Raw genomic sequence first — 113,935 nt, 5'->3', positions numbered from 1 at the left:
TCAGGTGTTCATCAATCGCGGCCAGGGAAGTCTCGCCCAGCATGTTGTCCACACTCAGCGGCGTGACCGCCACTACGGCGCGGGCCGCTACCGGCAAACCCCATTGCTGTAAGGCGGCCAACAGCACAACCAGCGCGAGCGCGCTTGCTGCGACCCAGCGCCAGCTCTGCTGCATGGTCACCACGAGCGAGTCGCGACGGCCACTGCTGCGGCTCCAGTCGTCCCATGCCTCAGCGTCAGCGCACTGCACGGAGCCACCATCGGTGAAATGGGCCACACGCATGCCGTGGCGGGTGCGCTCGGGCCACCGCACCTTGCGCAGTGGCACGTCGCGGTGAAAACCTTCGCCGTTGACCAGCAGATGATCCCCCTCCACCTGCAGCGTAACCGGACGTGCCCGGGCGCTGGTGCCGTCAAAGTAGCTGGCGGAAAGTAGGGAATTCCGGCTTGCCTTCATGCGCGTCAAAACCCAATGTCGAGGCCGAACAGGTCACCGCCGGCTTCGCCCGCCGCGTCGCCCTCAACGGCGCGTGCCTGGCTCAACAGCGTATCGGGGCTCACACGCGTCTTCACCATGACGGCCTGCAATCGCATGCGGGCCATGGCAACCGCTGCGAACGGCCAGTAAAGGCCCAGGGTCAACACCACCAGCAGCCAGTTTTTCAAGGTCAGCCACAGCAGCGAACCAAAACGCAGCTGGCTGACAAAACGCAAAGAGGCGTTGCCGGTGCGCGTCCACACCAGGTTCTGGAACCGCGAGGTGGCATAGGGTTTGACCAGCACCATCATGACGACCATGGCCGCCAGAAAACTCAACACGGCAATCATGATCAATGTCCCCGTAGAAGAACGGGTCAGCGTGCCGCTGGTCTTCATGGCATACACAGTGCCTCCGGCCAGCCCTATCGGCAGCAACAGCGGCAGCATGGTGACGCCTAGAACTTTGAAAAACAGTTTGTAAAACGAGCCCAGCGTCGCCTTGAAGGTGGTCTGCAGCGATGCCAGGGCGTAGTGGTTGTGCTGGTATTGCTTGAGGTTCCAGAGCAGCCACGGCAACACGGCCAGCGAGGCCAGGCCCACAACACCCACGGTCTGCACGTACCAGAGGGGTGGTTTTTCAGGATCACTGACCTGCGTCAACGCACCGACAATCACAAAGCTGGGTATAAACAGCGGCAGCACCGCGCGATAAGCATCGCCCAGCGACCCCCTGAAGGCGAACCGTAACCCGCGCCAGCTGGTGTTGGCCATGCGAAACTGCATGGACGACTTTAAAAGTGCCGGCCAGATGGCTGCCACGATAAGAAATGCCACAAACCCGGCCATCGGAGAAAACTGCCCCGCCGCGGAATACAGCATGAACAGCAGACCAACCAGCAGGTAGCCCTTGAGCAGCTTGGTGGGGTCGGCATGAAAACCCATGGGTTCACCCCCCACCACCGTGTTGCCATAAAAGTAGCGCAGACGCCGCACCTTGGCCCAAGGGTAATAAATACCAAAGGTGACCATTAGCAGCAGCAGGTTCACGATCCAGATCCGGAAATATTCGCTCCCGGATCCGGTGAACTCAATGCTCAATTGTGTGTGGGACTCTTCAACCGGCGACGCCGGTGGTATCTCAAGGTTCAGTACTGGCTCGATCACAAGGTTCCTCCCGAATCACTGGTTGTTGTAGGGGGCTGCTATACGCGCCACCCGTCAAATAATGTAACGCGCCTTTGGATGGAGAAATACTGACCTGGAACAGGGCGCGCGGCGCCGCCCTTTCACCACTCACCGATCACCCTGTTGTCCGCAGCGGCGCTACCGGTTCGAGCCACAGCGCCGCGGCCTCGGCAGGCTCCATGCATCGCAAGTTGGCATCCCGCCAGATGACCACGGCTACCTCTTCAAGCTGTGCGGGCCCAACGGTATGCCACCTCTGGTGCAGCCTTTCGGCGCACCGGGTAATCCATTCGGGCTGGGTGATTGTTTCCATGGGTAAATCATAGTTGATGACTGTATATATGTACAGTACCATTGCTCTTCGAAACGATTCCAAGAACAACCCAACCCAGAGACTTGACATGCAGCTTCTACATGATCCGCCCATCAGGCCACCCGCCACGCCGGTGAAGCAGGCGACCGCGCTCACCCCGTTTTCCCGTCCACCACAGGGCCGCACCTCTACCCACTGGCCGTTTTACGTGCAAGCCCCGAAGCAGTTTTCAGATGATGTCAGGGCAAACGCCTTGCGTGTCCTGGAAACCTCCGCGCGCTATTTTTTCAGCGCGTCCAGCGCGCGATAGTGCATCCCCCTTACCGCCCTGCGCCAAATCACCAGACAGCAAAAACTTTTACACGGCAACCCGCAAGGGAATGTCTCAAAGTTGCTATGTTTTTGATAGCTGCTTGCGCCCGTCCTTATTAGCCAACCATCCGTTTACTTCGAGAATTTGAGAAGCGCTGGCAGGCCTCAGTTACCCGGCCCGTCAGAACGCCATCGTTGCCTGTAGCCACAACGTGGGCCGTTTGGCCGATGAAGCCGGTACCGAAGTTGGCAAGCCGCCGTCGGTGCGCCAGGCCAGCGAAGAACGCAGTTGCACGCCCGCCAGCCGGGCGTTCAGGCCAAAGCCCGCGCCGGCCAGCTGCCGGCTGTTGGAGGCCGCCGCGCCGAAAGGGTTGCGGTTGATGGTGACCCTGCCCCAGTCATAGAACACGGTGGCCTGCACATTGGCCATCACGTTGTGACGCAACTCCACCGTGCCGCGGTAACCTTCATCGCCGCCAGCCTCACCTTGCGGATAGGCGCGCACGCCGTTGACACCGCCCAAGGAGAACTTCTCGGACGAATCCAGGTTTTTGCTGGCCAGCTGGCCCGTCACCGACACGGCCAGGAAGGTGCTGTCGGTAAAGCGCTGCAAGCGGTTGGCGCCGTAAGAAACACGGGTATAGCTGCCGCTGGACTGGGCCGATGCCGCGTCAATGGCCAACGCGGTGGGCGAGTTGATGCGCAGATTGCCCATCGCCACCGACAGGTCCAGGCCGGTGATGCCACCGCCGCCCAAGGCGTCTTGCAGGTTGCCTGAAAGACCGAAGGTAGTGACCAGGACCTTCTTGGGTGTGAAGGTAGAGGTGGCGTCTACATAGTCTTTGAGCTGCTTGTCTTCCACCGACACAGTGCCGTTCAGGTTTTTAAGCTGGCTGCGGATGAAGGGGTAAGCCGCAAATACGCTGGCGGAGGTGGCCGTGCCGTGAGCCTGCAAGGTTTCAAACTCCTGGCCCAGCTTGTAGCGGGTGTCGAAGTAGGCGGCGCCTACCTTGAGGCCGTCGCTGCCGACGGGCAGCTGGTAAGCCAGCCGCGTGAAGCTGAGGTTGCGGCCGCTGGTCAGTGCATTGACGGTGAGCTGGTCCCCGATCTTCAACGGGCTGACGAGGTTGAAGGTACCAGCCACGCGGTATTCGCCGGTGTAGCGGCTGCCGTAGTTGTCGACCACGACATTGCCGCTGTAGGGCTTGGCCGGGTTGACCTCAATCAGCAGCTCGGACGTCCCCACGCTGGCGCCGGGCTGCAGCGTGGCGCGCGAGGTGCTGACGCCGGGCGTGTCCTGCAAGAGCAGCAAGCCGCGGTCAATCTGGTCGGACTTGATGACGTCGCCGTCCTTGACCTGGCCCAGGTAAGCCTGTGCGCGCTCGTCACTCAGCAGCGACTGGTTGTTGATCTTGTGGCTGGAGATGCGCCCTTCAATCACGCTGATGGTGACGGCGCCGTCGGTGATGTCCTGCGCGGGCAAATAAGCGCGGGCCACGGCAAAACCCTGGCTTCGGTAATACGCGGTGATGCGGCGGGCGGCGGCGTTCAGTTGACTCAGGGACTGCTCGGCACCAACGAGGCCGGCCACCAGGGGTTGCAGCTGCGCACTGGGAATCTCCTGATTCCCGGTGATGGTCACAGATTTGACGAGCACCCTCGCCTCGCCTTTCTGGCTGAGGTCGGCTGACTCTTCGATGCGCTGCAGCGGAACGCTCCGGGACGGCGGCAAGGCGGGCACCTGCTGCAGGTCGCGCAGCACCTGGCCGGCGTCAGGGGCCGGGGCAGTCTGTGCCCAGGCGCCGGTATGCAAGGCCAGCATCAGGGCTGAAGCCAAGGTGGAAAGGGGCAACGAATTCTGTTTCATTTTTTCGCTCTACTTTTCTTAATGCTCATCCGACACAAGCCACTGCTCCCTCATGGCAGCTGACCATCCTGCAATTGTATGTACCCGACTCTCATGCAGCCATACGCGAATGCAGTACGTCCAGCGTGACCGCTCCGGCAATGTCGCAGAGACCGGTCATCCTGTATGTCCCCATTTTTAGGGACAGCCCAGGCGGCAACGCTTCGATGGCTACCGGCAGTTGTTTATTCACAGATTGCTCTGTTCACACTTTTGGGCATCAGTAAACCGCAGCCGACAACACTGACCAGCGAGTTCGACGACCTGGCGTTGCCGCTGTCACCGCCGTTGCTGCTGCCGTTGCCATTTCCGTTCCCGCCTGCGGCATCGTTCAATGCCTCGATGAGCGGTGCATCATCCTGCACAGTCGATTCGCTGTCGGTGTTGCTGCTCAGGAGTTTGTCCGTGCCGGCAATGGCGTTGAGCGCGGTCACATAAGGCCCATCCAGCGCTGAAGTCACGCCGAAAAGGGATGCAGGCAAAGGCGGCACACCGGTCATCGTCAGCGTGCCGCTGGTATAGACGACGTTGTAACCCAGGGCCGCTGCCAGCGTCCCTTGCGTAATGGCATGTGCAGGGCCGGTTGTGTCAGCGCCTGTGGGCGCCGACAGCGCACCGTTCAGCGCGGTTGCCGCGGTGTCGCCCGCCACCAGCCCGCTGTTGATTGTGTAGGTGAGAGCCGGGTCGGCACCACCGTACGCCTTGGCTTTGTTATCGCCGCTCACATTGAGCGTCGGCACAACGCTGTAGACAAAGCGGTTGCCCGTCAGGGACGTCATGGAAGCATCCGACGGTGCGTTGGCGGCGTAGGTGCGGCCAAAGGCATTGCCGGTGGATACCAGGCCGCCCAGGGTGCTTGCCGTCGGGTCTGCCGAATACACCAGGAAGCGGCCCGCGCCCGGATTGAGCGCACCGGCCCCCGCATTGTTCACAAAGTTGCGCCCGGCGGCCAGCACCAGCGAATCGTTGGCCGCGCTGCCGGAGCTCACGCCGTTGTTCAAGGTGAGGTCGCTGGCCGCGCCGGTGGTGCGCACCAGCACCTTGCCGCTGGCGCTAAGGCCTGCGGTGTTGACCGTACCGACAGCCAGCGCGCCAGCCTGCGAGTACTCGGCATTGCCGGTGTTGCCCGCCAGCGTCGTCACCGCATTGCCTGCGTTGTTAAGCGTGTGCGTGCCGGTGCCCAGCAGCTCCAGGCCAGTCGCGGTGATGGCCGCGGTTTGTGTGCTGGCACCGGCGGTGTTCAGCGTGAGCTCGCTGGCCGTCAGCGCGCCGTTGATGGCGATGTTGCCGGCGGTCGTGGTCAGCTTGAGCTTATCCTGCGCATTGCCGAAGGCAGTGTCTACCGTGATGCCCCCGGCTGATGAGAGGCTGACTGTCTGCGCGGCCCCGGCATTGGTGGTGATGCCGAAGCTGCTGGTGTTGACGGCATTGGCGGCGGCAATGCTGATGTCGCCCGTCGCGCCCGTCGTGGTCAGTGTCTGCAGGCCGGTCACATTGGTGCCCAGCGTGATGCCGTCGCGCGCGGACGCGTTGAGTGTGGTGGCGGTGATGTTGTTGGCCGCGCCATTGGCGTCAAGGATGGCGCCGGCTGCGGCGTCAAGGGTGACTGAACTGCCGGCCACCGTCTTGACCGCGAGGTTGCCGGCCGCGGCGGTGACGCTGACAGCGCCCGGTGCGCTGATGTTTTCGAGGGTGGCGCCATTGTTCAGTGAGAGATTGACTTGCGAAGTGCCGCCGTTCGCCACCGCTGTGACCGAGCTCGCGTCCCAGATGGTCACCGGGGCAGCGCTGCTGGCGCCTATGCTGCCGTTGCCCGCCTCCAGGTAAACCGAGGCACCCGAGGGGGCAAAGATATTGGGCGTGATCGCTTGCGCACTGATGCCGCCCGTGGCCACCACGCTAAAGCCTGCGGTGCCCGCAGTCGTACCCGTGGCGTTGCTCGAAGTGGCAAGGGCGCTGCCACCGAAAAAGATATCGCCCGTGTTGGCGATGTCGACGCGGCCGGCGCTGAAGATGGCGTTCAGGAAGCTGGCGGTGGCGGCGGTGTTGCGAAGGATGAGGTTGCCTGATGTACTGTTGGTGAGGTTGCCGAAATTCTGAACCCGGTTGCCTGCGTGGGTCAGCGTCATGCCCCCGAAGCTGGTGACCTGCAAGGTGTTCCCGACGATGGCCTGGGTTTGCGTCACGGCGCCGCTGCTGTGCAGCATCACCATACCGGTGCCGGAGTGGGTGATACCGGCCGTTCCGTCCACCGTTCCCACAGACAGCGCAGAGGCGGAGCGGACCTGGAAATTGCCCGTGCCGTAGGCCCGCCCGCTGAGCTGGCTGATCTGGTTGCCAGTATTGGCCAGGACGACGCTTCGTGCATTGGCGTTGAGGTTGGCGACGGTGATGGCTGCCGTCTGGGTGATCGAGCCCGTGAGGTTGTCGTTGATCAGGCTCAGGGTCGGGACGCTGGCCAGGTTGATCGCGCCGCCGGTGTTGCCGATGGCGATGCCGCCGGTGTTGGCGATACGGCCGATCGCGATCGCCGAAGCGGTGATCCGGTTGAGCTCATCGTTGCTCAGGTTCATGGCGGCGGTTTCAGACGCCCCGCCAAGCGTGATCGCCCGGAAGCTGCTGCTCGTATTGATCGTCACCCTGCCCGCGCCCGCGTTGACGGCGCTGCCGATGTTGACACGCTCACCCCGCAGCGCGATGTCCCCGCCCCCGCTGTTGATGCCGGTGCCGTTGATGTTCAGGTCAAAGTTGGTGGCCGGCGAGGCCGGCGCCGTCCCCGATCCGAGCAGCGACATGGCCGCGCCGTTGGAGTTGATGCTGCCGCCGGTCAGGCTCAGGCCCTGGGAACCGGCGGCGTGTACCACCGCCGAATTCATGCGGCCGTCCACGGTGATCGCGCCGGTCGAGCTGAGGCTGCCGCCCGCCATGGAGATGCCCGTGAACGTTGCCGTAGTCGAGAGGCCCTGCCCAGCACCTGAAACGGAGAGCCCGCCCGTGCCCGCAATCAGGTCGGCGCCGGCATCAACCAGGATGCCGATGCCGGTCGTGCCACCGTCCATATCAGCGACGCCGTCGAGCAAGATGCGACTGGCCGCGCCGGACTGCAGCTTGCCTTTTGCAATGATGCCCCTGGTATCCGCGGCGGCGGCGAGGGCACTGAGCATCTGGCCCCTGACCTCCACGTTGCCGCCGGTGCTGGACACCTCGGAGCCGGTGCCCAGCTCAACGGCGACGCTGAGGGCCGTCGAAGTGGTGTGTGCATTGCCGGTGACGGCGATGTTGCCCGTACCCGTGACCTTGGCCAGTGAGTCCAGCCGCACCCCGCGGGCCGCCTGGGCAGTGATGGTGCCCCAGCCCGACTCGCCGATGAGGGTGACAGTGCCGGCGCCGCCTGCGACGTTGGAGTTGGCGATGGCCACGCCTGCCGCCGAGCCGCTGGCGGCGACAGCAGCGGCGCCGCCGCTCTTGAGCTTGCCGGTGATGTTGATGGTGCCGTTGCCAGTGGTACTGACATTGGTCTGTGTGGCCCCGCTGTTGACCAGCTCGATCGCGTGATTGTCTGAATTGGTATTGGATGCGTCAATGCTGATGTTTCCGCTGCTGGTCAGGCTGCTGCCCATCAGCTTGATGGCAGAACTGGCGCTGTTGATGTTGGCATTGCCGCTGGTGAGGGTGGCGCGGTCCAGCAACACGCCGTACTGCGCCGTGTCCGCCGTGATGCCGTTGATGGTGAGGGTGCCATTGCCGGCGTTCAGGGTGCTCTGGGACACCAGCACGCCCGAGTTCCCGGCCTGGCCCGCCCCGGTCAGCGAGATGGCGCCTCCGCTGGTCTGCAGAGCCGCGTTGCTGATATTCAGCGCGCCGGCGGAGTTGATATTGATCGTGCCGGCGCCGCCGGTCACGGCGAGCCCGGAGCTCTTGATGGACTGGGAGGCCGCGGCTGTGGTCACGCCAATCGTGCCGCCGCCGGAGACCTTGAATGTCAGGCCGGCCCCATGCGCGCTGCCCGTGAGGTCGATGCCGGTACCGGTGGCTCCCGTGGTTCTGATGGTGAGGTTCAAGCCGCTGGGAGTTTCCACGTCGGCATTGCTGAAGGTGCCGGTGACGTTGATCGAATCCGTGGCCTGGATATCCACGTCGGAACCCGCTGCTTCAATCGTGTCCTCGTAAATGGTGTTGGCCGCACCGCCTGTGCCGCCCGCAATGGTCATCGTGGTTGGGTCCAGCAGCCAGGTGCCGGTCTTGCCTCGCGGCGCCCGCGTATTGACCCTGAAGCCCGGCAGGATTTTGAAGTTCGCGGCACTGGTTTCGATGAAACCGCCGTCGCCGCCGTCGGGAGCGCTGGCATCCAGCGTGCCGCCGATGTTGACCATGCCGCGCTCCATGTCGCCGATCAGCATGATGCGGCCGGCCTTGTTGGCAAGGGTCTTCGCTTCAATGATGCCGGTGTTGTTGACGGTGCCCATGGTCAGGCTGTCGAGGGCTTTGGCGCCCAGCAGCACCTGGCCGCCGTCGGCCTTGATGAGCTGTTTGTTCTCTGCCAGTGCGTTGATCGCGCCCTGATCGATGCTGTAACCGAGCAGGCTCCCGTTGTCCAGATTCAGGGTGATCTTGTTGCCGGCGGCCAGAAGCGCCGTGCCAAGGCTCGCCGTCATCACGCCTTCATTGCGCACTTCGGGCGCCAGCAGTGCCAGGTAGCCACCGGGCGCGGCGTTCAGCGTGCCCTGATTCACCACCGAGCCACCGGAACCCGTGAACACGTTGTTGCCGGCCATGAAGTCGGCAGTGCTCATGGAAAGGGTAGAAGCCACCAGGCCGCCGACGTTGACCTGAGAACCCGCACCAAACAACACACCGTTGGGATTAAGAATGAAGACCTGGCCGTTGGCTGTGAGACTACCCAGCAACTCGCTCGGGCTGCTGCCGGTGATGCGGTTCAGTGCAATCGCTGAGGCATTGGGCTGGTTGAATCGCAGCGCCTCGTTGGCCGCGGTAGACAAACTGGTCCAGTCAATCGCCAGGCGCTGGCTGGCCTGGTTGATGGTGGTGGTGTTGCCTAGCGTGGAGACGCTGCCACTACCCGCCGACACACTGGCATTGGCCGCATCGGCCGCATGCGCTTCATGTGTCACCACCGCCAGGGAGGTAAGCAACACCAGCGCCGCGCGGCAGGCCGTATTGAGCCTGAAGCCCGCGCCACCGCCATCGACGCCTTGGCCTCCCTCCGCCTGCACGTCATCCCACTGCACGCTGCCGCGCGCCGAGCCACCCTTGCTTCTGCCCTTGGCGTTTTCCGCCACGGCCACCCACAGGTTCAGGGCGGCGTTCCAGACGAGGCGGTAAATACGGTTCATGCTGGCGTGACTTTTCATGGAAGCTTTCGTTGACGGGTGGAATTTGCAGCGAACCAGGTTGCCCGCCAATCAGTCGGGCCAGCGCCCCGGATGTTATGCAACGCCTTGCCCGACTGGCCGTCATCGTACGAATCACGAAAGCCGCTGTCTGTAGCGCATATGCGCTACGCCAGATACCTTCAGGGGCCCCGTTCTAGAGACGAGATCGGGCTGCAGACCAACAAAAATGGGCGCAAACAGCTATCAAAAATATAGCGAGCCGGTCGGCCGGATGGCATGATGATCGGCACCGACGGGGCAGTGAACAGGCCCTGCCGGTGACAAGACACCCGTTACCGGCTTGCACGTAGAACAAACGATCTACACAAATAGCGAGTCGTGTACCCGAAAACCGTCGCAAAATGTCTGCCTGATGAATGCACCTCCCGCTGAACAAGACCTGCCCATGATCCATGTCGCCATCGTCGAGGACGATCCGGGCTTTCGCGGAGCGCTGAGCCGCGTGGTGCAAGGCGCTTCTGACATGCGCCTGGTGGGCGCGGCAGGTACCCGTGCCGAAGGCTTGCAGATGCTGATGCAGCCGCCGGCCGATGTGCTGCTGGTTGATTTAGGCCTGCCCGATGGCTCTGGCATCGACGTGATCCGCGCGGCTTCCCGACAGTGGCCGGCATGCAGCATCATGGTGAGCACCAATTTTGGCGACGAGACGCATGTGATGCAGTCGATTGAGTCCGGCGCTGCCGGCTACCTGCTGAAAGACAGCTCACCGCTGAAGATGGCGGCAGAGATTCGCAGCCTGGCCAGCGGCGGCAGCCCGATCAGCCCCATCATCGCCCGGCAGGTGCTGGCGCGCTTTCGCCGCAGCACCGCAGCCGGCGCCGGCACGACGCCCGCCGATATCGACGCACCATCGCTGCTGTCGGCGCGTGAAAAGGAAGTGCTGGACTACATCACCAGAGGCTTCACCGCCGTGGAAATCGCCAGGCTGATGGAGTTGTCGCACTTCACGGTGCGCACTTTTGTGCGGCGCATCTACAGCAAACTCAAGGTTACCTCCAAGGCTGAAGCGATCTACGAAGCCAGGAACCAGGGCATTTTGGCGCAGTAGTTGCCCGCGCGAATGCCCTTTCATCACCACCGCCTCCTGCGTTTTTCGCCCCGCATGTTAGCGCTGCTGGCAGCAGCTGCGGTGCTGACGGGTCTTGTCGCCTGTGACTCTGCGGGCACCCGCGCGGGTGGTTCCCCCAGCGCAGCGGCCCTGCATCTCACCCAGGCTGACTGGCAGGTGCGAACCGATGCGGGCTTCACCTCGCCACCGCTCACCCTCGACGGCCAAACCCTGCTGGACCGCTGGCAACCCGTTACGCTGCCGCACGCCTTGCCCATAGCGTTGCTGGGACAGGCCCGGGCTGCAGCATCCGCCGGCGCGGCACCCGTCACACGCACCAGCTGGTTTCGACTGACCGTGCCGCAGGCCCCGGCATCGTCCACGCCGCTGGCGCTGTATGCGGCCCGCGTGCGCACCGACGGCACCCTCGCGGTGTATGCCGACGGTCACCTGGTACACACCGCACAGCAGCAAGGCCCGTTATGGAACAGCCCGCACACGCCGCTGTGGGTGCTGCTGGAGAAATCACCCGATGGCCGGCCGCCGCACGAGATCACGCTGCGCATCGAGCACACGGCTGCGACGCAGGTGGCGCTGTCATCACTGTGGCTGGGCCCGGTGGATGCCATCAGCTGGCGCTACCGCGGCCGCCAATGGCTGCAGCAGGAATTGCCGGGCATGTTCAGCTCGGCTTTCCTCGCGGTCGGCATCTTCGCCTTGCTGGTGTGGTTGCGGCGCCGGCATGAGCCGGGCTATCTGCTATTTTTTGTGCTGGCGGTCATGTCCTTCGTGCGGGGCCTGCATTTTTATGTGAGCTTCCCGATTGCCAACGACTGGTTTGCCTGGTTCACCGTCAACTCGCTGTTCTGGCTGGTCACGGTGGTGCACTTTTCAATCGGCCTGCTGCACCGGCGCCAGCAACTGTGGCTGACGCGGGCACTGATCACCGCGTCCGTGCTGATGGCCCTGCTGACCCTGCCCCTGTGGTCGGCCCTGCCCAACACGCCGAGGACCACACCAGTGCTGTATGTGGTGGCCGCACTGATGGGCGTGAGCGTCAGCGTGGCGGGCGTCATCAACGCCTGGGGGCGCTCTCGCAGCGCCATGGTGGTGGCCATCGGGACGGTGCTGGCCACGCTCTTTAGCGCGACCGACTGGCTGGTACAGAACAATTTCATCAGCCCCGAAAGCTGGTATATGGGCCCGCATACCAACGCGATCACCTTCAGCGTCTTCGGTTATGTGATGTACCGCCGTTACACCGGCGCCATTGCGGAAGTCGAGCAGGTCAACGCCAGCCTGGCCGAGCGCCTGCGGGCACGCGAAGCCGAACTTGAAGCCAGCCACCGCAGCCTGCGCGAGATTGCCCAGCAGCAGATGCTGAGCGATGAACGCCAGCGCATGATGCAGGACATGCACGACGGCTTGGGCTCGACGCTGATCAGCGCCATCCGCTCCATCGAAGGCGGCGGCATGAGCGACGAACGCGTGACACAGACCCTCAAGGACTGCATGGACGACCTGAAGCTCGCCATCGACTCGATGGAGCCGGTGGAGGCCGACCTGTTGCTGCTGCTGGCCACACTGCGTTTCCGGCTCGAACCCCGGCTGGAAGGCACCGGCGTCACGCTGCTGTGGGAAGTGCAGGTACTCCCCACGCTGGACTGGCTGAACCCTTCCAGCGCGCTGCACATCCTGCGCATCATCCAGGAAAGCGTGGCCAACATCCTGCGCCATACGCATGCGACTGAGATCCGCTTTAGCACTGCCATCGAAGGCGCGGGGGTGCAGGTCATCATCGAAGACAACGGCCAGGGCTTTGATATCGACAAAGCCTCTGGCGACGCCGCGGGGAAAGGCCTGCAAAACCAGCGGCGCCGCGCGCAAACCATTGACGGCACGGTCAACTGGCAATCGGGGCCGGCGGGCACGCGCTTTACCTTGTGGCTACCATTGGCCCCCACAGTCACTCACTCCGTGTAGTTCCTTGCCCCCGAGGGGGCCGCCCGCCTGTGGCCCGGCAAAGCCGGTTCCACGGCTCATGCTGGTTGAAGAGTTCTGGGCGCATAAACGGGGGTCGCGGGACTGGCTTTGCCAGACCGCACGCGCCGCCCCCTGAGAACAAGCTACACGAAGTGAGGCTGGACGGGGGTGGGCTTATTCCTCGTTCGTATTCCCGGCTTCGGCAGCGGCGGCTTTCAGGGCGTCACTGGGGTCTGCGCCACCGCCCTGCGCGCCGCCACCTGAAGCGCCAAGGCTCGCGATGTTGCGCAGCGCACTCAGGTAAGCGTCGCTTGCCGGGTTGCCGCCTGGCACTACGGGCACAGGCACCGGCGTTGCTACGGGGTTGATGCTCAGCACCCCGTCGACATAGGCCAGCGCGTAGTTGGCCGCGGTATAGCCACTTGCGGTAATGGCGTAGTTGCCCACGGCGGTCGCGCCTTGCGAGCTACCGCCATAGCTCAGCGCGCCGCCCAGCACTGCGGCCGTTTCGCCGGCCACAAAACCGCTATAGCTCACGCCATTGCCGCCGGCATAGGCTGCGGCGCCCACAGTCCGGTTGTCATTGTTGGCCGTGACGGTCAGGTTGGCCTTGTTGATATCAGCCGTCCCCGTGACGGGAGCCGCCGCCAACTGGTAGTTGCTGGCCAGTCCGCCCACGCCATTGGCGAGGTTGTAGGTCGCCGTAACGGCTTTGCCGGTGCCGACGTTCGCGTCGATGAAACTGGCGCCAGTGGAGTTCAAGGTCAGGGCCTCACCGTAGACCAGCCCCACCAAGGCGCCAGTGTTGCTCAGGGTCGCTGCGACGCCGCCATCGTAGGTTTTGTTGTTGGCAGCCATGCCCGTCACGCTCACCGTGGCTTTGTCCACGGTCAGGGTGCCGTTGGTGTACGCAATGCCGTAGCCCAGGGCTGACGCCAGCGTGCCCTGGGTGATGGCGTGTGTGCCCGCAGAGGCCGCGGAACCTGTCGGCGCTGCCAGCACGCCGGCCAGCGCGGTTGCGGCTGTGTCTCCGGCCACCAGCCCGGAGTTCAGCGTGTAGGTCAGGCCCGGGTCGGCCGCGCCATAGACCTTGGCCTGGTTGTTACCCGTGATGGTAAGCAACGGCGTTACGCTGTACACCATGCGGTTGCCGCTGAGCGACGTCATGGACGCATCGGTGGGCGCATTGGCGGCGTAGGTACGGCTGAAGGCGTTGCCGGTCGAGGTAATGCCGCCCATGGTGTTGGCCGTCGGGTCGGTCGAATACACCAGGAAGCGGCCCGCGCCCGGGTTCAACGGTGTGGCGCCGGCATTGTTGATGAAGTTGCGCCCGGCGGCCAGCACCAGCGAATCGCTCGCCGCGCTGCCTGAGGTGACCGCATTGTTCAGCGTGATGTCACCCGCCGCGCCGGTCGCGCGCACCAGCACCTTGCCGCTGGCGGTCAGTCCTGCCGTGTTGACGGTGCCGATGGTCAGTGCGCCGGCCTGTGAATAGTCGACGTTGCCGGTATTGCCGGCCAGCGTGGTCACCGCATTGCCTGCATTGTTCAGCGTGTGGCTGCCGCTGCCCAGCAGTTCCAGGCCTGTGGCAGTGATGGCCGCGCTTTGTGTGCTGGTACCCGCGGTGCTTAGCGTGAGTTCGCTGGCCGTCAGCGCGCCGTTGACGGCAATGTTGCCGCCGGTCGCTATCAGCTTGAGCTTGTCCTGGGTGTTGCCGAAGGCACTGCCCACCGTGATGCCGGCATTCGAAGTCAGGCTGACCGTCTGTGCGGAACCGGCATTGGTGCTTACGCTGAAGTTGCTGGTGTCGATGGCATTGGCGGCAGTGATGGTGATGTCGCCGGCCGCGCCCGTGGTGCTCAATGTCTGTGCGCCGCTCACGTTGGTGCCCAGTGCGATACCGTTTTGGGAAGAAGCGGTCAGCGACGTTGCGGTGACGTTGTTGGCCGCGCCGTTGGCGTCGGTGATGGCGCCTGCATTGGCCGCCAGCGTCACCGCACTGCCCGACACGGTTTTCACGGCCAGGCTTCCCGCGGTGGCCGACACGCTGGCAGTGCTGTTTGCCGCGATGTTTTCAAGTGTGCCGCCATTAGTGAGCACCAGGTTGACCTGTGCGCCGGCGCCTGTCGCCTGGGCGCTCACCCGCGTCGCCGATGTGCGCAGCGGTGTGCCTGAACTGGCTCCCACACTGCCCGCGCCTTCAAGGTAGAGCGAGCCGGCGCCCGTGGCGATGTGCGTACCGCCGCCGCTTGCCGAAATGCCCTGGCTTGACTTCACGCTGATCGCTGCCGTTCCGGATGTTGTCCCGGTGGCCGCACCGTCACTGCTGACGGACGCCACAGTGACACCGCCCGTGTTGTCGACATCAATGCGCCCACCTCCCGTATTGGTGACTGAGGTAAGCGTTGTGGCGATGCCGTTCGCCACAACGATATTGCCCGAGCCACTGTTGGTCAGGTTAAAGGCGCCGATCTGGTTGCCCGCCAGGCCCAGCGTGGTGCCGCCGTTGCTGCTGCCGGTGAAGCTGCTGGCCACAATGGCCTGGGTCTGCGCGATGGCGCCGTTCATGTTGGTGAGCGTGGTGGCATTGCCGCCCGAATTGGTGCCTGCGTACCCGTCAACGGTACCGACCGTGAGCGGCGCAGCCTTGCTGCTGGTAACGGCGAATGCGCCGGTGGTAGAGCGTCCGCTGATTTCGTCAATCTGATTGCCGGCGTTGGTCAGGATCACGGAAGACCCTACCGCGTTGAGCTTGCCAACACTGATTGCCCCCGTCTGGCTGATGGTACTGGCGTTTAACAGGCTGATGACCGGCAAAGGTCCTGGCGCAGCCGTGATGGGGCCAGCGATCTCAATACCGCCTGTGCTCGTCAGGGTGCCGATCTGCAACACACCGGCCGTGATTCTGTTCAACTCAAAGTCACTCAAATTCAGTGCCATCGCTTCAATACCCCCCGCCGATGACGCGAGTGTGATCTGTCGGTTGGTGTTAAAAGGCGCAATCACCACCCGGCCGGCACCGGCATTGACCGCACTGGCAATTTCGACACGGTTGCCAATGATCTGGATCTCACCGCCGCCGCTGGTAACCGCCGTACCTTCGAGTCGGACATCGCGGGCAGCCGCAGGCGCAGGCGCAGGCACGCCGGAGCCACGCAAGACGATGTTCGCGCCATTGGAGTTGATCGTGCCGGCCTCCATGCGTAAAGCGCTGTTGCCTGAAGCGGAGCTGGCACTCATGGTGCCAGTAATATCTATTGCGCCTGTAGAGCTGATAGTGGGGCCGGTCGGTCCGCTGGTGGTGATGTGCGTACCGATCACGTTGGTAGCGGTCGTCGAAGAGCTGACGCTGCCCACAATGGTCAAACCACCCGTGCCTGCGAGCAGCTGCGCCGCCCCATCGATCAGCACACCAGTGCCCGAGGCGCCGCCCACGGTGGCCGAGCCTGTGAGCGTGATTTTTTTGCTGGCGCCAGACTGCACCTTGCCGCTGACATGCAGGCCGGTACCATCAAGGATGGAAGGATTGTTCAGCGTACCGGTGAGCGAAATGTCTCCGCCGGTGCTGGAAACTTCCGCCCCACCGGCCAGGTGCAGTCCCTTGCTGGTGGCCGACGAGCTGCGGCCTACCCGCCCCGTGATGTTGATGTTGCCGGCGCCGGTGATTTTCGCGCCCGAATCCAGTCGTACGCCACGTGAAACCTGCGCCAAACCGGACGGCCAGCCCGCGTCGCCCGTGACAGTGATGGTTCCATTGCCCGCGGTGATGTTGGAATTGGTGACGACCACGCCGCCTGCCGAGCCGCCGGTGGCACTGGTACCGCCGCTCGTCAGGTTGCCGCTGATGGTGATGTTGCCCGCGCCGGTGGTGGTGACATTGGATTGTGTGGCGCCGCTGTTGGCGATCTCCACCGAATGGGTGTCATTGACGCCGGACGCGGTCATGGCGATGCTGCCGCCATTCGCTGTCACATCGGCGCCAGACAGCGCTATCGAATTGCCCTTGAAGGTGATGTCACCGCCGTTGCTGGCAACCGATGAACCGCTGGCCAGGCTGATGGCGCCGCCGGCAGCACTTCCCACCGTGGGGCCACCCAGCACCACCGCCAGAGAACCTGTGCCGGTTGAGGCAACTGCCACACCCGTACCCACGGCAATGTTGCGCGTAGCCTGCGCAGTCAGGCCCGCCGCACCAGTGCCGGAATACGTCACGTTGGCGTTGAAGTTGATGTCGCGGTGCGCCGTCAACGTTAGGGTACTTGGATTGGCTGACCAGCTGACCGCGCTGTTGACGTTGATGTCGCCATTGCCCCCCGTTGACGCATCCGTCGCGATGCTGACGTTGCCGAGGTCCAGTGCGGCGGACAAGGTGTCCGCGCCCATGCCCGAGGTAGTTTGCGCCGCGCCGCCCGCGTCAATGGTGAAGTCCACGGGGTCGATCAGCCAGGTGCCGCTTTGGCCATTTGTTGCCTTGGTCGTAACCCGCGTGCCAGCTGCAACGTTCACATTGGCGGCACTGGTCTCAATGAACCCGCCATTGCCGCCATCGGGAGCGCTGGCATCGAGCGTGCCGCCGACGTTGACAGTACCCGTTTCCATGTCGCCCATCAGCAGGATGCGGCCGGCCTTGTTGGCAATCGTCTTCGCTTCAATGATTCCGGTGTTGTTCACCGTCGCCGTGGTCAGCTGGTCCATGGCCTTGGCAGACAGCAAGACCTGGCCGCCATTTGCCTGGATCAGCAACTTGTTCTCGGCCAGCGCGTTGATGGCGCCCTGGTCAATGCTGTAGCCCAGCAAATTGCCGTTGTCCAGGTTCAGGGTGATCTTGTTGCCGGCGGCCAGCAGGGCCGTTCCCAGGCTGGCGGTGATCACGCCTTCATTGCGCACTTCGGGCGCCAGCAGCGCCACGTAGCCGCCTGGCGCAGCCGTCAGCGTGCCCTTGTTGACCACCTTGCCCGCACTGCTGCCCGTGCCCGCATGGCCGGGGTCGGTGCCAAACGTGGTGCTGCCAGCCATGAAGTCGGCATTGCTCATGGAAAGCGTCGAAGCCACCAGGCCGCCGACGTTGACCTGGCTGCCGGCGCCAAACAGCACGCCGTTCGGATTGAGGATAAACACCTGCCCGTTGGCCGTCAGGCTGCCCAGAAATTCGCTCGGGCTGCTGCCGGTGATGCGATTCAGCGCTATCGCCTGGGCGTTGGGCTGGTTGAACACCAGCGCCTCATTGGCTGCTGTGGAAAGCTGGGTCCAGTCGATGGCCAGACGCTGACTGGTCTGGTTGATGGTGGTGGTGGCACCGCTGGTGCTCACGTTGCCGCTGCCCACAACCACGGTGGAGTTCAGCGCGTCGGCAGCGTGCACTTGCAGGTTAAAGACCGACATCGCCAGTAGCATGACCACGGCGGCTCGGCAACGTTTGTGCAGGACAAACCCGAGGCCTGCACCCTCCCGGAGGCCGGCTGAGATGACCGCAACGCCACCGCGACCAGAGCCGCCCCTGCTTCGGCCTTTGGCGGTTTCGGCCACGGCAACCCACAGGCCCAGCGCCGCATTCCAGACAAGACGGTAGATGCGATTAATGCTGGCGTGACTTTTCATGAGAGTCTTTTCGGAAGGTCAGGAAATCCGGCTACGGCCTGGACGAGCGGGGGGGGGGGTAACAAGGACCCCATGAAGGTAACCATAAGTATCCATGAATTGCCCGCTGGGAGGCAGGGGAAAACGACTGTCTGTGGCGTTTCAACACCGGCGTGCCCGTGCGGAAACATTGCTATCTTTTAAATAGCTGCTCGCGCCCATTCTCATTGCGCTGAAGGCACTTTTTGGCACTAAAAACAGGCCGAATTATCTGGAAAAGCTGTTTAACCTGTTTTCCAGCCCTGCGGGGGTACATAGATCCTCCAAATCCCCTTTTTTGGGAGTTTTTGACCACAAAGTCACGCCTCCAGGCAATACAGACATACGCAAGAAGCTATCAAAACAATAGCATCCGCCTTTGCTGGAAGAAATGCCAAGCTTGGCGGCTATTCATCTTGGCCAGCGCTTCCGGCTTCGGCGGCAGCCTCTTCATAATCACCCCATGAAGTTTTCACCTACCGACCCTCATCCCACAGCCAACAGCCATCACTTGTGCAAATTTGCCGGTCTTGCCCTTGCCACCTTGTTCTGCAGCTTCGCCGTAGCGCAGACAGCCAGGCCCGCACCAGTTGCCCCCGCAACAGCACCCGTGCCCCACCCTCTTGTAGGCACCTGGAGCTGGACGCTGGCGGGAAAAGCCTGCACCGAAACCTGGCAATACAGTGCCAAAGGCACGAGGCTTGTCACCAGCGGTGAAGAAGTCACACGTGGCGATTACGAAATCTCCGCTGCGCCCAGTGCGCAAGGGTTTTACCGGCTCACCGACACCGTGACCGGCGGCAATGGCAAGCGCGACTGTTCAGGTGACCTGCATGAAGCGTCGGACCCGCCGGTTGTGCGTTTCATCCAGTTCAGTCCCAAGCAGGACCAGTTGATTGTGTGCAAGGCCGAATCGCTGCAGGCCTGCTTTGGGCCTTTGAAGCGGATGCCGGGCTAGCCTTCACGCAAAGCCGGAATGTGCGGCTTTGCTGTTTGCGCGTGAGCAGGCGTCAATTAAAACTTGTACTTGGAGCCACAACCAGCGACATGGTTGCGGTCACTGGACATGCATTGGTAGAACAGCTTCTTGTTGCCTGAGGCGGACTGGCAATCGGCCGTCGTGGTGTTTGAAAGACCGTGGCGGAGCTTGGCGGCCACCCCTTCAAAATCAGCAGCCTTGGTGTAGCCCTGCTGGACATTGCGCTGGCCCGTCTCCAGCATGGTCGTGACCTGCGAACGCACGTTGTTCACAGCAGCGCTGCAAGACAAGGGCACGCTTTTCGGATCCACCTTCTTGAGCGCGGTTTCCATGCCCTGCATCATTTCCTGGGTGTCCTTGGGAATCGGCTTGGTGCCTCCGAGGTGATTTTTTGCGGTGCTGCCGTTGCCCTGCAGCTTCAGTGGCTCAACATCCTTGTCGCTCGGGGGCGGCTGGGAGCCGTAGTGGGTCTTGCCGCTGGCATCCACCCACTTGTAAACAGGCTGGGCCTGACCGCTGTGCCAGGCCGCAAGCAATGCGCCCGCAACCAGAATTCTCCGCCATTGTTTTTTCAGCATGTGATCCTTGCAAGGGTATGCGCCTCGAGCGGCGCGCAACAGGCAATTGTAGGCAGCCACCCTGCGGCGTTTTGCCGGTGTTCCGGCGCCTGAACTCCAGGCGTTCAAGACCGGTCAGCGAATCAACCCGTCCAGCACACCGGGCGCGAAATGCTCGGTGATGTAATCCGCCAGGCCATCAAATACCGAATCCAGTGTCGGCACCGTGGCGCCAAACAGCGCCTTTAGTACCGCCGGGTCTTCAAACATGCCGTGCAAATACAGGCCCAGCACATTGCCACGAACGTTCTGCCAGGCCAGGCCGTCGGCCATCACTGCGCTGGCCTTGTCGCCCGCAGCCGCCAGCGCCGGGTGCTGCGCGGTCTGGCCGTGATGGATTTCATAGCCTTGCAGGGTCACGCCCGACAAAGCCGCCCAGGCGCCGTCCACCCCGGCGAAGCACGCTTTCCGCTGCCGCACCGTTTTGCCTTCCTCAAACACGGTGACCACCGGCAGCAGGCCCAGCCCCGGTGCATTGCCGTCGATGCCGTGCGGGTCAATCAGCGCTTCGCCCAGCATCTGAAGGCCTCCGCAAATGCCCAGTACCGCACCGCCTTGCCCTGCGTGGGTGGCAATGGCGTGGTCCAGCCCTCGGGCGCGCAGCCAGGCCAGGTCGCCGCTGGTGTGCTTGGAGCCCGGCAGGACAATCCAGTCGGCACCTGCCAGGTCTGCCGGGCTGCGTACCCACTTGAGGCGCACACCGGGCACGTTCTTCAGGGGCTGGAATTCATCGAGGTTGCTGATGCGCGGGTAGGCGACCACGGCGACAGTAGTGGTGACCGCGCCGGATGCCACGCTGCGGTCATCAAAGACCCCGTCTTCCTCGGGCAGGCCGTGCTGCCACCACATGGGCAAGGTGGCTACGGTGGGGATGCCAGTCATATCCTGCAACATCTGGGGGCCAGGCGCCAGCAGTTTGGCATCGCCCCTGAATTTGTTGAGCACAAAGCCTTTGATGAGCTTGCGCTCTGAATCGTCCAGCATGGCCCAGGTGCCGTAAAGATGCGCAAAGGCGCCGCCGCGGTCGATGTCGGTCACCAGCAGGCAGGCCGCGTTGGCATGCTGCGCCGAGCGCATGTTGACAATGTCACTGGACTTGAGGTTGATCTCGGCCGGCGAGCCCGCGCCCTCCATCACGACCACGTCGTTTTCTTGAAGCAACTCGTCCAGCGCGTGCGCCACCACCGGCCAGACCGACGCGCTGCGGCCGCGCCATTCCATGCGGGAGAGTTCGGCATTGATCTGGCCCATCAATATGACCTGACTTTGTGTGTCCTTTTCGGGCTTGAGCAGCAAAGGGTTCATGCGCACGTCGGGCACAGCTCTCGCTGCCAGCGCCTGGAAATACTGGGCGCTGCCGATCTCGCCTTGCGCGACCCAATTTTCCGCCGGGCCGCCCCAAGGAAAATTAGCCCCCTCGGGGGGCAGCGACGACACGCCAGTGCGGAGCGTGGGGGCTACAACCCTTGCGTTATTACTCATGTTCTGCGCTTTGAACGGGACAACCTTGAGCCCCTGCCGCGCGTAGTAACGGCACAGCGCGGTCGTCAGCCAGCTTTTGCCGGCGCCGCTGGTGGTACCCAGCACCATCACGCTTTTTGCGGTCATTGGTTTGCCTTGATCAATTGTTGCCATGCGTCGTGCAGCGCGTCCTGCGCGGCTGGCGGAAGTACGCCCAGGCGCACATGGCCGGGCAGACCAAATGAAGTGGTGTCACGCAACTTGATGCCCTGGGCACGCAACACCGACAGCGCCTTCTGCAAACTCACGCTTTCGGGCAAGGCCGGCTGGGCGCAGAAGAAGTTGGCCTCGCTTGGAAGGCAGCGCCAACCCAGTGACTCGCACAAGGCTATTTGCCGCGTTTTCCATTCGCGCAAGGTATGCAAGCTTGCGGCCAACCAGTCCTGCGCTTCACTGTCGGCCCAGGCTTTCAGCATGGCCTCTCCATGCGCGCCCACAGGCCACGAAGGACAGAGCTGCTCCAGCGCTGCAACGTTGTCCGCCTGCTCCACAGGTGCAATCGCATAGGCCGCGCGCACGCCGGTCAGGCCCAGCGCCTTGTTTGGCGTCCAGAGTTGCCAGGTGGTGTCAAGTTGCTGCGGCGTGAGTGTGGGCATGGCGCCAAGCCGCAAAGGCTCGTAGGCCCGGTCCAGCACGATCAACGTGTGCGCTTCGCAGCGATCCACCAGTTCGGCGAGGCCCCGATGTGCGTCACCCAGTGGGCTGGAAGGCTCACAGGCCCACAGCAGTTGCGCATCGCCTGGCCGATTTGCCAGGGCAAGTCCGTGTGCAGCTGCCGCCTGCGCGTAGTCGCCATAGCTATGCGGCGGAAGCCACACCCCGCGTGCCCCGCGTTGCACGGCCAGTGCGGTGATGCGAAAAATAAATTCGCTGGCGCTCGCGGCGAGCACTAAACGCGCCTCATCCACGCGATGGAAAGCCGCCAGTTGCCTGCGCAATTGCGTGTAGCCTGCGTCGGGATAACGGGTGGCATCAGCCTGGCGGACAGCTGCCAGCGCTGAATGACATGGCCCGCAGGCATTGCTGTTGGTCGAGAAATCATGCAACGGCACACCCTTCGCGTCGGGCCCGCCATGAATGCGCGGAGTGACGAAGCTGGTGCTCATGCCGCTGCCACCAGAGCCATCAACAGCATGGACAGGACGGCAACCCATGCCTGGGAGGACACCGCCTTCGAAGCCAGTCTTTGGGCCAACGCGGTGTCTGCTGCCTCGGGTGCCCGCCCTTCCGGGTTCAGGGTGTAAACACCCGGCTTGCCGAGCGAGATACCCAGCGTCAGCGCCATGGCAGCCATGGGCCAGCCGCTGTTGGGCGACGGGGTCTTGCGGGCTTCAATGCGCAAGGCATGAAACGGCAGGCCTCGTGCGGCGAGTGCCAGCAGCAGCGCCGTGAGGCGCGCCGGCATCCATGACAGCACGTCGTCCGCGCGTGCCGCCCACTTGCCAGCCCATTCCCAGTTTTTGCCGCGGTAGACACCGCGGTAACCCCACATGGCGTCGGCGGTGTTGCTGAAGCGGTAGACGGCCGCACCCGGCAGGCCGAACAGAACAAACCAGAAGACCGGTGCCACCACGGAGTCATTGAAGTTTTCGGCCAGGGATTCAATTGCGCTTTCCCGCACCTGGCTTTCGGTCAGTTGGGTGGTGTCGCGGCTGACCAGCCAGGAGAGGCGCTCCCGCCCTGCTTCCAGCGACTGGCCCAGCGCCAGCTCGACTGCGCCGACCTCCTCGCGCAGCATGCGCCATGACAGCATGCATTTGAGAAGCCAGGCCATTGGCAGCGCCAGCAGCACAGTGTCGATGGCAGCCATCCAGGTTGGGGCCTTCACGTAGCCCGCCAGCTGCCAGAACACCAGTGCCTGTATCCCCCAGGCGATTGCGCCCACCATCACCGCGCCCACCCACCACGCCAGAGCCCCAAGGAAAAAAGCCGGCGCGGGCGGACAGCGCACGGTCACACTGCCGCAGGCCCGGAGGTAACCGCCTATCCAGACCACCGGATGCATACGCACGGGCGGTTCACCAACATGTTTGTCTATCCACAAAGCCAGCAACAGAACCACCCCCAGCATGCACGCCGCGTGAACTGCCATGGAGGCAGGACTGGACAAGGCATGAAGGCTGACCCAATACGTGAACATCTCAACCCGCTTCCGGCTCACGCGGGGTGGTCTGGCCCCAGCAGTCATCAAACACCATGTCGGCCAGCGGCGCGCGGCGCGCCCACTTTTCAGTCTGCAGCATGGGCTGGTCGTAGAAAGCCTGAACCGGCCCCAGGCACAGCACGGCAATCGGCTGGCTGCCTTCGGGCATGTGCAGCAGCGCGGCCAGTTGCGGCGGGTCGAAGATCGAGACCCAGCCCATGCCCAGCCCTTCGGCGCGCGCCGCGAGCCAGAGGTTCTGGATGGCGCAGGCCGCCGACGCCAGGTCCATCTCGGGCAGGGTGCGGCGGCCAAATACGTGCTGCTCGCGCCCCGGCGGCAGCGCGACCACCAGCACCTCCGCGGCATCGAGCACGCCCTGCACCTTGAGTTTCATGAACTCGTCTTCGCGCTCGCCCAGCGCCTGGGCCGTGAGCACGCGCTCCTGTTCGACCAGCGCATGGATGCCTTCGCGCAAAGACCGGCTGCGCACGCGGATAAATCGCCAGGGCTGCATGAAGCCCACGCTGGGCGCATGGTGCGCGGCCGAGAGCAGGCGCTGCAGCATGTCGTCACTTACCGTGCCGCCGTTGAAGTGGCGCATGTCGCGCCGCTCGAAAATGGCCCGGTACACCGCCTGTTGCTCAGCGGTGCTGAAAGCGTGGCCGGGCACGGCCCCATCGGCCGGGCCCGCCACCAAGGCGGAAACAGAACCCGTCACACCACTCACTGCGGAGCTTGCACCGCGCCGGCAGGCGCGTCGGCACGCTGCAGCACCGCCAGCAAAGCCGGACGCAACCAGCGCTGAAACGCCAGCCCGCCCGCCAGGCCCATGCTGACCCAGAACGACAGGGACACCCAGGTGGTCGCCCAGATGAACTGCGTGCCTAACCGGCGCAGCGTCGCCTCTGCTTCACCGCTGAAACCAGCCAGAGGATCGGCCGCGATATGAGGCGCGCCCACGACGAAAGGCAGTGCCAGCCAGGCAGCAGCAGCCACCCAGCGCAAGGGGCTGCGCAGCATCGCCAGCGATACACAAGCCAGTGCCGCACTGCCGGCCGCCAGCGCCCACCAGCCCTGGCGTGAGCCCAGGCGGGCGGCATCCATGCCGGGAATCTCTGCAGGCAAGCCCAGCGAAGGCCAGAAATGGAACGTGAGCCAACCCGCTGCGGCCGCCCAGGCAGCCAGCGACAGGGAGCGCAGGCTGCTGCCGCGCACAAGGCTGAAACCCATCACCGCAAAAAACAGCAGCGCCATGCTGAAAGCATGCAGGACATTGGCCACCCAGGTCCAGAATACACGCTCTACGCCGTCGGTGGGGGCCCATTCCTTGCCGGCCTCGCCATGGTCATGTGCGGCCCCGTCGCTATGCGTATGGGCAGCGGCCATCGCGGGCGCGGCCGGCTCGGGCGCGTCCACCTTCTGGCTTTCGAACACCTCAGCGGCCAGGATGATGGGCACGGCCTGCAACTGCTGCACACCGGACTGCAGGCTGCCCACCAGCACGGCGACCGCCAGGGCTGCCCAGATCAATCGTTGGAAAATCATGGCAATCTCCTTGTGAGGGCGCGCGCTCAGTGGCAGGGCTTGACGGTCACGTGTCGCACATCATGCGCGGCGTTGTGCGCCAGCGGGCTTTCCGCAAAGGCCACCCCATACAGGACGACCAGCCCCAATGCGGCGGCGCCCAGCAGCGGACGCAGCACGGCCAGGCCGGGGTTCAGGGTATGGGAAGGGGTATGGGTCAGCGTTGTCGATTCAGTCATGGCGATCTCCTTGGGTTGGTGGCGAAAAAAACAAACGTAATGGATCTGGTGCGTCATGTCGAGACCTGCCCGATCGGGGGCAGCCGCGCGAGGATACCGCCGCGCAGGCGCTCGGGCCGCGCGTTGCGGGCCAGATTGCCGTCGGCGCTGTGCTTGTGCAGCTGCGCGCAGGCAATCACCTGGGCCGCGGTTTCGGCGTCGGGAAGCAAGTCGCCGATGTAATAGCTGAACTTGCCCTGCGCCTGCAGCGTCACGGTGCAGGCCCGGGAACAGCCGCTCATGCAGGCCAGGCCGCGCAGTTGCAGGCCTTTGTGTTCCGCCGTGTCGAGCTCACACACCAGCAGCGCGTCCTGCACGGCCTCGAACAGGGTCAGGCCGTGGGCCGGCAGCTCCCGCGATAGGCCAGCCGGGCGGCAGGTGGTGCAGACAATGATTTCGGTGTCGGACATCAGTTTCAAATGTGTTTTGGGGTTACGGGTCAGGCCGGCGCCATGGGCTGGCGGTGTTCCGCGCCCCAGCGGGCGGCCCAGACGGCACAACGGCCCAGGGTTTTCTGCGGATCGTCAAAGTCCACGATCACCAGGTGCTGCGCGGCCAATGGGGGCTGCGGCTGTTCCAGCGTGCGGCCGTCGGTCAGCAGCCACAGCCAGCATTCGGCGGGGCCACTTTTGCGCAGCGTGCGTTGCAGCAGGCGGTCGGCCTGGGCCAGTGCCGCGGCCAGCGGCGTGCCGCCACCACCGCCCACGGGGCGAAGGCGCTGGCTGCCAGCGGCGCGGGCGCGGCCTGGCGGCAGCAGCAGCTCCACGCCCTGGCCGCCGAAGCACAGCAGCGCCACATCATCACCCTGTCTGGCGGCCTGCTCGATCATGAAAGCGGCATGGCCCTTGGCCAGCGCCAGACGGCCGTGCCGGCGCATGGAGCCCGAGGTGTCCAGCACGATGCAATGCAGGCGGCCGGCGCGCAAGGCCGCGGGCTGACGGCGCAAGTGCTCGCGCTTGAGGGGGGCCGGCCCCTTGGCCAGCACCGTGGGCAGCCAGGCAATGGCCGTGCTGCGCAGCGATGCGCTGTGCGATCGCGCAGTGACGCCTGATGATGGAATGCGGGGTGGAGGCCACCGCCAGCTGCCGGGCCCGTTGCGGGGCCGGCTGCCGGGGTGGCCTAGGCTTTTTTTGGCGGCCACCCTGCCATCGCGTGGACCTTGGCGGTGCCTTCGGGCTGGGCAGGCAGCGCGCCCCAGTCGCCTTGAGGCGCTGGCGGCGCAGATGCGGGAGGCAACTGGTCTTGCAAGCGTTCCGGATTGTTTTTTGATGGAGGCGATGCGTTGCCCAACCCGTTGCTGTTCCCCGGTGCCTGCGCCGCACTGCCCTCGGGCCGGCGGTGCGCCAGTGCCAATTCGGCCACCGCATCCACATCAGCCACAGTCACTTCGCCACGCCCTTCCAGCGCCGCCAGCGCACGCGCGGCGCGCAGCATCACCAGGTCGGCGCGCATGCCGTCTACGCCGGCAGCGATTGCGCAGGCCGCCGCATGGTGCAGCACCGCATCAGGCCAGCTCACGCGCGGCAACGCGGCACGGGCCGTTACCAATGCGGCGCTGAGGGCGCGTTGTTCTTCGGCATGCTGCGCGGCCATTACATCGGGGTTTTCATCAAAGCCAAGGCGGGCGCGCAGGATGGCGGTGCGCTGCTGCGCATCCACCGGGTTGGCCAGGGCCACCGAGAGGCCGAAGCGGTCCAGCAACTGGGGGCGCAGCTCGCCCTCCTCCGGGTTCATGGTGCCCACCAGGACAAAGCGCGCGGCGTGCTGCTGCGAAATGCCATCGCGCTCCACCGTATTGACGCCGCTGGCGGCTGCGTCCAGCAAGGCATCGACCAGCGCGTCGGGCAGCAGGTTGACTTCGTCTACATACAGCACGCCGTTATGGGCACGCGCCAGCAGGCCGGGTGCCAGGCGCACCTGGCCGTTGCGCAATACGTCTTCCACATTCAGCGTGCCTACCAGTTGCTCCAGGCTGGCCGCCAGCGGCAAGGTCACAAACGGCGCGCCAGGCAGCAGTGCGGCCAGTGCGCGGGCCGCCGTGGACTTGGCCGTGCCGCGCGGGCCGCTGATCAGTACGCCGCCGATGCCGGGGTCTATGGCCGCCAGCTGCAGCGCGCGCTGCAGCTGCGGCTGCCCGACCAGCGCGGTGAAGGGAAAGGCCGCGCGTATGGCGGGCTCGACGGCAATGTTCAGTTCAGGAATGCTCATGAGTATGCTCATATCAGGGGTCCTTCTCCGTGTTCTTCAAGCCGGTGCTCCAGCGCCAGCAAATGGTCTTCAATGCGCTCCCGGTGATCCCCAGGCGCCTGCCACAGGCCGCGCTGCATGGCTTCGAGCAGGCGCTCGCCGATGCTGCGCAGGGCGCCCGGGTTGTGCTGCTGCAAAAACGCGCGGTTGGTGTCGTCGTGCAGGTAGGCCTCGGCCACCAGCGCATATTGATGGTCGGCCACCAAGCCGGTGGTGGCGTCAAAGGCAAACAGGTAGTCCACCGTGGCGGCCATCTCGAACGCGCCCTTGTAGCCGTGGCGGCGCACGCCCTCCAGCCACTTGGGGTTGACGGCGCGTGAGCGCACCACGCGCGCCACTTCTTCGCCCAGTGTGCGGATGCGCGGCGCGCCCGGCACACTGAAGTCACCGTGGTACAGCGCGGCCGGCATGCCGGCCAGGTGTTCAACGGCCACCGCCATGCCCCCCTGAAACTGGTAGTAGTCGTCCGAATCGAGCACGTCGTGCTCGCGGTTGTCCTGGTTGTGCAGCACGGCGTCCAGCCCGGCCAGGCGCTGTTCAAAACTGCCGCGCGCGGCCGCGCCATGTTCACCCTGGCCGTAGGCAAAGGCACCGGCGCGCAGATAGGCCTGGGCCAGGTCGGCGCCGTCGTTCCAGCGGCCGCTGGCCATCACCTCCTGCAGCCCGGCGCCGTAGCCGCCGGGGCGCGGGCCGAAGACGCGCCAGCTGGCCTCGCGCTCGGCGGCCTCGGCGCTGAGGCCCCTGGCCTCAGCCTCAGCCGCTTCGCGCTGCACGCGGGCGCGGATGGGGTTCACGTCGTCGGGTTCGTCCTCTTCACTGATCGCGGCCACCGCGCGCACGGCGGTGTCGAACAGGTCGATCACGTTTGGGAAGGCATCGCGGAAAAAGCCCGACACCCGCAAGGTCACATCCACACGCGGCCGGTTCCTGATGGCCATGGGCAGCACTTCAATGTCCACTACGCGGCTGCTGCCATCAGCCCACTTGGGCCGCACGCCCAGCAGCGCAAAGGCCTGGGCGATGTCCTCGCCGCCAGTGCGCATGGTGCTGGTGCCCCAGACCGACAGGCCCAGACAGCGCAGCATCTCTCCGTGGTCCTGCAGGTGGCGCTCGACCACCCGCTCGGCGGCGGCAGCGCCCATGGCGTAGGCAGTCTGCGTGGGCACGGCACGTGTGTCCACTGAATAGAAGTTACGCCCGGTGGGCAGCACGTCAGGCCGGCCGCGCGAGGGCGCGCCGCTCGGGCCGGCGGGTACAAACCTGCCCGACAAGCCGCACAGGCACTGGGCGATCTCCTGCGGGCCGCAGGCATCCAGGCGCGGGCGCAGCACCTGGCGCATGCGTTGCAGCACTGGAGCGGTGTGTGGCCAGTCGGCGGCATCCCATGGCTCATCGGCCACCACATGGTCGGCGACGAGTTGCCTGGCCAGCAACTCCAGCCGCTCGCGTGTGTGGCCCGCGTGGCGCCAGGCTTCGCTGCTCAACTGCTGCAAGACCGCGGGATACGGGCCACGCCATGGAGTGGCCCACTCGGGGCTGAGTGCGTTAAACCCCTCGACGCCGTCCAGCGTCAAGTCCTGGGCCAATGCCAGCAGCAGGCTGCGCTGCCCTGCGGCCGCACCGCCGGGAAAACGCGCCAGCGCTACCAGCGTGTCGACTTGCTGGCGGCCTTGCGGCGAACTCCCCAGGATGTGCAGGCCGTCGCGGATCTGCGATTCCTTGATCTCGCAGAGGTAGGCGTCCAGCCGCTGCAGCAGTGCCTGGCGGCCCGCATCGTCGACTGGTTTGGCAAAGCCGAGGTCGGTGTGCAAGTTCTCGGTCAACACGCGGTCCAGAATGTCTTCACGCAAACGCTGAGCGCGCCGGGGATCCAGCGACAGGGCCTCGTAGTACTCGTCCATCTGCCGCTCCAGCTTTTGCAGTGGGCCGTAAGTCTCGGCGCGGGTCAGGGCCGGCATCAGGTGGTCAATGATGACCGCCTGGGTGCGGCGCTTGGCCTGGCTGCCCTCGCCAGGGTCGTTGACGATAAAGGGGTACAGGTGCGGCAAGGGGCCGAGGATGGCGTCAGGCCAGCAGGCCGCGCCCAGTGCCACGCTTTTGCCGGGCAGCCATTCGAGGTTGCCGTGCTTGCCCACATGTACCACCGCATCCACCGCAAAGCTGCGGCGCAGCCAGAAGTAGAACGCCAGGTAGTTGTGCGTGGGCACCAGGTCGGCATCGTGGTAGGTGGCGATCAGATCCAGATCACGGCCACGCGCGGGCTGGATGCCGACAAACACATTGCCATAACGATGGCCTGCAACCATGAAGCGGCTGCTGCGCACCATGGGGTCCTGTTCGGGTGCGCCCCACAGCGCATTCACGGCTTCGCGGCTGGCGGCGTCCAGCTGGTTGAAGTCCTGCAGGTAGTCGGCCATGGCCAGGCTCTGGCCTGCCGGCCTGACGCCGTTGGCGTCCAGGTTGTTGGTGACACCTGCCACCAGCGCGGCGATCAATGCATCGCCGCCGCCCGGCAATGTGCCCGTGGCGTAGCCGGCGTCCTGCATGGCTTGCAACAAGGCGACGGTAGAGGCCGGCGTGTCCAGGCCCACGCCGTTGGCCAGGCGCGCATCGTCATTGGGGTAGTTGGCCAGGACCAGCGCCACGCGCTTGTCCGGATTGGGCTTGGTGCGCAACACGCACCAGCGGCGCGCCAGTTCGGCGACAAAGGCCATACGCTCGGGTTCGGGCTGGTAACGCACCACGTCGACCTCGGTGCGCTCATCGCGCCAGGCCAGACCCTTGAAGCTGACAGCGCGGGTGCCGATGCGGCCGTCCACCTCGGGCAGCACCACCTGCATCGCCAGGTCGCGCGGCGCCAGGCCGTGCGGGTCGGCTTGCCATTGCTCTTGCGAACAGCCTGCGGTGATGAGCTGCAGCACCGGGGCGTCGCCTGCCAGCGGGTCCACCTGCGCGCCTTCCACGCTGTCCGCATCATCGCCATCCAGCGCGGTGACGGCAAAGCTGGTGGCGTTGAGCACCACGCCCACCTGATACTCAGCCGCCAGCGACTGCAACAGCGCCAGGCTGGCCGGGTTCTTCAGCGAGTCCACCGCCACGGCCACGGTATTCAGGCCCGCGGCATCCAATGCCGACAGCATGGCGTCAAACACCGCCGTGTTGCCGGCCTGCACATGGGCGCGGTAGAACACCAGCAGCGCCGCCGGGGCGCCGTCTTGCCATGGAGACGTCTCTTGCGGCCGGTAGACCATGGCTGGCGGCAAGGCCGCGGGTGGTGCGGGGCGTGCGCCCAGTCCAAAGGCGGCATGGCCGATCAATTCAAAGAAAGTGCGGGCATTGTCACGGCCGCCTTCACGCAGGCAGCGCCAAAGCTGCCGGCAATCTTCATGCGGGGCGGTGCTGCGCAACAGCAGCTGCAGGTCTTCACTCGCATCGCCCGAAAACAAGGCCAGCCACTGGCCGCGTTCACGGGCCAACTCGCGCACGCGCTCCACCACATAGGCCCAGTCGCTGGCCGCCCCAAGGTGGTCGATGATCACCACACGCGCATGCTGCAGCACCTCGTCCACATACATGTCAGCCGACGCAGGCTGGCGCAGCCACATCAGGTTCGCCAGGCGTACGGTCGGAAAGTCAGGGCCCAGCTGTCCGGCCGCATCAGCCAGCAAGGCCAGCGTGGTGTCGGCCGCGCTGAGCACCACGATGTCGCCCGGCGTTTGCTCCACGCGCACCACGCCCTGGCCACCGTCTTCAACGTGGCCGCCGGGGCGTGTGGAGAGCAGATGCATGGAATCTTCTCTTGCTTTAAGCAGCAACAGGCGTTGAAGAAGAGGCCAGCGCTGCTTCAAGTTCCGCCTGCAACACCGCAGCATTGAGCTCAGAACCAATCAGCACCAGACGCGACTGCCGCGCTTCGTCCGCGCGCCAGGGGCGGTCGAAATAACTGTCGAAGCGCGTCCCCACGCCCTGCACCACCAGGCGCATGGCCGATCCGGGCAAGGCTACAAAGCCCTTGGCGCGGTAGATCTCGTGGCGCTCTACCAGGCCACGCAGCGCAGCCAGCAAAGCATCGCGGCTGGGCACGTCGAGCGCCACCTGCACCGAATCAAAGGCATCGTGGTCGTGGTCTTCTTCCTCGTCGTGGTGGGTCTTGCGCTGGTCGATGACATCTTCCACCGCGCGCTCCAGGCCCAGCAACACACCAATGTCGATACGGCCATGCTGCGCGTGCACCAGCTTCACGCCGGGAGCGGTCTCGGCACGGATGGCGGCTTCTACATCCACCAGCTGTGCGGCCGTCACGCCGTCCGTCTTGTGCACTACCACCAGGTCGGCCGTGGCAAGCTGGTCTTCGAACAGCTCGTGAAGCGGCGATTCGTGGTCGAGGTTGTCATCAGCACGGCGCTGGGCATCCACGGCCACCGGGTCGTCGGCAAAGTCCCCCGCAGCAACCGCAGGCGCGTCCACCACCGTCACCACCGCATCCACCGTGAAGGTGTTGCGCAGCGCAGGCCACTGGAAGGCCTGCACCAGCGGCTTGGGCAGGGCCAGGCCCGAGGTCTCGATGATCAGGTGGTCGATCTGGTCGCGGCGGGCGGCCAGTTTTTCCATCACGGGCGCAAACTCTTCCTGCACGGTGCAGCACAGGCAGCCATTGGCCAGTTCATAGAGCTGCCCGTTTTCTTCGCCGTTCTCGTCGCAGCCTATGCCGCAGCCGCGCAGCAATTCGCCGTCGATGCCGAGCTCGCCGAACTCGTTCACGATGATGGCGATGCGGCGGCCCTGCGCATTGGCCAGCAGGTGGCGCAGCAGCGTGGTCTTGCCGCTGCCCAGGAAGCCGGTAACGATGGTGGCAGGGATTTTTCGGGTTTGCATAGGGTGTGTCTCGGTTGAAAAATTAACGGGGCGAATTCACGGGCGGCAGTGCCTTCAGGCATTCCACCAGCATCTGTGCGGCCTCGCCCAGGCGTGGGCCGGGGCGCGACAGCAGGTCCATGCGTTCGGTGTCCAGCAGGCACAACTGCCGCTGGCGCACCGCGGGCAGCGTGCTCCAGCCGGGGCGGTCTGCCAGATTGGCCAGCGTGGCGCGCGGGCCAATGATGAGGTCCGGCGGGCGCCGCAACAGCATCTCGGGATTAATCTTGGGAAACAGGCCCAACTCCCCGCTCACGACATTCACAAGGCCCAGCTTGGCGACGGTCTCGCCGATGAAGCTTTTTTCGCTGGCGGCAGATGACCCTGCACCCACTTCCACATAGACAGTACGTCCGCGCAAAGCGGGAGGCATGCGCCCTGCCGCGGCGTCCAGATCGGCGTCGATGCGTGCCACCAGCTCGGCGGCACGGGCGGGCTCCCCCAGGGAATCGCCAAGCTTCACCAGCATGCGCTTCAAGCCGGCATGGGTGCGCGCGTCCAGCATCATCACCGGCACGCCCAGCACTTGCAGGCGCTCGCCCGCACGGCTGCGCGGCCCCAGAAAAACCAGGCTGGGCCGCAGCGTGACGATGCGTTCGATCTGCGCGTCTTCCAGCCCGCCAACTTTCGGCAGCGCTTGCACCGAAGCGGGCCAGGTCGAATGCCGGTCTATGCCTACCAGTTGCTCGCAATGCCCCAGCGCGCACACGGCCTCGGTCAGCGAGGGCGCGAGCGTGACGATGCGCGGCACAGGCTGCGCACCCTGCGCCATCGCGAACCCCGAGAGCAGCCCCAGCACCACCAACAACGCCACAGCGGGAACTCGCATGCGCAAACTCCGAGTCCGCGCCGGATTTGCACCAGCCAGGGCCGTGGAACCGGCTTTGCCGGGCCGCAGGCGCAGCGCCCCCTCGGGGCTGGAGCCCGCGGCTCCAAGCCTGCCTGCGCAGGCTTGGACGGGCGACAGAGGCGAAGCGTCTCGCAAGCCGCGGCCTGCAAGGCCTCGCGCATTGCACGGAGCCGAAGGCGAAGTGAAAAGCGTGGGGGCCATTCAGTCCTCAATTCCGCGCTGGGCCGGAACGCCTGCTTTGAAATGGTGCTTGATCAAAGCCATCTCCGTCACCGTATCGGCCAGTTCCACCAGCTCGTTCGGTGCGTTGCGGCCGGTTAGCACCACATGCACATGCGGCGGGCGTTCGCGCAGGCAGGTGAGCACGGTTTCCAGCGGAATCCAGCCATAGCGCAGCGGATACATGATTTCATCCAGCACCACCATGAAATGTTCACCCGCGCGGATGGTGGCTTCGGCTTTGGTCCAACCATCGAGCGCCAACCGGGCTGAGTGCTCCAGGTCCCGGCTCTTCCAGCTAAAGCCGTCGCCCAGGCCTTCAATGGGAATACCCAGCTGTTCGAACAGGCGGTGCTCGCCAAAACGCGCCGAGGGCACTTTCATGAACTGGTAGACCTTGACGGCTTTGCCGCGGCCGTGGGCACGCAGGGCCAGGCCAAAGGCCGCGGTGCTCTTGCCCTTGCCGTGGCCGGTGTTGACCATGATCAGGCCGCGGCGCTCGGCCGTGGGAACGACACGTTCGTAATCGACGGGTGGGGTTTCAATCTGCATGGGAGCCCTCTTGAAAGGTTGGGTAACTTTGGGCAGCGCAATCCACTGCCCCTGCAAAGGGTGCACCGCAATGCGCCCGTCAAATACGTCTTCCAGTGCACGGTGGGTGGCCGGGTCGGCGCAGGCGCCCTGGTGGGTGACGCGGCCTTCGGCCATCACGACCATGGTATCGGCCTGCAGTGCCATGGTGATCTCATGCAACACACTGACCACGGTTTTTCCTTCGGCCACCAGGGCGCGCACCACGTCCAGCCAGTCGGCCTGGTGCGGCGGGTCCAGGTTGGCCAAGGGCTCATCCATCAGCAGCACCTGGGCCTGCACTGCCAGGGCACGCGCCAGCAGCACGCGCTGGCGCTCGCCGCCCGACAGTTGCCCCAGTGCGCGCTCGCGCCAGTCCCAGGCGCGGGTGGCACGCAGCGCCTGCTCCACCGCAGCGTGGTCCGCTGCGCTGGGCGGCGCCAGCCAGGCCTGGTGCGGCAGGCGGCCCAGCATGGCCACGTCCCATACCGTCAGGTCGTCTGCAGAAGTTTCGTTCTGGCCCAGCCAGGCCAGCTGGCGGGCGCGCTCGCGGTGCGGCAGGCCGTCCATCGGCTGGCCCAGCAGCGTGACATTACCGCTGTGCGGCAGCACGCCGGCCAGCGCCCTGAGCAAGGTGGACTTGCCAGCGCCGTTGGGACCCACGATGCTGGTCCACCGCGCGGCGGCAATGTCCAGGCTGATGCCGTGCAGCACACATTGCTTTTGCACGCCATTTCCGAGACTGGCCCTTATGGAATCGGCGCCTATAGCTATTGATTTCATAGCAATGCTCATGCCGCGCGCCCTCCGCCCAGGTTGCTGCTGCGGTGCATCAGCCACAGCAGGTAGCCGCCGCCCAGCACCGCGGTGAGCATGCCCACAGGCAGTTCCTGCGGAGCAATCAACCATCGCGCCAGCGTGTCGGCGGCCATCAGCAGCACGCCGCCCATCAGGCTGGAGAGCAGCATCAGGTGGGCATGCGTGGTCTTGACCACCGAGCGCACCAGGTGAGGCGCGGCCAGGCCCACAAAGGCGATCAAGCCGGTCTGCGCCACTGCGGTCCCTGTGGCCAGCGCCAGCACCGCCACCAGGGCCGCGCGCATGGGCGCCACCGGCAGGCCCAGACTGACGGCCGTGGCGTCGCCCAGGCTCAGGCCGTCGAGCACACGCGCCAGCAGCCATGCCGCCAGCACGCACACGCCCCAGACGCCGGCCATCAGCAGACAGGAGGTCCAGCCCACAAAGGCGGTCGAGCCCAGCATGAAGGCCTGCATGGCCTGCAGCGATTCGGGTGAGAACAACAACACCAGGTGCGTCATGGCGCCCAGCACCACGCCTACCACCACACCCGCCAGCAGCAGGCGCAAGGTATGCCCCACACCGCGCGACAACACCAGCGTCAACATCACCGCCAGCACCGCACCCAAAAACGCCGCGCCGGTCAATCCCAGGCGCACCCACAGGCTGCTGGAGAACACGCTGACGGCCACACCGCCATTCATCATGTTGCCGCCCAGCATGCCCGCACCACCGCCCAAGGCAGCCAACGCCAACGCCACGCCCAGCGAAGCCCCCGACGCGCTGCCCAGCAAATAGGGGTCGGCCAGCGGATTGCGAAACAGGCCCTGCGCCACGGCACCGGCCAGACCGAGCAAAGCGCCGGCGGCCCAGGCGCCCAGGGTGCGCGGCAGGCGGATTTGCCAGACGATTTGCTGCGCCATCGCGGTTTGCGCCGGGTCTTGCGCGGGGTTGAGCAGCGGCCCGATCAAATTCTCCAGCCCGGCGCTGCCCACGCAGATGCCCAGCGCTATCAGCGCCACCGCGCCCAGCACACCCGCCCAGACCAGCCACCACACGCGGGCCTGCATCATGGTTTGGCTCCAGTGGTTTTCGTCATCAAGCACCTGGCCATGAGGCGTGCCGCCTCAGCCATGCGCGGGCCGGGGCGCACCAGCATGTCCGCCTCATCGGGCGGGAAAATACAGACCCGCTGCTCGCGCAGTGCGCGAATGCTTTGCCAGCCGGGCCGCGTCGTCAGACCATCGGCACTGCGCTGACCGATCATGATCAGCTCGGGGTTGGCGCGCACTATGTATTCGGGGTTGAGTTTGGGAAAGGGCCCGAGCTTGCCCGGCACGATGTTTTTGACGCCCAGGCGCGTGAGCGTTTCGCCAATGAAAGATGACTCACTGGCCGCATACGGCCCCTGGTTGACCTCGAAGTACACCTTCACGCTGCGCACACTGGCGGGCAAGGACTGGGCGGCGGCTGAGACCCCGGCGTCGATAGCGCGCCAGATGCGTGCCGCATCGGGCACTTCCAGTACTTGCCCCAGCTTCAACATCACGCGTTGCACATCCGCGTGGCGCTTGGGCTCCAGCGCCACCACCTTGATGCCCAGCGCCTGCAGCCGCTCGCCGGCGCGCGACGAGGTAGCCATCAGCACCACATCGGGTTTGAGGGCGACAATGGCTTCGATGTTGGGGTCCAGCCCGCCGCCAACCTGGGGCAGCTTTTTCACGCTCTCGGGGAAGTTGGAATAGCGGTCCACCCCGACCAGGCGCTGGCACTGGCCCAGCTCACACACGGTCTCGGTCAATGAAGGCAGCAGGCTGACAATGCGCTGCGGTGCCTGCGCCAGCGTGACGGTGACGCCGCGGTCGTCGGTGACCTGCAGCGCCACTGCCGCACTCACGCTGCCCAGCAGGGCCAGCCACAGCGCGCACCTTCCGGCCAGCCGCAAAGCGTTCATGCGGAGTCTTTCAAAGTGAGCGGCAGCCCTGCCGCCATCAGCGTCACACGCTGGCAGGCGGCGGCCACGTCCTGGTTCAGCCGCCCCAGCGCATCGACAAAAGCGCGCGTCTCGCGGCCCAGCGGAATCACGCCCAGCCCGATCTCGTTGCCGACCAGGATCACGGGGCCTTGGGCGGTGCGGATCGCTCCTAAAACCATAGCTATAGGCCCCTGGTTTTCTTGGGCTACCGGCTCTTTTTCCTTAAGAATTTCCGCCGGCATCAGCAAATTCGTCAGCCAGAGGGTCAGGCAATCGACAAGCACCAGGGTATTGCTACCGCTGTGCCGGGTGATGGCTTGCGCCAGCTGCAGCGGCTCTTCCACTGTGGCCATGCCGGGCACGCGGGCGGCCCGGTCCTGCTGGTGGCGGGCAATGCGTTCGCGCATTTCGTCGTCCCAGGACTGGGCTGTGGCAATCAGCACGGCTTGGTGCTGCGGCGACTGCGCCAGCCATTGCTGCGCCAGCAGCTCGGCGCGGCGCGACTTGCCGCTTTTCTGGCCACCGAGGATCAGTTCACTGCGTGCGAGGGCTAGTTGCTCAGCCATGGGCCTGGCTCCAATCCATGATGATCCGATGCAATTGTTCTACCCCATCGGTCAGCGCCGCCGGGCCGGGCTGCAGGATCTCGGCGGACTTGATCTCGAACAATTGCCTGGTTTTGACAGCATTGACGTTTTCCCAGCCAGCACGCGCCACCACGTGTTCAGGCCGGAACTTGCGACCGCACCAGGAGCCGAAAATGATGTCCGGGTTACGCCGCACGATCTCACGGCCGTCGGCAATGATGCGCTCCTTGCCCATGGCCTTGGCGGCCAGTTCCGGGAAGCAGTCGTCGCCGCCGGCGATGCCCATCACCTCGGATACCCAGGCGATGGCGCTGATATGCGGGTCATACCACTCCTCAAAGTAAACGCGTGGGCGGCGCTTGAGCCCGGCGGCGGCCCGCTCGATCTCCAGCAGGCGTTTTTGCATGCCCTGCATGAGCGCCAGGCCGCGCGCCTCCTGGCCCACCATAGCGGCGAGCTGGTACATCATGGAGAAAATCTCGGCCACGCTGCGTTGGTTAAAGATGGTGACCTGGATGCCTTTTTTGACGAGCTGCGACGCGATGTCGGCCTGCAGGTCGGAAAAGCCAATCACGCAATCCGGCTTCAGTTCGACGATCTTGTCGATCTTGGCGCTCAAGAAAGCGCTGACCCTGGGCTTTTCTTCGCGGGCACGTAGCGGCCGCACGGTGTAGCCCGAAATGCCGACAATGCGCCGCTCTTCACCCAGCAGGTAAAGCCATTCGGTGGGTTCTTCGGTCAGGCAGACGATGCGCTGCGGGCCGTAGGCCGAAGTACCCTTGCCGACAGCCAGGCTGCGCCAGTCGCCGGTTTTGTCAGTCATGGCTGTCTTTCAAAAAAAGGCGTGCCGTTGCGGCCGGGCTGGAGGAAAACCAGGCGTGGAAATAACTGGCCTTGACGGAACCGGATGCGTAGAGTGCTTCACCTTCTGCGCGCACTTTGCGCCCGGGAGCCGGCCGGGTCCGCCCGGCAGCAGTCAGGGGCGAAGTACAGGTGGAATAGTGAAAGGTGTGGCCACGCAGCGAACCACCCGCCAAATCCAGCGCCTGAGGGCCCAGCGCTGCAAGGCGTTTTTGCATCGCCACGCTGCCGGGCAACACGCCCCACATCGGATAGCTGCTGCCGTCAACTACCGTCAGCTGTTCAAACAGGGCCATCATGCCGCCACACTCGGCCCAGACCGGCTTGCCAGCCTGCACATGGCGAGTGATGGCGGCCTTCATGGCACTGTTGGCCGCCAGTGCGGGGGCGTGCAGCTCGGGATAGCCGCCGGGCAGCCACAAGGCATCGCAAGGCGGCAATTCGCTGTCGGCGAGCGGCGAAAAGAACGCCAGTTGGGCGCCCAGGTCTTGCAGGCAATCGAGATTGGCGGCATAGATAAAACAAAAGGCAGCGTCACGCGCCACGGCGATAGTCTTGCCTTGCAGCGCGCCCGCCGGGAAAGCCGGCGTCAACGGATCCGGCGCTTCAAACGCGACGGCCCAAGCCTGCAGGGCTGCCATATCCATTTGGCCCAGCTTCGTCCCGGCCAAGGCATCGGCCGCTGCGTCCAGCCGCTGCAGGGCTTCACCACCCCGCGCCAGCTCGGAAGCCACGACCAGACCCAGGTGCCGCTCGGGCAGGGTCAGGGCCGCATCGCGCAACAAGGCGCCTTGCCACTGTGCCGGGTCGCGCAGGCTGTCTTCCAGCATCCCGGCATGCGCTTCGGATGCGACCCGGTTGGCCAGCACGCCGGCAAGGCGCAAACCCTCACGGTAGCTTTGCAGGCCCCAGGCCAGCGCGCCAAACGTACCGGCCATGGCGCCGGCGTCAATCACCGCCAGCACCGGCAGGCCAAAGCGCTGCGCCAGGTCAGCCGCGCTGGGCTGCCCGTCAAAGAGGCCCATCACACCTTCCACAATGATGAGATCTGCGTTCTGCGCGGCTTCGTGCAGGCGCCGGGCGCAGTCGGCCTCGCCCGTCATCCACAAATCGAGCTGGTGCACCGCAGCGCCGCTGGCCAGCGCGAGCCAGTACGGATCCAGGAAGTCGGGGCCGCACTTGAATACCCGCACCCGCCGGCCCTGCCGTGCATGCAGCCGCGCAAGCGCGCATGCCACCGTCGTCTTGCCCTGGCCGGAAGCGGGCGCGGCGATGAGGATGGCGGGGCAGCGGATGGCAGTTTGCATGATTTACACGGCTGACAAGCTTACTGGGGCGCCCAGGTCAGGCCAACGTACACGGAACGCCGGCCATTGGCATAGGTGCCGGCAGTCTGGTAAGCCTTGTCTGTCACATTGTCCAGCTTGGCGACCAGCTTCCAGTCGCGCGACAGCGCCGTCGTGGCGCTCAGGTTCACCAGAGAGTAACCCGGCAGCACCACGTTGCTGTTGTCGCTGTCGAACGTGCGCGAAGCCATCACCAGGTCTGCCGCCAGCTTCCAGCCGCCCAGTGGCATTTCGGCGCCCAGTGTTCCATATTGGCGGGAGCGGCGTTGCAGGGTTCGGCCGGTGACCAGGTTCTTCGGATTCTGCAAGTCCAGTGAGCCATGGAGGTGAACATTGCCCAGCGTCTCGGCCGCCGTGAACGTCAACCCCGTGTACTCCGCCTGCGCCGTATTGGCATAACAAGAACGGTTGCTCAGCACCGTCGGCGGGCCTCCATTCAGGCAGGGACCATTGCCTGTGACAAAGCTCAGCAGGTTGGTCAGGCGGTTGCGGTAAGCGGTAACGCCGTATTGGGCAGTCCCTTGGCTGTACTTGAGCGCCATTTCAACGCTGCGGCCGGATTCGGGCTTCAAGGTCGAAGTGCCGTAGATGCTGAAGCGCTGGTACAGGGTAGGAACCCGAAAAGAGGTGCCGGCGGAGGCGGACACTTTCCACTGCGGCGTGAGCGCAAACGCATAGGCCGCCGAGCCGGTGGTCTTTCCGCCGAATTCACTGTCCGTGTCATGGCGGGCGTTGAGCTGCAGGGTGTGCGCGCCGCCGCTCCAACCGTATCCCAGGCTCACGCCGTCCAGTGAACGGTCCCGGTTGATGGCGCTCATGCCCCTCGGCACGGCCGAGGAGCCGACCAGGCGAAACACATCGCGTCGGCTTTCCAGCGTGGCGCTCAGGAGATGTGCGCCAATGCGGTATTCGTTCTGGAACAACAGCGTGCTGATGGTGCTTTTGTCATAAGAAATTTGCGGCGTCGAGCCGTTCAGGCCCTCTTCACCCGAGTCGGTGCCTTGCGTGATTGCCAGCTTGGTGCTGTATTGGCCGGACCACTTGGCTTCCCACTGCAGGCCCAGGGTCTGCAGGTCGCTGATGCGGCGAAAATCGCGGGTGAGGCCGCCGTCGTATTGCGCGTCGACATGGCTTTGCAACACATTGGCTTCAACGCGGTGATCGGGGCTGATCTGCAAGCCCAGTTTGGCATTGGCGCTCAGGCTCTTGTAACCATCAGCATCGGGATTCTGGGTGGCAACGGTCCGGGCGTTGAAGCCGTTGCTTTGCCCCTGCGTCAAACCCAGCGAGTAGTCAAAGGCGCCTGCTGAACCGCTGGCGGCGAGCTCGACCCGGCTGGTGTTGTAGGAGCCGTAGCCCACCGTCACAGAGGGGGAGAACGGGCCCTCGCCGCGCTTGGTGAATATCTGGATTACGCCGGCCACGGCGTCGGAGCCATAAACCGCGCTGCTGGGGCCGCGCACGATTTCAATCCGGTCGATCAATGACAAGGGAATGTTGTTCCAGGAGGCGCCTCCGGCCGTCGTCTGCGACTCCACCCGCACACCGTCCACAAAAACCGGGGTATGGCGGCTTTCTCCCCCGCGCACAAAAACACTGGTATTGCTGCCGATGCCGCCGTTGCGGGTGACCTGTATGCCGGGCACGCGAACCAGAACATCGGCCAACCCCACCGGGCCAGCCCGCTCGATGGTTTCGCGGTCAATCACCGTGACGTCGGCAATGACATCGCCAATGGGTTGGGCGCTGCGCGTGGCGGTCACCACCATTTCCTTGAGTTGCGGCGCAGTGCCGGCTTGGGCCGCCGTCTGGGACAAGGCAGGAGACGCGGCAAAAAAGGCGGCGGGAAATGCAGCGGCCGCAGCCAGCGGAAGCGCGGCAAGGCGTGCGTGGAAAACACAGGTTTTCATGGGATCGGACAATCAACAAAATACCCACACCGGCTTCCCCGCCAGTGCATGAGCGTTACAAACGCTCAAGCCAATGCATGGACGTGCGCGTTCACCTTGTTGGCCGGTATCCGGGCTGACGGAACCGCCTCCATCGCCTTCCCAAGCGTGTGTTCAAAACGCTCAGTGGCTAATGATGAAAGCTGAATGGGCTCCTGACCTTGACGTCAGGAACGCACTCGTCCGTTTTACCGTTGCGGGGGCAGCGCAGGTTAAAAGTCTCGGCGCCAGCGAATCAGTTCATCCTGACGCGTGGCCTTGACCCTCTCCTGCTTCCCGTTGAACTGCAGCGTGCGAACCACACTGCGGGCACCAACAGGGCAGATTCTACGCGGGCCTTCCCCATGTCCGGCCGCTAACCCTACAATCGGGGCTGTCATGTCGAACCAAACCCAAATCGACCAGATCGTCGAACGCGTTGAGCGGCTCCTTTTGCGCTATGAGGAGCTGCAGCGTACCAACGAGCTTCTGATGGAGCAGGTCGGGGTTCTGACACACGAACGCGACTCCCTCAAATCGCGGCTCAGCGCGGCGCGCGCCAGGGTTGATGCATTGCTGGAGCGTCTGCCCGACACCAATGGGCATGGCGCCAAAAATACGGTGGGAACCGAGTCATGAAACAGCTCGAAGTACAGATCATGGGCCAAAGCTACTTGCTGGGATGCCCTGAAAATGGTGATGCCCGCATGCTGGACGCAGTCAACCGCGTCGACATGGCCATGTGCAGGATTCGCGATGCCGGAAAAATCAAGGCGCGCGACCGTATTGCAGTTCTGGCGGCGCTTAATCTCGCCTTTGAGCTCCCCGAGCGCACACCGAATGCCGTGCCCGTGCCAGCCGCAACATCCCCCGAAACGCCCAATAATCCAGGCGAAACAACGCACCCGCAGCTCGCCGCGTTACTGCAGCGGCTTGACACAGCACTGGGCGTTGACGGCCGCCTGCTTTAAGCCCCCGCAACCCTGCCGCTAATCGCGCCGCACTTCGCGCTTAAGGCCGCAAAGGCCTACAATGAAGACGTCTGCGATGCGCATTGGGCTTTATATTTCCTTGAACCAATGCTCTTTGAGCACGGGCTTGGTAAATTGTCCGGCAGGTGTGATCGTCTCGCGTCAGACGAACCCGAAACCTGACTGCCCTCGCCCACCTGAACCCCGGTTCAGGATGACGGTCCGGTGGCACTCGCAGACACCTTTTTTCAGCGTCCCGGCTTGACGTTCTTCAAGCTGCGGATACGGCAACTCAAAGATGACGGGACAGGCTGTTCAAGCCCAGAACATAAACCGATGTCCCTGGAACCCTTACTCATTGCAGAGCTCCTTCTGGTCGGGCTATGCACCGGTTTTCTTGCCGGCCTGCTGGGCATAGGTGGCGGCATGCTGATGGTGCCGTTCATCACTTTCATCCTCACGGCCAAAGGCTACCCGGCGGAATACACCGTGAAGATCGCGGTGGCCACTTCGCTGGCGACCATCTGCTTTACCTCGCTGTCGTCGGTACGTGCGCATCACCGGCGCGGCGCAGTGCTGTGGCCCATCGTCCGCTTGCTGGCGCCCGGCATCCTGGTGGGCTCACTGCTCGGCGCGCAGCTCGCAGTGGCTTTACCCGGAAAAATCCTGAGCATCCTGTTTGCCGTGTTTGTGGCGTTCTCTGCCACCCAGATGTTCCTGGGCCGCAAACCCAAACCCACCCGCACCCTGCCAGGCCCCTTAGGCATCTTCAGCATGGGCGGCTTGATAGGCATGCTGTCTTCGCTGGTCGGCGCGGGCGGCGCTTTTGTTTCTGTGCCCTTCATGACCTGGTGCAATGTGAAAATTCATGACGCTGTCGGCACTTCGGCCGCGCTCGGCTTTCCTATCGCAATGGCCGGCACGCTGGGCTACATCTGGGCAGGCCAGGATCTGCCGCAGATGCCGCCGGGCTCCCTGGGCTTTCTCTATCTTCCCGGCCTGGTGATCATCTCGCTGGCCAGCATTTGCACGGCGCCGCTGGGCGCCCGCACCGCGCACCGCATGGACATCCAGCCGCTGAAGAAAGTATTCGCAGTGGTTCTCTACATTTTGGCGGCGTACTTTCTCCTGCGCTGATCGGCGTGGCTAGCGCCGGCTCGATGTGGCCCGCTTCAATGACGGCCTGGTGCGAAGGCCTATCGTCTGCTCGATCAACGCGCCGCCGTCGCTCATCAGAAAATCCTTGAAGGCCTGTGCCACCGGTGTCAGGCGCTTGTTGCGGCGATGCACGACATACCAGTTCAGCATCAGTGGGAAGCCCTGGACATCCAGCACAGTCAAACTGCCAACCTGCAGTTCGCGGCTGATGGTGTGCGCAGATAAAAAACTCACCCCCATGCCGGCGATCACGGCCTGCTTGATGGTTTCCGTGCTCTTGATTTCCATGGCGATGTTGAGGTCGGCCAGGTGCGTACCAAAACCCTCTTCCATCGAGTTCCAGGTGTCCGACCCTTTTTCACGCACAACAAAAGGCTCGCTTGCCAGGCGCGAAAGCGGAATGCGCTTTTTGCTTGCCAGTGGATGGTCAGGCGCCGCCACCACCACATAGGGGTGCGGCGCAAACGGCTCGCTCACCGTATCCATGTCCAGCGGCGGGCGCACCATGACAGCCAGGTCCGTCAGGTTGTCGGTCAGCTGGTTCAGCAGTTCCTCGCGGTTGCACACGCCAAAATCCAGACTCACACCCGAATGGCGGCGGGCAAACTCCACCAGCAGGCGCGGAAAAAAATAATCACCGGCGCTGATCACCGTGACGTTCAATTTTCCGCCGGAGATGCCCTTGAACTGCGCCATGGCTTCCTCCACCTCCTTGAATTGCTGGATGATGATCCGGCTGGAGTGGAGCATCTCGATGCCTGCCGGCGTGAGGTGTATTTTTTTGCCCAACTGTTCAAAGAGCGGAAGGCCTGCATGGTCTTCCAGCTTGCTGACCTGAATGGACACTGCAGGCTGCGTCAAATGCAACTCTTCTGCGGCGCGAGAGAAGCTCAGGTTCCTGGCCACGGCTTCAAACACCTTGAGCTGGCGCAATGTCGCATTCTTCATACCGGCCTTAATCCATAACCATTAGATAATTGATAGTATCAAATGGTTTAGCAATGGCTAATCTATCGCCAGCAGGGCATCTTTGGCTGCCGCACCTGCCGGCAGCTATTTCTGGTCAGCCCACCACGACTCGCCGAACTGGCCCTGCAGCCAGCCGACAAAGCCACTGACCTTGGCCGGCACAAGTTGGGGAGAGGGATACACGGCATGGATTTCCTGCGACGGAAGCATCCAGTCGTCCAGTACGGTCACTAGCGCGCCGCTGCGTATCGACTCATGCGCCACATACTTCGGCAAGGCCGCCACGCCCATGCCGCCACGCGCCGCAACCAGGAGCGCGGAGAGATTGTTGGAGCGCAAGGGCCCGCTGACCGAGACGGGGAGCGCGTGCCCTTCGGCCCCGGTGAAATGCCAGCGGGCATCGCCTTGCACCGTGCTGTAGACCAGCGCATCGTGGGACGCAAGACCTGCGGGGCCGGCCGGTGCACCGCGTTTTTTCAGGTATTCGGGCGACGCCACCACCACCCACGGGTTGGTGCCGAGGTAGCGCGCACCCAAAGTCGAGTCGGCCAGTGGCCCCATGCGGATCGCCACATCAATGCCCTGCTCGACCAGATTGACATAACGGTCTTCAAAGCTCAAGTCGATCTGCAGCTTGGGATGGAGCTGCATGAAACGCATGACCAGCGGCACCAGCACGCGCCGCCCGAACGCCACTGACGTGGTGATCCGCAGGCCGCCCTGGACCTGCGACTGCAGCAGCGCAGCCACCGTCTCGGCCTCTTCAACATGGTGCGCGATCAGCTTGCATTTGGCGTAATACAGCGCGCCTATCTCTGTGGGTGTCACCCCGCGGGTGGAGCGATGCAGCAGCCGCGAACCCAGCTGCTTTTCCAGTTGCACGACCAGTTTGGTGGCTGATGGCTGGCCCATGCCTATGTCGGCCGCGGCCTTGCTGAAAGAGCCGAGATCCACCACGCGAATGAAAAGCCGGATGGCTTGAATACGGTCCATGGCTGCCAGTAGACCACGGTGGTCCCGGCACAGCAACTATTTATTCCAGTTTGGAATAAGCGTAATGCACGCCCCGGGGATTCCCGGGAACGGCCAACGCCACGACCATCAGTTCCATGTTTAGCAACCCTGACAGGAGACTTCAATGGCAAAAATGAAGGCCGCCATGGCCGCCGTGCTGGTGATGGAAAAAGAAGGCACTACGCAAGCCTTCGGTGTTCCGGGCGCAGCAATCAACCCCTTGTATTCGGCCTTGCGCGAGCGCCAGTCGATCACCCACGTCCTGGCACGCCACGTCGAAGGCGCCTCGCACATGGCTGAGGGTTATACGCGCGCCGCGGCAGGCAATATCGGCGTATGCATTGGCACCTCAGGCCCCGGCGGCACGGACATGATCACCGGCCTTTACTCGGCCAGCGCCGACAGCATTCCCATCCTGTGCATCACCGGCCAGGCGCCGCGCGCACGGCTCTACAAAGAGGATTTTCAGGCGGTTGACATTGAGTCGATCTCCAAACCAGTCACCAAATGGTCGTGCACCGTTCGCGAACCCGGCCAGGTACCACGCGCTTTTCAGCAAGCCTTCCATCTGATGCGCTCAGGCCGTCCCGGACCGGTTCTGCTCGATTTGCCCTTCGACGTGCAAATGGCCGAGATCGAATTCGACATCGACACCTACGAACCTCTGCCGGTCTACAAGCCCGCAGCCTCTCGCAAGCAGATCGAAAAGGCCCTGGACATGCTGGCCGCGGCCGACCGTCCGCTGATCGTGGCAGGCGGCGGCATCATCAACGCCGACGCGAGCGCCCTGTTGGTGGAGTTTGCCGAGTTGACCGGTGTGCCGGTGATTCCTACCCTGATGGGCTGGGGCACGATTGCCGACGACCACCCTCTGATGGCCGGCATGGTCGGGCTGCAAACCAGCCACCGCTATGGCAACGCCACCATGCTCGCCAGCGACTTCGTGCTGGGCATCGGCAACCGCTGGGCCAATCGCCATACCGGCTCGGTCGAGGTCTACACCAAGGGCCGCACGTTTGTGCACGTCGATATCGAACCGACGCAGATCGGCCGGGTGTTCACCCCCGACTACGGCATCGTCTCCGACGCGAAAGCGGCACTGGAGCACTTCGTGCAAATCGCCCGCGAGCGCAAGGCCGCCGGCCAGTTGCCGGACCGCAGCGACTGGGCTTACCGCTGCGCCGAGCGCAAACGCCTGATGCACCGCAAGACTCATTTCGACAACGTGCCGATCAAGCCGCAGCGGGTGTACGAAGAGATGAACAAGGCCTTTCCGCGTGACACCATCTACGTTAGCAACATCGGCCTGAGCCAGATCGCGGCCGGGCAGTTCATGCAGATCTACGGCCCGCGCCAGTGGATCAATTGCGGGCAGGCGGGTCCGCTCGGCTGGTCGATGCCGGCAGCGCTCGGCGTGGTGGCGGCCGACCCTTCGCGCACGGTGGTGGCCATTACCGGCGACTACGACTTTCAGTTTCTGCTCGAAGAACTCGCGGTCGGCGCGCAATTCCAGCTGCCGTATGTCCATGTACTCGTCAACAACTCCTACCTCGGGCTGATCCGCCAGGCTCAGCGGGGTTTCGAGATGGACTACTGCGTGCAGCTGGCCTTTGACAACATCAACGTGCCCGATTCCGACGACAAGCTGCGCAGCTATGGCGTCGACCATGTGGCGGTGGTGGAAGGCCTGGGCTGCAAGGCGATTCGCGTCAAACACCCGGACGAGATCCAGGGTGCGCTGCAGCAGGCGCGGGCACTCGCCGCCGAGCATCGCGTGCCGGTCGTGGTGGAGATCATCCTGGAGAAGGTCACCAACATCGCCATGGGCACGGAGATCGACAAGGTCAACGAGTTCGAAGACATCGACTGCCGTCACCCCGAAGGCCTGCGCGGTCTCGAGATGGCCGGCCTGCTTGAGTGAGCAGCCCTGTCCGCCCGTCACATATCAACCAAACATCGAAAGCACATCATGCCCCGCTTTGCAGCGAACCTGACCATGCTCTTTAACGAGGTGCCATTCCTCGACCGCTTTGAAGCCGCCTCCCGCGCCGGTTTTGAGGCCGTCGAATTTCTATTCCCCTATGCCTACGACGCCGGCGACATCCGGCAGCGCCTGGAAGCGCACAACCTGAAGCTGGTGCTGCACAACCTGCCCGCAGGCGACTGGGATGCCGGCGAACGCGGCATCGCCTGCCTTCCCCGCCGGGTGGATGAGTTTCGCGCCGGTGTGGCCAAAGCCGTGGCCTATGCCGAGGCGCTTGGCGTCGGCCAGCTCAATTGCCTGGCCGGCAAGGCGCCGCCCGACATGGATGGCGCGCTGCTGCGCCGCACTTTCATTGCCAACCTGCGCTATGCCGCGGCTGAACTCAAAAAGTCGGGCCTCAAACTGCTGATCGAGCCGATCAATACCTTCGACATTCCGGGCTTTTACCTGAATCGCACCGCGCAGGCGATCACGATTCTTGACGAAGTCGGCGCGGACAACGCGTTCGTGCAATACGACCTCTATCACGCACAGCGGATGGAGGGGGAACTGGCCGCGACGCTCCAGAAATACCTGCACCGCATCGGCCATGTCCAGCTGGCCGACAACCCCGGCCGCAATGAGCCGGGCACTGGCGAAATGAACTACAGCTTTCTCTTCGCCCACCTCGACCGCCTTGGCTACAAGGGCTGGGTTGGCTGCGAATACAAACCGGCCACCACGACGGAAGCGGGCCTGGGCTGGTGCTGCCAGCACCTGGCCACCGAAGCCATTGCAGCTTGAAGAAAAGGAAAAGGACCCCATGCAAGCGTCTGCTGTAAAAATTGGATTCATCGGCCTGGGCATCATGGGCGCGCCCATGGCGGGCCATCTCATCAAAGCCGGGCACCAGCTGTTTGTCCATACCCTGGGCAAGGTGCCGGAAGCGATTTCCGCCAGCACCGCCACCCAGTGCATGAGCGCCCGCGGCGTCGCCGAACGCGCCGACATCATCTTCATCATGGTGCCGGACACGCCCGATGTGGAGGCAGCATTGTTCGGTGAAGCCGGCGTCGCCGCCGGGCTCAAAGGGCCGGCGGGCAAACCGGGAACGGGCAAGGTGGTGGTGGACATGAGTTCGATCTCGCCGATCGCCACCAAAGCCTTCGCGCAGAAGATCAACGCGCTGGGCTGCGACTATCTTGACGCGCCCGTCTCGGGCGGCGAAGTCGGCGCCAGGAATGCAACCCTCTCCATCATGGTGGGCGGCTCCGAAGCCGTGTTTGAGCGCGTCAGCCCCTTGTTCGCCCTGATGGGCAAAAACATCACGCTGGTGGGCGGCAATGGTGATGGCCAGACAGCCAAGGTCGCCAACCAGATCATCGTAGCGTTAACTATCGAAGCGGTTGCCGAAGCTTTGTTGCTGGCCTCGCGTGCCGGCGCAGACCCGGCACGTGTACGCCAGGCCTTGATGGGCGGCTTTGCCTCGTCGAAGATTCTCGAGGTGCACGGTGAGCGCATGGTCAAGCGCAATTTCGAGCCAGGCTTTCGCATCGAGTTGCACCAGAAGGACCTGAATCTGGCCCTGACAACCGCGCGCCAACTGGGCATTTCGCTGCCCAACACGGCGACTGCCCAGGAGCTGTTCAATGCCTGCTCCGCGCACGGCGGCAAGGCCTGGGATCACTCCGCCATGGCGCGCGCCCTGGAAAAAATGGCCAACTTCGAGATCGGACAAAAGCCCGGTTGACCTTGCGATGGCCCATACCTTTTACGGCGCCGCAACCCGGCGCCGTTTTCTTGTCTGCCTGTTTTTCTGACGCTTCAATTCATTACTCATAAGTAATACATAGCATCAAATACTTTAACTATCATTAATTGTTCATTCTTTTTACAGTTGCCTCAAGCCCGGCGTAACAAACCACTAGATTCCGGGCAGTGCCTCCAGAGTGCCAACCTTTTAAAGGAGAACCCTCATGCTTAACACCATGCTTGACAACACCGCCGCCGAACAGGCCCGCCATGCTTACAACGCCGCATTTGAAGAACTTGGCCTGAGCTGGCATTGGGACGCCGCTACCTACGCACGCCTTCAGAACAGCGCCCACGGCGCGGTGCGCACCTACCTCGAAACCGAGCAGTCGCATTTGCTGCGTGCCTATGAAGCAGACTTTTTAGTGGAAGCCATTGAGGCCGCCAAAGCCCGCTGCCACGCAAGCATGGCCGCAGACAGGGTAAGCCCGGCGCCTTATGCCGTCTGGTCCAACCATTCGTTTACACCGGCCAACAGTCGCCCCCAAAACACCACGCCAGCACCCCGGTTCACGCCAAGTGCGCTGCATACGTGAAGGGCCGCCATGTCTAACCATTGGCTGCGGTTCAGGGAGGGGAACTCCACCGGCTTTGGAACCCTTGAGGGACAGAACATCAGGGTCCATCAAGGCGACATGTTCTCCGGCGCGATGCCCACGGACCGGATGTTGCCGCTGGCCAGCGTCGAACTCTTGATGCCGGTACGGCCAAGCAAGGTGATTGCGATGTGGAATAACTTCCACGCCTTGGGACAAAAGCTCAATCTGGCCGTGCCGGCCGAGCCGCTCTATCTGATCAAGGCGCCAAATTCGTATCTGGATCCCAACAGAACCATTGTCAAACCTCCGTGCGACGGCAAAGTTGTTTTCGAAGGAGAACTGGGCATCGTCATCGGCAAAACGTGCAAGCAGGTTCCCGAGCGCGATGCGATGGCTCATGTGTTCGGCTACACCTGTGCCAATGATGTGACCGTCGCCGACATCCTCAACCGCGATGCCTCGTTCGCGCAATGGGTGCGCGCCAAGGGCCTGGACACCTTCTGCCCCTTTGGGCCGGTCGTGGCCACCGGACTTGATCCGGAAAAACTGGTGGTCAAGACCACTCTCAATGGGGAACTCCGCCAGGACTACCCCATCAGCGACATGCGCTTTTCGGTCAGGCAGCTGGTGAGCTTGATATCCCAGGACATGACGCTCTATGCAGGCGATATCATTCTGTGCGGTACATCAATCGGAGTGGGATCCATGAAACCGGGGAGCACGGTCGAGGTGGAGATTGCCGGTATCGGCAAACTCAGCAACCGGTTCGAATAACGTTTTTGCCAGGAGTACGGGTGTGAAGATTGCGATCATTGGAGCCGGGGCCATCGGCGGTTATGTGGGTGTGAAACTGGCTTTGGCCGGCGAAGACGTCACCTTCATCGTACGGGGCGCCAACCTGGACGCGATCCGCAAAAAGGGCATGAAGCTCATCATGCACGATGGCACCGAGCATGTTGCGGACAACGTCAAGGCGACCAACAACTACGCTGAAGCCGGGCCACAAGACCTCGTGATCCTGGCCATGAAGGCGCATCAGGTAGAGGCCGTGGCCGACGACCTTCCCAAACTGTTCGGGCCTGACACCGCTGTCGTGACCATGCAAAACGGCATCCCTTACTGGTACTTCCACAACCACGGCGGCCCACTGGCAGGTAGCCAGGTCCACAGCGTGGATCCGAGCGGCCTGCAGTTGAAAATGATCCCGCCGCAGCGCGTCATCGGCTGCGTCGTCTACCCAGCCTCAGAACTGGTGGCGCCGGGCGTCGTGAAGCACATTGAAGGCGACCGCTTTCCCGTGGGCGAACTTGACGGTTCAACCAGCGAACGCGTCACGCGCATCTCGGAGTGCTTTTCCAGAGCCGGATTCAAGGCGCCGGTGCTGGACAACATCCGCTCCGAAATCTGGCTCAAGCTGTGGGGCAACCTCACCTTCAACCCCATCAGCAGCCTGGCCCACTCCACGCTCATGGACATCTGCCAATATCCGCTGACGCGCGAACTGGCGGCCAACATGATGCGCGAGGCGCAGGAGGTAGCGCACAAACTGGGCATTGAGTTCCGCGTCACGCTGGACAAGCGCATCGCCGGTGCCGAAAAGGTGGGCAAGCACAAAACCTCCATGCTGCAAGACATCGAAGCCGGCCGGGCGCCGGAGATTGATGCGCTCGTGGGCTCGGTGGTGGAGTTGGGACGCCTGACGCAAACGCCGACGCCGCACATCGACACTGTGTATGCGCTCGTCAAGCTGCTCGCAAAAACCATGGACGAAGAGCGCGGACAGGTTCGCCTTCAGCTCGCCGCCTGAACGATGGAGCCGCCAGCCGGGCAACCGGCCCGAGCCCCCTCACAGGCAATTTGCTATATTTTTTATAGCTACTAGTCCGGGAAATATCTGGGATACAGCCAGTTTTCTTATAAATTGCAGCCGAAGCCTGTTCCAGGGCTCAGGGCCCAAAAGCAAGCGACTTCTTCATCGCCTCGACAACAGCGTCTGAAGGAGTAGCAAAGTCATATTTCGCGCCAAGGTCCAGCGCCTTCAACAGCAAGGGGTTTGCGGCCTTCAGGGAATCGAACTGATTCGCAGCTTTTTTGACCACATCTGCTGAAGCGCTGGGGTGAACGTACAGCCCGTAACCCCAACTCGCGTTACTGGCGGGCACGATCACCAATTGCGCCATGTGGATACGCTCATCGGTACCGTGGTGGCTTTTCATGGTGGCAGCCTGCGCGCTCTGTAGCCGGGTGATCAGGCCTGCCCACCGGTCCGCCTGCCAGTGAAACGCAGCCTTGGTCGGCAGGTAGCTCTGCCCCAGCCCCTGTTGAGGCAATATTTCAACCACCGTGCCGCAAAAATTCTCGGCTTTGACAAGCGAAGTCGTCACGCCGCTTTTCATGCCAAAGCAGCTGGTGGTCTTGAGCTTGGCGAGCACTTTGGCTTGCTCGGCTGGAGGAAGTGTCTTCAATTCCACCGGCTTGCCGTCCTTGACCGTGCCGATGTCAGCCAGAATCAGTACAGCCGACTGGATCGGGTCCATGTTGACCGCCACCGGCCGATAGCCCGAGGCAAGACCGACTACTGGATTGCCATAGACCCAGCATGGTGGCGCGGGCTTTTTGACAGCCGTCAGAACATCCTGCGTTTCCCTGATGTTGAGCACCGGCGTTACCGACAGCCCCGTAGGGCGGATAAAGTCAACGAGTTCTTTCAGGGCACTTTCGGTTTGGGATGCTCCCTCGCCCCGGATGACTTGCGGATTGAGATAAAGGCCACCCTCGCACGACTGCGCTTGGGCGGTCACACCGCAGGAAAATAAAATTGCCAGGAACAATGCGTTTTTCATGGTTTTTACCTTTCAAAACATGGGTGAGGTTCCAGTCACTCACTTCGACGCGGAGCATCAGTTGATACGCTGAAATTCATGTTACGGCGTTGTCACACTTTCCTCCTAGGGACATACGCTATCCCCCGCCACTTCGTACGAGCCGATCCGGCTCCGGAGAAACCCTAGAGAGGCTCCAAAATCCCGCAAACTTGACCCCTGTCAAGAGTTTTTCTTTTACTTGGTAAGACCATACGCCTGCAATATGCTCGGCTAGGGAATCGACAAAGAAGTTCCAGCCAACAACAGAGTTACCCAACACAGGAGACAACGTGATGAAGACCAGATTTGCGAGCATCAGGAATAAATTGGCCGCGGCGGGGATCGGCGTTATCGCGGCAGCGACGCTAGCAGCCTTCCCGGCCCACGCGGCCTGGGAACCTACCAAGCCGGTAGAGTTCGTGGTACCTGCGGGTACCGGTGGCGGCGCCGATCAGATGGCGCGACTGATGCAGGGTATCGTCATCAAGCACAAGCTGATGAAAGAGCCACTGATCGTTGTCAACAAATCCGGCGGCGCGGGCGCAGAGGGCTTCCTTGAAGTGAAAGGAGCGACCGGGAATCCGCACAAGATCATCATCACGCTGTCCAACCTCTTCACCACGCCGCTGGCTACGGGTGTTCCCTTCAACTGGCGCGACATGACACCCGTGTCGATGATGGCGCTCGACCAGTTCGTGCTGTGGGTGAATGCCGAGAATCCCGCCAAGAATGCCAAGGACTACCTGGCAGCCGTGAAGGCCGCGGGCCCCAGCAAAATCAAGATGGGCGGCACCGGCTCCAAGCAGGAAGACCAGATCATCACCGTCGGCATTGAACGGGCCACCGGCACCAAGTTCATCTATGTGCCTTTCAAGGGCGGCGGTGAAGTGGCTGTGCAACTGGTCGGAAAACACGTTGACTCCTCTGTCAACAACCCGATCGAGGCAGTTGCCCAGTGGCGCGCCAACCAGCTGCGGGCCTTGTGCGTGTTCGATGAAAAGCGAATGACCTACAAGACTAAGGTCACCGACACCCAATCCTGGGCGGATATTCCGACCTGCAAGGAAGCCGGCGTTCCCACCGACTACACCATGCTGCGCGGCATCTTCATGGCGCCCGGTGTCTCCAAAGACCAGCTTGAGTTCTATGTCACGCTGCTCAAAAAGATCCGCGATACCCCTGAGTGGAAAGACTACATGGAAAAAGGCGCGTTCAACCAGACCACCATGTCTGGCGACGAGTTCGGCAAATGGCTGGGCAGCGCGGAGCAGCGCCATCGCGAGTTGATGAAGGAAGCTGGCTTCATCGCGAAATAACGAAAGCCCCTTCGCCGGGTTTTCCCCTGCGGGCTGGCCACGCGCCAGCCCCACAATCCATCAAGTTCGCCCTGGTCCAGGGCACCCAATCCAACGGAGTTGCTCATGCAGCCAAACCAAGAATCCGGTGCGGAAGTCCGCTCAGGCGTCGCGACCTATGTCGTTGAAGCAATCGTCGCCACCTCTATTGTGATCCTGGGCGCCGTGGTCCTGCAGGGCAGTTGGGCCCTGGGCTCAGGCTGGACCAGCGACGGGCCAGGCCCAGGCTATTTCCCTTTTTATATCGGCATCATTCTGTGTATCTCCGGCGTCGGCACCCTTTACCAGGCCCTGTTCGGAAAAACCAGAAACACCGATGTGTTCGTAGACGGCGAACAGCTCAAGCGCGTACTGTCGGTTCTGATTCCGGCCATCGTTTACGTGCTGGCTGTTCAGTTTTTGGGTCTTTACGTCGCATCAGCCGTTTACATCGCGCTCTTCATGATCGTCCTTGGGAAATTCTCCCCGATCAAGAGCGTTATTACCTCACTCCTGGTGATCGCGTTGTTTTTCTTCATGTTCGAGGTCTGGTTCAAGGTTCCCTTGTTCAAGGGCCGCTTCGAGCCGCTGAGTTTCCTCGGCTACTGAGCCCCCTCTACCCACAACGAGCCCACTGAACTTTTACCGGATATCGAAATGGAAGAACTTAATTCGCTTTTTCACGGATTCAGCGTCATCCTGACGCCGATGAACATCGTCCTGATGTTTGTGGGCATCATCCTGGGTGTGCTGATCGGCGTACTGCCCGGCCTGGGCGGCGCCAATGGCGTGGCCATCTTGCTGCCCCTGACCTTCACGATGTCGCCGACGTCGGCCATCATCATGTTGTCCTGCATCTATTGGGGTGCGCTTTTTGGCGGTGCCATCACCTCTGTCCTGTTCAACATCCCCGGAGAGCCCTGGTCGGTTGCAACCACCTTTGACGGCTATCCGATGGCCCAGCAGGGCAAGGCGGGCGCTGCGCTGACAGCCGCGTTCACGTCATCCTTCATCGGCGCATTTGTTGCCGTGGTGATGATCACCTTCCTGGCCCCCCTGGTCGCCAAGTTCGCGCTCAAGTTCGGCCCTCCCGAGTTTTTCGCGGTCTACCTGCTGACCTTCTGCAGCTTCGTGGGCATGGGCAAGGGTTCTCCGTTCAAGATCCTCGCATCGATGACGATCGGCTTTGCGCTGGCGTCGGTCGGCATGGACACCGTGACCGGGCAGTTGCGCCTGACCTTCGGCATCCCGGACCTGATGCGCGGTTTCGATTTCCTGATTGCGGTGATCGGCCTGTTCGGTATCGGTGAAATTCTGCTGTCCATGGAAGAAGGCCTGGCTTTCTCGGGCAAGAGTGCCAAGATTGATCCCAAGGTCGTGCTGGAGACCTGGAAAAAGCTGCCGAAATACTGGATGACGTCGATCCGCAGTTCGCTGATCGGCATCTGGATGGGCATCACCCCCGGCGGCGCCACTCCGGCCTCGTTCATGAGTTATGGTCTTGCCAAGAAAATGTCGAAAAATGGTTCGAAGTTCGGTACCGGCGACATCGAAGGCGTGATTGCCCCCGAAACCGCGGCGCACGCCGCCGGCACCAGCGCCCTGCTGCCCATGCTGGCGCTGGGCATTCCAGGCTCGCCTACCGCAGCCGTGCTGCTCGGTGGCCTGCTGATCTGGGGTCTTCAGCCCGGACCGTTGCTCTTCGTTGAACAGAAAGACTTCGTCTGGGGCCTGATTGCCAGCATGTATCTGGGCAACCTGGTCGGCCTGATCGTTGTGCTGACCACCGTGCCGCTGTTCGCCTCCATCCTGCGCATCCCCTTCTCCATCATTGCGCCGGTGATCGTGGTGATCTGCGCGATCGGTGCCTACACCGTGCACAACGCCATGCTGGACATCTGGTTCATGATGCTCTTCGGCGTTATCGGCTACCTGTTCAAGAAGCTGGACTATCCGCTCGCACCGTTGGTATTGGCGCTGGTCCTCGGAGACAAGGCCGAAGACTCATTCCGCCAGGCCATGCTCGTGTCGCAAGGTGAAATGTCCATCATGTGGTCTAACCCGCTGGTTGGTGGCATCACGACGCTGGCCCTGGTCTTGTTGTTCTGGCCGCTGATTTCCCGCGCCATGGCCAAGATTCGCCCACCCCGGAAGGCAGAATTTGCGACGGAGCAGCCGGTGGACTGACCTTCCCAAGGAGCCACAAAAAAGCCGGGTACACCACCCGGCTTTTTTATTCCCGCGTCGCTTTGCTTTGGCAGACCTGTCATTCCGTTTCCACATCATTCGTGAACGCGAAGGCGAAGCGCAGACAGTACAAACGTACGGCCAGCGAAGCCGACAAAGTGCACGGATGATTTGGAAATGGAATCAGATCTTGCCGCGTTGCTTGAGGCGGCTAAGGGTTTCTGCTGATAGATTGAGGTAGGAGGCCAATTCTTTCTTGGGAATGCGGTCAAACAGCTCAGGGTGTTTGCGCTGAAAGCGCTTGACGCGGCCCGGGGCGTCCAGCAAATGCAGCGTGATGGTGTGCGCCATGATTTCACTCATCAGACGCATCACGTAATACTCGAATGACTGCTTGATCTCGTGGTGGCGCTCAAGGAATGCCACCCATTCCGGCAACGGCAGCTTTGCCACCCGCACCTTGGTCACGCAAACGGTGCTATAGGGCGTTGGCGTACCCAACCGCCAGGCGGCGTAGCTGGTTTCCATGTCGCGCTCGTCGGCAAAGCGCAGGATCATCTCCTTGGCCTGTTCGTTGGTCACCACGCGCTTGAGGATGCCCTCAAGGATGAAATATTGCTCCATTTCATGCACGCCCTGCTCCAGCAGGGCGTCGCCCTTCTGGCCGTCAACAATGACCAGATGCGACTCAAGTTCGGCACTTTGCTCCGCCGTCATTCCCTTCAAAACGATGTTCTGCGCCAACTGAACACGAATGACGTTTCTCTCGGGATGATTTGGTATGGACGACATGGGGCGATAAGGATTGGGAAGGACGCAGATTCACGGGTTTCCCAGAGGGTGATTCCACCGAAAATTGACCGTGGTCAATGTTGAAATCTGAATCGATTCCTATGATACCTCGACGGTGCAAATGACCCCTTGCGCACCCAAAGCGAGGCGACGTAACACACCGCGATAGCCCTGATTCAGGTCAACGAGGTTTCAGGGCTTGATACGGTCAGTTGCTTTGCTCAACCTTTATCGAAGTCAAACGAAGAGACATTTCACTATGACCAACGCCACCTCATCAACAGAGCAGATCGACGGTTTTCACCTTGTCATCGATGCCCTCAAGCTCAACGGCATCGATACGATCTTCGCCCTGCCCGGCATCCCCATCACCGACCTTACCCGCAAGGCTCAGGCCGAAGGCATCCGGATGATCTCGTTTCGCCACGAGCAGCATGCAGGCAATGCCGCCGCCGCTGCGGGCTTCCTGACGCAAAAGCCTGGAATTTGCCTGACCGTCTCGGCCCCTGGCTTCCTGAACGGCCTCACGGCACTGGCCAATGCGACGACCAATTGCTTCCCGATGATCCTGATCAGCGGCTCCAGCGAGCGCGAGATCGTCGATTTGCAGCAGGGTGACTACGAAGAAATGGACCAATTGGCAATTGCCAAGCCATTGTGCAAAGCAGCATTTCGCGTTCTGCACGCAGAAGACATCGGTGTTGGCATCGCACGCGCCATCCGTTCGGCGCTGTCCGGCCGCCCCGGCGGCGTTTACCTCGACCTGCCGGCCAAACTGTTCAGCCAGTCAATGGACGCTGCAGCCGGCAAAAAGTCACTGATCAAGGTTGTCGACCCCGCACCGCGCCAGATTCCCGCACCCGATGCGGTTAAACGTGCACTGGACCTGCTCAAAGGCGCCAAGCGCCCCCTGATTGTCCTTGGCAAAGGCGCTGCCTACGCGCAGTGCGACGCCGAGATCCGCGCCCTGATCGAAAAAACCGGCATCCCTTACCTGCCGATGTCGATGGCCAAAGGCTTGCTGCCCGATACGCATCCACAGTCGGCTTCGGCCACCCGCTCCCACGTGCTGGCGGAAGCCGACGTGGTGGTGCTGGTCGGCGCACGGCTGAACTGGCTGCTGTCGCACGGCAAGGGCAAGACCTGGGGCGGCACGAATGCCGACACCCGGCAATTCATCCAGATCGACATCTCGCCAACCGAGATGGACAGCAATGTGCCTATCGCCGCACCGCTGGTTGGCGACATCGGCTCGTGCGTCTCGGCATTGCTGGAAGGTCTGGGCTCAAAGTGGGCAAAACCACCGGCCGAATGGACCCAGGGAATCAACGAGCGCAAGGACAAGAACATGTCCAAGATGGCGGCAACGCTGGCGCTGAACCCGCCCACGATGAACTTTCACAGTGCGCTGAATGTCATCCGCAACGCCGTCAAGGCGCGCCCGGATGCCATCGTCGTCAACGAAGGGGCCAACACCCTCGATTTCGCACGCAGCATTGTCGACATGTATGAACCGCGCAAGCGCCTGGACGTCGGCACTTGGGGCATCATGGGCATCGGCATGGGCTTTGCCGTCGCGGCTGCCGTGGTTACGGGTAAACCCGTCATTGCCATCGAAGGAGACAGTGCCTTTGGTTTCAGCGGCATGGAAGTCGAGACGATTTGCCGCTACAACCTCCCGGTTTGTGTCATCGTCTTCAACAACAACGGTATTTACAAGGGTACCGACGTGAATCCTCGCGGCGGCGATGTAGCGCCCACCGTTTTTGTCAAGAATGCACGTTACGAGATGATGATGGAAGCCTTCGGAGGCGTGGGTGTTCTTGCCAATACGCCGGACGAGCTGGCCAAGGCGCTGGACGAGGCGGTCAAGTCCGGCAAGCCGACCCTGATCAACGCCATCATCGACGAGACCGCCGGTACCGAAAGCGGCCGAATCACCAGCCTGAATCCGCAAAGCGCTGCAGCAAAGAAGTAATCCAAAGCCATCCCAAGGAGCAATCAAAATGAGCAACAAACCACTCAAAGGCATCAAGATCATCGACTTCACGCATGTGCAGGCGGGCCCCGCCTGCACTCAGATGCTGGCCTGGTTCGGCGCTGACGTGATCAAGGTCGAGCGTCCTGGCTCTGGCGACGTCACCCGAAGCCAGTTGCGCGACATCGAAGGCGCTGACGCGCTGTACTTCACCATGCTCAACAGCAACAAGCGCGGCCTGACGCTGGACACCAAAAAGCCCGAAGGCAAGGAGGTGCTGGAGCGGCTCATCAAGGAATCCGACGTGATGGTCGAGAACTTTGGTCCCGGCGCGCTGGACCGCATGGGATTCACCTGGGAACACATCCAGTCCCTCAACCCCAAAATGATTCTGGCGTCCGTCAAGGGTTTCTCTGACGGCCACCACTACGAGGACCTGAAGGTTTACGAAAACGTGGCCCAGTGCGCAGGCGGCGCAGCGTCCACCACCGGCTACTGGAAGGGCGAGAACTCAGGCCCCACCATTTCGTCTGCCGCTCTGGGTGACAGCAACACCGGCATGCACCTGGCCATCGGGATTTTGACGGCATACATCGGCCGCCAGCAGACCGGCAAGGGCCAAAAAGTCGCCGTGTCCATGCAGGACAGTGTGCTGAACCTGTGCCGCGTCAAAATGCGCGACCAGTTGCGCCTGGACAACCTTGGCTACCTCGAAGAGTACCCACAGTACCCGCATGAAATGGAAGCCTTCAAGGACGGCGTGGTGCCGCGTGGCGCCAATGCCGGCGGTGGCGGACAGCCCGGCTGGATCCTGAAATGCAAAGGCTGGGAGACCGACCCCAACGCCTATATTTACTTCACGGTCCAGGGTCACGCCTGGGAGCCGATCTGCGACGCGCTGGGCAAACCCGAGTGGAAAACCGACCCAGCCTACACCACGGCCAAGGCACGCCAGCCGCACATCATGGACATCTTCGCCACGATTGAAGCATTCATCGCCGACAAGACCAAGTTCGAAGCCGTGGACGTCTTCCGCAAATTTGATATTCCTTGCGCGCCCGTGTTGTCGATGAAGGAGTTGTTGCATGACAAATCCTTGCGCGCCAGCGGCTCCATCGTTGAAGTGCCGCACAAGGTGCGCGGCAGCTACTTCACCGTGGGCAGCCCGATCAAGTTCTCTGACACCAAACCTGAAGTAACGGCATCGCCCCTGCTGGGCGAGCACACCGATGAGGTTTTGGCTGAACTCGGCTACACCAAAGACCAGATTGCGGCCATTCATGCTGCGAAAGCGGTTTGATCGCGAAAGTTTGACACGCTAGTCTTCAAGGCTCGCAAAGACGGCGTTCAGGTGAGCGCCGTCTTTGTTTGAAGGACCATTTACCCGCCCTTAGCGAACCCAGGAGCAGAACATGCAAACTTCCATCGACTACAGGCAACTCGTCGAGTCCGTTGGCGATGCCATCGTGGCCTCCGATGCCAGCGGCGCGATCGTGTCGTGGAACCCTGCCGCCCAGCGGATGTTCGGTTTCACCGAAGAAGAAGCGCTCGGCAAATCGCTTGACATCATCATTCCGCAGCGCCAGCAGCAACGCCACTGGGACGGCTACCACAAGACCATGGAAACAGGGAAAACCCGGTATGGCAACGACGTGCTGCGGGTGCCCGCGGTACACAAGGACGGCCATGGCTTGTCCATCGCCTTCACCGTGGCCCTGTTACATACCCCGGATAACAAGGTGTCGGCCATCGTCGCGGTGATCCGCGACGAAACCGCCCGCTTTGCCGAAGAACGCAACCTGAAAAAACGCCTGACGGAGCTTGAGATGCAGCTTGCACCTCAGGGCAATACACCCTAACCCAAATCGTACAGGCACACCACTGGAGCAGTGATTACCATTGGGGTTGAACGGGGCGGAGGAACCCCCTGACCACGGATCAAACCGTGTGTAACAACCACTTTTCAACTTTCCAGGCAGGAACTTTCATGAGCAAAGCGTTAGACGGTGTTCGCATCCTTGATTTCACCCATGTCCAGTCGGGGCCTACGTGTACCCAATTGCTAGCGTGGTTCGGCGCGGACGTCATCAAGGTAGAACGCGCGGGCGAAGGCGACGCGACGCGTGGCCAGCTGCGCGACATCCCCGGGGTGGACAGCCTGTACTTCACCATGCTCAACCACAACAAGCGTTCCATCACGCTGGACACCAAGAAGCAAAAGGGCAAGGAAGTCCTGGACACCCTGATCAAGGAATGTGATGTGCTGGTCGAGAACTTCGCTCCCGGCGCACTCGACCGGATGGGCATCACCTGGGAACACATCCAGAAGATCAATCCGAGAATGATCGTAGCTTCGGTCAAGGGCTTTGGCCCCGGGCCCTATGAAGATTGCAAGGTGTACGAAAACGTCGCCCAGTGTGCCGGTGGTTCCGCTTCCACTTCCGGTTTTGACGACGGCCCGCCCATGGTCACGGGAGCACAGATCGGCGATAGCGGAACCGGCCTGCACCTGGCCCTGGGCATCGTCGCAGCCCTCTATCAACGCAACACCACGGGGCGCGGCCAGAAAGTGCTGGCCCCCATGCAGGACGCCGTGCTGAACCTGTGCCGCGTCAAACTGCGCGACCAGCAGCGCCTGGAGCGCACCGGCACCATGCATGAATACCCGCAGTACCCCGACGGCAAGTTCGGTGAAGCCGTACCCCGTGCCGGCAATGCCTCCGGCGGCGGCCAGCCCGGATCGATCCTCAAATGCAAAGGCTGGGAAACCGATCCCAACGCCTACATCTACTTCATCACGCAAGGGGCCGTGTGGCCAGCAGTGTGCAAAGTCATTGGCGAGGAAAGCTGGATTGACGACGAAGCCTTTGCGACACCCGCCGCCCGCCTGCTGCATTTGAAGCCGATCTTTGCGCGCATCGAGCAATGGACCATGACCAAGACCAAGTTCGAGGCCATGGAAATCCTGAACAAGTACGACATTCCCTGCGGTCCCATCCTGTCAATGAAAGAAATTGCCGAGGAGCCCGCGCTCCGCGAGACGGGCACCATTGTTGAGGTCGACCACCCCACCCGCGGCAAATATCTGACTGTGGGCAACCCGATCAAGATGTCAGACAGTGCCACTGAAGTCACACGCTCGCCCCTGCTGGGCGAACACACCGACGAAGTACTGGCGCAGTTGGGCTACAGCGCCGACTACATCGCCGAATTACGCGCCGAACGCGTCATCTAGGCCGGACATTTCCACCACAAACGCCAGCCCTACAGCGAGCCCACACGCTTCATGAACCACCCCATCATTCCCATTGCCGTCATCGACGCCTCCAAGCAGCGAAAACGCCAGGCACCCAAGGGACGCCGCGTTGACCCGCTGGCGCTCGTTGAGGTGCAGCGCCTGTTGGGCACCGAATCGCGCCGGCCTGACTTGCTGATCGAACACCTGCACAAGATCCAGGATGAGTTCGGGCACTTGTCGGCAGCGCATCTGGCGGCCCTGGCCCAGGAGATGAAGCTGGCCCAGACCGAGGTGTATGAGGTGGCTACCTTCTATCACCACTTTGACGTTGTTAAAGAAGGCGAGACGGCGCCTCCCGCACTCACGGTACGGGTCTGTGACGGCCTTGCATGCGAGATGGCAGGCGCCAGGGACTTGCTGGCCAAACTCCCTGCCCTCCTGGGCCGAGAGGTCCGGGTCATTGCCGCGCCCTGCATAGGCCGCTGTGAACAGGCGCCGGCAGCTGTGGTGGGACAAAACCCGGTACCCAACGCCAGCTGTGAAGCCATCATGGCGACCGTCGCTGCAGATGCCGTGCAGCACGTCCCCGAAGGGTTTGTCGACCTGCCCGCCTACCAGCGCGCTGGCGGCTACGCCTTGCTCAAGCAATGCATCGCGGGCGAACGCGATATCGAAGCAGTCCTCAAGACCATGGAAGACTCCGGCCTGCGTGGACTGGGCGGCGCCGGTTTCCCTTCCGGGCGCAAGTGGCGCATCGTGCGTGCCGAAAAAGGCCCGCGCCTGATGGCGGTCAATATCGACGAAGGCGAGCCCGGCACCTTCAAGGACCGCGTCTATTTGGAACGCGATCCGCACCGTTTCCTCGAAGGCATGCTGATCGCCGCCTGGGCCGTCGGCATCGAGAAGATTTACGTTTACCTGCGGGACGAATACCACGGCTGCCGCAACATGCTGGAAGCCGAAGTGGCCAGGCTGCGGCTGGACCCGCTGATGGCAGGAATGCCGGAGATCGAACTGCGGCGCGGCGCGGGTGCTTACATCTGCGGCGAAGAGTCGGCCATGATCGAGTCGATCGAGGGCAAACGCGGGATGCCCCGTCTCCGCCCGCCGTACGTCGCACAAGTGGGCCTGTTCGGCCGGCCGACGCTGGAACACAACTTCGAGACGCTGTACTGGGTGCGGGACATCCTGGAGAAAGGCGGTGAGTGGTTTGCCTCGCACGGCCGCAACGGCCGCAAGGGTTTGCGCTCGTTCTCCGTCTCAGGGCGGGTGAAAGAGCCCGGCGTGAAGCTGGCGCCCGCCGGCATCACCATCCAGGAGTTGATCGACGAATACTGCGGCGGCATGCTGGACGGCCACACGTTCTACGCCTACCTGCCAGGCGGCGCATCGGGCGGCATCCTTCCGGCCACGATGAACACCATTCCGCTGGACTTCGACACGCTGCAACCCTATGGCTGCTTTATCGGTTCGGCTGCGGTGATGATTCTTTCAAACCAGGACACGGCCACGGATGCAGCGCGCAACATGATGCGTTTCTTTCACCATGAGTCTTGCGGCCAGTGCACGCCCTGCCGTGTCGGCACGGCGAAAGCGGCACATCTCATGGAGCAACCCAAGTGGGACCTTGCCCTGCTGGCAGACCTGTCGCTGGTCATGCGCGATGCTTCGATCTGCGGCCTCGGCCAGGCCGCCCCCAATCCCATGGACTGCGTCGTCAAGTATTTCCCCCACGAGCTGGCTTAAGCATGCTCCGGGCAACAAGACATAAGGCACCACGATGAATGCAATTACCCGCCAGGAACTCGCCGAACTCGACGCGCCGCTCGTAAGCTTCAGCCTCAACGGCCGTGAAGTCCAGGGCCGCGCCACTGAATCCCTGCTCCAGGTCGCCAAGCGCGAAGGCGTGGAGATTCCGCACCTGTGCTTCAAGGAAGGCATGGAAGCCGTCGGCAATTGCCGCTCCTGCATGGTCGAGATCAACGGTGAGCGTGTACTCGCTCCTTCATGCTGCCGGGCCCCTGCCGCCGGCATGAAAGTCGTCACCGACAGCGAGCGCGCCGTGGCCTCGCAAAAAATGGTGCTCGAGCTGCTGCTGTCCGACATGCCCGAGAAGGGATACACCCGCAACAACGAGGTGGACCAATGGGCCGCCAAGATCGGTGTCGGCAAACCCCGCTTCGAAGCGCGCCAGCAAGTGCAGCAGGACGTGTCGCACCCCGCCATCGCGGTGAACCTGGACGCCTGCATCCAGTGCACGCGCTGCCTGCGCGCCTGCCGCGACGAACAGGTCAACGATGTGATCGGCCTGGCCTTCCGCGGCGACCAGGCCAAGATCGTGTTCGACATGGATGACCCGATGGGCGTGTCCACCTGCGTGGCCTGTGGCGAATGCGTGCAGGCTTGCCCCACCGGCGCGCTGATGCCCGCCCGCGAGGCTGCGCTCACCGTGCCGGACAAGCAGGTCGAGTCGGTCTGCCCGTATTGCGGCGTCGGCTGCCAGCTGACCTACAACGTCAAGGACGACAAGATTCTTTTTGTGGAAGGCCGCGATGGCCCCGCCAACCATGAGCGCCTGTGCGTCAAGGGCCGCTATGGATTTGACTATGCACACCACCCCCATCGTCTGACCAAGCCGCTGATCCGCCGCGAAGGTGTGCCCAAGACAGGCGACTTCACGATGGACCCGGACCGCGTGATGGACGTGTTCCGCGAAGCGAGCTGGGAAGAAGCGCTGGAATTCGCTGGCGGCAAGCTCGCCGCGATCCGAGACCAATACGGCAAAAAATCGCTGGCCGGTTTCGGCTCTGCCAAGGGCAGCAACGAGGAAGCCTACCTGTTCCAGAAGCTGGTGCGCACCGGTTTTGGCAGCAACAACGTGGACCACTGCACCCGTCTGTGCCACGCATCTTCCGTCGTCGCCCTGCTTGAAGGCATCGGCTCCGGCGCGGTGTCCAACCCGGTCATGGACGTGACCAAGGCCGATGTCGTGGTCATCATCGGCGCCAACCCGACGGTGAACCACCCGGTGGCCGCCACCTGGATCAAGAACGCCGTGAAGAACGGCACCAGGCTGATCGTGATGGATCCTCGGCGGTCCGACCTGACCCGTGTGGCGCACCGCCACCTGCAGTTCAAGCCCGACACCGACGTGCCCATGCTCAACGCGATGATGAATGTCATCGTGACCGAAGGCTTGGTTGACCAGGCCTTCATCGACAGCCGCACCATCGGCTACGAAGAACTGCGTAAAAACGTCGAGGGCTACACACCCGAATTGATGGCGCCTATCTGCGGCATCGACGCTGACACCCTGCGTTATGTGGCCCGCCTCTACGCGACCTCCAAAGGCTCCATGATCCTTTGGGGCATGGGGGTGTCGCAGCACGTGCACGGCACCGACAACGCGCGCTGCCTGATTGCCCTTTCGCTGATGACCGGCCAGATCGGCCGTCCCGGCACAGGCCTGCATCCGTTGCGCGGCCAGAACAACGTGCAGGGTGCATCTGACGCGGGCCTGATCCCCATGATGCTGCCGGACTACCAGCATGTGTCCAAGCCCGAGGTTCGCGCCAGCTTCGAGAAGGCCTGGAAGCTCGCCCCCGGCACCCTGGATGACCAGGTCGGCCTGACGGTGGTCGAGGTGATGCATGCCATCAAGAAGGGTGGCATCAAGGGCATGTATGTGCAGGGTGAGAACCCGGCCATGTCGGACCCCGACGCCAACCACGCGCGTGAAGCCCTTGCGGCGCTCGAGCACCTCGTGGTGCAGGACATCTTCCTGACCGAAACGGCCTATCTGGCGGACGTGATCTTGCCGGCCAGCGCCTTCCCTGAAAAGGACGGCAGCTTCACCAATACCGACCGCCTGGTGCAGATGGGCCGCAAGGCCATCAACCCGCCCGGCGACGCACGCCAGGACCTCTGGATCATCACGCAGATCGCCAACCGGATGGGCTGCGGGTGGCACTACAACCATGTCAGCGAAGTCTTCGACGAGATGCGCCACACCATGCCGAGCATTGGCGGCATTACCTGGGACCGGCTGGACCGCGAACATTCGGTCACCTACCCCTGCATGAAGGAAGGCGATCCCGGCCAGTCAGTAGTGTTTGTGGATGACTTCCCCCGTGAAGGCGGCCGCGCGAAGTTCGTGCCCGCCGACATCATCCCGGCCAATGAGCGCCCGGACACCGAATACCCGATGGTGCTGATCACCGGCCGCCAGCTGGAGCATTGGCACACCGGCAGCATGACGCGGCGCGCCACGGTGCTCGATGCGATCGAGCCCGATCCGGTCGCCCTGGTACACCCACTGGATCTTGCCGCCCTGGGGGGCAAGCCCGGCGACGTGGTGACCATCGAGTCACGCCGCGGCAAGGTGGAGCTGTACGCCCGCGCCGACGAAAGCTCGCCACGCGGTGCGGTGTTTGTGCCGTTCTGCTACTACGAGGCGGCCATCAACAAGCTGACCAACGCGGCGCTGGACCCCTTCGCCAAGATTCCGGAGTTCAAGTACTGCGCCATCAAGGTCTCGCTGGGCGGTGTGCCACCGGTGCAGGACAGCTACGGCGGCGGACAGGCGCTGAAGAACTCGATCGCCCTGGCGGGGTTCTAGGAAGCTGTGTACGCAGGTTCCGGGTGCCCGGCGCGTTGGTAAACTCGCGCGCCGGCCGTAAACCGGCTGGCGCGCGACCGTTAACGCGCCCTCTGCCGTACTGCGAAAACTCAAGGAAAATCGGCCTCCAGTCCAGGCGTTACCTTGACATATAGCTATCATTTAGATAGCAACCGGCACTCACCGGGCCGCCAGCTCTCTAACCTTGCGGCGGCGCCGGCATCACGACGATGCCGTCCTCATCCGCGTAAAGCCAGTCACCGGGACGCACCCAGACGCCTTGAATCTGCACGGCGATGTCCCTGAGGCCTGCCTGGCGCCTTTCCGTGGGCAGTGGGATGCTCGCCAGCGCGCGGATACCGGTCTGGCATTGCGCGAGCTCGGCGACATCGCGCACGCAACCGTCAATCACCACGCCGGCCCAGCCATTTTTGGCGGCTGCAGCCCCCAGATTGCCGCCCAGCAACGCGCGGCGCAGCGAGGCGCCGCCATCCACTACCAGCACGCGCGCCTCGCCCGGAGACTCCACCGCCGCCTTGACAGGCGAGTTGTCCTCAAAGCACTTCACCGTGACCACGGGGCCGCAGAACTTCTGCAGGCCCCCATAGCTTTTAAATACCGGCGGCAACACCCTGAAATTGCCCCAGGTGTCCCCTTTGTGGAGATCACAGAGGTCGCAGGTAGCGAACGAAGCGGGAAGGTTCTGGCTCATTTTCCGGTGACTTTCCTGATGACGGGTTTGATGTCTTCGCGGCGGGCGGGCAGGACGACGGCATTTTCGCGGGGCGCGTTGAGGACGATAGAGGTGGAGGTCTCAGTGAGCAAGCAAAATTTGGTCACCACCGCGTCCAGATGTGCCACGTCGATCACCGCGATTTCCAGCACCCAGCTGTCTTCGCCGGTCACGTTGTAGGCATTGATGACTTCAGGCGTCTGCTCGATCAGCTTGACCACCCGGGCGTATTCGACCCGCCCCACCCGCGCGATGGCGCGTATGCCGTAACCCAGTCGCCCCAGGTCGACCTCGGCGCGGTAGCCCTTGATCACGCCGCCGAGCTCGAGCTTGCGCACGCGCTCTGTCACCGCGGGCTGGCTCAGGTGGACGCGCCGGCCCAGCTCGGCCATGGTGATGCGCGCATCGCGCTGCAGTTCGCCGAGGATGCGGCTGTCGTAATGATCCCATTCGGTGGTTTCGGTCATGGTGCTCTTCAAGCTTTAAATTAAAAGGCCAAATCCAGTTTTGCCGTTAATTTTGCATGGCCTGAGTGCGCATGGCAACCTACGATCCTTGCATGACCTCTGCACTCGCTTCCCCCTCCACCGCCGGAAAATCGCCGGCGCTTTTGATTCCTGCCCTCCTCGCCTGCTACCTGGTGTGGGGCTCCACTTACCTGGCGATCCGGTTCGCGTTGATCAGCTTTCCGCCTTTCTTCCAGATGGGCACGCGCTTCCTGGCAGCGGGCATTCTGCTGATGGCCTGGGTACTGATACGCGGCCACAAGCTGCCCACCCGGCGCGAATGGATCAACGCGTCCATCATCGGCGCCCTGATGCTGGGCGGCGGCATGGGGCTCACGGCGTCGGCTGAAGTCCACATCGGATCCGGCCTGATCGCCACCTTTATCGCCGTGGTGCCCATGATGGTGTCGGCCTGGGGCCTGCTGCTCGGCCAGCGGCCCAGCAGGCTGGAGTTCGTGGGCATGGTGGTGGGGCTGGCAGGCGTGCTGATGCTGGTGCAAGGCGCCAGCTTCAGCGCCGCGCCTGTCGGCATGGCGTGCATAGCAGCGGCGACCTTGCTGTGGTCGCTCGGCTCGGTGCTATCCACCACCCGGCTGCCATTGGCGAACGGTCCCGCGGGTTTTGCCAGCGAAATGTTGTGTGGCGGCGCGGTGTTGATGGTGATTTCTCTTGCATTGGGTGAGCACCACGAGGCCGCGGCCAACTGGCCCGCACAGCCTGAAGCCGTGCTCGCATGGCTCTATCTCGTGGTGTTCGGCTCACTCATCGCCTTCAGCGCGTACCTGTATTTGCTGGCCAATGCCTCGCCCGCAGTGGCCACGAGCTACGCCTTTGTGAACCCCCTGATCGCGATTTTCCTGGGCGCATTCTTCGCCGGAGAGCACGTCACAGGGGGAGAATGGGCTGCTTGCGGCGTGATTCTCATGGGCGTTTTCCTGATTTTCAGAGGTAAATCTGCAACATCCAGGCGCAAATAAAGTGCGTTTGCACTAGGAAACTGCGTTTTTCTCCAGTAGCATCCGCATTGCCACAAGGAAGAGTAGTTATCCGTGTGGTGATTTATCAACTTCTAGAAGGAAAATCAATCATGGCAACTGCAAAAAAAGCACCGGCTAAAAAAGCGCCTGCAAAAAAGGCTGCTCCGGCAAAGAAAGTAGCTGCGAAGAAAGCAGCTCCTGCAAAGAAGGCTCCTGCGAAGAAAGCAGCTCCTGCAAAGAAGGTAGCCGCGAAGAAGGCAGCTCCCGCCAAGAAAGTTGCGGCCAAAAAGCCAGCAGCGAAAAAAGCGCCTGCCAAAAAGCGCACTCCGAACGCAGCGTTCATGAAGGCACTGACCTTGAGCCCGGCACTGGCAGCAGTAGTTGGCGACAAGCCTCTGCCACGCACCGAGATCGTCAGCAAGCTGTGGGTTTACATCAAATCCAAGGGCCTGCAGGACAAGGTCAACAAGCGCATGATCAACGCCGACGAAAAACTGCGCGCCGTTTTCGGCAAGGCGCAAGTGTCGATGTTCGAGATGGCTGGCCTGATCGGCAAGCACGTCAAGTAATCGGTTTTACCGATTTCAAAAAGGCCGGTTTCACCGGCCTTTTTTTATGCGCCAACGCATGGGCGCACGATCACAGCGGCTACCCTCTGGCACGCTTCCTGCGTTGCTTTCGCTGTCTTCATTCACCATTCATTAGCTGCGCAAACACCCCTGAAGCCTTCCTGATGCCATAGGGTTACTCGGTAGCCCACCTAAGGCGGCACAGGCCAAAAATCACGCTAATGTTGCTAAGATTAAAAATTCCCCGCGGCACCGCCCGTGCCAGACTGACCTAGACAAGATCCATGTTGATGCCATTGCATGCCAAGCCCTCGGCGGCGGAAATTTCCGCGCGCCCCTCATGTCGCCTTTGCGACGGATTTTCCATAGCCCGCGTTAACGGCTGCCTTAGCATCCCGCAATAATGCTGCGCTTTATTTTTACCCGACTGAGCCTGATCATTCCCACCTTCCTGGGGATGACACTGCTGGCCTTCTTCCTGATTCGCATGGTGCCGGGAGACCCGATTGAAACCATGGCGGGCGAACGTGGCATCGATCCGGTGCGTCATGCCCAGTTGCTCAAAGAGTTCGGCCTGGACAAGCCCGTTATGGTGCAGTACGGCATCTACATCGTCCGCGTACTCAAGGGTGACCTGGGCAAATCCCTGATCACGCAGGAACCCGTGCTGCGCGAGTTCCTCACACTGTTTCCGGCCACGATTGAACTGGCCGTCTGCGCAATCCTGTTTGCGCTGCTGATCGGCATACCAGCCGGCATTCTGGCGGCGGTGAAGCGAAACTCGATACTCGACCACGGCGTCATGGGGATATCGCTCACTGGTTACTCCATGCCGATTTTCTGGTGGGGCCTGCTGCTGATCCTGCTGTTCTCGGTGCAACTAGGCTGGACGCCGGTCTCCGGCCGGCTGTCGGTGCAGTACTTCATCGAGCCCACCACAGGCTTTCTGCTGATCGACTCGCTGCTCTCGGACGACAAGGGCGCGTTCTGGTCGGCGGCCTCCCACCTGATATTGCCCATGATCGTGCTGGGCACCAACCCGCTGGCGGTGATCGCACGCATGACGCGCTCTGCCATGCTGGAAGTGCTGGGCGAGGACTACATCCGCACCGCGCGCGCCAAGGGGCTTTCCAACCTTCGCGTGGTGGCCCTGCATGCGCTGCGCAACGCGCTGATCCCGGTGGTGACCGTGATCGGCCTGCAGGTTGGCGTGCTGTTCACCGGCGCCATCCTGACCGAAACCATCTTTTCCTGGCCCGGCGTCGGCAAGTGGCTGATCGAGGCCATCAGCCGCCGCGACTATCCCGTGCTGCAGGGCGGCATCCTGCTGCTGGGCGCCATCGTCATGGCCGTCAACCTGCTGGTGGACATCACCTACGGCATCATCAACCCACGCATCAGGCACCAGCGATGAGCACGGCTACCTTGAAACCCGCTACCGCCCCCGCGCCCCCGCATCCGCTGCGCGAGTTCTGGAACTACTTCAGCGCCAACAACGGCGCCGTGATCGGCCTGGCCGTTGTCGTCTTCGTACTGCTGGTCGCACTGTTTGCGCCGCTGCTGGCGCCGCACGCACCCAACATCACCAACAATGCGGTGTTCCTCAAGCCCCCGGCCTGGCAGGCGGGCGGCTCCTGGACCTACCCGCTGGGCACCGACGCCATCGGCCGCGACATCCTCTCACGCCTGATGTACGGCGCCCGCCTGTCGCTGGTCATCGGTCTGGCCGTGGTGGCGCTGTCGGTCATCGTCGGTACCGTGCTGGGCCTGCTGGCCGGGTTTTTCCGGGGCGTCTTCGAAATTGCCGTGATGCGCCTGATGGACATCATCCTGACGCTGCCCAGCCTGTTGCTGGCCATCGTGATCGTGGCCATCCTCGGCCCCGGGTTGATGAACGCCATGCTGGCCGTGGCCATCGTCGTGCTCCCCCACTACGTGCGCATCACGCGCGCCGCCGTGATTGCCGAGACCTCGCGCGACTACGTGACGGCTGCGCGCATGAGCGGCGCCAGCCGCATCCGCCTGATGTTCAGCGAGATCCTGCCCAACTGCACGGCGCCGTTGATCGTCCAGGCTTCGCTGGGTGTCTCGACCGCCATCCTGGACGCCGCAGCCCTGGGCTTTCTGGGCCTGGGCGCCCAGCCGCCCTCACCTGAATGGGGCACCATGTTGGCCGATGCCCGCGAATTTGTCTTGCGCGCCTGGTGGGTCGTCACCTTCCCCGGCCTCGCAATTTTGATCACTGTGCTGGCCTTCAATTTGCTCGGCGACGGACTGCGCGACGCGTTCGACCCCAAACTGAAGCGCTGAGAATATGGCTCCCCCCCTTCTCGACTCACTTCGTGTAGCCGGATCCCCCCTCCGGGGGCAACAGCTGTGGCCCGGCAAAGCCGGTTCCACGCTGTTCCTTGGCAAGACATCCATGGCGTTTCAGTGCAAAACGCCTATCAACAGAATATTTGGAAGGCCCTGAACATGGCCCTATTAGAAATAGAAAACCTCTCCGTCGAGTTCCCCTCGCAAAACGGCGTGATGCACGCCGTCGACGGCATCAGCCTGTCACTTGAAGAAGGCGAAGTCCTCGGCATCGTCGGCGAGTCCGGCTCCGGTAAAAGCGTCACTATGATGGCCCTGATGGGCCTGGTGGCCTACCCTGGCCGCGTCAAAGCCGACAAACTCCGGTTTGCCGGCCACGACCTCCTCAAGCTGTCGCAAGGTGAGCGCAACAAGCTCATCGGCAAAGACGTGGCCATGATTTTCCAGGAACCCACGACCAGCTTGAACCCCTGCTTCACCGTTGGTTTCCAGATCACCGAAACCCTGCGCCTGCACCTGGGCATGGACAAGAAAGCCGCCACACGCAAAGCCATCGAGCTGCTTGAGCAGGTCGGCATCAACTCGCCCGAAAGCCGCCTGAAGGCCTACCCGCACCAGCTCTCGGGCGGCATGAACCAGCGCGTGATGATCGCCATGGCGATCGCCTGCAACCCGCGCCTGCTGATCGCCGACGAGCCGACCACGGCGCTTGATGTGACCATCCAGGCGCAGATCCTCGATTTGCTGCGCAGCCTGCAGAAGGAACGCGGCATGGCCCTGGTGCTGATTACGCACAACATGGGTGTGGTGTCCGAAATGGCGCAGCGCATCGCCGTCATGTACGCCGGACAGATCATGGAAGAGCAAAGCGCGCACGCCCTCTTCAACACGCCCCAGCATCCCTACACCGAAGCCTTGCTGTCGGCCTTGCCCGAGCGCAGCGACGGCAGCGCACGGCTGGCGACCATTCCCGGCATGGTGCCCGGCCTCTATGACCGGCCCACCGGCTGCCTGTTCGCCCCGCGCTGCTCTTACGCCACCGAACATTCCCGCAATGAGCGCCCCTTGCTGCGCGCCTGGAAAGACGGCATGGTGCGCTGCCACTACCCGCTGGGAGACCCCAGCCGCGAGGCCAACATCGAACACGACACCCCGCTGGTGGAGGCTGCGCAATGAGCACCGCCGCCATCCATACCCCAGCCACCCCGGCCACCGTGCCCAGCGGCCCGGTCGTCGAGGCCAAAAATCTCAAACAGGTTTATGAAATCCGCCGCGGCTTCATGCGCAAATCCGATCACCTGCAGGCCGTCGGCGGCGTGTCCTTCTCGGTCCATGCCGGCAAGACGCTGGCCGTCGTAGGCGAATCCGGTTGCGGCAAGTCCACACTGGCACGCATGGTGTCACTGATTGAAACTCCCACGGGCGGCGAACTGCGCATCACCGGCATCGACGCCGTGGGCGCCCCCCACGAGCAGCGCCAGGGCCTGCGCAAGGCCGTGCAACTGGTGTTCCAGAACCCCTACGGCTCACTGAACCCGCGCAAGAAAATCGGCGCGATCCTCGAAGCCCCGCTTGAGATCAACACCAGCCTGAACGCCGAAGAGCGCGCCCAGAAGGCCCGTGCCATGCTGGCCATGGTGGGCCTGCGCCCCGAGCATTACGACCGCTACCCGCACATGTTTTCGGGCGGCCAGCGCCAGCGCATCGCGATTGCGCGTGCGCTGATGCTCAACCCCACCGTGGTAGTGGCTGACGAACCGGTGTCGGCGCTGGACGTGTCCATCCAGGCCCAGGTGCTCAACCTGCTGGCCGACCTGCAGCAGTCCATGGGCCTGGCCTACCTGTTCATTTCGCACGACTTGGGCGTGGTGCGCCACATTGCCCACGACGTGCTGGTCATGTACTTGGGTCACGCCGTTGAGCAAGGCGAGAAGAACGCCCTCTTCAGCCGCCCCCTGCATCCCTACACCCAGGCCCTGCTGGCTTCCACACCCGGCCTGGCCGGCACAGGCGTCAAGCAGCGCATCGTGCTCAAGGGCGAGCTGCCTTCGCCGCTCAATCCGCCCACCGGCTGCGTGTTCTCCACCCGCTGCCCGCACGTCACGGACCGCTGCCGCGCCGAAAGGCCCCAGCTGCGCGAAGTTGCCGACCGGCAGGTTGCATGCCACTATGCTGAAAATTTTCTCACTGCGTGACCTGAAACCATGCACCCATGCACCGGTTTCAGGCCACGTTTTTCAATGACCAGGGCGCACCACGTCACAAATGTGGTGCAAACTGGCCGCAAGCCCCGCTGCGAAGCAGCATCAACCTCCAAAGGGATCGTCAAATGATTCAGATCAAACCAAGTGCGAGCCGGCTACGTCCGGTCCAGCGCGCATTGCTGTGCGCCGTTGCCCTGCCAGCGCTGCTGGCACTTTCACCCGTCTCCGCGAAGACGCTGGTGTTCTGCTCTGAAGGCAGCCCCGAAAACTTCTACCCCGGCGTCAACACCACGGGTACGTCGTTTGATGCCAACGAACCTGTCTACAACCGCCTCGTCGAATTCGAATACGGCGGCACCAAGGTCATCCCCGGCCTGGCCGAAAAATGGGACATCTCCGCCGACGGCAAGGAATACACCTTCCACCTGCGCAAGGGCGTGAAATGGCATGGCTCCAACCGGGCCTTCAAGCCATCGCGCGACTTCAACGCCGACGACGTGCTGTTCATGTTCGAACGCCAGTGGAAAGAGGACAACGCCTTCTTCAAGGTCACCAGCCCCAACCACTCCTACTTCAGCGACATGGGCATGCCAAAGCTGCTGAAGTCGGTGGAAAAGGTCAACGACTACACCGTCAAGATCACGCTGGACAAGCCTGAAGCGCCTTTCCTCGCCAACCTGGCCATGCCTTACGCGGCTGTCCAGTCCAAGGAATATGCCGACGCCATGCTGAAAGCTGGCACGCCGGAAAAAATCGACCAGGACCCGGTCGGCACGGGCCCTTTCTACCTGGTGCAGTATCAGAAAGACGCGGTCATCCGCTACAAGGCCTTCCCGCAGTACTGGGGTGGCAAGGCCAAGATCGACGACCTCGTCTACTCGATCACGCCTGACGCATCGGTCCGCTGGGCCAAGCTGCAAAAGGGCGAGTGCCATGTCATGCCCTACCCCAATCCCGCCGACCTGGACGCGATCCGCAAGGACGCCAACGTCCAGATCATCGAGCAGGCCGGCCTGAACGTGGGCTACCTGGCCTACAACACGACCAAGAAACCCTTTGACGACGTGCGCGTTCGCAAGGCCATCAACATGGCCATCAACAAGAAAGCCATTGTTGACGGCGTGTACCTGAGCACCGGCGTTGCCGCCAAGAACCCGATCCCGCCGACCATGGCCGCGTACAACAACGCCATCAAGGACGACGAGTACAACCCCGAAGCAGCCAAGAAATTGCTGGCCCAGGCCGGCTTCCCCAACGGTTTCACCACCGACCTGTGGGCCATGCCCGTGCAACGCCCGTACAACCCGAATGCCAAACGCATCGCCGAGTTGATGCAGGCCGACCTGGTCAAAGTTGGTGTGACCGCCGAGATCAAGAGCTTCGAATGGGGCGAGTACCGCAAGCGTTTGCAGGCCGGCGAACACCAGATGGGCATGCTGGGCTGGACCGGCGACAACGGCGATCCTGACAATTTCATGTACACCCTGCTCGGCTGCGCTTCGGCACAGTCCGCCAGCGGTTCCAACATCGCCAAGTTCTGCTACCAGCCTTATGAAGACCTGGTCCTGAAAGCCAAGACCGTGACCAACCCTGCCGAGCGCAACAAGCTCTACCAGCAGGCCCAGGTCATCTTCAAGGAACAGGCTCCCTGGTTCACCATCGCCCACGCGGTGCAGCTGAAACCCGTTCGCAAGAGCGTGATCGGCTTCAAGAACAGTCCGTTCGGCCGCCACAACTTCTACGCGGTGGACATCAAGGAGTAATCCTTTTTGGGCTCAGCGGCTTCGTCATGAAGCTGCGACCATGAAAAAAGCCGGGTCACCCCGGCTTTTTTCATTTTCTTAAGAAGAATCGGCCTCCAGCCCATTCTTTTAAAGGTTGGACGCTCCTTTTTTTATAGCTGCCGCTTCAACGCGTTCTGCGTGATGGACGACAGCGTACCCCGCGTCGTGATCACTTCCGGATCCAGCGTGACTTCAATCACTGTGCCCTCCTTGCGCTCCAGCGCCGCCAGCAGCTCCGCCTCAAACTCCGCCGTGCGCATGATGCGTACGCCGGCATAGCCGTAGGCGCGCGCCAACGCGGCGAAGTCCGGGTTGTTCAGGCGTGAACCACTTTCGTGCCTCGGGTACTCCCTCTCCTGGTGCATGCGAATGGTGCCGTACATGCCGTTATTGAGCAGCACGATGATGCTTTTGGCGCCGTGCTGCACGGCCGTGGCCAGCTCCTGGCCGTTCATCAGGAAATCGCCGTCACCCGCGATGGTGAAGGCCAGCCGGCCTGTCGTAATAGCCGCAGCAATACCCGCAGGCACGCCGTAGCCCATGGCGCCCACGGTGGGCGCCAGCTGCGTCTTGTGGCCCTTGACCAGACCGTGGTGCCTGAAGAAGCGGTGCACCCAGCTGGCGAAGTTGCCCGCGCCGTTGGTCAGCACCGCATCGGCCGGCAAATGCTTTTGCAGCAAGCCGACGATGGCCGGCATGTCGATATCGCCAGGCAGGTTGGCCGTTGCCGTGGGTTTCAGGTTTTCCAGGTAATCCTCGTTCGCCGATGCCGTCCAGGCCTCCCAGGCCACCGTCACCGGCGCCGTCAATACCTCCAGCGAACGTGCCGCGGCATTCATCGTCGCGTTGATGGCCAGGTCGGCTTGGTACACGCGGTTGAGTTCCTCCGCGCTGGCATGGATGTGCACCAGTTTTTGCTTTGGCCGGGGCGCTTCCAGCAGCGTGTAGTTGCCTGTTGTCATTTCGCCCAGGCGCGGCCCGATGGCGATGATGAGGTCGCTGGCCTTCACGCGCGCAGCCAGCTTGGGATTCAGGCCAATGCCCACGTCGCCGGCATAGAGCGGATGGTGATTGTCAAAGGTGTCCTGGAAACGGAAGGCGTTGCCCACCGGCAGCTTCCAGTTTTCGGCGAAGCGCTGCAGCGCCTGCGCCGACTGCGGCGTCCAGCCGCCGCCGCCCGCGATGACGAGCGGGCGCTCGGACTTGAGCAGCATCTCCCGCAGCGTGCGCAGCGAGCCCGGGTCGCTCCAGGCCTGCACCGCCTCCACGCGCGGCAGCGGCTGCGCGGATGTCACGCGCGTCAGCATGTCTTCCGGCAACACCAGCACCACCGGGCCCGGGCGGCCGTTCATCGCGGTTGCGAAGGCGCGCGCCACGTATTCGGGGATGCGGTCGGCCTCGTCGATGCGCTCGACGCGTTTGGCAAATCCCTTGGTGCTGGGCCCGAAAAAGCTGGCGTAGTCCACCTCCTGGAAGGCCTCGCGGTCGCGGCAGTCGCTGGCCACATCGCCCACCAGCAGCACCATGGGGGTTGAGTCCTGAAAGGCCGTGTGCACGCCGATAGACGCGTTGGTGGCACCCGGCCCGCGTGTGACCATGCACACACCCGGCCGCCCCGTCAGCTTGCCATGCGCCTCCGCCATAAAGGCCGCGCCGCCCTCTTGCCGGCAGGTGACGAACTGGATTTTGTCCTGCCGCGCATGCAGGCCGTCGAGCACGGCCAGATAGCTTTCACCAGGAACACCAAAAGCATGGGTAACGCCCTGGGCCAGAAGGCAATCAACGAGAAGGTGGCCGGCGAGTTGGGAAGTGCTCATGGCCATATTGTGCCGCTGTAAAGAGCACAAGCGCAGTGACCGGATATGGACTCTCCAACCCAGCATGAGCCGCGGAACCGGCTTTGCCGGGCCGCAGGCGGGCGGCCCCCTCGGGGGGCAGGAAGCTACACGAAGTGAGCGACCGTGGGGGCCATATTATTCAGGAGTAGCGGCATCTCCGTCGCCGCCGCCTGCTTCGAGGGCCTGCCGCGCCAGTTCTTCATCGCTCAGCGGCGGAGCCGATTCGAGGGCGGCCAGTTCGTCGAGGAACTCCTGCGTCGGCTCCTCGTGCTCGAGCAGCACCTCCTCCAGTTTCTGCCGCCCCGTCTCCACATGCACCGAGGGAGAATGCAGTTCGGATGGCGATACCGGGAAATTTTCGCCCAGTTGAAATTTGAGCGCCTCTGCCTTCTGGTCTATCCAGTTTGCGAAGTCGCCGTCTTTTGGTGTGTTCGAGTTGCTCATATCCACCTCCTATGGCTTGCGGCCCAGGCGCGAATGGCCACGGCCTGAATCATTATGATGCGGTGGTGCGCCGAGCGATAGTGTGACAGCGCATCCTCGCGTAGGCTGTAGCCTGTAGCCCTATCCCTCAGAGCCCTAGCCCACCACACGCCACTCTTCACCAACAGGGGCCGCGGAACCGGCTTTGCCGGGCCGCAGGCGCCGCCCCCTAAGGGGGGAGCAGGCTACACGAAGTGAGCCTGAACGGGGGTGAGCCAAGCCCCTTGCCTTAATTCACCAAACAGTTAAATTCCAGACATGCCGACCCCCAAAACAAAGCCAGTCGAACCGCGTTCACGTGATGCCGACCGCTCCCAGCTCGCCATCCTGCTGGCCGCCCGCGACGAATTCGCGCAGCACGGCCTGGGCGGGGCGCGGGTAGACCGCATTGCCGAGCGGGCTGACGTCAACAAGCGCCTCATCTATTACTACTTCAAGAGCAAGGACGAGCTCTTCCTGGCGGTGCTGGAAAACGCCTACGCCGACATCCGCGCAGCGGAAACAGAGCTGCACCTGCGCGACATGGATCCCGCGCAGGCTATCCGCCGCCTGACGGAATTCACCTGGGAATACTATATTGCCCACCCGGAGTTTTTGACACTTCTCAACAGCGAAAACCTGCACCAGGGGCGGCATCTGGCCATGTCCAGCCGCGTGCAGGAAATGAACTCGCCCCTGGTCCAGACGCTGGCGGAAATCCTCGAACGCGGTCGTGCCGACGGGCTGTTTCGCGGCGGCATCGACCCCGTGCAGCTTTACGTGTCCATCGCCGGGATGTCGTATTTCTACCTGTCGAACAACCACACGCTGTCGGCCATCTTCGGGCGTGATCTCATGACACCCAAAGCCCGCCATGAACGCCTGTCACACATGTGCGAGGTCATCTTGGGGTATGTCCTTAGAAACTGATCCGGGGTTGTTATTGACGCAGCGGCGAGGCCATTTTTACAATTCGTAATTCACTTAATGGTGAATTACGCGTAAACTGCATCCGGTAAGTCCACAACACCGGCGGCATGACAGGTCTTTCGCAGTCCTTCAATGACCCCTTTTCAGGAGACAAAGCACATGAAATTCACACGTCGCGCCTCGCTCGCCTGCCTCACCTGCCTGGCTGCGCTGTCACCGCTGGTGGCCGGCGCCCAGGGGGCCTATCCCAACAAGCCCATCCGCGTCATCGTGCCCTTTGCCGGCGGCAGCACCACCGACATCATTGCCCGCGCCATCACCGACAAGATGAGCCAGAGCATGGGCCAGACACTGGTGATCGAAAATCGCGGTGGCGCCAGCGGCACCATTGGCCAGCAGGCCGTGGCCACGGCCGCACCCGATGGCTACACCATCATGATCCACTCGTCCTCGCACACGGTCAGCCCCTCGACATTCGCCAAGCTGCCCTTTGACACCGTCGGCGACTTTGCAGGCGTGACGCCAATTTCCAGCACGCCCAATGTGCTGGTGATGTCACCGTCGAAGAACATCAAGACGCTGCAGGAGCTGCTGGCTGCGGCGCGCGCCAAGCCCGGCAGCATGAACTTCGCCTCGGCAGGCCAGGGCAGCGCCACCCACCTGAACGCGGAGAAATTCAAGCTCGCCGCCAAAATCGAAGCCACCAACATCCCCTTCAAAGGCTCCGGCGAAGCGGTGACCGAAGTGATAGCCGGCCGCGTCGACTACTACTTCTCGCCGATCGCACCGGTCATCGGCCAGATCAAGAATGGCCAGCTCGTCGCCCTTGCCGTCGGCTCACCCAAACGGGCCAGCGCGCTGCCCCAGGTGCCGACCACCGCTGAAGCCGGCGTGCCCGGCTCCGAATTCAATTTCTGGATCGGCATGATGGCCCCCGCCAAGACGCCGCGCGACATCGTCAACCGCCTGCATGACGAAGTCGTCAAAGCCCTGAACACGCCAGAAGTGAAGGAGCGCTTCGCCGCCCTGGGCGCCGACGCGTGGACGCTCTCGCCCGAGCAGTTCGACGCCTACATCAAGGAAGAAATCAAGAGCAATGCCGTGCTGGTCAAGGCCGCCGGACTTCAGCCCACGCAGTAACTTTCACCTGGTTTCCCCGCGGCGCCCTGTTCCCATCACCCTTGGCCGGACCAGGGTAGGGCCGCCGCATTTTTTACCTCCTCAAAGGACCCCATGGCTACTCAACGACTAGGACTCATCATGCACGGCGTCACCGGACGCATGGGCATGAACCAGCACCTGATCCGCTCCATCGTCGCGATCCGCAAACAGGGCGGCGTCACGCTCTCCAACGGTGACAAGGTGATGCCCGACCCGATCCTGATCGGCCGCAACGCCGAAAAGATCGAAGCCCTGGCCAAGGCCCATGGCATCTCGCGCTGGGGCACTGATCTGGACGAGGCCCTCAAGAACAAGGACGACACGATTTTTTTCGACGCCGGCACCACGCAGATGCGCCCCACCCTGCTGGCCAAGGCCATCCGTGCCGGCAAACACGTCTACTGCGAAAAGCCGATTGCCACCAACCTCAACGAAGCAGTCGAAATTGCCCGCCTGGCCGAAAAATCCGGCCTGAAACATGGCGCGGTGCAGGACAAGCTCTTCCTGCCCGGCCTGCGCAAGCTCGACATGCTGCGCCGCGCAGGCTTCTTCGGCAAGATGCTGTCGGTGCGGCTTGAGTTCGGCTACTGGGTCTTTGAAGGCGACCTGCAGCCGATCCAGCGCCCGAGCTGGAACTACCGCACCGAAGACGGCGGCGGCATGATTCTGGACATGATGTGCCACTGGCGCTATGTGCTGGACAACCTGTTCGGCGAGGTCAAGTCCATCTCCTGCATAGGCGCCACGCACATACCCCAGCGCTGGGACGAAGCCGGAAAACCTTACAAGGCCACCGCCGATGACGCGGCCTACGCCACGGCCGAACTGGTAGGCCACAGCGGCGAGCCGGTGATTGCGCAGATGAACATGTCCTGGGCGACCCGCGTGAACCGCGAGGACCTGGTCACCTTTCACGTCGACGGCACGCACGGCTCAGCCGTCGCAGGCCTCTCCTCCTGCAAGGCCCAGTCGCGCGTCAACACGCCACGCCCGGTCTGGAACCCGGACGAAAAGCAGACGATGAATTTCTCTGATCAGTGGCAGGAAGTGCCGGACACCCAAACCTACGACAACGGTTTCAAGATCCAGTGGGAGCATTTCATTCGCCATGTGGTAGAGAACGAGCCCTACAAATGGACGCTACCCGAAGGCGCCAAAGGCGTTCAGCTGGTTGAAGCCGCGCTCGAAAGCTGGAAAGAGCGCCGCTGGGTGGACGTACCACCGCTACAAGTTTGATAGCTGCTTGCGCCCGTCATATAAGGGCCAGAGGCACATTTTGCGTATAAGAAGGTAGATCCCATGGCGTTAACCATCACCTTGCCCGTTGCTGCGGGCGGCCTGCAGCCTTACACGCTGCGCGGCACCACCCCTGTTAAACCGGTCGCTGGGCTGAAATTCAACCGCATCGCCTATTCGGCCGCACACGTGGTGGCCGATCCGCTGGCCGCGGTCGACCCGTGGGTCAACTGCGCCATCGACTGGGAAACCACCATCGCCTACCGCCGCCACCTGTGGTCGCTGGGCCTGGGCGTGGCCGAAGCCATGGACACGGCGCAGCGCGGCATGGGCCTGGACTGGCCCACTTCGCTGGAGTTGATCCGCCGTTCGCTCGATGCCGCCAAAGACGTGCCGGGCGCATTGGTCGCTTCCGGCTGCGGCACCGACCACCTCGTGCTGGAAAACGTGAGGACGGTTGACGAGGTCATCGCCGGCTATGAGGAGCAGATGGCTGCAATTGAAAAACTCGGCGGCAAGCTGATCGTGATGGCCAGCCGCGCACTGGCCCGCGTCGCCAAAAGCCCGGCAGACTATGAGCGTGTTTACGACCGTATCCTGAGCCAGGCAAAGCAGCCGGTTGTACTGCACTGGCTGGGCGACATGTTTGACCCCGCACTGGCTGGTTACTGGGGCAGCAGCAACGTTGAAAAAGCCATGGACACGGCCCTTGGCATCATCAACGCCCATCCCGACAAGGTCGACGGCATCAAGATCTCGCTGCTCGACAAGGACAAGGAAATCGCCATGCGCCGGCGCCTGCCCCCGGGCGTACGCATGTACACGGGCGACGACTTCAACTACGCCGAGCTGATTGCCGGCGACGGCTTCGGCAAGGAAGCCATGCACGGGCAGAGCGATGCGCTGCTGGGCATCTTCGATGCGATTGCACCGGCTGCCAGCGCGGCGCTGGGTGAACTGGCACAAGGCAACGTGGAAAAATTCCACGCCATCCTCGGCCCCACCGTGCCGCTGTCGCGCCATATCTTTGCCGCGCCCACGCGTTTTTACAAAACCGGTGTGGTTTTCATGGCCTGGCTCAACGGCCACCAGAAGCACTTCACCATGGTCGGCGGGCAGCAGAGCACACGTTCGCTGCAGCACTTCGCCGAGCTGTTCCGCCTGGCAGATGCCGCCAACCTGCTGGAGCATCCCGAACTCGCGACGCAGCGCATGAAGACGCTGCTGTCTCTGCATGGAATCCATTAAAGAAACATTGCAAGGAAGCCACCAGAAGCTTCCCCTAGCTCTTATTACAACCCTGGAGACAACATGAAGACACGCACTTTCCTCAAGGCCAGCCTGGCCGCCGGCCTCGCAGCCGCAGCCTTGGGCGCAACCGCACAGGCCTACCCCACCCGGCCGGTCAAGGTCATCATTCCCTTCCCGCCGGGCGGCACGCTGGACGCGGTGGGCCGGCAGCTGGCGCAGAAGCTCGGCGATCAGATGGGCCAGCCCTTCGTGGTGGAAAACCGTGCGGGCGGCAACGGCACCATCGGCGCGCACGTGGTCGCGCAGGCACCTGCAGACGGCTACACCCTGCTCTTCAATGCCTCCACTTTCACCACCGCACCGATGACAATGAAGTCCGTGCCATACGGTGTGGTGAAAGACTTCACACCCGTCTCGCTCGTCGCCAAAGCGCCGTTGTCGGTGGCCATCAACAAGAACCTGCCGATCACCGACGTCAAGTCGCTGATTGCCCACGCCAAAGCCAACCCCGGCAAGATGACGTTTGCCGTTGGCTCGATCGGCTCGGCCGGCCACCTGTCAACCGAACTGCTCAAGCGCGCCGGCGGAATCGAATACACCGTGGTGCCTTACAAGGGCACTGCGCCGGCATTCCAGGACCTGGTTGGTGGACAGATCGACGGTTTTATCGATCCCATCCTCGGCTCCCTGCAGTATCACAAGAGCGGCATGTTGCGCGTCGTGGCCGTCACCGGCGACAAGCGCGTCCCCAACCTGCCTGATGTGCCGACTGTGGCAGAGACGATTCCCGGCTATGAGTTTTACAGCTGGTACGGCTTGTGGGGTCCGGCCAAACTGCCGGCCGACATCACACAAAAACTCAACACCGAAACCAACAAGGCGCTGGCCAGCGACATGCGTGAAAAGCTCATCCAGCAAGGCCTGGTGCTGACGCCCGGCACGCCGGAAGACTTCGTCAAATTCCAGAACAGCGATATGGCACGCTCGCAGAAGATCATCACCGACGGCAATATCCGTGTTGAATAACATGCACCACTATGGCCACTGAAGACATGAAACGCGCCCTTGTCACCGGCAGCAGCTCGGGCATCGGCATGGCCATTGCGCAAGCATTGCTTGACCAGGGCTGGGACGTGATCGGCCTGGACCTGGCGCCTGCGCGCATCGTGCATCCGGCGTTCTCGTCGACAGAAGTCAATTTGTGCAACACCGAAGCCGCGGAGCGTGCCGTGCGTTCAGCCGGCGGCGTGCAGGCGCTCATCCACGCCGCGGGCGTGCTGCGCGTGGGCCCACTCGGCGCGCTTTCCGGTGAAGACTCGGCGCTGATGTGGCAGCTCCATGTGGATGCCGTCATGCGCATTGCCAACCTGGTGGTACCCGCCATGGCGCAAGCGGGTGCAGGCCGTGTGGTGCTGATCGGCAGCCGCGTGGCGCGCGGCATGGCGGGCCGCAGCCAGTACGCGGCCACCAAGGCGGCGCTGGTGGCGCTGGCGCGCAGCTGGGCTGCCGAAACCGTGGCTTCGGGCGTCACCGTCAATGTGGTGTCACCGGCCGCCACCGAAACAGCCATGCTCGCCGATCCTGCGCGCACGACGGTCCCGCCCAAGCTGCCGCCGCTGGGCCGGCTGATCCAGCCACGGGAGATCGCCGCGCTGGTCACCTTCCTGCTCTCACCCGATGCGGCGGCCATCACCGGTCAGGAGATCCAGATCTGCGGAGGCGCGTCGCTTGCGGCGTGAAGGCATGGCCGCAAACACTGTCGGCGTTGTCGGCCTGGGCCTGGTCGGCACGGCGTTGGCACAGCGCCTCACGGCCGCCGGTTTCCAGGTCACCGGCTTTGACCTGCGCGAAGAAGCCCGGGCAGCCCTCACCGCCCGCGGCGGCAGTGCCGCCGGCTCCCTGGCCGAAGCTGCCAGTGCGGCCTCCTGCATGGTGCTGGCCGTCTTCAACACCGACGACGTGCTGAAGGTGGTCGAAGGGCCGGGCGGCCTGCTGTCCGTCTTCGGCGTTCGAAGCATCATCGACTGCTCCACCGGCACACCTCACAAACTCGAAGCATTGGCTGCTCGGCTCGCAGCACGCGGCATCATTTTCATTGAAGCGCCGCTCTCGGGATCCAGCCAGCAGATAGCAACCGGCGAAGCCACCCTGTTGCTGGGTGGCGAGACCGGGGCATTGCAAGCGTGCGAGCCCGTGCTGGCCGCCATCTCAGGCAAACGCATCCACGTCGGCGGCGCTGGCATGGGCGCCAAAGCCAAGCTGGCTACCAACCTCGTGCTGGGCCTGAACCGCGCGGCGCTGGCCGAAGGCATGGTCTTCGCCGAAAACATGGGCATTCCCCCCGAGCAGTTCCTGGCGCTGGTGCTGGCCAGCCCTGCCACGTCCGGTGCAGCCCAGGCAAAGGGCCGGATGATGGTGGAGGGTGACTTTGCGCCGCAGTCGCGCATTCACCAGCACCTCAAGGACGTCAAGCTGATGATCGACAGTGCTGCAGCCGAAGGCCAGAAGCTCCCCTTGTCCGAAGCCCACGCTGAATTGATGCGCGCGGCCATTGCCGCCGGTGACGGCGAGCTCGACAACGCGGCCATCATCCGCGAACTGCGCCGGCAAAAAAACGCGCGACCTTCCAATTGACTTTCACTGATCTCCATCACCTAATTCCTCATGCGCAACTTTTCCCAGGACCACCGCTGGCTCTCCATCAACACCGCAACAGTGCGCAGAAGCCGCGGTGTCGAGCAGCCGCTGACAGCCATCATCGAAGCCTGCGCGCAGCGCGGCATCAGGGCGATCTCGCCGTGGCGCGACCAGGTCGCTGCCGCGGGCCTGGCCGAGGTGTCACGCCTCGTCAAAACCCACGGGCTTGAACTCTCAGGCTACTGCCGCGGCGGCATGTTTCCCGCAGCGGACGCGGCAGGCCTGAAGGCTGCCGACGACGACAACCGCCGCGCGGTCGATGAAGCCTGCGAGCTGAACGCCGCCTGCCTGGTGCTGGTGGTGGGAGGCCTTCCGGGCGCGCTGGCCGGCAAGGCGGCGCACAAAGACATCGCGCTGTCGCGCAGCCAGGTGCATGACGGCATCGCCACTTTGCTCGAATACGCCAGGGCCGCAGGCATGCCGCTGGCGATTGAGCCGCTGCATCCCATGTACGCCGCGGACCGCGCCTGCATCAACACGATGGAGCATGCGCTCGATGTGTGCGACGAACTCGACCCCCGCAACACGGGCGCACTTGGCGTGGCCGTGGACGTGTATCACGTCTGGTGGGACCCGAAACTGCAGCAGCAGATAGCGCGTGCGGGCAAGGAGCGCCTGCTCGCCTTCCACGCCTGCGACTGGCTGACACCCACGACCGATTTGCTGAACGACCGAGGCATGATGGGCGACGGTGTCATCGACATCCCGAAGATCCGCGGCTGGGTGGAGGCGCAGGGCTTCGAGGGTTACAGCGAGGTGGAGATCTTTTCCGCCGGCAACTGGTGGCAGCGCGATATGGGCGAAGTGCTGGACACCTGCATTGCAAGGCACCACAGCGCGGTATGAGCCGTACGACGCCTCACAATTTGTGGGCCGCCATCCGCCCCGCCACCTTGAAGCGTCCGCCGCCTTGCGGCGTCAGCACCACCATCTCGGCTGTATCCGGCGATATGCCGGTCAGCGCATAAATCGTCGAGCCGTGCGACACCATCACCGTATTGCCAGTCACCGGTTTCTGGCCAGCCAGGGGACGGAGGCCGGCAAGTTGCCGGCCGGCCTCTTCGCTGCGCCCGAAGAGATTGCCCAGGGCCGGTGTCACATCCGGCGTTTTACCGAAAGCCAGCTTTGCCGTCTCAATGGACCGGCACCACGGGCTGGACAGCAGTTGCCCGACAGCAACGCCGCGCTGGCGGAAGGCTTCGCCCAGCTGCCGCGCATGCGCACGGCCCTCGTCGCTCAGGTTGCGCTGCGTCGCACAATCGTCGAGCTTCATGCCCTCCGGATCTCCCACACCGGACGTCGTCAAGGCGTGCCGGATCATCACCACCTGGCCACCCTGTTTGAGCAGGGCCCACAAGGCGTCATCGGCCAAAGCGACCGGCGCCCACGCCAACACCACTGACAGTGTCAGCAATCGCGACATTCGGTTCAGCATCATCGGCCGCCTTCCAGGGGTTTTCGGCCATGCTACGCCACGCCAGTTGCCCCTGTGATACGGTAGGGCAATGAGACGCCGCGACCTGCTGCTGCAACTTGTCCCAGCACTGGGTACCAGCACCCTGTATGCGCAAAACACCGCGCGGCCGCAGCCGCTGACCAAAGCCATCGCGTCATCCGGCGAGCAGATTCCGGTGGTCGGCCTGGGCAGCTGGATTACCTTCAATGTCGGCAATGACCGCACGGCACGCGACCAATGCGCCGAAGTCATGCGCCACTTTTTCGAAGCCGGCGGCCGGCTCATCGACTCCTCGCCGATGTACGGCTCGTCGCAGGGCGTGATCGGCGAGGGATTGCAAAAACTGCGAGCACAGGGGATCGTGTTCTCAGCGGAAAAAGTCTGGACATCATCCGACGGCGCTGCGCAGATCGAACAGTCGCGCGAGCTCTGGCGCGTCCCCCGCTTCGACCTGCTGCAGGTACACAACCTCCTGGCGTGGGAAAAACAGCTGCCCCTGCTCCAGGCCATGAAGTCGGCCGGCAAGCTGCGTTACGTCGGCATCACCACGTCCGAGGGCCGGCGCCATCGCGAGATCGAACAGATCATGCGCAGCCAGCGCATCGACTTCGTACAGCTCAGCTACAACCTGCTGGACCGTGAGGCCGAAGAAACACTGCTGCCGCTCGCGCGGGAACGCGGCGTCGCCGTGCTGGTAAACCGTCCGTTTCGCGAAGGCGCGTTGCTGCGCCAGTTGCAGCGTCACCCGCTGCCAGGCTGGGCGCGTGATATCGACTGCATCAGCTGGGCGCAGGTGGCGCTCAAGTTCATCGTGTCGCACCCCGCTGTGACCTGCGCCATCCCGGCGACGTCCAGCGTTCTCCATGTTCGCGAAAACATGGCCGCAGCCCTGGGGCGCATGCCGGATGAAGCCCTGCGCAAACGCATGGCCACGGATGTCGGGAAGCTCTGATGTCCGAATGGTGGACTTACCGGTTGTCGGACTTCCTGATGTTTTCGCCCAGGACTTACTGGCGGCTGATGGAACTCTATAACCGCGACTTCTGGCCGCTGCATGTCGCCACGCTCCTGGCGGGCATTGCTGCGTTGGGGCTGGCCGCCTCGCGGAATGCGGTGGCACAACGGGTGATGGTCATCCTGCTCGCCGCCACCTGGCTCTGGGTCGGCTGGGCCTTTCACTGGCAGCGTTACGCAACGATCAACTGGGCGGCGCAGTACGTCGCCCTGGCCTTTGCCGCACAGGCCGTGCTGTTGCTGGGCCTGGGATTGCAGCGCCACCGGGAAGCCGTAGCCAATGCAAACTGGCGGCTGGCAGGCTGGTTGCTAGCCAGTGCGGGCGTACTCTACCCGCTGGCCGCACCGCTGGCCGGCCGTCCGTGGGCGCAGGCTGAAGTGTTTGGCATGGCACCTGAACCCACCGCGCTGCTCACCCTGGGCGTGCTGATGATCAGCCATGCTCCCCGGCAAATTCGTTTCCTCCTGCTCGCCGGCATTCCTGTCGCCTCCCTGTTGCTGGGTGCCGCCACAATCTGGACTTTCTCCACTTGATTTTTTCACCATGACCCTGTCGGCCTCCGCCGCCGCGAACCGCCGCGGCATCCTTTGCATGGTGGGCGCCATGGGCTGTTTTGTCACCAACGACGCGCTGGTCAAGTTTGCCAGTCAGAGCATGCCCAGCGCCCAGCTGATCTTCATCCGCGGCGTCATGTCGGTGCTGCTGGTTCTGGCCGTGGCCCACGCGCTGGGCGCCACCAGCCGCCTGCGCGAAGCCACGCGCGGCTGGGTTGCAGTCCGCGCGCTGGTCGATGCCTGCGCCACCATGCTCTACCTGGGTTCGCTGTTTCACCTGCCCATCGGGAACGCCACCGCCATCAACCTGGCAGCGCCGCTGTTCATGACGCTGTTTGCTGCCTTGTTCATGGCCGAACGCGTGCGCGGCGCGCGCTGGCTGGCTGTCGGCTTCGGGTTTTTCGGCGTAGTGCTGGTCATCCAGCCACGCGCCGAGGGCTTCAACGGCTACGCGCTGGTGTGCCTGGTGGGCACACTGTTCCACGCAGCGCGCGACCTGATGACACGCCGCATCCATGCCGGCGTTCCATCGATTCTCATCACCCTGTCCACGGCAGCTGCTGTCACTGTGGTGTCCGGCGCGGGCTCGCTGCTGCAGGGCTGGAAGCCATTCGGCCTGCTCGAGTTTGCCTTGCTGGCACTGGCCAGCGTGTTCCTCACCGGTGGCTACTACCTCATCATCAACAGCATGCGCCACGGCGAGATGACGCTGGTGGCGCCCTTTCGTTACAGCGGCCTGCTGTTTGCACTGGTGCTGGGCTACGGGGTTTGGGGCGAAGTGCCGAACATGCTGGCCTGGTTCGGCATTGCACTGCTGATCGGATCAGGCCTGTACGTGCTGATCAATGAGAAGCGGCGCATTCCGATTGCGCCGCCGCCGGACTGAGCGCGGACGTGAGCAGCCCTTCCATCGATTTTTTCGCCGCCTCACCGGTGGTGGCGCGGCGGCTGATAGGCGCGACGCTGCTGGTGGATGGCGTGGGTGGGCGCATCGTGGAGACCGAAGCCTACGACCGCGAGGACCCGGCTTCGCACAGCTTCTCCGGGCTCACCCCGCGCAACGCCGCCATGTTCGGCCCACCGGCCCATGCTTATGTCTACCGCTCTTACGGCATCCACTGGTGCCTGAATATCGTCTGCCGCGAAGAAGGCCATGGCGCCGGGGTTCTGATACGCGCGATCGAGCCACTCGAAGGTCTGGATGTGATGCGCCAGCGGCGCGGGCTCGACGATGTGCGCCTCCTGTGCGCCGGGCCCGGCCGGGTCGGTCAGGCGCTGGGCATCACACGGGAGCACAACGCCCTTCCGATTGATGCGCCGCCGTTCGAGCTGCGGCCTGCCAAGGGGCGCCCACACGTGGTGAGCGGGCCACGTATCGGCATCTCAAAAGCAATGGATCAACCCTGGCGCTTCGGGCTGGAAGGATCGCCTTTCCTGAGCCGGCCTTTCCGCTAGAACCTCGCGGGCTCAAGCCACGGCCAGCGGTGTACGCCGAACGCGCCGCACATTGAAGGCGCTGGCAATCAGCACCCCCAGCATCAGTGCCAGTCCGAGCAGCACGCCGCGATACATCTGGTGGTCCATCATCAGGCCGAAGATCAGCGGCGACACCGCCTGGCCGATGTCCAGGCCGGCATACACCACACCATAAACGCGGCCTGACGCGTTTTCGGGCGTCGAGCGCTTGACCAGCAGGTCACGCGACGGCCCCGCAATGCCTGACGAAAAACCCATGAGACCAAACAGCACCGGCACGACCCATGCTGGAAAACTGCCCAGCGCCAGCAACAGTGCAATGACAGCCGCCACGCCAAAGCCGGTGCCCACGATGCGCTCGCAGCGTGCCGGGTCCGACGCCAGGAAGCCGCCAACCACCATGCCACCGGCGCTGCACACCATGTAGATCGTCAGGCACATCGCCACCAACGGGAGGGGCACATCATGCAGCTGGCGTGCGGCTTCAGGGGCAAACGCCTGCACCACACTGAGCACAATCGCATACCAGAAGAAGAACGCAAAACACATCCACACCGCAGGGATGCGCAGGAAGCCCAGCGAACTGTCCGCCGCCGGTGCCCCTTTGACGGGCGCCGCTACGGTCAGCGTCAGTTTGTCGCGGTTCAGCACCAGCACCGCCAGCACGGCAAAGGCCAGTGCGCCGGCGGCGGCCAGCGCCACCCGCCATGAATAGGCAAAGGTCAGCGTCACCACGAGCGCCGGCGCCAGCGCCCAGCCCAGGCTGCCGGTGATGCCGTGCACGCTGTACGCATGGCCCAGGCGCGGTGCGCTCACCTTGCGGTTGATCAGCGTGTAGTCCACCGGATGAAATACCCCGTTGCCGATACCGGCCAGTACGGCAAACGCCGCCATCATCCAGTAGCTGGTACTGATGGCGTAGCCAAAGGCAGCGAGGCCCAACAGTGTCAAGCCGGCAAACAGGATGGGCCGGGGGCCGAAGCGGTCGACCACAAAACCGGAAAGCGCCTGCACCGCGCAGGACACCACAAAAAAGAGCGTCATCAAAAAGCCCAGCTCCGCGTAGCTCACGCTGAACTCTTCCTTCAGCCAGGGGAACAGCGGCGCCAGCAGCAGTTGGCTGAAATGGCTGATCATGTGCGCCAGGCCCACCAGGCCGATCACGCTGGCATCGCTGCGAAAAGGGACCGCGCCGGGCGCATTCAGGGTCGTACTTGAAGTATTCATGGCGCTATCGTAGTATTGGCCGGCACTTCCGAAATGCGACATAAAGCCATGTTTCGGCGAATTTCAGACAAAGCGCTTTTGCGCCTCAATACAGCACCCCGCATGCCATCCCGTAAAACCCAGCTCCGCTTTGTCCCGGTGGGGGACACTGGCAACTTCACGCCCAGCCGGCAGCGGCCGGTGCGCGTGCGGGCGCGGTCGCTGCAGGCCGACACGCATTTCAAGCCCCATTCCCACGCCTGGGCGCAGCTGGCCTACTGCTCCACGGGAGTCCTTCAGGTCACCGCCGAACAAGCCCGCCATGCCGGCGGCGAAATTACCTACATCGTGCCGCCGTCCCGCGCAGTGTGGATCGCCCCCGGCGCGCAGCACCACGTCACCGTGCTGGAGGCGGCCGAGTTCCGCACGCTGTATATCGACGCCGGCGCCGCGCCCAAAGGCTGGAGCGGCTGCCGTGTGATGGTGGTGTCGCCGCTGCTGCGTGAGTCCATCCTCGCGCTCGATGAAGCCACGCCCCAACAGCCACTGCCGGCCGCCCGTGAACAGCTCCTTTGCAACCTTGTGCTGGACGAACTAGCCCGTGCCGACACCCAGGCCCTGGGCGTGCCCATGCCGCATCCGCAAACCGGCGACAAGCGGCTGCGCACCCTGTGTGAAGCCGTGCTGCGCGCGCCATCCGAGCGGGCCACGCTGGCCGAATGGGCCGCCGACACCGGCGCCAGCGAGCGCACGGTGGCCAGGCTTTTCCGCGACGAACTGGGCCTGAGCTACCAGCAGTGGCGGCAGCAGGCCATTCTGGCCCACGCCCTGCCCATGCTCACGCGCGGGCAATCGGTCAGCACTGTGGCCGCGGCCAGCGGCTATGCGAGCGACAGCGCGTTTACCGCAATGTTCAAGGCCGCCATGGGCCAGCCGCCCAGCCATTTTCAGAACAAAAACAGGCTCTAGCCCAAATAATATGGGACTGAGCAGCTATCAAAAACGAAGCAACCGACGTCATCTCTGCACAAAAATGCGCCGCTTGACCAGCGTCGTTATCATGGCCTGATGGACGTCTTCAATGTGGCAAACGCCGCACTTACTCCCCTTAGACGCTGGTGTCGCACTTCAGCCTCCATGGCTGTTGCCATGCTCGTCATCACAGGCCATGCATATGCCCAGGCGCCTGCCGAGTCCCACCCAACGCTGCTGCGTGAGCTGAACCGCTTGCGGCAGGACGGCTGTGACGGGCGCGGCGCAAACGCCCCCTCGCTGCGCGAAAACACCGCGCTGTCACAGGCAGCCCAACTCATGGCGGGCGGCCGAAAAATGGCTGATGCGCTGAAAACCGTCGACTACCGTGCCCTGCGGGCCGCGCAGGTCACCGTGCGCGGCGCGACCGGCCCCGCGGCGCTGGCGCGCAGGACGCTGGGCAGGTCCTGCGGCACGTTGATGCACAGCGAACTCATTGAAGCCGGCTTTTACCAGCGCGGAACACAGACCTGGGTCGTGCTGGCGGCGCCCTTCGCTGCGCCCGGCGAGGCCAAGCCCGGCGGCATGCAGGCGCAGGTACTGGCACTGGTCAATGAAGCACGCGCCCGCCCTCGGCGCTGCGGCAGCAAGGCGTTCACGGCGGCACCGCCGCTGCGGCTTAACCCTGTGCTGCACAACATCGCCAGCGCCCACGCCGCCGAGATGGCGCGCTACAGCTACTTCAGCCACACCAGCCGCGACGGCACCACGGTGGATGGCCGGGCTACGCTGGCCGGCTACCCCTGGCGCAGCATCGGCGAGAACATCGCCGCAGGGCAGATGACCGCCGACGCCGCTGTGCGCGGCTGGATCAACAGCCCCGGCCACTGCGCCAACATCATGTCACCGGCTTTCAGCGAAATGGGCGCCGCTTTTGTGGTCAACCGGCAAAGCAGCGCGGGGATTTACTGGGCGCAGGTGTTTGGCTCGCCGCGCTAGATCAGCCGCTTGAGCAATCCCATCACCTGCTCAAACCGTTTGCCATACGGCGGGTAAAACAAATCCCCGCGCGCCCACTTCGACTGCGCCATCACTGGTTTCTGCTGCGACAGGCGCAAGAAACCGGCCTCGCCGTGGTAGCTGCCCCAGCCGCTTTCGCCGACGCCGCCGAAAGGCAGGTTCTCGTGGGCGATATGCATCAGTGTGTCGTTCACGGTGACACCGCCGCTCACGGTGTTTGCCAGCACGTGGTCGCGTGAGCCGGTGTCTGTGCCAAACCAGTACAGCGCCAGCGGCCGTGGCCGGGCGTTGACGTAGCGGATCGCCTCGTCGACAGAGTCATAGGGCAGCACCGGCAGGATGGGGCCGAAGATTTCCTCGTTCAGCAGTTTTGAGGTGGCGGGTGCATCAAACACCAGCACCGGCGCCATCTGGCGCGACGCGCTTCCTGTGCCGGCCGCGCCGGGGTTCACGGTTTGCAGCCGGGCGCCCTCGCCTTCGGCCTGCGCGAGCAGCGCCTGCAGCCGCTCCAGGTGGCGAGGGCTGATGATGGCCGCGTAATCGGGGTTGCCGGCAATGGTGGGAAACAGCGTTGCCACCGCGCGCGCGAAGGCTTCGCCGAACGCGGCTTCACGGCCCCTGGGCAGCAATACATAGTCGGGTGCGATGCAGGTCTGGCCGGCGTTGAGCAACTTGCCGTGGGCGATCTTGATGGCGGCCTTGTCGATGTCGCACGACGCATCGATGATGCAGGGCGACTTGCCGCCCAGCTCCAGCGTCGTGGGTGTCAGGTTGGCGGCGGCGGCCTCTGCCACCTTGCGGCCCACAGCGGTGGAGCCGGTGAAAAAGAGATGGTCAAACGGCAGGCCGGCAAATTCGGCGGCGAGCTTGCCATCGCCCTGCACCACGCACACCTCATCAGGCGCAAAAGATTTTTCGATCAGCGTGGCCAGCAAGGCCGACGTCTGCGGCGTGAGCTCGCTGGGCTTGAGCATCACGCGGTTGCCCGCAGCCAGCGCTGTGATGACGGGGCCCAGCGAGAGCTGCACCGGGTAGTTCCAGGGGGACACCACCCCCACCACCCCCAGCGGCTGGCGCTGCAAGAAGGCGCGCGAAGGCTGCAGGTACAGCGGCGTTCCCACCTTGACCGGCTTCATCCACTTCGGCAATTGCTTCAGCGTGCTGGACAGCAGCGAACGCAGCACAAAGATATCGGCGATTTCGGTGAGTTGCGATGAGCGTACGCCGAAGTCGGCATTGACGACCTGGGCGAGCGCTGCGCCGTGTTCATCGAGCAAGGCGCGGATGCGCAGCAGGCGATCGCGGCGCAGCGCCAGCGGCACTTCGATCTGGGCGCGGCTCGCCTTGTGCTGGGCGTCAAACAGGGCCCGCAGGACGGCAGGGTCGTGGGCAGGGGATTGGCTCAAGGTCATCGCTGAATGATAGGGACGGCCACGGCGGCCCGGTAGAGGCATGACTCCAGCGCGGCTACGGGTTGACCCTGAAGCCGCCAACCCCATTTACAGACGTGACAAACCGAATTTGCCTGACAGCCGCACCCGGAGCACCGAACAAAATTCGCCGGGACGGCCCCAGGTCAACCCTTGATGAAAGTACTTCATGGAATACAAGGACTACTACAAGATCATGGGCGTGGAGCGCAGCGCTACCACCGACGAGATCAAAAAAGCCCACCGCAGGCTGGCGCGCAAATACCACCCCGACGTCAGCAAGGAAAAGAACGCCGAGGCGCGCTTCAAGGAAATTGCCGAAGCGTACGAAGTGCTGCGCGACCCTGAAAAGCGCGCCGCCTACGACCAGCTGGGCGCCAGCTACCAAGCCGGGCAGGACTTTCGCCCGCCGCCGGGCTGGAATCCGGGGCGGGCTCCGGGCGGCCGCGCTGGCGGCACCCGAACGCGCGGGGCTGGAGATTTTGACCACAGCGATTTCTTCGACGCCATCTTCCGCGGCATGGGAGGTGCGGGGCCTGAAGGCTGGGGCGGCTTTGATGACTTTGCCGACATTCGCGGCAGCCGCGGCGGCCGCGGCTTTGACATGCACGGCCAGGACCAGCACGCCAAAATCCAGATCGACATCGGCGATTCCTACAGTGGCGCGACGCGCAAGCTGCAGTTGCGCATGCCGGTGGAGGATGAAACCGGTGTGACGATGCAAGACCGCACCATTGAATTCGTCATCCCCAGGGGTATACGCGCCGGCCAGCATATCCGCCTGGCGGGCCAAGGCTCTCCAGGCGTGGGCCAGGGGAGCCCGGGCGACCTTTACCTGGACGTGGAGTTCCTGCCGCATGCCTTGTACCGCGCCGAGGGCCATGACGTGTACATGAACCTGCCCGTGACGCCATGGGAAGCCGCGCTTGGCGCCGAAGTGGAAGCGCCCACGCCGGCAGGCGTGGTCGCGCTGAAAATCCCGCCAGGCTCGGCCAGCGGACGCAAGCTCAGGCTCAAGGGGCGGGGGCTGCCGGGCAAGACGCCGGGCGACTTTTATTTTGTGCTGCAGGTCGTCCTGCCGGACGCGGACACTGCCGCATCGAAGAAGGCGTATGAAGACATGGCAGCGGCGTTTAAGACTTTCAAGCCACGCGCCAGCCTGCGAAATTCTGGAGGCAAGGCATGAAAACTTCCACAAGCTACCTCGCCGGTTTGATCCTGGAAGACCAGGAGGGCCTCACGCTCGACGATCTCTGCCGGGCGTGTGCCACGCAATCGGACCTCATCATGGACCTGGTGCAGGAAGGCCTGCTGTCGCCCCTGGGCGCAGCGCCGGACCTGTGGCGCTTCAACGGCGTGCACCTGCACCGGGCCACGGTGGCGGTGCGCCTGCAGCGCGACCTCGGGGTGAACCCGGCCGGTGCCGCGCTGGCATTGGACCTGATGGAAGAACTGAACGACCTTCGCGCGCAGCTCGGCCGGCTGCAAGGCTAGCCCGCGGCGCTGAAAGGTGCGCGATGGCAGAATCGGTCGCCATGTCCGACACCGCCGCACCCGCACTCAAGAACATCTTCGATCCGGCTCGCCTGCGCCATATCGCGGCGGAAACCGCCGCGGTCTACCCGCGCTTTGACAGCAAACATTTCCTCAAGCTCGCCCTGCAGGGCCTGGACGAGCTTTCGCTGATGCAGCGCCTGCGCCGCACCAGCGAATGCCTGCACGCCACGCTGCCGGCCGACTACCCCAAAGCCGTCGCCATCCTGCGCAAGCTGGCGCCGCGCATCAACAGCAGTTTCGTCACCCTGGTGCTGCCAGACTATGTTGGCTTGTATGGCCGCGATGACTTCGATACGTCGATGGAGGCACTGAAGTTTTTCACTGCATTCGGCACCTCGGAATTCGCCATCCGCGAGTTCATCCGCCAGGACCCGGCGCGCACGCTGGCCGTGATGAAGGTATGGGCGAAAGACGAGAGTGACCATGTGCGGCGCCTGGCCAGCGAAGGCAGCCGCCCCCGCCTGCCCTGGTCGTTCAGGCTCGATGCGCTGATGGCCGACCCGGAACTGGCCGCGCCCATCCTGGAATCACTGAAAGCCGACAACAGCCTTTACGTGCGCAAGTCGGTAGCCAATCACCTGAACGACATCACCAAGCTGCACCCTGACTGGGTGCTGAAGCGCCTGGAAAGCTGGCCGCTCGACAAACCGCACACAGCGTGGATCGCCCGGCACGCCTTGCGCACCTTGATCAAGCAGGGCGACAGGCGAGCATTGGGCATCATCGGTGCGGGAAAGAAGGCTGCTGTGACCGTGCAGGATTTTTCCGTCAACCCGAAGAAACTCGCGCTTGGCGAGCGGCTTGAACTGGCATTCACACTGCAATCCACCTCGCGCCAGAGCCAGCGCCTGGTGGTGGACTACGCGGTGCACTACGTCAAGAAGTCGGGCAGCAGCTCGGCCAAGGTGTTCAAGCTCAAGGAGCTGACGCTGGCCGCCGGCGAGAGCGTGCAGCTTTCACGCAGCCAGGTTGTGCGCGACTTCACGACACGCGTGCACCATGCGGGCCGGCATGAGGTGGACATCATGGTCAATGGGGAACGGCTGGCGAGCAGCTTTTTTGAGCTTTTGAAGCCTTGAAGAGCCTGTATACCGTCTAAGAGCTCACATACCGGGGTTTGACGTGGTGGATGCTTCAGTTTAGTATTACATATGTAATAACGAAAGAACACCATGCACATGCTCAAACTCACCCAGATCGGCAACTCCGTTGGCGTGGTTCTGCCCAAGGAAGCGCTTGCCCGGTTGAAGCTTGGCAAGGGGGAAACCGTGTTTCTGACAGAGACGCCGGACGGCTACACACTGACGCCCTATGACCCGGCACTGGAAGAAGAAATCGCTGCAGGGCGCGCCTTCATGCGCGACTTTCGCGACACCTTCCACCAGCTTGCCAAATGACGTGGCGCTGGATTACCAAATCAGCATTGCTGCTATTGCACGATGAAAGCCTGGCCGAGCACGGCGGCGGCGCCGGTTTGCGTGACGTGGGGCTGCTCGACTCCGCACTGGGCCGGCCGCTGAATCTGCTTGCCTACGCAGACCCGGCCCAGCCGCCTGATGTGGCAGCCCTGGCGGCCAGCTACACCATCGGGCTGGCCAAAAATCATCCCTTCGTGGACGGCAACAAGCGTGCGGCTTTTCTGGCCACCGGTTTGTTTCTCTACCTGAATGGTTACCGCCTGGATACGTCGCAAGCCGATGCAACGATGACCATGCTGGCCGTTGCCACCGACGACGTCACCGAAGACGAATTTGCGGCCTGGGTGCGGACCCATGCCCGCCTGCGTTCCAAAGGCTGAGTCCTTGACGAATCCCGTGTTCGCCCCATCCTTTTGTTTCCCAACCTGAACCATCACCATGACCCGAACTTCCGCCCAGCGCTTCAAATCCGCCCTTCTTGCCGTGGGCAGCGTCCTGCTCCTGTCCGCCTGCGGCGGCGCGGGCGGTGAAGAGATAGGCGCCGTGGACACGGTCTTCAAATTCATCGGCCCGGACCACAAGATCGTGGTGGAAGCCTATGACGACCCCAAAGTCAGCGGCATCACCTGTTATGTGTCGCGCGCCAAGACTGGCGGCATCAAGGGAGCGTTCGGCGTGGCCGAAGACAAAGCTGAGGCCTCGATTGCCTGCCGGCAGACCGGCCTCATCATCTTCAACGGCAAGCCGCTGGAAAAGCAGGAAGAGATGTTCAGCGAACGCATCTCGCTGGTCTTCAAGAAATTGCGTGTGGTGCGCATGGTGGACACCAAACGCAACACCCTCGTCTACCTCACTTACTCGGACCGCGTGATTGAAGGCTCGCCGCAAAACAGCGTCACGGCGGTTCCGGTACCGGCGGGCACGGTAATTCCGGTGAAGTAATGGCAATGCGGGCGGTAGGTTGGCGTGTGGCCTGAATACCCCCGCTGGCCGGTGGGACTAGCGTGCTGCGCCATCGGTGTTTTCAATTTTGACAACAGAATTTCCACCCATGACCCAAACCAGCAAACCCAACAGCGCGTCCCTTTCCGATTTCCCCATCACCCAGAAATGGCCGGCCCAGCACCCTGACCGTATCCAGCTGTACTCCCTGCCCACGCCCAATGGCGTCAAGGTGTCGATCATGCTGGAAGAGTGTGGCCTGCCCTACGAGCCGCACCTCGTTGACTTTGGCAGCAACGACCAGATGTCACCGGCTTTTCTGTCGCTCAACCCGAACAACAAGATCCCGGCCATCATTGACCCGAACGGTCCAGGCGGAAAACCGCTGGGGCTGTTCGAGTCCGGCGCGATCCTGATCTACCTTGCAGAGAAGACCGGGAAATTCCTGCCCGCGGACGCAGCAGCGCGCTATGAAACCATTCAGTGGCTGATGTTCCAGATGGGTGGGATCGGCCCGATGTTTGGCCAGCTCGGCTTTTTCCACAAGTTCGCCGGCAAGGAGTATGAAGACAAGCGCCCGCGCGACCGCTACGTCGCCGAATCCGCCCGCCTGCTCGGTGTGCTGGACCAGCGGCTCAAGGGACGCAGCTGGATCATGGGCGAGGACTACACCATTGCCGACATCGCCACCTTCGGCTGGGTGCGTAACCTGATCGGGTTTTATGACGCGGGTGCACTGGTGGAAATCCAGAACTTCCCCAACGTAACACGCGTACTGGACACATTTGTAGCGCGTCCTGCGGTCGTCAAGGGTTTGGGCATTCCCCAGCGCGGGTGACCGCCTGTCGGCACACGGCGGAACGGCCCGGCCGGCATCTCCCATTGGGATAGTCCCGGATATCGCAGATAGCAATTTGGCTATCATCACGGCATGTCGGCTCGCCCTGATTCTCCAGAACAGATCGTGACGGACCGCTTCCGCCTTCTGGTGGATGCGGTACAGGATTACGGCATTTTCATGCTCGACACCACCGGTAACGTGGTGTCCTGGAACACCGGCGCCCAGCGCTTGAAGCAATACCAGCCCGCTGAAATCATCGGCCGGAATTTTTCCACCTTCTACCCCCCTGAGGCCATAGCAGCCGGCTGGCCGGCCGAGGAACTGCGCCGCGCGGAAAGGGACGGACGTTTTGAGGAAGAAGGCTGGCGCATCCGCAAGGATGGCAGCCGCTTCTGGGCCAACGTCGTCATCACCGCGCTGCGGGACCCGGACGGAACACTGACCGGCTTCGGCAAGGTGACGCGCGACCTGACCGAACGCCGTGCCCACGAAGAAGCCCTGCGAGAGAGCGAACAACGCTTTCGGCTCATGCTCGAGGGAGTGAAGGACTATGCGATCTTCATGCTCAACCCCGAGGGCCTGATCGAGAGCTGGAACAGCGGCGCGCAACTTATCAAGGGCTACAGCCCCGGCGAAGTCATCGGCAAACATTTCGGCCTGTTTTACCGCCCTGAAGACCTTGAGGCAGGCAAACCCGAGACCGAACTCAAAACGGCCTTGCAGCAAGGCCGGGCAGAAGAAGAGGGCTGGCGCGTCCGCAAGGACGGCTCGGTGTTCTGGGCCAATGCCGTGATCACGCCGATCTACGATGCGAACCGGCAGTTGCGCGGCTTTGCCAAGGTTACGCGCGACATGACCGAAAGGCGGCGCCTGTCCGAACTGGAAAAATCCAGCAAGCGCATGAGTGAGTTCCTGGCCATGCTGGCGCACGAGCTGCGCAACCCGCTGGCCCCCATTCGCAACGCCATCACCATCCTGCAGCTGGAGCCCTCCCCCAGCCCGCTGGTGCGGAGCAGCCGCGACATGATTGACCGGCAGCTCTCGCACATGACACGCCTGGTCGACGACCTGCTTGATGTCGGGCGGCTGACCACCGGCAAGATCCGCTTCAAGGCGGAGCAGGTTTCCTACAACCAGGTGGTGGCCCGCTCCATTGAGGCCGTGCGTCCCCTGTTTGATGCGCGGCGCCACCGCCTGGAGACAGACATCCCGGCCGCGTCGCCGCTGGTTCAGGGAGACGCCACGCGGCTTGCCCAGGTCCTGCAGAACCTGCTGATCAACGCCGCCAAGTACACACCCGAAGCGGGACTGATCGAGCTCAAGGTCTGGCAGGAGGGCACGCAGCTGTACACCTCGGTGCGAGACAACGGGCTGGGGCTGTCGTCCCAGGCCATCAGCCAGATCTTCGAGTTGTTTTCCCAAGGCGATGCGCAGACCGCCGCACGTGAAAGCGGACTGGGCATCGGGCTGACGCTGGCACGCTCACTGGTGGAAATGCACGGCGGCACACTGCATGCGGAAAGCGAAGGCCCCGGCCGCGGCAGCACCTTCACATTTTTCCTGCCGAATGCACAGACGGGTGAGGAAACCACCGACGACGCGGGCAGCGGCCCGGGCGCGGCCATCCTGGTGGTGGACGACAACCGCGATGCGGCCAACAGCCTGGCGGAAATTCTCCGGCTGATGGACTGCCAGGTGAAAGTCGCTTATGACGGCCCCGCCGCGCTGGAGATGTTCCGCCAGCAGGCGCCCCAGGCCGTTTTGCTGGACCTCGGCATGCCGGGAATGAACGGCTACGAGGTGCTGGCTGCCTTGCGCGCCCTGCACGGCGGCGAGCAGGTCATAGTTGCGGCCCTCACCGGCTTCGGCACGGACGAAGACAAAAGCCGTGCGCTGGCCGCCGGGTTCGACGAGCACCTCACCAAACCGCTGGACTTTTCCGCCCTGCAGGCATTTCTGCAAACCGCGGGCGTGGCGGTTTGAGTGTTTTTGGCGGCCGGAAGGTGATTTTTATCCTTTTTCGGGCATCAAAAAGGCCGCCAGCCCAGTAACATCGGGCGCCACCAGCTATCAAATAAATAGCGATTTCTGCAGCATCAATACCGCCAGCCGGCCAGCGGGCTGCCACGGCCATGGGTGTATAACCAGAGCCCTCGGTTCCGCGCTTTTTCCAACCCCGCGCGTGACCGCTCACCTGAATAAATAAAGCATCAAACCGTGCGCACGAAGCGCTACGGCACACCAAGGAAGATCAAACATGGGCGCGCAGTGGAAAGCAAAAGGCAAGGAACTGGCGGCAAATGCCAAAGGCAAGGTATTTGGAAAACTGGCCAAGGAAATCATGGTGGCCGCGCGCAATGGGGCCGACCCCGCGTCGAACGCCCGCCTGCGGCTGGTGGTGGAGCAGGCCCGAAAGGTCTCCATGCCCAAGGACACGCTGGAGCGGGCCATCAAGAAGGGCGCCGGGCTGACCGGTGACGCGGTTCACTTCGAACACGTCATCTATGAAGGATTTGCGCCGCACCGGGTTCCGGTCATGGTCGAATGCCTGACGGACAACCTGAACCGCACCGCGTCGGAAATCCGCGTGCTGTTCCGCAAGGGCCACCTGGGCACCTCCGGTTCCGTCAGCTGGGATTTCGACCACATTGGAATGATTGAAGCCGAGCCCGCCACGCCGGGCGCCGACCCGGAGCTGGCCGCTATCGAGGCCGGTGCCCAGGACTTTGAACCGGGCGAAGAAGAAGGCACCACGCTGTTCGTCACGGATGCGGTGGACCTGGACCTGGTAAGCCGCGCGCTGCCGGCCCAGGGTTTTACGGTACTGTCCGCCAAGCTGGGCTACAGGGCCAAAAACCCCATCGCACCCGCCTCCCTGAGTGCGGGTGAACTCGAAGAGGTGGAAGCCTTTCTTGCCGCCATCGATGCGAATGACGACGTGCAGAATATTTTTGCAGGCCTGGGCGGCTAGGCACAAGAACACCACGGTTCAGGGCGCAGCTTTTGCCGCGCCGATGGCGTCAATGAATGAAAAAAGGCCCGTTTTCCCCAGAGAAAGCGGGCCTTTTTATGTGCTTTCAGGCATCAAATTGACGTCGAGGCCAATAGTTACGGGCGCAGGCAGCTATCAAATCGATAGCGCCTGTTGCACGGGTTACTGCGGTGCGGCCTCAAACCTGAACACGCCTGGGTCACGGATCGGGTCGACATCCACTGGTATCGTGCTCTTGGGCGGAAAGCGGCCTTCCAGCAGCAGCTTGCTCAGCGGGTTCTCAATGCGCTGCTGGATCGCACGCTTGAGCGGCCGCGCGCCGAACACCGGGTCAAACCCGACCTTGGCCAGCTCGGCAATCGCCGCTTCCGACACCTCCATCGTGAGGTCCATCTTCTGCAACCGGTTGATCAGCGTGCGAAGCTGGATGCGGGCGATGGACTCGATGTTCTTCGCGTCGAGCGAATGGAACACCACGGTCTCGTCAATGCGGTTCAGGAACTCGGGCCGGAAGTAATTCTTCAGCTCGCCCTCCACCGCTTCCTTGATGTCCTCGTAGGGCTGGCCCACCATCGACTGGATGACGGGTGAGCCGATATTGCTGGTCATCACGATCACCGTGTTCTTGAAGTCCACGGTACGGCCCTGGCCGTCGGTCAGGCGGCCATCGTCCAGCACCTGCAGCAGCACATTGAAGACGTCGGGGTGGGCCTTTTCGACTTCATCGAGCAGCAGCACGCTGTAGGGCTTGCGGCGCACGGCTTCGGTCAGGTAACCACCCTCCTCGTACCCCACGTAACCCGGAGGCGCACCAATCAGGCGGGCCACCGAGTGCTTTTCCATGAACTCGCTCATGTCAATCCGGACCAGGTGGTCTTCGCTGTCGAACAGGAACCCTGCCAGCGCCTTACACAACTCGGTCTTGCCCACACCGGTCGGGCCCAGGAACAGGAAAGAGCCGGTGGGCCGGTTCGGGTCCGACAGGCCCGAGCGCGAGCGGCGGATGGCGTTGGCTACGGCTCCGATGGCTTCGTCCTGGCCGACCACACGCTCGTGCAGCTTGCCTTCCATGAGCAGCAGCTTGTCGCGCTCGCCCTGCATGAGTTTGCTGACAGGGATGCCGGTGGCGCGCGCCACGACCTCGGCGATTTCCTCGGCGCCCACCTGGGTGCGCAGCAGCGTGGGCGCATTCGACTTGCCCTTGCTGGCTTCGGTGTCCTGTGCTTCCTTGAGGCGCTTCTCCAGTTCGGGCAGCTTGCCGTATTGCAGCTCGGCCACCTTGTTGAAATCGCCCTTGCGGGTGAATTCCTCGATCTGGAAGCGGATGCGGTCGATTTCCTCCATGACGTCCTTGGAACCCAAGGCCTGGGCCTTTTCAGCCTGCCAGATTTCGTCAAGATCGGAGATTTCCTTTTGCAGCTTGGCAATTTCCTCTTCGATCAGGCCAAAGCGTTTTTGCGATGACTCGTCTTTCTCGCGGCGCACGGCTTCGCGCTCGATCTGCAGCTGGATCAACCGGCGGTCCAACCGGTCCATGACCTCGGGTTTGGAGTCCATCTCGATCTTGATCTTGGCCGCGGCCTCGTCGATCAGGTCAATGGCTTTGTCGGGCAGGAAGCGGTCGGTGATGTAGCGATGGCTCAGCTCGGCCGCGGCCACGATGGCCGGGTCGGTGATCTGCACGCCGTGGTGCGCTTCATACTTTTCCTGCAGGCCCCGCAGGATGGCAATGGTGGCCTCCACCGTGGGCTCGCCGACCAGGATTTTCTGGAAACGGCGCTCCAGCGCGGCGTCTTTTTCGATGTACTTGCGGTATTCGTCGAGCGTGGTGGCGCCCACGCAGTGCAGTTCGCCGCGTGCCAGCGCGGGCTTGAGCATGTTGCCGGCGTCCATGGCGCCTTCGGCCTTGCCGGCACCCACCATGGTGTGCAGCTCGTCGATGAAAACAATGGTCTGCCCTTCGTCCTTGGCCAGCTCGTTGAGCACGGTCTTCAGGCGTTCTTCAAACTCGCCGCGGAACTTGGCGCCGGCCAGCAGTGCCGCCATGTCCAGGCTCAGCACACGCTTGCCCTTGAGCGAATCGGGCACCTCGCCGGCGACGATGCGCTGGGCAAGGCCTTCGACGATGGCGGTCTTGCCGACGCCGGGTTCGCCGATCAGCACGGGGTTGTTCTTGGTGCGGCGCTGCAGCACCTGGATGGCGCGGCGGATTTCGTCGTCGCGGCCGATGACCGGGTCGAGCTTGCCCAGGCGCGCGCGCTCAGTCAGGTCCATGCAGTATTTCTTGAGGGCTTCGCGCTGGCCTTCGGCGTCGGCGCTGTTCACGCCCTGGCCGCCGCGCACGGCATCAATGGCCGCTTCCAGCGCCTTGCGGGTGAGGCCATTCTCTTTGGCCAGCCGGCCCACATCGCTCTTGCTGTCAGCCACCGCGAGCAGAAAGAGTTCACCGGCGATGAACTGGTCGTTGCGTTTGATGGCTTCTTTTTCAGTGGCCTGCAGCAGCTTGGCGAGGTCGGGGCCGACCTGGAGCTGGTCCTGACCCTCTACCTGCGGCAGTTTCTTGACGGCGGCGTCGGCGGCTTGCGAGAGGCCGCCCACGTTGACGCCGGCTTTTTCCAGCAGCGCGCGCGGGCCGTCTTCCTGGCGCAGCATGGCGGCCAGCAGGTGGACCGGTTCGATATAACCGTTGTCGTTGCCCAGCGCGAGGGATTGCGCGTCGCTCAGGGCTTCCTGAAATTTGGTGGTCAGTTTGTCTTGTCGCATTTGAATATGACTCCGCAAAGGGGCTCGGGGCTCACTAAGGAGCGGTTATCGCCGAGTTTGGGGCTTTTGCGTCCCTTTTCAAGTCATTCAGCCGCAAGCACAGCAGGCGATTGGGCCGTGTTTGACGCACGTCAAGCCCGGCAGCGGACTCAAGCGTTGCTGGCGCTGATGCCCCATTTCGCCAGCGCCGCATCATCGCTGACCCGGGCGTCCACCCAGCGGGCGCCTTCCGGTGTTTCTTCTTTCTTCCAGAACGGGGCCTGGGTTTTGAGGTAGTCCATCAGGAATTCGCAGGCCTTGAAGCTCTCGCCGCGGTGGGCCGAGATGACGGCCACCATGACCACCTGGTCCAGCGGCTGCAGCAGGCCGACGCGGTGGATCACACGGGCACCAAAAATATCGAAGCGCGACATCGCCTCGTCGATCATGCCCTCGATGGCTTTTTCGGTCATGCCTGGGTAATGCTCGAGCTCCATGCTGCTCACGCTCAGGCCGTCATTGCGGTCCCTTACCGTGCCGGTGAAAGTGCAAACGGCCCCGACCCGCTTGTCGCCGGCACGCAGGGCGGCGACCTCATCGGCGAGGTTGAAGTCGTCGGTGGTGATCAGGACGCGAGGGGAAGGCAAAGTCATAGTGGCAATTTTGCCACTGAGCCGCTCCGGCTGGTGCCTGTTCAGTGCCGAAGCAGGTGCCAGAATCCGCCACGTCAAGTAATATGGATGGATGACTGGCCACATTCACCTCCTTGCCAACCGGACGCCCGACAGCGCCCGCGGCTTTGAGGCGTGCGCCAGCAAATCGAAAAAACCGTTGCTCATTTGACCGGGGCTGCGGTTCCGTCGTCGAATGAGCGATGGAACCGCCGGTTACTTTTCCAGAGTCTTTTGCGGACACCTTCTCTTGTTCTGATGGCGGCCTTCCAAGCCGGTCAGTTTTTCAGGATGTGTCTTTATGCAAAAAACAGCGCTTGACTCCAACCAGGCAACCTACGATTTTTCGGGACTCTGGATCCCGCTAGTCACCCCGTTTGACAAGGGCAAGGTCGACGACCCCGCCCTGAAGCGCCTGGTGGCGCACTACCAGGCCAGCGGCATCGCCGGGCTGGTGGTGTGCGGCTCCACCGGCGAGGCCGCGGCCCTCAGCGACGAAGAACAGCTGGAGGTGCTGCAAACCGTGATGGCCGAGGCAGGTGGCTTGCCGGTGATCATGGGCCTTTCGGGCTACCACCTGGGTAAAACGGCGGCGCGCATCCGGGCTGTCAGCACGCACGGCATCGTGGGCATCCTGCTGCCGGCGCCCAGCTACATCCGCCCTTCGCAAGCGGGCCTCGTCGAATGGTTCACCACCCTGGCCGATACCAGCGCGGTGCCAGTGGTGCTTTACGACATCCCCTACCGCACAGGCAGCAAGATGGAATTGGAGACCATCCGCACCCTGGCCGGACATCCGCGCATACAGGCGCTCAAGGACTGCGGCGGTGACCCGGTGAAAACGCGGGCACTGATTGCCGATGGGCAGTTGCAGGTGCTGGCGGGTGAGGACGCGAACATTTTCAGCACAGTCGCAGCGGGCGGCCGGGGCGCCATTGCGGCCGCAGCGCATCTGCATACAGCGCGATTTGCAGAAGTTGTTCGGCGTCTACGAGCGAATGACATGGCTGGCGCCGAGGCTTTGTGGAAACCGCTGCCGCCGCTGATCGAAGCCCTGTTTGCAGAGCCCAACCCCGGCCCGCTCAAGGCCTTTCTGGCGCGTCAGGGTTTGCTGAGCGACGAGTTGCGCAGCCCGATGACACGTGCGTCTGCAGCGTTGGTGGAGCGGCTCGTGAAACTGGATGCTCAGGTGGCCTGAGCACCGCGAGTGAGCGGATCAGCCGCCGGTGACGGGCGGGAAGAAGGCGACTTCGCAGCCCTCGCTGAGTACAGCCGACTCGTCGCTCATGACCTGGTTGAGCGCCATGCGCACCGATTTGCCGCGCGCAAGCGCCGCAGCGTGTGCGGACGTGGCCGCGAGCAGTTCGTCGCGCAGGCCGGCCAGCGTGGTGGCGGAGGTGTCGCGCACCTCGCTGCCCTGCCCGATGGCTTCGCGAATCGAGGCAAAGTATTTGACGGTGATCTTCATGCCGGGCCTTGCGGGAATGCTCAGGACATCAATGCCGAAAACGGGATGAACTGCACCACGTCACCGTGCGCGATGGTCTGGCCCGCCGGGTTGTCGATCACGCCGTCACCCCAGACCGCGGATGTCAGCACGCCCGAACTCTGGTTGCTGAAAAGCTCCAGCCCGCCGGCGGCGTTGCGTCTGACGCGCAGGAACTCGCGGCGCTTGTCGGCTTTGGGCCAGTTGAAATGGGCCACAGCTGATGTGGGCCGGATAGCGGTTTCAACGGCGCCCTGCAGCTTGAGCAGGAAAGGCCGCACCAGCACCAGGAAGGTCACGAAGCTGGAGACGGGATTGCCCGGCAGGCCGATGAAATGGGAGCCGGCGATCTTGCCGTACGCGAAGGGCTTGCCGGGCTTCATGGCGATCTGCCAGAGGGCCAACTCACCCAGTGCCTGCACGGCGGGCTTGATGTGGTCTTCTTCGCCCACCGACACGCCGCCGCTGGTGAGGATCAGGTCGTGCTGTTCGCTGGCCCCCTGGAGCGCGGCAATGGTGGCGTCCAGCCGGTCGGGCACGATGCCCAGGTCGGTCACGGTGCAGCCGAGGCGCAACAGCAGCGCACGCAAAAAGAAGCGGTTGGAGTTGTAGATGGCGCCGGGCTTCATGTCGGCGGGTGCGACTTCGCCGGGCATGACGAGCTCATCGCCCGTGGAAAAGAGGGCCACGCGCACCCGCGGCGCCACCTGCAGTTTGTCAAAGCCGATGCTGGCCGCAAGACCGAGCGAGGCCGGCGTCAGGCGCTCGCCGCGGCGCAACACCACGGCACCCGAGGCCACGTCTTCACCGCGGCGGCGAATCCATTGCCCAAGCTGGGGCTGGGCCTTGATGCGCACGCCTGAGTCCACCACCTCGCAGTCTTCCTGCATCACCACGGCATCAGCCCCCGGCGGAATGGGCGCGCCGGTAAAGATGCGCGCCGCGGAACCTGGGACCAGAAATTGGCCGCTGCTGCCGGCCGGAATGCGCTGGTTGACCTGCAACACCGCATCAGCCGACACGTCGGCAATGCGCACGGCATAGCCGTCCATGGAGCTGTTGTCGTGCGCGGGCACGTCGAGGCTGGACACCAGGTCCTGGACCAGCACGCGGCCGTCGGCATCAAAGGTGGAAACGGTCTCGAAGCCGGGCAGCAATGCCGCGCAGTTCAGCAATTCGGCCAGCGCCTGGTCCAGGGGCTTCAATGGAGCCCGGCCGGCTTGCAGCGCAAGCGCCGGGCCAGCGGGCGTGGGGGAAACAGAACTCATGGTCGGGGTGTCCGGAACAAAAGCATGAACGGAACGAAAAGCCTGCCTTGGCGAATGCTCAACCGAAACGGTCTTCGAACGAATAGGCGAAGCGTTCCTGATTGTTCACCAGGTACTCTGCCACGGCGTCGGCATCGTCCAAATCCAGCACCGGGCGCAAGGTTGCTGCCGGCAGCTTATCGGGCGCATCCGTGGCAACCGCGACGATGAAGTCGTCTTCCGGATAAAGCGCAGGCTTGCCGGGATAGTCTGCCGATGGGGCGCGCCAGACTTCGACCTTAAGCAGGTCGCTGCTCTTGAAGCCTTCGACCAGCACCCAGTCCACGCCGCTGTAAAGCTCGGCAATCAGCTGGTGCACCGAGAGTTCCGAAGGTTTTTCAAACTCGCGCATCAACGCCAGCCGGTTCTGCGACGCCACCACCACTTCAAAGGCACCGGCCGCGCGGTGGCGGAAAGTGTCCTTGCCCGGATGGTCGATGTCGAACTTGTGGTGGGCATGTTTGACCACGGAAACACGCAGCCCCCTGGCCTTCAATGCCGGGATCAGCTTTTCGACCAGTGTGGTCTTGCCCGATCCGGAATACCCTGCAAATCCGACCACGTTCATGATGCCGCTCTCACAGAAAGGAAAACCGAAAGACGCCTTCTTTGCTATAAAAAATATAGCTGCTTGCGCAAGTAAGTACCGGGCTGGAGCCCGATTTAATGCACATTGTCGGCAATGTAGCGCTTGATCACGGCCGCATCGGCCGGCAGTACCTTGACCCGTTTGGGCAGCGCCTCGATGCCTTCGAATTTCGCGGGCCGCGTAGGCAACTGGCCCAGGGCTTCTTCAATGGTGGCCGCAAACTTGATGGGCAAGGCGGTCTCGAGCACGATCATGGGCACACCGGGCTGAAGCTGCTCGCGAGCGACCTTCACGCCGTCAGCAGTATGGGTGTCGATCATGGTGCCGAAACGCTTGTAGGTATCGCGAATGGTGGCAAGGCGGTCGGCGTGGGTGCTCTTGCCGCTGACGAAACCATAGCGCAGCGCGGCGGATTTGAAGGCCGCCTCACCGCTCAGGTCAAAGGAACCCTGGCTGCCGAGCTGGTCATGAAAAAGGGCCCGGGCCTTGCCGCCGTCGCGGCCCAGCAGGTCAAACACAAAGCGCTCGAAGTTCGAGGCTTTGGAAATGTCCATGGACGGGCTGGAAGTTTCGTGCGTGTCGGCGCTGCTGCGCACGCGGTATACGCCGGTGCGGAAGAACTCGTCGAGCACGTCGTTTTCATTGGTCGCGACCACGAGCTTGGCGATGGGCAGGCCCATCATGCGAGCGACATGACCGGCGCAGACATTGCCGAAGTTGCCGGACGGCACTGTGAAGTCGACTTTTTCAGTGTTGCTGCTCGTGGCTTGAAAGTAACCTGCGAAGTAGTACACCACCTGTGCCATCAGGCGCGCCCAGTTGATGGAGTTGACGGTGCCGATCTTGTATTGGCGCTTGAAGGCCAGGTCGTTGGAGACCGCCTTGACGATGTCCTGGCAATCGTCGAACACGCCATCGACGGCGATGTTGTGGATGTTCTCGTCCTGCAGGCTGAACATCTGCGCCTGCTGGAAGGGACTCATGCGGCCATTGGGCGAGGTCATGAAGACGCGCACGCCCTTCTTGCCGCGCATGGCGTATTCGGCCGCGCTGCCGGTGTCGCCACTGGTGGCACCCAGGATGTTGAGCTCTTCACCGCGGCGCGCCAGTTCGTATTCGAACAGGTTGCCCAGCAGCTGCATGGCCATGTCCTTGAAAGCCAGCGTAGGGCCGTTGGACAGGGCTTCGAGGTACAAATCCGTGCGTGCTGAGCTCGTCGAAGCATCTTCGAGTTTTTTCAGCGGGACGATGGCCTTGGTGCCGAAAACCGCTTCGGTGTAGGTCTTGTCGCAGATCGCTTTGAGGTCGGCGGCGGGAATGTCGTCTACGTATAGCGAGAGGACCTCGAAGGCCAGTTCGGCGTAAGACAGGCCGCGCCATTTGGCCAGGGTCGCCTCATTAACCTGCGGATAGATTTCCGGCAGGTACAGGCCACCATCAGGCGCCAGGCCTTCAAGCAGGATTTCACAGAAGCGCTTGCGGTCAGCGTGGCCGCGTGTGGACACGTACTGCATCAGGCCAACTCCTCCTTGCGGATGCGCGTGATGGGTGCGAGCACCGTAGGCAGCGCCTGCATTTGGGCCAGGGCTTCGTTCATCTTTGCTTCCACGCACTCGTGCGTGAGGATGATGAGGTCGGTATGCGTGGAACCCTCGCCGCCCACTTCATCGGCTTCACGCTGCAACACGGCGTCGATGCTGATGCCCGCTCCGGCCAGGATGCCGGTGACTTTGGCCAGTACGCCGGCTTCGTCGGCGACTTTGAGGCGTAGGTAGTAGCTGGTGACCACATCAGACATCGGCACCACAGGCAAGTCGCTCATTGCGTCGGGCTGGAAGGCCAGGTGCGGCACGCGGTGCTCGGGGTCGGCAGTGTGCAGGCGGGCGATGTCGACGAGGTCGGCAATCACGGCGCTGGCGGTGGGCTCGCTGCCCGCGCCCTTGCCGTAGTACAGCGTAGTGCCGACGGCGTCGCCCTGTACTACCACCGCGTTCATCGCGCCTTCAACGTTGGCGATCAAACGTTTGGCCGGCACCAGGCTGGGGTGCACGCGCAGCTCAATGCCGTTGGCGGCACGCTTGGTGATACCCAGCAGCTTGATACGGTAGCCGAGTTGTTCGGCATAACGGATGTCTTGCGCGGCCAGGCCGGTGATGCCCTCGACATAAGCCTTGTCGAACTGCACCGGGATGCCGAAGGCGATGGCCGACATCAACGTGACCTTGTGGCCGGCGTCCACGCCTTCGATGTCGAAGGTGGGGTCGGCTTCGGCGTAACCCAGGCGCTGCGCTTCTTTGAGCACGACGTCAAAGTCCAGGCCCTTGTCGCGCATCTCGGAAAGGATGAAGTTGGTGGTGCCGTTGATGATGCCGGCGATCCACTGGATGCTGTTGGCGGTGAGACCTTCACGCAAGGCCTTGATGATGGGGATGCCGCCGGCCACGGCCGCTTCGAACGCGACCATCACACCCTTGCGATGGGCGGCTGCAAAAATCTCGGTGCCGTGCACGGCCAGCAGTGCCTTATTGGCGGTAACCACATGCTTGCCGGCTTCAATGGCTTCGAGCACCAGTTGTTTGGCGATGCCGTAGCCGCCAATGAGTTCGATCACGATGTCGACATCCGGGCTGGTGACGACCTTGCGGGCGTCGTCGACCACCTGCACGCCTGGGCCGACTGCAGCTTTGGCGCGCGCCACGTCCAGGTCGGCCACCATGGTGATCTCAATGCCGCGGCCGGCGCGGCGGCGAATTTCTTCCTGGTTGCGCTGCAGTACGTTGTAGGTGCCGCTGCCCACGGTGCCTATGCCCAGGAGGCCTACGCGGATCGGGCTCAAATTCGTCGGTTTCATAGTCGCTCAGTGTTGCTTTACGTTGATCTTGAATGCTGCCACCCGGAAGGGGCGAGAAAGGGAAGAGACCGAATACAGGATCAAATTCGGTTGTTGCGGTAGTTCTCGAGGAACTTCGCAATACGGCCGATGGCTTCGCGCAGGTCTTCCTCATGTGGCAGGAAGACGATGCGGAAGTGGTCCGGTTCGGGCCAGTTAAAGCCTGTGCCCTGCACCAGCATGACCTTGGTCTCTTTGAGGAGCTCCAGGAAAAACTGGCGATCGTCCTTGATCGGGTAGACCTTGGGATCAAGCCGCGGGAACATGTAGAGCGCGGCGCTGGGTTTGACACAGGTGACGCCAGGAATGGCCGTAATCAGCTCATACGCCAGGTCGCGCTGGCGGCGCAGGCGCCCGCCTTCGCAGGTCAGGTCGTTGATGCTCTGGTAGCCGCCCAAGGCAGTCTGTATGGCCCATTGGCCGGGCACGTTGGAGCACAGCTTCATGTTGGCCAGCATGTTCAGGCCTTCGATATAGTCCTGCGCCTGCTTCTTGGGGCCGGACACCACCATCCAGCCGGCGCGATAGCCGCAGGAGCGGTAGCTCTTGGAGAGCGAATTGAAAGTCACAGTGAGCACGTCAGTCGAAAGGCTGGCGATGGCCGTGTGCTTCACATCGTCGTACAGCACCTTGTCATACACCTCGTCCGCGAGTATGACCAGCCCGTGCTCGCGCGCGATGGCGACGATGCCCTTGAGCAGTTCGTCGGAGTACAGCGCGCCCGTCGGGTTGTTGGGGTTGATGACTGCGATGGCTTTGGTCTTTGGCGTGATCCGGGCGCGGATGTCGTCGAGGTTGGGCATCCAGCCATTGCTTTCGTCACACAGGTAATGCACCGGTGTGCCGCCGGACAGGCTGGTGGAGGCCGTCCACAGCGGATAGTCAGGTGCGGGCAACAGCAACTCGTCGCCGTCGTCCAGCAAGGCATTGGTAGCCATGGAAATCAGCTCGCTCGCACCGTTGCCGAGATAGATGTCATCGAGCGTCACGCCCTTGATGCCCTGCTTCTGCGTCTCATGCATCACGGCCTTGCGTGCTGCAAAAATGCCCTTGCTGTCCGAATAGCCGGCCGACGCGGGAAGGTTGCGGATCATGTCCTGCTGGACTTCCTCAGGCGCGTCGAAACCAAACACCGCCAGGTTGCCGATATTGAGCTTGATGAGCTTCTGGCCCTCTTCTTCCATCTGCTTGGCGGCGTCCATGATCGGGCCCCGGATGTCATAAAGGACATTGGCCAGCTTGGCAGATTTCGTGATCGGTTTCATGCGGTTTCAGGGATATGTGGGCAGGGCCCTGGCGCCCACCATGCTGGCAAAGGGGAAGAAGCATCAGCAAAGGCGGGAAATTCGGGCGGAATCTATAATTTGACCACATAAAAGAGGGTTTTCACCTGCAAAACCCGGCAAACGCCTCCTGTGTACCGGCGTGCTCCGCATCATCAAAAAACACTCAAATAACCGCCGCATGAAACTTCAGCCAGACCGTCTCGATGTCCAGTCCATCCTTGGTTATGGTCCTGGCTGGGTCGGCCTTGGAAGCAACGGTGTTGCGGAGAAAATCGAGCACAGCATCGTGATTGGCTCCAGGGGCGAGAAGTTTGACTGGAACTGCACGCGTTTTGAGCATCTCACGGCTGAGCATTTCGCCCGGCTTGCC

99 protein-coding genes, 1 other RNA gene, 1 pseudogene and 1 riboswitch (2 of these 102 running past the window's edge) are annotated in these 113,935 nt (G+C 63.1%); of the genes and pseudogenes, 55 read left to right on the top strand and 46 right to left on the bottom strand.

Annotated elements, in window-relative coordinates:
• The 3 genes from ACQ4MS_RS17895 to ACQ4MS_RS17885 all read right to left on the bottom strand — a co-directional run.
• Positions 1 to 457 carry the beginning of a M48 family metallopeptidase gene (locus ACQ4MS_RS17895; protein WP_431095970.1) on the bottom strand. 701 nt of this gene lie to the left of the window's left edge, so only the first 457 of its 1,158 coding nucleotides appear in the window; its start codon is at positions 455 to 457; the stop codon falls past the left edge of the window.
• A 5-nt stretch (positions 458 to 462) separates the two neighbouring features.
• Entirely contained in the window at positions 463 to 1,644 is a 1,182-nt protein-coding gene (locus ACQ4MS_RS17890; RefSeq protein WP_431095969.1) for a YjgN family protein, read from the bottom strand.
• A gap of 136 nt (positions 1,645 to 1,780) precedes the next feature.
• The gene (locus tag ACQ4MS_RS17885) at positions 1,781 to 1,978 is read right to left on the bottom strand and encodes a hypothetical protein (RefSeq protein WP_431095968.1); all 198 of its coding nucleotides are present in this window, start codon (positions 1,976 to 1,978) and stop codon (positions 1,781 to 1,783) included.
• Between the two features lie 88 nt (positions 1,979 to 2,066).
• Between ACQ4MS_RS17885 and ACQ4MS_RS17880 the strand changes: the two genes are divergently transcribed.
• Positions 2,067 to 2,288, top strand: a complete 222-nt coding sequence (locus tag ACQ4MS_RS17880) for a hypothetical protein (protein ID WP_431095967.1) — start codon at positions 2,067 to 2,069, stop codon at positions 2,286 to 2,288.
• Positions 2,289 to 2,471: 183 nt separating this feature from the next.
• On the opposite strand, the gene ACQ4MS_RS17875 is transcribed toward ACQ4MS_RS17880, so the two are convergent.
• Both ACQ4MS_RS17875 and ACQ4MS_RS17870 read right to left on the bottom strand, forming a co-directional pair.
• Positions 2,472 to 4,157, bottom strand: a complete 1,686-nt coding sequence (locus tag ACQ4MS_RS17875; protein WP_431095966.1) for a ShlB/FhaC/HecB family hemolysin secretion/activation protein — start codon at positions 4,155 to 4,157, stop codon at positions 2,472 to 2,474.
• A gap of 224 nt (positions 4,158 to 4,381) precedes the next feature.
• Entirely contained in the window at positions 4,382 to 9,568 is a 5,187-nt protein-coding gene (locus ACQ4MS_RS17870) for a filamentous hemagglutinin N-terminal domain-containing protein (RefSeq protein WP_431095965.1), read from the bottom strand.
• A gap of 394 nt (positions 9,569 to 9,962) precedes the next feature.
• Between ACQ4MS_RS17870 and ACQ4MS_RS17865 the strand changes: the two genes are divergently transcribed.
• Both ACQ4MS_RS17865 and ACQ4MS_RS17860 read left to right on the top strand, forming a co-directional pair.
• Positions 9,963 to 10,658 (top strand): response regulator transcription factor, encoded by a 696-nt coding sequence (locus tag ACQ4MS_RS17865; protein ID WP_431095964.1) that lies wholly within the window; start codon positions 9,963 to 9,965, stop codon positions 10,656 to 10,658.
• Between the two features lie 54 nt (positions 10,659 to 10,712).
• Entirely contained in the window at positions 10,713 to 12,641 is a 1,929-nt protein-coding gene (locus tag ACQ4MS_RS17860; protein WP_431095963.1) for a sensor histidine kinase, read from the top strand.
• Between the two features lie 174 nt (positions 12,642 to 12,815).
• Here ACQ4MS_RS17860 and ACQ4MS_RS17855 read toward each other — a convergent pair whose 3' ends face one another.
• On the bottom strand, positions 12,816 to 18,239 hold the full coding sequence (locus ACQ4MS_RS17855; protein ID WP_431095962.1) for an MBG domain-containing protein: 5,424 nt from the start codon (positions 18,237 to 18,239) through the stop codon (positions 12,816 to 12,818).
• Between the two features lie 481 nt (positions 18,240 to 18,720).
• Here ACQ4MS_RS17855 and ACQ4MS_RS17850 point away from each other — a divergent pair, with 481 nt between their 5' ends.
• Positions 18,721 to 19,215 (top strand): hypothetical protein, encoded by a 495-nt coding sequence (locus ACQ4MS_RS17850; protein WP_431095961.1) that lies wholly within the window; start codon positions 18,721 to 18,723, stop codon positions 19,213 to 19,215.
• Between the two features lie 56 nt (positions 19,216 to 19,271).
• On the opposite strand, the gene ACQ4MS_RS17845 is transcribed toward ACQ4MS_RS17850, so the two are convergent.
• The 21 genes and pseudogenes from ACQ4MS_RS17845 to ACQ4MS_RS17745 all read right to left on the bottom strand — a co-directional run bounded on the left by ACQ4MS_RS17845 (position 19,272) and on the right by ACQ4MS_RS17745 (position 41,596).
• Entirely contained in the window at positions 19,272 to 19,814 is a 543-nt protein-coding gene (locus ACQ4MS_RS17845; protein WP_431095960.1) for a DUF4124 domain-containing protein, read from the bottom strand.
• A gap of 114 nt (positions 19,815 to 19,928) precedes the next feature.
• Positions 19,929 to 21,461, bottom strand: coding sequence for a cobyric acid synthase (locus ACQ4MS_RS17840; protein WP_431095959.1), 1,533 nt, complete (start codon positions 21,459 to 21,461; stop codon positions 19,929 to 19,931).
• A complete protein-coding gene (locus ACQ4MS_RS17835) occupies positions 21,458 to 22,480 on the bottom strand; it encodes an aminotransferase class I/II-fold pyridoxal phosphate-dependent enzyme (RefSeq protein ID WP_431095958.1) in 1,023 nt (340 codons plus the stop codon). Before ACQ4MS_RS17835 ends, ACQ4MS_RS17840 begins: the two co-directional genes overlap by 4 nt.
• Complete coding sequence (gene cbiB, locus ACQ4MS_RS17830) at positions 22,477 to 23,466, bottom strand: adenosylcobinamide-phosphate synthase CbiB (protein ID WP_431095957.1); 990 nt, start codon at positions 23,464 to 23,466, stop codon at positions 22,477 to 22,479. Before cbiB ends, ACQ4MS_RS17835 begins: the two co-directional genes overlap by 4 nt.
• A 49-nt stretch (positions 23,467 to 23,515) precedes the next feature.
• Positions 23,516 to 24,214, bottom strand: coding sequence for a 5,6-dimethylbenzimidazole synthase (gene bluB / locus ACQ4MS_RS17825; RefSeq protein WP_431099613.1), 699 nt, complete (start codon positions 24,212 to 24,214; stop codon positions 23,516 to 23,518).
• A 26-nt stretch (positions 24,215 to 24,240) separates the two neighbouring features.
• The gene (locus ACQ4MS_RS17820; protein WP_431095956.1) at positions 24,241 to 25,062 is read right to left on the bottom strand and encodes a CbtA family protein; all 822 of its coding nucleotides are present in this window, start codon (positions 25,060 to 25,062) and stop codon (positions 24,241 to 24,243) included.
• A gap of 26 nt (positions 25,063 to 25,088) precedes the next feature.
• Positions 25,089 to 25,280 (bottom strand): CbtB domain-containing protein, encoded by a 192-nt coding sequence (locus tag ACQ4MS_RS17815; protein WP_431095955.1) that lies wholly within the window; start codon positions 25,278 to 25,280, stop codon positions 25,089 to 25,091.
• Between the two features lie 53 nt (positions 25,281 to 25,333).
• Positions 25,334 to 25,729 carry a DUF1636 family protein gene (locus ACQ4MS_RS17810; protein ID WP_431095954.1) on the bottom strand — a complete coding sequence of 132 codons (396 nt, stop codon included), beginning with the start codon at positions 25,727 to 25,729 and terminating at the stop codon, positions 25,334 to 25,336.
• Positions 25,730 to 25,758: 29 nt separating this feature from the next.
• The gene (locus tag ACQ4MS_RS17805) at positions 25,759 to 26,460 is read right to left on the bottom strand and encodes a vWA domain-containing protein (protein ID WP_431095953.1); all 702 of its coding nucleotides are present in this window, start codon (positions 26,458 to 26,460) and stop codon (positions 25,759 to 25,761) included.
• A complete protein-coding gene (locus tag ACQ4MS_RS17800) occupies positions 26,439 to 27,539 on the bottom strand; it encodes an ATP-binding protein (protein ID WP_431095952.1) in 1,101 nt (366 codons plus the stop codon). The genes ACQ4MS_RS17805 and ACQ4MS_RS17800 overlap by 22 nt, the downstream gene beginning before the upstream one ends.
• Positions 27,536 to 31,354, bottom strand: coding sequence for a cobaltochelatase subunit CobN (gene cobN / locus ACQ4MS_RS17795; RefSeq protein ID WP_431095951.1), 3,819 nt, complete (start codon positions 31,352 to 31,354; stop codon positions 27,536 to 27,538). Before cobN ends, ACQ4MS_RS17800 begins: the two co-directional genes overlap by 4 nt.
• Before the next feature lie 16 nt (positions 31,355 to 31,370).
• Positions 31,371 to 32,441 carry a cobalamin biosynthesis protein CobW gene (gene cobW / locus ACQ4MS_RS17790; RefSeq protein ID WP_431095950.1) on the bottom strand — a complete coding sequence of 357 codons (1,071 nt, stop codon included), beginning with the start codon at positions 32,439 to 32,441 and terminating at the stop codon, positions 31,371 to 31,373.
• Between the two features lie 22 nt (positions 32,442 to 32,463).
• Positions 32,464 to 33,309 (bottom strand): ABC transporter substrate-binding protein, encoded by an 846-nt coding sequence (locus ACQ4MS_RS17785; RefSeq protein ID WP_431095949.1) that lies wholly within the window; start codon positions 33,307 to 33,309, stop codon positions 32,464 to 32,466.
• Between the two features lie 222 nt (positions 33,310 to 33,531).
• On the bottom strand, positions 33,532 to 34,101 hold the full coding sequence (gene cobO, locus ACQ4MS_RS17780; protein WP_431099612.1) for a cob(I)yrinic acid a,c-diamide adenosyltransferase: 570 nt from the start codon (positions 34,099 to 34,101) through the stop codon (positions 33,532 to 33,534).
• 24 nt (positions 34,102 to 34,125) lie between these two features.
• Positions 34,126 to 34,902, bottom strand: a pseudogene (locus ACQ4MS_RS17775) (ABC transporter ATP-binding protein); the annotation flags it as partial.
• 8 nt (positions 34,903 to 34,910) lie between these two features.
• On the bottom strand, positions 34,911 to 35,990 hold the full coding sequence (locus ACQ4MS_RS17770) for a FecCD family ABC transporter permease (RefSeq protein WP_431095948.1): 1,080 nt from the start codon (positions 35,988 to 35,990) through the stop codon (positions 34,911 to 34,913).
• A complete protein-coding gene (locus ACQ4MS_RS17765; RefSeq protein ID WP_431095947.1) occupies positions 35,987 to 36,871 on the bottom strand; it encodes an ABC transporter substrate-binding protein in 885 nt (294 codons plus the stop codon). The genes ACQ4MS_RS17770 and ACQ4MS_RS17765 overlap by 4 nt, the downstream gene beginning before the upstream one ends.
• Entirely contained in the window at positions 36,868 to 37,458 is a 591-nt protein-coding gene (cobU, locus tag ACQ4MS_RS17760) for a bifunctional adenosylcobinamide kinase/adenosylcobinamide-phosphate guanylyltransferase (protein ID WP_431095946.1), read from the bottom strand. The genes ACQ4MS_RS17765 and cobU overlap by 4 nt, the downstream gene beginning before the upstream one ends.
• Positions 37,451 to 38,302 carry an ABC transporter substrate-binding protein gene (locus tag ACQ4MS_RS17755; RefSeq protein ID WP_431095945.1) on the bottom strand — a complete coding sequence of 284 codons (852 nt, stop codon included), beginning with the start codon at positions 38,300 to 38,302 and terminating at the stop codon, positions 37,451 to 37,453. The genes cobU and ACQ4MS_RS17755 overlap by 8 nt, the downstream gene beginning before the upstream one ends.
• A complete protein-coding gene (locus tag ACQ4MS_RS17750; protein WP_431095944.1) occupies positions 38,295 to 39,647 on the bottom strand; it encodes a cobyrinate a,c-diamide synthase in 1,353 nt (450 codons plus the stop codon). Before ACQ4MS_RS17750 ends, ACQ4MS_RS17755 begins: the two co-directional genes overlap by 8 nt.
• Before the next feature lie 20 nt (positions 39,648 to 39,667).
• Complete coding sequence (locus ACQ4MS_RS17745) at positions 39,668 to 41,596, bottom strand: TonB-dependent receptor domain-containing protein (protein WP_431095943.1); 1,929 nt, start codon at positions 41,594 to 41,596, stop codon at positions 39,668 to 39,670.
• A gap of 84 nt (positions 41,597 to 41,680) precedes the next feature.
• Positions 41,681 to 41,967, bottom strand: a riboswitch (cobalamin riboswitch).
• A 46-nt stretch (positions 41,968 to 42,013) separates the two neighbouring features.
• Here ACQ4MS_RS17745 and zapB point away from each other — a divergent pair.
• From zapB to ACQ4MS_RS17725, 4 genes are all read left to right on the top strand, one after another.
• A complete protein-coding gene (zapB, locus tag ACQ4MS_RS17740; protein ID WP_431095942.1) occupies positions 42,014 to 42,253 on the top strand; it encodes a cell division protein ZapB in 240 nt (79 codons plus the stop codon).
• Positions 42,250 to 42,585: a cell division protein ZapA gene (locus tag ACQ4MS_RS17735; protein WP_431095941.1), complete on the top strand. Its 336-nt coding sequence runs from the start codon at positions 42,250 to 42,252 to the stop codon at positions 42,583 to 42,585. The genes zapB and ACQ4MS_RS17735 overlap by 4 nt, the downstream gene beginning before the upstream one ends.
• Before the next feature lie 65 nt (positions 42,586 to 42,650).
• A non-coding RNA gene (gene ssrS / locus ACQ4MS_RS17730) (6S RNA) lies at positions 42,651 to 42,830 on the top strand.
• Between the two features lie 91 nt (positions 42,831 to 42,921).
• Positions 42,922 to 43,722: a sulfite exporter TauE/SafE family protein gene (locus ACQ4MS_RS17725; RefSeq protein WP_431095940.1), complete on the top strand. Its 801-nt coding sequence runs from the start codon at positions 42,922 to 42,924 to the stop codon at positions 43,720 to 43,722.
• 9 nt (positions 43,723 to 43,731) lie between these two features.
• On the opposite strand, the gene ACQ4MS_RS17720 is transcribed toward ACQ4MS_RS17725, so the two are convergent.
• Together ACQ4MS_RS17720 and ACQ4MS_RS17715 are read right to left on the bottom strand one after the other, a co-directional pair.
• Positions 43,732 to 44,691, bottom strand: a complete 960-nt coding sequence (locus ACQ4MS_RS17720) for a LysR family transcriptional regulator (RefSeq protein ID WP_431095939.1) — start codon at positions 44,689 to 44,691, stop codon at positions 43,732 to 43,734.
• 105 nt (positions 44,692 to 44,796) lie between these two features.
• Positions 44,797 to 45,705 carry a LysR substrate-binding domain-containing protein gene (locus tag ACQ4MS_RS17715; RefSeq protein WP_431095938.1) on the bottom strand — a complete coding sequence of 303 codons (909 nt, stop codon included), beginning with the start codon at positions 45,703 to 45,705 and terminating at the stop codon, positions 44,797 to 44,799.
• 145 nt (positions 45,706 to 45,850) lie between these two features.
• Here ACQ4MS_RS17715 and gcl point away from each other — a divergent pair, with 145 nt between their 5' ends.
• The 6 genes from gcl to ACQ4MS_RS17685 all read left to right on the top strand — a co-directional run bounded on the left by gcl (position 45,851) and on the right by ACQ4MS_RS17685 (position 51,847).
• A complete protein-coding gene (gene gcl / locus ACQ4MS_RS17710) occupies positions 45,851 to 47,647 on the top strand; it encodes a glyoxylate carboligase (protein ID WP_431095937.1) in 1,797 nt (598 codons plus the stop codon).
• A gap of 48 nt (positions 47,648 to 47,695) precedes the next feature.
• On the top strand, positions 47,696 to 48,493 hold the full coding sequence (hyi, locus tag ACQ4MS_RS17705) for a hydroxypyruvate isomerase (protein WP_431095936.1): 798 nt from the start codon (positions 47,696 to 47,698) through the stop codon (positions 48,491 to 48,493).
• A gap of 19 nt (positions 48,494 to 48,512) precedes the next feature.
• On the top strand, positions 48,513 to 49,439 hold the full coding sequence (glxR, locus tag ACQ4MS_RS17700) for a 2-hydroxy-3-oxopropionate reductase (RefSeq protein WP_431095935.1): 927 nt from the start codon (positions 48,513 to 48,515) through the stop codon (positions 49,437 to 49,439).
• 226 nt (positions 49,440 to 49,665) lie between these two features.
• Positions 49,666 to 50,037 carry a hypothetical protein gene (locus tag ACQ4MS_RS17695; RefSeq protein WP_431095934.1) on the top strand — a complete coding sequence of 124 codons (372 nt, stop codon included), beginning with the start codon at positions 49,666 to 49,668 and terminating at the stop codon, positions 50,035 to 50,037.
• Between the two features lie 9 nt (positions 50,038 to 50,046).
• On the top strand, positions 50,047 to 50,814 hold the full coding sequence (locus ACQ4MS_RS17690) for a fumarylacetoacetate hydrolase family protein (RefSeq protein ID WP_431095933.1): 768 nt from the start codon (positions 50,047 to 50,049) through the stop codon (positions 50,812 to 50,814).
• Between the two features lie 22 nt (positions 50,815 to 50,836).
• The gene (locus ACQ4MS_RS17685) at positions 50,837 to 51,847 is read left to right on the top strand and encodes a 2-dehydropantoate 2-reductase (RefSeq protein ID WP_431095932.1); all 1,011 of its coding nucleotides are present in this window, start codon (positions 50,837 to 50,839) and stop codon (positions 51,845 to 51,847) included.
• 139 nt (positions 51,848 to 51,986) lie between these two features.
• Here the strand turns inward: ACQ4MS_RS17685 and ACQ4MS_RS17680 are convergent, their stop codons facing one another.
• A complete protein-coding gene (locus ACQ4MS_RS17680) occupies positions 51,987 to 52,883 on the bottom strand; it encodes a hypothetical protein (RefSeq protein WP_431095931.1) in 897 nt (298 codons plus the stop codon).
• A 314-nt stretch (positions 52,884 to 53,197) separates the two neighbouring features.
• On the opposite strand from ACQ4MS_RS17680, the gene ACQ4MS_RS17675 reads away from it, so the two are divergent.
• From ACQ4MS_RS17675 to ACQ4MS_RS17665, 3 genes are all read left to right on the top strand, one after another.
• Positions 53,198 to 54,220, top strand: coding sequence for a Bug family tripartite tricarboxylate transporter substrate binding protein (locus ACQ4MS_RS17675; RefSeq protein ID WP_431095930.1), 1,023 nt, complete (start codon positions 53,198 to 53,200; stop codon positions 54,218 to 54,220).
• Positions 54,221 to 54,325: 105 nt separating this feature from the next.
• Positions 54,326 to 54,847 carry a tripartite tricarboxylate transporter TctB family protein gene (locus ACQ4MS_RS17670; protein WP_431095929.1) on the top strand — a complete coding sequence of 174 codons (522 nt, stop codon included), beginning with the start codon at positions 54,326 to 54,328 and terminating at the stop codon, positions 54,845 to 54,847.
• A 48-nt stretch (positions 54,848 to 54,895) separates the two neighbouring features.
• Positions 54,896 to 56,425, top strand: coding sequence for a tripartite tricarboxylate transporter permease (locus ACQ4MS_RS17665; RefSeq protein WP_431095928.1), 1,530 nt, complete (start codon positions 54,896 to 54,898; stop codon positions 56,423 to 56,425).
• 183 nt (positions 56,426 to 56,608) lie between these two features.
• Here ACQ4MS_RS17665 and ACQ4MS_RS17660 read toward each other — a convergent pair whose 3' ends face one another.
• Entirely contained in the window at positions 56,609 to 57,217 is a 609-nt protein-coding gene (locus ACQ4MS_RS17660; RefSeq protein WP_431095927.1) for a Crp/Fnr family transcriptional regulator, read from the bottom strand.
• A gap of 259 nt (positions 57,218 to 57,476) precedes the next feature.
• On the opposite strand from ACQ4MS_RS17660, the gene oxc reads away from it, so the two are divergent.
• From oxc to fdhF, 6 genes are all read left to right on the top strand, one after another.
• Complete coding sequence (oxc, locus tag ACQ4MS_RS17655; protein WP_431095926.1) at positions 57,477 to 59,195, top strand: oxalyl-CoA decarboxylase; 1,719 nt, start codon at positions 57,477 to 57,479, stop codon at positions 59,193 to 59,195.
• A gap of 28 nt (positions 59,196 to 59,223) precedes the next feature.
• Positions 59,224 to 60,495 (top strand): formyl-CoA transferase, encoded by a 1,272-nt coding sequence (frc, locus tag ACQ4MS_RS17650; RefSeq protein WP_431095925.1) that lies wholly within the window; start codon positions 59,224 to 59,226, stop codon positions 60,493 to 60,495.
• 112 nt (positions 60,496 to 60,607) lie between these two features.
• The gene (locus ACQ4MS_RS17645; RefSeq protein ID WP_431095924.1) at positions 60,608 to 61,054 is read left to right on the top strand and encodes a PAS domain-containing protein; all 447 of its coding nucleotides are present in this window, start codon (positions 60,608 to 60,610) and stop codon (positions 61,052 to 61,054) included.
• A gap of 128 nt (positions 61,055 to 61,182) precedes the next feature.
• Positions 61,183 to 62,430 carry a formyl-CoA transferase gene (gene frc / locus ACQ4MS_RS17640; RefSeq protein ID WP_431095923.1) on the top strand — a complete coding sequence of 416 codons (1,248 nt, stop codon included), beginning with the start codon at positions 61,183 to 61,185 and terminating at the stop codon, positions 62,428 to 62,430.
• A 51-nt stretch (positions 62,431 to 62,481) separates the two neighbouring features.
• Positions 62,482 to 64,179, top strand: a complete 1,698-nt coding sequence (locus ACQ4MS_RS17635) for an NAD(P)H-dependent oxidoreductase subunit E (protein ID WP_431095922.1) — start codon at positions 62,482 to 62,484, stop codon at positions 64,177 to 64,179.
• Positions 64,180 to 64,213: 34 nt separating this feature from the next.
• Positions 64,214 to 67,051 carry a formate dehydrogenase subunit alpha gene (fdhF, locus tag ACQ4MS_RS17630; RefSeq protein WP_431095921.1) on the top strand — a complete coding sequence of 946 codons (2,838 nt, stop codon included), beginning with the start codon at positions 64,214 to 64,216 and terminating at the stop codon, positions 67,049 to 67,051.
• 199 nt (positions 67,052 to 67,250) lie between these two features.
• On the opposite strand, the gene rraA is transcribed toward fdhF, so the two are convergent.
• Positions 67,251 to 67,763, bottom strand: a complete 513-nt coding sequence (rraA, locus tag ACQ4MS_RS17625) for a ribonuclease E activity regulator RraA (RefSeq protein ID WP_431095920.1) — start codon at positions 67,761 to 67,763, stop codon at positions 67,251 to 67,253.
• On the bottom strand, positions 67,760 to 68,251 hold the full coding sequence (locus ACQ4MS_RS17620; RefSeq protein WP_431095919.1) for an Lrp/AsnC family transcriptional regulator: 492 nt from the start codon (positions 68,249 to 68,251) through the stop codon (positions 67,760 to 67,762). The genes rraA and ACQ4MS_RS17620 overlap by 4 nt, the downstream gene beginning before the upstream one ends.
• Positions 68,252 to 68,343: 92 nt before the next feature.
• On the opposite strand from ACQ4MS_RS17620, the gene yedA reads away from it, so the two are divergent.
• From yedA to ACQ4MS_RS17585, 7 genes are all read left to right on the top strand, one after another.
• On the top strand, positions 68,344 to 69,267 hold the full coding sequence (gene yedA / locus ACQ4MS_RS17615; protein ID WP_431095918.1) for a drug/metabolite exporter YedA: 924 nt from the start codon (positions 68,344 to 68,346) through the stop codon (positions 69,265 to 69,267).
• A 110-nt stretch (positions 69,268 to 69,377) separates the two neighbouring features.
• Positions 69,378 to 69,836, top strand: a complete 459-nt coding sequence (locus ACQ4MS_RS17610; protein WP_122956824.1) for an SWIB/MDM2 domain-containing protein — start codon at positions 69,378 to 69,380, stop codon at positions 69,834 to 69,836.
• Positions 69,837 to 70,239: 403 nt separating this feature from the next.
• Positions 70,240 to 71,250: an ABC transporter permease subunit gene (locus ACQ4MS_RS17605; RefSeq protein WP_431095917.1), complete on the top strand. Its 1,011-nt coding sequence runs from the start codon at positions 70,240 to 70,242 to the stop codon at positions 71,248 to 71,250.
• Positions 71,247 to 72,146 carry an ABC transporter permease subunit gene (locus ACQ4MS_RS17600; RefSeq protein ID WP_431095916.1) on the top strand — a complete coding sequence of 300 codons (900 nt, stop codon included), beginning with the start codon at positions 71,247 to 71,249 and terminating at the stop codon, positions 72,144 to 72,146. The genes ACQ4MS_RS17605 and ACQ4MS_RS17600 overlap by 4 nt, the downstream gene beginning before the upstream one ends.
• A 165-nt stretch (positions 72,147 to 72,311) precedes the next feature.
• Positions 72,312 to 73,328 carry an ABC transporter ATP-binding protein gene (locus ACQ4MS_RS17595; protein WP_431095915.1) on the top strand — a complete coding sequence of 339 codons (1,017 nt, stop codon included), beginning with the start codon at positions 72,312 to 72,314 and terminating at the stop codon, positions 73,326 to 73,328.
• Positions 73,325 to 74,347 (top strand): peptide ABC transporter ATP-binding protein, encoded by a 1,023-nt coding sequence (locus ACQ4MS_RS17590; RefSeq protein ID WP_431095914.1) that lies wholly within the window; start codon positions 73,325 to 73,327, stop codon positions 74,345 to 74,347. The genes ACQ4MS_RS17595 and ACQ4MS_RS17590 overlap by 4 nt, the downstream gene beginning before the upstream one ends.
• A gap of 134 nt (positions 74,348 to 74,481) precedes the next feature.
• Positions 74,482 to 76,119 carry an ABC transporter substrate-binding protein gene (locus tag ACQ4MS_RS17585; RefSeq protein WP_431095913.1) on the top strand — a complete coding sequence of 546 codons (1,638 nt, stop codon included), beginning with the start codon at positions 74,482 to 74,484 and terminating at the stop codon, positions 76,117 to 76,119.
• Positions 76,120 to 76,250: 131 nt separating this feature from the next.
• On the opposite strand, the gene ACQ4MS_RS17580 is transcribed toward ACQ4MS_RS17585, so the two are convergent.
• Positions 76,251 to 77,957, bottom strand: a complete 1,707-nt coding sequence (locus ACQ4MS_RS17580) for a thiamine pyrophosphate-binding protein (RefSeq protein WP_431095912.1) — start codon at positions 77,955 to 77,957, stop codon at positions 76,251 to 76,253.
• 156 nt (positions 77,958 to 78,113) lie between these two features.
• Positions 78,114 to 78,422, bottom strand: a complete 309-nt coding sequence (locus ACQ4MS_RS17575) for a hypothetical protein (RefSeq protein ID WP_431095911.1) — start codon at positions 78,420 to 78,422, stop codon at positions 78,114 to 78,116.
• 297 nt (positions 78,423 to 78,719) lie between these two features.
• Between ACQ4MS_RS17575 and ACQ4MS_RS17570 the strand changes: the two genes are divergently transcribed.
• The 8 genes from ACQ4MS_RS17570 to ACQ4MS_RS17535 all read left to right on the top strand — a co-directional run bounded on the left by ACQ4MS_RS17570 (position 78,720) and on the right by ACQ4MS_RS17535 (position 86,561).
• Positions 78,720 to 79,370, top strand: coding sequence for a TetR/AcrR family transcriptional regulator (locus ACQ4MS_RS17570; RefSeq protein WP_431095910.1), 651 nt, complete (start codon positions 78,720 to 78,722; stop codon positions 79,368 to 79,370).
• Between the two features lie 159 nt (positions 79,371 to 79,529).
• Positions 79,530 to 80,510 (top strand): Bug family tripartite tricarboxylate transporter substrate binding protein, encoded by a 981-nt coding sequence (locus ACQ4MS_RS17565; protein WP_431095909.1) that lies wholly within the window; start codon positions 79,530 to 79,532, stop codon positions 80,508 to 80,510.
• Between the two features lie 93 nt (positions 80,511 to 80,603).
• Positions 80,604 to 81,767, top strand: coding sequence for a Gfo/Idh/MocA family protein (locus ACQ4MS_RS17560; RefSeq protein ID WP_431095908.1), 1,164 nt, complete (start codon positions 80,604 to 80,606; stop codon positions 81,765 to 81,767).
• A 63-nt stretch (positions 81,768 to 81,830) separates the two neighbouring features.
• Positions 81,831 to 83,015 carry a dihydrodipicolinate synthase family protein gene (locus tag ACQ4MS_RS17555; RefSeq protein ID WP_431095907.1) on the top strand — a complete coding sequence of 395 codons (1,185 nt, stop codon included), beginning with the start codon at positions 81,831 to 81,833 and terminating at the stop codon, positions 83,013 to 83,015.
• A 63-nt stretch (positions 83,016 to 83,078) separates the two neighbouring features.
• Complete coding sequence (locus ACQ4MS_RS17550) at positions 83,079 to 84,044, top strand: Bug family tripartite tricarboxylate transporter substrate binding protein (protein ID WP_431095906.1); 966 nt, start codon at positions 83,079 to 83,081, stop codon at positions 84,042 to 84,044.
• Between the two features lie 11 nt (positions 84,045 to 84,055).
• Positions 84,056 to 84,757 (top strand): SDR family NAD(P)-dependent oxidoreductase, encoded by a 702-nt coding sequence (locus ACQ4MS_RS17545; protein ID WP_431095905.1) that lies wholly within the window; start codon positions 84,056 to 84,058, stop codon positions 84,755 to 84,757.
• A gap of 4 nt (positions 84,758 to 84,761) precedes the next feature.
• Positions 84,762 to 85,652, top strand: a complete 891-nt coding sequence (locus ACQ4MS_RS17540; protein ID WP_431095904.1) for an NAD(P)-dependent oxidoreductase — start codon at positions 84,762 to 84,764, stop codon at positions 85,650 to 85,652.
• 30 nt (positions 85,653 to 85,682) lie between these two features.
• Positions 85,683 to 86,561, top strand: coding sequence for a sugar phosphate isomerase/epimerase family protein (locus tag ACQ4MS_RS17535; protein ID WP_431095903.1), 879 nt, complete (start codon positions 85,683 to 85,685; stop codon positions 86,559 to 86,561).
• Positions 86,562 to 86,574: 13 nt separating this feature from the next.
• Here ACQ4MS_RS17535 and ACQ4MS_RS17530 read toward each other — a convergent pair whose 3' ends face one another.
• Positions 86,575 to 87,153, bottom strand: coding sequence for a histidine phosphatase family protein (locus ACQ4MS_RS17530; protein WP_431095902.1), 579 nt, complete (start codon positions 87,151 to 87,153; stop codon positions 86,575 to 86,577).
• Between the two features lie 67 nt (positions 87,154 to 87,220).
• On the opposite strand from ACQ4MS_RS17530, the gene ACQ4MS_RS17525 reads away from it, so the two are divergent.
• Genes ACQ4MS_RS17525 through ACQ4MS_RS17510 form a run of 4 tightly spaced genes read left to right on the top strand, consistent with a single transcriptional unit; the run spans position 87,221 to position 90,195 of the window.
• Positions 87,221 to 88,123: an aldo/keto reductase gene (locus tag ACQ4MS_RS17525; RefSeq protein WP_431095901.1), complete on the top strand. Its 903-nt coding sequence runs from the start codon at positions 87,221 to 87,223 to the stop codon at positions 88,121 to 88,123.
• Positions 88,123 to 88,719 carry a DUF6064 family protein gene (locus ACQ4MS_RS17520; RefSeq protein WP_431095900.1) on the top strand — a complete coding sequence of 199 codons (597 nt, stop codon included), beginning with the start codon at positions 88,123 to 88,125 and terminating at the stop codon, positions 88,717 to 88,719. Before ACQ4MS_RS17525 ends, ACQ4MS_RS17520 begins: the two co-directional genes overlap by 1 nt.
• Positions 88,720 to 88,729: 10 nt before the next feature.
• A complete protein-coding gene (locus ACQ4MS_RS17515) occupies positions 88,730 to 89,626 on the top strand; it encodes a DMT family transporter (protein ID WP_431095899.1) in 897 nt (298 codons plus the stop codon).
• A gap of 8 nt (positions 89,627 to 89,634) precedes the next feature.
• Positions 89,635 to 90,195 (top strand): DNA-3-methyladenine glycosylase, encoded by a 561-nt coding sequence (locus tag ACQ4MS_RS17510; protein WP_431095898.1) that lies wholly within the window; start codon positions 89,635 to 89,637, stop codon positions 90,193 to 90,195.
• A 12-nt stretch (positions 90,196 to 90,207) separates the two neighbouring features.
• Here the strand turns inward: ACQ4MS_RS17510 and ACQ4MS_RS17505 are convergent, their stop codons facing one another.
• Entirely contained in the window at positions 90,208 to 91,443 is a 1,236-nt protein-coding gene (locus ACQ4MS_RS17505; RefSeq protein ID WP_431095897.1) for an MFS transporter, read from the bottom strand.
• A 102-nt stretch (positions 91,444 to 91,545) separates the two neighbouring features.
• Here ACQ4MS_RS17505 and ACQ4MS_RS17500 point away from each other — a divergent pair, with 102 nt between their 5' ends.
• Complete coding sequence (locus ACQ4MS_RS17500) at positions 91,546 to 92,391, top strand: AraC family transcriptional regulator (protein WP_431095896.1); 846 nt, start codon at positions 91,546 to 91,548, stop codon at positions 92,389 to 92,391.
• 180 nt (positions 92,392 to 92,571) lie between these two features.
• Positions 92,572 to 93,393 (top strand): CAP domain-containing protein, encoded by an 822-nt coding sequence (locus tag ACQ4MS_RS17495; RefSeq protein ID WP_431095895.1) that lies wholly within the window; start codon positions 92,572 to 92,574, stop codon positions 93,391 to 93,393.
• Here ACQ4MS_RS17495 and ACQ4MS_RS17490 read toward each other — a convergent pair.
• On the bottom strand, positions 93,390 to 94,826 hold the full coding sequence (locus ACQ4MS_RS17490; RefSeq protein WP_431095894.1) for a coniferyl aldehyde dehydrogenase: 1,437 nt from the start codon (positions 94,824 to 94,826) through the stop codon (positions 93,390 to 93,392). The genes ACQ4MS_RS17495 and ACQ4MS_RS17490 overlap by 4 nt on opposite strands.
• A 187-nt stretch (positions 94,827 to 95,013) precedes the next feature.
• Here ACQ4MS_RS17490 and ACQ4MS_RS17485 point away from each other — a divergent pair, with 187 nt between their 5' ends.
• The 9 genes from ACQ4MS_RS17485 (at position 95,014) to ACQ4MS_RS17445 (ending at position 102,573) form a co-directional block, all read left to right on the top strand.
• The gene (locus tag ACQ4MS_RS17485) at positions 95,014 to 96,030 is read left to right on the top strand and encodes a DnaJ C-terminal domain-containing protein (protein ID WP_431095893.1); all 1,017 of its coding nucleotides are present in this window, start codon (positions 95,014 to 95,016) and stop codon (positions 96,028 to 96,030) included.
• Positions 96,027 to 96,338, top strand: coding sequence for a chaperone modulator CbpM (locus tag ACQ4MS_RS17480; RefSeq protein WP_431095892.1), 312 nt, complete (start codon positions 96,027 to 96,029; stop codon positions 96,336 to 96,338). Before ACQ4MS_RS17485 ends, ACQ4MS_RS17480 begins: the two co-directional genes overlap by 4 nt.
• Positions 96,339 to 96,361: 23 nt before the next feature.
• The gene (locus ACQ4MS_RS17475) at positions 96,362 to 97,480 is read left to right on the top strand and encodes a DNA alkylation repair protein (protein ID WP_431095891.1); all 1,119 of its coding nucleotides are present in this window, start codon (positions 96,362 to 96,364) and stop codon (positions 97,478 to 97,480) included.
• 93 nt (positions 97,481 to 97,573) lie between these two features.
• A complete protein-coding gene (locus tag ACQ4MS_RS17470; protein ID WP_411879519.1) occupies positions 97,574 to 97,798 on the top strand; it encodes an AbrB/MazE/SpoVT family DNA-binding domain-containing protein in 225 nt (74 codons plus the stop codon).
• The gene (locus ACQ4MS_RS17465; protein ID WP_431095890.1) at positions 97,795 to 98,199 is read left to right on the top strand and encodes a type II toxin-antitoxin system death-on-curing family toxin; all 405 of its coding nucleotides are present in this window, start codon (positions 97,795 to 97,797) and stop codon (positions 98,197 to 98,199) included. The genes ACQ4MS_RS17470 and ACQ4MS_RS17465 overlap by 4 nt, the downstream gene beginning before the upstream one ends.
• A gap of 58 nt (positions 98,200 to 98,257) precedes the next feature.
• Positions 98,258 to 98,761 (top strand): CreA family protein, encoded by a 504-nt coding sequence (locus ACQ4MS_RS17460; RefSeq protein ID WP_431095889.1) that lies wholly within the window; start codon positions 98,258 to 98,260, stop codon positions 98,759 to 98,761.
• A 109-nt stretch (positions 98,762 to 98,870) separates the two neighbouring features.
• Positions 98,871 to 99,599 (top strand): glutathione binding-like protein, encoded by a 729-nt coding sequence (locus ACQ4MS_RS17455; protein WP_431095888.1) that lies wholly within the window; start codon positions 98,871 to 98,873, stop codon positions 99,597 to 99,599.
• A gap of 93 nt (positions 99,600 to 99,692) precedes the next feature.
• Positions 99,693 to 101,585, top strand: a complete 1,893-nt coding sequence (locus tag ACQ4MS_RS17450) for a hybrid sensor histidine kinase/response regulator (protein ID WP_431095887.1) — start codon at positions 99,693 to 99,695, stop codon at positions 101,583 to 101,585.
• 274 nt (positions 101,586 to 101,859) lie between these two features.
• Complete coding sequence (locus tag ACQ4MS_RS17445; RefSeq protein ID WP_431095886.1) at positions 101,860 to 102,573, top strand: YebC/PmpR family DNA-binding transcriptional regulator; 714 nt, start codon at positions 101,860 to 101,862, stop codon at positions 102,571 to 102,573.
• A gap of 183 nt (positions 102,574 to 102,756) precedes the next feature.
• On the opposite strand, the gene clpB is transcribed toward ACQ4MS_RS17445, so the two are convergent.
• Positions 102,757 to 105,357: an ATP-dependent chaperone ClpB gene (gene clpB, locus ACQ4MS_RS17440; protein ID WP_431095885.1), complete on the bottom strand. Its 2,601-nt coding sequence runs from the start codon at positions 105,355 to 105,357 to the stop codon at positions 102,757 to 102,759.
• A 149-nt stretch (positions 105,358 to 105,506) separates the two neighbouring features.
• Positions 105,507 to 105,989 (bottom strand): molybdenum cofactor biosynthesis protein MoaE, encoded by a 483-nt coding sequence (locus tag ACQ4MS_RS17435; RefSeq protein WP_431095884.1) that lies wholly within the window; start codon positions 105,987 to 105,989, stop codon positions 105,507 to 105,509.
• A 319-nt stretch (positions 105,990 to 106,308) separates the two neighbouring features.
• Here ACQ4MS_RS17435 and dapA point away from each other — a divergent pair, with 319 nt between their 5' ends.
• A complete protein-coding gene (gene dapA / locus ACQ4MS_RS17430; RefSeq protein WP_431095883.1) occupies positions 106,309 to 107,205 on the top strand; it encodes a 4-hydroxy-tetrahydrodipicolinate synthase in 897 nt (298 codons plus the stop codon).
• A gap of 18 nt (positions 107,206 to 107,223) precedes the next feature.
• Here dapA and moaD read toward each other — a convergent pair whose 3' ends face one another.
• The 6 genes from moaD to ACQ4MS_RS17400 all read right to left on the bottom strand — a co-directional run bounded on the left by moaD (position 107,224) and on the right by ACQ4MS_RS17400 (position 113,544).
• Positions 107,224 to 107,475, bottom strand: a complete 252-nt coding sequence (gene moaD / locus ACQ4MS_RS17425) for a molybdopterin converting factor subunit 1 (protein ID WP_431095882.1) — start codon at positions 107,473 to 107,475, stop codon at positions 107,224 to 107,226.
• A 20-nt stretch (positions 107,476 to 107,495) separates the two neighbouring features.
• Positions 107,496 to 108,761, bottom strand: coding sequence for a molybdopterin molybdotransferase MoeA (locus ACQ4MS_RS17420; protein WP_431095881.1), 1,266 nt, complete (start codon positions 108,759 to 108,761; stop codon positions 107,496 to 107,498).
• A 58-nt stretch (positions 108,762 to 108,819) separates the two neighbouring features.
• Complete coding sequence (gene mobB, locus ACQ4MS_RS17415; RefSeq protein WP_431095880.1) at positions 108,820 to 109,368, bottom strand: molybdopterin-guanine dinucleotide biosynthesis protein B; 549 nt, start codon at positions 109,366 to 109,368, stop codon at positions 108,820 to 108,822.
• 95 nt (positions 109,369 to 109,463) lie between these two features.
• Positions 109,464 to 110,903, bottom strand: a complete 1,440-nt coding sequence (thrC, locus tag ACQ4MS_RS17410) for a threonine synthase (RefSeq protein WP_431095879.1) — start codon at positions 110,901 to 110,903, stop codon at positions 109,464 to 109,466.
• Positions 110,903 to 112,225, bottom strand: coding sequence for a homoserine dehydrogenase (locus ACQ4MS_RS17405; protein WP_431099611.1), 1,323 nt, complete (start codon positions 112,223 to 112,225; stop codon positions 110,903 to 110,905). The genes thrC and ACQ4MS_RS17405 overlap by 1 nt, the downstream gene beginning before the upstream one ends.
• Before the next feature lie 95 nt (positions 112,226 to 112,320).
• A complete protein-coding gene (locus ACQ4MS_RS17400) occupies positions 112,321 to 113,544 on the bottom strand; it encodes a pyridoxal phosphate-dependent aminotransferase (RefSeq protein WP_431095878.1) in 1,224 nt (407 codons plus the stop codon).
• 199 nt (positions 113,545 to 113,743) lie between these two features.
• Between ACQ4MS_RS17400 and ACQ4MS_RS17395 the strand changes: the two genes are divergently transcribed.
• Positions 113,744 to 113,935: the 5' portion of an Mth938-like domain-containing protein gene (locus ACQ4MS_RS17395; RefSeq protein ID WP_431095877.1), read on the top strand. 207 nt of this gene lie beyond the right edge of the window; 192 of the gene's 399 nt are visible here — the first part of the coding sequence; the start codon lies at positions 113,744 to 113,746; the stop codon falls past the right edge of the window.

Source organism: Polaromonas aquatica (assembly GCF_050626995.1).
Taxonomy (GTDB): domain Bacteria; phylum Pseudomonadota; class Gammaproteobacteria; order Burkholderiales; family Burkholderiaceae_C; genus Polaromonas; species Polaromonas aquatica_A.
The sequence above is the reverse complement of the archived record's forward strand: the minus strand, read 5'-3'. Positions and strand labels throughout refer to the sequence as shown.

Bases quoted from the DNA above. Each gene is read 5' to 3' on its own strand.
- ACQ4MS_RS17865 (WP_431095964.1), top strand. From the start codon at position 9,963: ATGAATGCACCTCCCGCTGAACAAGACCTGCCCATGATCCATGTCGCC.
- ACQ4MS_RS17715 (WP_431095938.1), bottom strand. From the start codon at position 45,705: ATGGACCGTATTCAAGCCATCCGGCTTTTCATTCGCGTGGTGGATCTC.
- ACQ4MS_RS17820 (WP_431095956.1), bottom strand. From the start codon at position 25,062: ATGATTTTCCAACGATTGATCTGGGCAGCCCTGGCGGTCGCCGTGCTG.
- cbiB (WP_431095957.1), bottom strand. From the start codon at position 23,466: ATGGCAGTTCACGCGGCGTGCATGCTGGGGGTGGTTCTGTTGCTGGCT.
- ACQ4MS_RS17605 (WP_431095917.1), top strand. From the start codon at position 70,240: ATGCTGCGCTTTATTTTTACCCGACTGAGCCTGATCATTCCCACCTTC.
- ACQ4MS_RS17490 (WP_431095894.1), bottom strand. From the start codon at position 94,826: ATGACCTTGAGCCAATCCCCTGCCCACGACCCTGCCGTCCTGCGGGCC.
- ACQ4MS_RS17400 (WP_431095878.1), bottom strand. From the start codon at position 113,544: ATGAAACCGATCACGAAATCTGCCAAGCTGGCCAATGTCCTTTATGAC.
- ACQ4MS_RS17635 (WP_431095922.1), top strand. From the start codon at position 62,482: ATGAACCACCCCATCATTCCCATTGCCGTCATCGACGCCTCCAAGCAG.
- thrC (WP_431095879.1), bottom strand. From the start codon at position 110,903: ATGCAGTACGTGTCCACACGCGGCCACGCTGACCGCAAGCGCTTCTGT.
- ACQ4MS_RS17470 (WP_411879519.1), top strand. From the start codon at position 97,574: ATGCACATGCTCAAACTCACCCAGATCGGCAACTCCGTTGGCGTGGTT.
- ACQ4MS_RS17445 (WP_431095886.1), top strand. From the start codon at position 101,860: ATGGGCGCGCAGTGGAAAGCAAAAGGCAAGGAACTGGCGGCAAATGCC.
- ACQ4MS_RS17885 (WP_431095968.1), bottom strand. From the start codon at position 1,978: ATGGAAACAATCACCCAGCCCGAATGGATTACCCGGTGCGCCGAAAGG.
- zapB (WP_431095942.1), top strand. From the start codon at position 42,014: ATGTCGAACCAAACCCAAATCGACCAGATCGTCGAACGCGTTGAGCGG.
- ACQ4MS_RS17840 (WP_431095959.1), bottom strand. From the start codon at position 21,461: ATGACCGCAAAAAGCGTGATGGTGCTGGGTACCACCAGCGGCGCCGGC.
- ACQ4MS_RS17555 (WP_431095907.1), top strand. From the start codon at position 81,831: ATGGCGTTAACCATCACCTTGCCCGTTGCTGCGGGCGGCCTGCAGCCT.
- ACQ4MS_RS17610 (WP_122956824.1), top strand. From the start codon at position 69,378: ATGGCAACTGCAAAAAAAGCACCGGCTAAAAAAGCGCCTGCAAAAAAG.
- ACQ4MS_RS17420 (WP_431095881.1), bottom strand. From the start codon at position 108,761: ATGAGTTCTGTTTCCCCCACGCCCGCTGGCCCGGCGCTTGCGCTGCAA.
- ACQ4MS_RS17465 (WP_431095890.1), top strand. From the start codon at position 97,795: ATGACGTGGCGCTGGATTACCAAATCAGCATTGCTGCTATTGCACGAT.
- ACQ4MS_RS17540 (WP_431095904.1), top strand. From the start codon at position 84,762: ATGGCCGCAAACACTGTCGGCGTTGTCGGCCTGGGCCTGGTCGGCACG.
- ACQ4MS_RS17765 (WP_431095947.1), bottom strand. From the start codon at position 36,871: ATGAACGCTTTGCGGCTGGCCGGAAGGTGCGCGCTGTGGCTGGCCCTG.
- ACQ4MS_RS17720 (WP_431095939.1), bottom strand. From the start codon at position 44,691: ATGAAGAATGCGACATTGCGCCAGCTCAAGGTGTTTGAAGCCGTGGCC.
- cobU (WP_431095946.1), bottom strand. From the start codon at position 37,458: ATGGCTGAGCAACTAGCCCTCGCACGCAGTGAACTGATCCTCGGTGGC.
- ACQ4MS_RS17645 (WP_431095924.1), top strand. From the start codon at position 60,608: ATGCAAACTTCCATCGACTACAGGCAACTCGTCGAGTCCGTTGGCGAT.
- oxc (WP_431095926.1), top strand. From the start codon at position 57,477: ATGACCAACGCCACCTCATCAACAGAGCAGATCGACGGTTTTCACCTT.
- ACQ4MS_RS17480 (WP_431095892.1), top strand. From the start codon at position 96,027: ATGAAAACTTCCACAAGCTACCTCGCCGGTTTGATCCTGGAAGACCAG.
- ACQ4MS_RS17575 (WP_431095911.1), bottom strand. From the start codon at position 78,422: ATGAGCAACTCGAACACACCAAAAGACGGCGACTTCGCAAACTGGATA.
- ACQ4MS_RS17850 (WP_431095961.1), top strand. From the start codon at position 18,721: ATGAAGTTTTCACCTACCGACCCTCATCCCACAGCCAACAGCCATCAC.
- frc (WP_431095923.1), top strand. From the start codon at position 61,183: ATGAGCAAAGCGTTAGACGGTGTTCGCATCCTTGATTTCACCCATGTC.
- ACQ4MS_RS17815 (WP_431095955.1), bottom strand. From the start codon at position 25,280: ATGACTGAATCGACAACGCTGACCCATACCCCTTCCCATACCCTGAAC.
- ACQ4MS_RS17580 (WP_431095912.1), bottom strand. From the start codon at position 77,957: ATGAGCACTTCCCAACTCGCCGGCCACCTTCTCGTTGATTGCCTTCTG.
- ACQ4MS_RS17545 (WP_431095905.1), top strand. From the start codon at position 84,056: ATGGCCACTGAAGACATGAAACGCGCCCTTGTCACCGGCAGCAGCTCG.
- ACQ4MS_RS17600 (WP_431095916.1), top strand. From the start codon at position 71,247: ATGAGCACGGCTACCTTGAAACCCGCTACCGCCCCCGCGCCCCCGCAT.
- fdhF (WP_431095921.1), top strand. From the start codon at position 64,214: ATGAATGCAATTACCCGCCAGGAACTCGCCGAACTCGACGCGCCGCTC.
- ACQ4MS_RS17745 (WP_431095943.1), bottom strand. From the start codon at position 41,596: ATGAAAACCTGTGTTTTCCACGCACGCCTTGCCGCGCTTCCGCTGGCT.
- dapA (WP_431095883.1), top strand. From the start codon at position 106,309: ATGCAAAAAACAGCGCTTGACTCCAACCAGGCAACCTACGATTTTTCG.
- rraA (WP_431095920.1), bottom strand. From the start codon at position 67,763: ATGAGCCAGAACCTTCCCGCTTCGTTCGCTACCTGCGACCTCTGTGAT.
- frc (WP_431095925.1), top strand. From the start codon at position 59,224: ATGAGCAACAAACCACTCAAAGGCATCAAGATCATCGACTTCACGCAT.
- gcl (WP_431095937.1), top strand. From the start codon at position 45,851: ATGGCAAAAATGAAGGCCGCCATGGCCGCCGTGCTGGTGATGGAAAAA.
- ACQ4MS_RS17725 (WP_431095940.1), top strand. From the start codon at position 42,922: ATGTCCCTGGAACCCTTACTCATTGCAGAGCTCCTTCTGGTCGGGCTA.
- ACQ4MS_RS17810 (WP_431095954.1), bottom strand. From the start codon at position 25,729: ATGTCCGACACCGAAATCATTGTCTGCACCACCTGCCGCCCGGCTGGC.
- ACQ4MS_RS17880 (WP_431095967.1), top strand. From the start codon at position 2,067: ATGCAGCTTCTACATGATCCGCCCATCAGGCCACCCGCCACGCCGGTG.
- ACQ4MS_RS17525 (WP_431095901.1), top strand. From the start codon at position 87,221: ATGAGACGCCGCGACCTGCTGCTGCAACTTGTCCCAGCACTGGGTACC.
- clpB (WP_431095885.1), bottom strand. From the start codon at position 105,357: ATGCGACAAGACAAACTGACCACCAAATTTCAGGAAGCCCTGAGCGAC.
- ACQ4MS_RS17495 (WP_431095895.1), top strand. From the start codon at position 92,572: ATGCTCGTCATCACAGGCCATGCATATGCCCAGGCGCCTGCCGAGTCC.
- ACQ4MS_RS17475 (WP_431095891.1), top strand. From the start codon at position 96,362: ATGGCAGAATCGGTCGCCATGTCCGACACCGCCGCACCCGCACTCAAG.
- ACQ4MS_RS17485 (WP_431095893.1), top strand. From the start codon at position 95,014: ATGGAATACAAGGACTACTACAAGATCATGGGCGTGGAGCGCAGCGCT.
- ACQ4MS_RS17435 (WP_431095884.1), bottom strand. From the start codon at position 105,989: ATGACTTTGCCTTCCCCTCGCGTCCTGATCACCACCGACGACTTCAAC.
- ACQ4MS_RS17560 (WP_431095908.1), top strand. From the start codon at position 80,604: ATGGCTACTCAACGACTAGGACTCATCATGCACGGCGTCACCGGACGC.
- glxR (WP_431095935.1), top strand. From the start codon at position 48,513: ATGCAAGCGTCTGCTGTAAAAATTGGATTCATCGGCCTGGGCATCATG.
- ACQ4MS_RS17755 (WP_431095945.1), bottom strand. From the start codon at position 38,302: ATGACTGACAAAACCGGCGACTGGCGCAGCCTGGCTGTCGGCAAGGGT.
- ACQ4MS_RS17505 (WP_431095897.1), bottom strand. From the start codon at position 91,443: ATGAATACTTCAAGTACGACCCTGAATGCGCCCGGCGCGGTCCCTTTT.
- ACQ4MS_RS17785 (WP_431095949.1), bottom strand. From the start codon at position 33,309: ATGCGAGTTCCCGCTGTGGCGTTGTTGGTGGTGCTGGGGCTGCTCTCG.
- cobW (WP_431095950.1), bottom strand. From the start codon at position 32,441: ATGCAAACCCGAAAAATCCCTGCCACCATCGTTACCGGCTTCCTGGGC.
- ACQ4MS_RS17670 (WP_431095929.1), top strand. From the start codon at position 54,326: ATGCAGCCAAACCAAGAATCCGGTGCGGAAGTCCGCTCAGGCGTCGCG.
- yedA (WP_431095918.1), top strand. From the start codon at position 68,344: ATGACCTCTGCACTCGCTTCCCCCTCCACCGCCGGAAAATCGCCGGCG.
- moaD (WP_431095882.1), bottom strand. From the start codon at position 107,475: ATGAAGATCACCGTCAAATACTTTGCCTCGATTCGCGAAGCCATCGGG.
- ACQ4MS_RS17835 (WP_431095958.1), bottom strand. From the start codon at position 22,480: ATGAGCACCAGCTTCGTCACTCCGCGCATTCATGGCGGGCCCGACGCG.
- ACQ4MS_RS17520 (WP_431095900.1), top strand. From the start codon at position 88,123: ATGTCCGAATGGTGGACTTACCGGTTGTCGGACTTCCTGATGTTTTCG.
- ACQ4MS_RS17620 (WP_431095919.1), bottom strand. From the start codon at position 68,251: ATGACCGAAACCACCGAATGGGATCATTACGACAGCCGCATCCTCGGC.
- hyi (WP_431095936.1), top strand. From the start codon at position 47,696: ATGCCCCGCTTTGCAGCGAACCTGACCATGCTCTTTAACGAGGTGCCA.
- cobO (WP_431099612.1), bottom strand. From the start codon at position 34,101: ATGCAGATTGAAACCCCACCCGTCGATTACGAACGTGTCGTTCCCACG.
- ACQ4MS_RS17535 (WP_431095903.1), top strand. From the start codon at position 85,683: ATGCGCAACTTTTCCCAGGACCACCGCTGGCTCTCCATCAACACCGCA.
- ACQ4MS_RS17770 (WP_431095948.1), bottom strand. From the start codon at position 35,990: ATGATGCAGGCCCGCGTGTGGTGGCTGGTCTGGGCGGGTGTGCTGGGC.
- ACQ4MS_RS17800 (WP_431095952.1), bottom strand. From the start codon at position 27,539: ATGAGCATACTCATGAGCATTCCTGAACTGAACATTGCCGTCGAGCCC.
- ACQ4MS_RS17455 (WP_431095888.1), top strand. From the start codon at position 98,871: ATGACCCAAACCAGCAAACCCAACAGCGCGTCCCTTTCCGATTTCCCC.
- ACQ4MS_RS17690 (WP_431095933.1), top strand. From the start codon at position 50,047: ATGTCTAACCATTGGCTGCGGTTCAGGGAGGGGAACTCCACCGGCTTT.
- ACQ4MS_RS17870 (WP_431095965.1), bottom strand. From the start codon at position 9,568: ATGAAAAGTCACGCCAGCATGAACCGTATTTACCGCCTCGTCTGGAAC.
- ACQ4MS_RS17695 (WP_431095934.1), top strand. From the start codon at position 49,666: ATGCTTAACACCATGCTTGACAACACCGCCGCCGAACAGGCCCGCCAT.
- ACQ4MS_RS17735 (WP_431095941.1), top strand. From the start codon at position 42,250: ATGAAACAGCTCGAAGTACAGATCATGGGCCAAAGCTACTTGCTGGGA.
- ACQ4MS_RS17875 (WP_431095966.1), bottom strand. From the start codon at position 4,157: ATGAAACAGAATTCGTTGCCCCTTTCCACCTTGGCTTCAGCCCTGATG.
- ACQ4MS_RS17530 (WP_431095902.1), bottom strand. From the start codon at position 87,153: ATGATGCTGAACCGAATGTCGCGATTGCTGACACTGTCAGTGGTGTTG.
- ACQ4MS_RS17550 (WP_431095906.1), top strand. From the start codon at position 83,079: ATGAAGACACGCACTTTCCTCAAGGCCAGCCTGGCCGCCGGCCTCGCA.
- ACQ4MS_RS17590 (WP_431095914.1), top strand. From the start codon at position 73,325: ATGAGCACCGCCGCCATCCATACCCCAGCCACCCCGGCCACCGTGCCC.
- ACQ4MS_RS17660 (WP_431095927.1), bottom strand. From the start codon at position 57,217: ATGTCGTCCATACCAAATCATCCCGAGAGAAACGTCATTCGTGTTCAG.
- cobN (WP_431095951.1), bottom strand. From the start codon at position 31,354: ATGCATCTGCTCTCCACACGCCCCGGCGGCCACGTTGAAGACGGTGGC.
- ACQ4MS_RS17500 (WP_431095896.1), top strand. From the start codon at position 91,546: ATGCCATCCCGTAAAACCCAGCTCCGCTTTGTCCCGGTGGGGGACACT.
- mobB (WP_431095880.1), bottom strand. From the start codon at position 109,368: ATGAACGTGGTCGGATTTGCAGGGTATTCCGGATCGGGCAAGACCACA.
- ACQ4MS_RS17860 (WP_431095963.1), top strand. From the start codon at position 10,713: ATGTTAGCGCTGCTGGCAGCAGCTGCGGTGCTGACGGGTCTTGTCGCC.
- ACQ4MS_RS17845 (WP_431095960.1), bottom strand. From the start codon at position 19,814: ATGCTGAAAAAACAATGGCGGAGAATTCTGGTTGCGGGCGCATTGCTT.
- ACQ4MS_RS17855 (WP_431095962.1), bottom strand. From the start codon at position 18,239: ATGAAAAGTCACGCCAGCATTAATCGCATCTACCGTCTTGTCTGGAAT.
- ACQ4MS_RS17585 (WP_431095913.1), top strand. From the start codon at position 74,482: ATGATTCAGATCAAACCAAGTGCGAGCCGGCTACGTCCGGTCCAGCGC.
- ACQ4MS_RS17595 (WP_431095915.1), top strand. From the start codon at position 72,312: ATGGCCCTATTAGAAATAGAAAACCTCTCCGTCGAGTTCCCCTCGCAA.
- ACQ4MS_RS17665 (WP_431095928.1), top strand. From the start codon at position 54,896: ATGGAAGAACTTAATTCGCTTTTTCACGGATTCAGCGTCATCCTGACG.
- ACQ4MS_RS17515 (WP_431095899.1), top strand. From the start codon at position 88,730: ATGACCCTGTCGGCCTCCGCCGCCGCGAACCGCCGCGGCATCCTTTGC.
- ACQ4MS_RS17750 (WP_431095944.1), bottom strand. From the start codon at position 39,647: ATGCAAACTGCCATCCGCTGCCCCGCCATCCTCATCGCCGCGCCCGCT.
- ACQ4MS_RS17675 (WP_431095930.1), top strand. From the start codon at position 53,198: ATGAAGACCAGATTTGCGAGCATCAGGAATAAATTGGCCGCGGCGGGG.
- ACQ4MS_RS17570 (WP_431095910.1), top strand. From the start codon at position 78,720: ATGCCGACCCCCAAAACAAAGCCAGTCGAACCGCGTTCACGTGATGCC.
- ACQ4MS_RS17450 (WP_431095887.1), top strand. From the start codon at position 99,693: ATGTCGGCTCGCCCTGATTCTCCAGAACAGATCGTGACGGACCGCTTC.
- ACQ4MS_RS17460 (WP_431095889.1), top strand. From the start codon at position 98,258: ATGACCCGAACTTCCGCCCAGCGCTTCAAATCCGCCCTTCTTGCCGTG.
- ACQ4MS_RS17680 (WP_431095931.1), bottom strand. From the start codon at position 52,883: ATGAAAAACGCATTGTTCCTGGCAATTTTATTTTCCTGCGGTGTGACC.
- ACQ4MS_RS17565 (WP_431095909.1), top strand. From the start codon at position 79,530: ATGAAATTCACACGTCGCGCCTCGCTCGCCTGCCTCACCTGCCTGGCT.